Origin of the sequence: Streptomyces sp. NPDC058872 (genome assembly GCF_042743065.1) — a bacterium.
Taxonomy (GTDB): domain Bacteria; phylum Actinomycetota; class Actinomycetes; order Streptomycetales; family Streptomycetaceae; genus Streptomyces.
Genome location: NZ_JBHYMK010000017.1, coordinates 56,036 through 142,840, shown reverse-complemented (window position 1 = coordinate 142,840; position 86,805 = coordinate 56,036). Strand labels below are relative to the sequence as shown.

The 86,805-nt window shown below is 70.4% G+C and carries 76 protein-coding genes, 2 pseudogenes and 1 riboswitch (1 of these 79 running past the window's edge); of the genes and pseudogenes, 31 read left to right on the top strand and 47 right to left on the bottom strand.

The genetic code is table 11. From position 1 onward, the window contains the following. Positions 1–2,759, bottom strand: a 2,759-nt coding sequence (locus ACFW22_RS13880; RefSeq protein ID WP_386402811.1) for an NPCBM/NEW2 domain-containing protein, incomplete at its 3' end; no start/stop codon positions are given. A gap of 1,286 nt (positions 2,760–4,045) precedes the next feature. Between ACFW22_RS13880 and ACFW22_RS13875 the strand changes: the two genes are divergently transcribed. Beyond that, complete coding sequence (locus ACFW22_RS13875; RefSeq protein ID WP_386402808.1) at positions 4,046–4,309, top strand: hypothetical protein; 264 nt, start codon at positions 4,046–4,048, stop codon at positions 4,307–4,309. A gap of 75 nt (positions 4,310–4,384) precedes the next feature. Here ACFW22_RS13875 and ACFW22_RS13870 read toward each other — a convergent pair. Together ACFW22_RS13870 and ACFW22_RS13865 are read right to left on the bottom strand one after the other, a co-directional pair. Further along, positions 4,385–5,123, bottom strand: a pseudogene (locus ACFW22_RS13870) (IS5 family transposase); the annotation flags it as partial. Further along, complete coding sequence (locus ACFW22_RS13865; RefSeq protein ID WP_386402805.1) at positions 5,124–7,607, bottom strand: RICIN domain-containing protein; 2,484 nt, start codon at positions 7,605–7,607, stop codon at positions 5,124–5,126. A 1,167-nt stretch (positions 7,608–8,774) separates the two neighbouring features. Between ACFW22_RS13865 and ACFW22_RS13860 the strand changes: the two genes are divergently transcribed. Then, positions 8,775–9,650, top strand: coding sequence for a MurR/RpiR family transcriptional regulator (locus tag ACFW22_RS13860; RefSeq protein ID WP_386402802.1), 876 nt, complete (start codon positions 8,775–8,777; stop codon positions 9,648–9,650). 198 nt (positions 9,651–9,848) lie between these two features. Here ACFW22_RS13860 and ACFW22_RS13855 read toward each other — a convergent pair whose 3' ends face one another. The 6 genes from ACFW22_RS13855 to ACFW22_RS13830 form a co-directional block, all read right to left on the bottom strand. Continuing rightward, on the bottom strand, positions 9,849–10,802 hold the full coding sequence (locus ACFW22_RS13855) for an ABC transporter substrate-binding protein (protein ID WP_386402800.1): 954 nt from the start codon (positions 10,800–10,802) through the stop codon (positions 9,849–9,851). Positions 10,803–11,119: 317 nt separating this feature from the next. Next, positions 11,120–12,409 (bottom strand): cyanophycinase, encoded by a 1,290-nt coding sequence (locus ACFW22_RS13850; RefSeq protein WP_386402797.1) that lies wholly within the window; start codon positions 12,407–12,409, stop codon positions 11,120–11,122. A gap of 139 nt (positions 12,410–12,548) precedes the next feature. Further along, complete coding sequence (locus tag ACFW22_RS13845; RefSeq protein WP_386402794.1) at positions 12,549–13,766, bottom strand: M20 family metallopeptidase; 1,218 nt, start codon at positions 13,764–13,766, stop codon at positions 12,549–12,551. Continuing rightward, the gene (locus tag ACFW22_RS13840; RefSeq protein WP_386402791.1) at positions 13,763–14,527 is read right to left on the bottom strand and encodes an amino acid ABC transporter ATP-binding protein; all 765 of its coding nucleotides are present in this window, start codon (positions 14,525–14,527) and stop codon (positions 13,763–13,765) included. The genes ACFW22_RS13845 and ACFW22_RS13840 overlap by 4 nt, the downstream gene beginning before the upstream one ends. Beyond that, positions 14,524–15,486, bottom strand: a complete 963-nt coding sequence (locus ACFW22_RS13835) for an amino acid ABC transporter permease (RefSeq protein ID WP_386402788.1) — start codon at positions 15,484–15,486, stop codon at positions 14,524–14,526. Before ACFW22_RS13835 ends, ACFW22_RS13840 begins: the two co-directional genes overlap by 4 nt. Positions 15,487–15,488: 2 nt before the next feature. Continuing rightward, positions 15,489–16,430 (bottom strand): ABC transporter substrate-binding protein, encoded by a 942-nt coding sequence (locus tag ACFW22_RS13830; RefSeq protein WP_386402785.1) that lies wholly within the window; start codon positions 16,428–16,430, stop codon positions 15,489–15,491. Between the two features lie 310 nt (positions 16,431–16,740). Here ACFW22_RS13830 and ACFW22_RS13825 point away from each other — a divergent pair, with 310 nt between their 5' ends. Further along, complete coding sequence (locus ACFW22_RS13825; protein ID WP_386402782.1) at positions 16,741–18,168, top strand: pre-peptidase C-terminal domain-containing protein; 1,428 nt, start codon at positions 16,741–16,743, stop codon at positions 18,166–18,168. Positions 18,169–18,269: 101 nt separating this feature from the next. Here the strand turns inward: ACFW22_RS13825 and ACFW22_RS13820 are convergent, their stop codons facing one another. Further along, positions 18,270–19,658: an aspartate ammonia-lyase gene (locus tag ACFW22_RS13820; protein WP_386402779.1), complete on the bottom strand. Its 1,389-nt coding sequence runs from the start codon at positions 19,656–19,658 to the stop codon at positions 18,270–18,272. A 751-nt stretch (positions 19,659–20,409) separates the two neighbouring features. After that, a complete protein-coding gene (locus ACFW22_RS13815) occupies positions 20,410–21,006 on the bottom strand; it encodes a TetR/AcrR family transcriptional regulator (protein ID WP_386402776.1) in 597 nt (198 codons plus the stop codon). A gap of 94 nt (positions 21,007–21,100) precedes the next feature. On the opposite strand from ACFW22_RS13815, the gene ACFW22_RS13810 reads away from it, so the two are divergent. The 8 genes from ACFW22_RS13810 (at position 21,101) to ACFW22_RS13775 (ending at position 30,415) form a co-directional block, all read left to right on the top strand. After that, complete coding sequence (locus ACFW22_RS13810; protein ID WP_386402773.1) at positions 21,101–21,628, top strand: DUF3995 domain-containing protein; 528 nt, start codon at positions 21,101–21,103, stop codon at positions 21,626–21,628. A gap of 95 nt (positions 21,629–21,723) precedes the next feature. Next, the gene (locus ACFW22_RS13805) at positions 21,724–22,146 is read left to right on the top strand and encodes a phosphotransferase (protein ID WP_386402770.1); all 423 of its coding nucleotides are present in this window, start codon (positions 21,724–21,726) and stop codon (positions 22,144–22,146) included. Positions 22,147–22,247: 101 nt separating this feature from the next. Then, positions 22,248–23,462, top strand: coding sequence for a protein-L-isoaspartate O-methyltransferase (locus ACFW22_RS13800; RefSeq protein WP_386402768.1), 1,215 nt, complete (start codon positions 22,248–22,250; stop codon positions 23,460–23,462). A gap of 124 nt (positions 23,463–23,586) precedes the next feature. After that, a riboswitch (cobalamin riboswitch) is annotated at positions 23,587–23,808 on the top strand. A 164-nt stretch (positions 23,809–23,972) separates the two neighbouring features. Then, positions 23,973–26,297, top strand: a complete 2,325-nt coding sequence (gene metE / locus ACFW22_RS13795; protein ID WP_386402765.1) for a 5-methyltetrahydropteroyltriglutamate--homocysteine S-methyltransferase — start codon at positions 23,973–23,975, stop codon at positions 26,295–26,297. Positions 26,298–26,475: 178 nt separating this feature from the next. Further along, positions 26,476–27,153 (top strand): DUF5701 family protein, encoded by a 678-nt coding sequence (locus ACFW22_RS13790; RefSeq protein ID WP_386402761.1) that lies wholly within the window; start codon positions 26,476–26,478, stop codon positions 27,151–27,153. A gap of 919 nt (positions 27,154–28,072) precedes the next feature. Next, positions 28,073–29,167 (top strand): chemotaxis protein, encoded by a 1,095-nt coding sequence (locus ACFW22_RS13785; RefSeq protein ID WP_386402758.1) that lies wholly within the window; start codon positions 28,073–28,075, stop codon positions 29,165–29,167. A gap of 81 nt (positions 29,168–29,248) precedes the next feature. Then, on the top strand, positions 29,249–29,890 hold the full coding sequence (locus ACFW22_RS13780; protein WP_386402755.1) for a hypothetical protein: 642 nt from the start codon (positions 29,249–29,251) through the stop codon (positions 29,888–29,890). A gap of 24 nt (positions 29,891–29,914) precedes the next feature. Further along, positions 29,915–30,415 carry a DUF1269 domain-containing protein gene (locus tag ACFW22_RS13775; protein WP_386402752.1) on the top strand — a complete coding sequence of 167 codons (501 nt, stop codon included), beginning with the start codon at positions 29,915–29,917 and terminating at the stop codon, positions 30,413–30,415. Positions 30,416–30,583: 168 nt separating this feature from the next. On the opposite strand, the gene ACFW22_RS13770 is transcribed toward ACFW22_RS13775, so the two are convergent. Next, on the bottom strand, positions 30,584–30,928 hold the full coding sequence (locus ACFW22_RS13770; RefSeq protein WP_386402749.1) for a hypothetical protein: 345 nt from the start codon (positions 30,926–30,928) through the stop codon (positions 30,584–30,586). A 316-nt stretch (positions 30,929–31,244) separates the two neighbouring features. On the opposite strand from ACFW22_RS13770, the gene htpX reads away from it, so the two are divergent. Further along, entirely contained in the window at positions 31,245–32,162 is a 918-nt protein-coding gene (gene htpX, locus ACFW22_RS13765; RefSeq protein WP_386402746.1) for a zinc metalloprotease HtpX, read from the top strand. A 5-nt stretch (positions 32,163–32,167) separates the two neighbouring features. Continuing rightward, positions 32,168–32,893, top strand: coding sequence for a hypothetical protein (locus ACFW22_RS13760; protein WP_386402834.1), 726 nt, complete (start codon positions 32,168–32,170; stop codon positions 32,891–32,893). A gap of 119 nt (positions 32,894–33,012) precedes the next feature. Here ACFW22_RS13760 and ACFW22_RS13755 read toward each other — a convergent pair whose 3' ends face one another. Then, complete coding sequence (locus tag ACFW22_RS13755) at positions 33,013–33,858, bottom strand: SDR family oxidoreductase (protein WP_386402743.1); 846 nt, start codon at positions 33,856–33,858, stop codon at positions 33,013–33,015. A 128-nt stretch (positions 33,859–33,986) separates the two neighbouring features. Here ACFW22_RS13755 and ACFW22_RS13750 point away from each other — a divergent pair, with 128 nt between their 5' ends. Continuing rightward, positions 33,987–34,562, top strand: a complete 576-nt coding sequence (locus ACFW22_RS13750; RefSeq protein WP_386402740.1) for a TetR/AcrR family transcriptional regulator — start codon at positions 33,987–33,989, stop codon at positions 34,560–34,562. 161 nt (positions 34,563–34,723) lie between these two features. Next, entirely contained in the window at positions 34,724–35,347 is a 624-nt protein-coding gene (locus ACFW22_RS13745; protein WP_386402737.1) for a GyrI-like domain-containing protein, read from the top strand. A gap of 19 nt (positions 35,348–35,366) precedes the next feature. Here ACFW22_RS13745 and ACFW22_RS13740 read toward each other — a convergent pair whose 3' ends face one another. Both ACFW22_RS13740 and ACFW22_RS13735 read right to left on the bottom strand, forming a co-directional pair. After that, positions 35,367–36,251, bottom strand: coding sequence for an IS982 family transposase (locus tag ACFW22_RS13740; protein ID WP_386402734.1), 885 nt, complete (start codon positions 36,249–36,251; stop codon positions 35,367–35,369). A gap of 229 nt (positions 36,252–36,480) precedes the next feature. Beyond that, positions 36,481–36,888: an FKBP-type peptidyl-prolyl cis-trans isomerase gene (locus ACFW22_RS13735; RefSeq protein WP_386402731.1), complete on the bottom strand. Its 408-nt coding sequence runs from the start codon at positions 36,886–36,888 to the stop codon at positions 36,481–36,483. A 436-nt stretch (positions 36,889–37,324) separates the two neighbouring features. Between ACFW22_RS13735 and fahA the strand changes: the two genes are divergently transcribed. Further along, positions 37,325–38,545, top strand: coding sequence for a fumarylacetoacetase (gene fahA / locus ACFW22_RS13730; RefSeq protein ID WP_386402728.1), 1,221 nt, complete (start codon positions 37,325–37,327; stop codon positions 38,543–38,545). 48 nt (positions 38,546–38,593) lie between these two features. On the opposite strand, the gene ACFW22_RS13725 is transcribed toward fahA, so the two are convergent. Further along, positions 38,594–39,478, bottom strand: a complete 885-nt coding sequence (locus ACFW22_RS13725; protein ID WP_386402725.1) for an IS982 family transposase — start codon at positions 39,476–39,478, stop codon at positions 38,594–38,596. A gap of 393 nt (positions 39,479–39,871) precedes the next feature. Here ACFW22_RS13725 and ACFW22_RS13720 point away from each other — a divergent pair, with 393 nt between their 5' ends. Continuing rightward, positions 39,872–40,123: a DUF6400 family protein gene (locus ACFW22_RS13720; protein ID WP_386402722.1), complete on the top strand. Its 252-nt coding sequence runs from the start codon at positions 39,872–39,874 to the stop codon at positions 40,121–40,123. After that, positions 40,107–40,340 (top strand): hypothetical protein, encoded by a 234-nt coding sequence (locus ACFW22_RS13715; protein WP_386402719.1) that lies wholly within the window; start codon positions 40,107–40,109, stop codon positions 40,338–40,340. The genes ACFW22_RS13720 and ACFW22_RS13715 overlap by 17 nt, the downstream gene beginning before the upstream one ends. 3 nt (positions 40,341–40,343) lie before the next feature. Here ACFW22_RS13715 and hypE read toward each other — a convergent pair whose 3' ends face one another. The 18 genes from hypE to ACFW22_RS13625 form a co-directional block, all read right to left on the bottom strand. After that, complete coding sequence (gene hypE / locus ACFW22_RS13710) at positions 40,344–41,417, bottom strand: hydrogenase expression/formation protein HypE (RefSeq protein WP_386402831.1); 1,074 nt, start codon at positions 41,415–41,417, stop codon at positions 40,344–40,346. A 4-nt stretch (positions 41,418–41,421) separates the two neighbouring features. Continuing rightward, positions 41,422–42,576 carry a hydrogenase formation protein HypD gene (hypD, locus tag ACFW22_RS13705; protein WP_386402716.1) on the bottom strand — a complete coding sequence of 385 codons (1,155 nt, stop codon included), beginning with the start codon at positions 42,574–42,576 and terminating at the stop codon, positions 41,422–41,424. Next, positions 42,573–42,893 (bottom strand): HypC/HybG/HupF family hydrogenase formation chaperone, encoded by a 321-nt coding sequence (locus ACFW22_RS13700; RefSeq protein WP_386402713.1) that lies wholly within the window; start codon positions 42,891–42,893, stop codon positions 42,573–42,575. Before ACFW22_RS13700 ends, hypD begins: the two co-directional genes overlap by 4 nt. Before the next feature lie 25 nt (positions 42,894–42,918). Then, a complete protein-coding gene (gene hypF, locus ACFW22_RS13695; RefSeq protein WP_386402710.1) occupies positions 42,919–45,336 on the bottom strand; it encodes a carbamoyltransferase HypF in 2,418 nt (805 codons plus the stop codon). After that, complete coding sequence (gene hypB / locus ACFW22_RS13690) at positions 45,333–46,028, bottom strand: hydrogenase nickel incorporation protein HypB (RefSeq protein WP_386402707.1); 696 nt, start codon at positions 46,026–46,028, stop codon at positions 45,333–45,335. Before hypB ends, hypF begins: the two co-directional genes overlap by 4 nt. A 2-nt stretch (positions 46,029–46,030) precedes the next feature. Then, positions 46,031–46,426 carry a hydrogenase maturation nickel metallochaperone HypA gene (locus tag ACFW22_RS13685; protein WP_386402704.1) on the bottom strand — a complete coding sequence of 132 codons (396 nt, stop codon included), beginning with the start codon at positions 46,424–46,426 and terminating at the stop codon, positions 46,031–46,033. A gap of 169 nt (positions 46,427–46,595) precedes the next feature. Beyond that, complete coding sequence (locus ACFW22_RS13680; RefSeq protein ID WP_386402701.1) at positions 46,596–46,724, bottom strand: DUF6893 family small protein; 129 nt, start codon at positions 46,722–46,724, stop codon at positions 46,596–46,598. After that, a complete protein-coding gene (locus tag ACFW22_RS13675; protein WP_386402698.1) occupies positions 46,721–47,236 on the bottom strand; it encodes a hydrogenase maturation protease in 516 nt (171 codons plus the stop codon). The genes ACFW22_RS13680 and ACFW22_RS13675 overlap by 4 nt, the downstream gene beginning before the upstream one ends. Beyond that, the gene (locus ACFW22_RS13670) at positions 47,233–48,630 is read right to left on the bottom strand and encodes a hypothetical protein (protein WP_386402695.1); all 1,398 of its coding nucleotides are present in this window, start codon (positions 48,628–48,630) and stop codon (positions 47,233–47,235) included. The genes ACFW22_RS13675 and ACFW22_RS13670 overlap by 4 nt, the downstream gene beginning before the upstream one ends. Next, positions 48,627–49,265: a DUF6084 family protein gene (locus ACFW22_RS13665; protein ID WP_386402692.1), complete on the bottom strand. Its 639-nt coding sequence runs from the start codon at positions 49,263–49,265 to the stop codon at positions 48,627–48,629. Before ACFW22_RS13665 ends, ACFW22_RS13670 begins: the two co-directional genes overlap by 4 nt. Next, positions 49,262–49,921 carry a DUF5947 family protein gene (locus ACFW22_RS13660; RefSeq protein WP_386402689.1) on the bottom strand — a complete coding sequence of 220 codons (660 nt, stop codon included), beginning with the start codon at positions 49,919–49,921 and terminating at the stop codon, positions 49,262–49,264. The genes ACFW22_RS13665 and ACFW22_RS13660 overlap by 4 nt, the downstream gene beginning before the upstream one ends. Then, on the bottom strand, positions 49,918–50,475 hold the full coding sequence (locus tag ACFW22_RS13655) for a hypothetical protein (protein WP_386402687.1): 558 nt from the start codon (positions 50,473–50,475) through the stop codon (positions 49,918–49,920). The genes ACFW22_RS13660 and ACFW22_RS13655 overlap by 4 nt, the downstream gene beginning before the upstream one ends. Then, positions 50,472–52,256 carry a nickel-dependent hydrogenase large subunit gene (locus tag ACFW22_RS13650; protein WP_386402684.1) on the bottom strand — a complete coding sequence of 595 codons (1,785 nt, stop codon included), beginning with the start codon at positions 52,254–52,256 and terminating at the stop codon, positions 50,472–50,474. Before ACFW22_RS13650 ends, ACFW22_RS13655 begins: the two co-directional genes overlap by 4 nt. A 102-nt stretch (positions 52,257–52,358) precedes the next feature. Next, complete coding sequence (locus tag ACFW22_RS13645; RefSeq protein ID WP_386402682.1) at positions 52,359–53,441, bottom strand: hydrogenase expression protein HypE; 1,083 nt, start codon at positions 53,439–53,441, stop codon at positions 52,359–52,361. Between the two features lie 56 nt (positions 53,442–53,497). Continuing rightward, on the bottom strand, positions 53,498–55,210 hold the full coding sequence (locus ACFW22_RS13640; protein ID WP_386402680.1) for a hydrogenase maturation protein: 1,713 nt from the start codon (positions 55,208–55,210) through the stop codon (positions 53,498–53,500). 496 nt (positions 55,211–55,706) lie between these two features. After that, positions 55,707–55,940, bottom strand: a complete 234-nt coding sequence (locus ACFW22_RS13635; RefSeq protein WP_386402677.1) for a hypothetical protein — start codon at positions 55,938–55,940, stop codon at positions 55,707–55,709. A gap of 445 nt (positions 55,941–56,385) precedes the next feature. After that, complete coding sequence (locus tag ACFW22_RS13630) at positions 56,386–57,405, bottom strand: hypothetical protein (RefSeq protein WP_386402674.1); 1,020 nt, start codon at positions 57,403–57,405, stop codon at positions 56,386–56,388. 412 nt (positions 57,406–57,817) lie between these two features. After that, complete coding sequence (locus tag ACFW22_RS13625; protein WP_386402671.1) at positions 57,818–58,753, bottom strand: LysR family transcriptional regulator; 936 nt, start codon at positions 58,751–58,753, stop codon at positions 57,818–57,820. Between the two features lie 137 nt (positions 58,754–58,890). Here ACFW22_RS13625 and ACFW22_RS13620 point away from each other — a divergent pair, with 137 nt between their 5' ends. Continuing rightward, positions 58,891–60,138 (top strand): MFS transporter, encoded by a 1,248-nt coding sequence (locus tag ACFW22_RS13620; RefSeq protein WP_386402668.1) that lies wholly within the window; start codon positions 58,891–58,893, stop codon positions 60,136–60,138. A gap of 199 nt (positions 60,139–60,337) precedes the next feature. On the opposite strand, the gene ACFW22_RS13615 is transcribed toward ACFW22_RS13620, so the two are convergent. Together ACFW22_RS13615 and ACFW22_RS13610 are read right to left on the bottom strand one after the other, a co-directional pair. Beyond that, positions 60,338–60,706, bottom strand: coding sequence for an ArsR/SmtB family transcription factor (locus ACFW22_RS13615; RefSeq protein ID WP_386402823.1), 369 nt, complete (start codon positions 60,704–60,706; stop codon positions 60,338–60,340). Positions 60,707–60,893: 187 nt separating this feature from the next. Next, positions 60,894–61,268, bottom strand: coding sequence for a hypothetical protein (locus ACFW22_RS13610; protein WP_384887957.1), 375 nt, complete (start codon positions 61,266–61,268; stop codon positions 60,894–60,896). A gap of 400 nt (positions 61,269–61,668) precedes the next feature. On the opposite strand from ACFW22_RS13610, the gene ACFW22_RS13605 reads away from it, so the two are divergent. Further along, positions 61,669–62,097 (top strand): SsgA family sporulation/cell division regulator, encoded by a 429-nt coding sequence (locus ACFW22_RS13605; RefSeq protein ID WP_386402664.1) that lies wholly within the window; start codon positions 61,669–61,671, stop codon positions 62,095–62,097. A gap of 349 nt (positions 62,098–62,446) precedes the next feature. Here ACFW22_RS13605 and ACFW22_RS13600 read toward each other — a convergent pair whose 3' ends face one another. Continuing rightward, on the bottom strand, positions 62,447–62,932 hold the full coding sequence (locus ACFW22_RS13600) for a hypothetical protein (RefSeq protein ID WP_386402661.1): 486 nt from the start codon (positions 62,930–62,932) through the stop codon (positions 62,447–62,449). A 477-nt stretch (positions 62,933–63,409) separates the two neighbouring features. Between ACFW22_RS13600 and ACFW22_RS13595 the strand changes: the two genes are divergently transcribed. From ACFW22_RS13595 to ACFW22_RS13585, 3 genes are all read left to right on the top strand, one after another. Continuing rightward, entirely contained in the window at positions 63,410–64,162 is a 753-nt protein-coding gene (locus tag ACFW22_RS13595; protein ID WP_386402658.1) for a GAF domain-containing protein, read from the top strand. A gap of 13 nt (positions 64,163–64,175) precedes the next feature. Further along, positions 64,176–64,910, top strand: coding sequence for a GAF and ANTAR domain-containing protein (locus ACFW22_RS13590; protein ID WP_386402655.1), 735 nt, complete (start codon positions 64,176–64,178; stop codon positions 64,908–64,910). A gap of 176 nt (positions 64,911–65,086) precedes the next feature. Further along, the gene (locus ACFW22_RS13585; RefSeq protein WP_386402652.1) at positions 65,087–65,464 is read left to right on the top strand and encodes an STAS domain-containing protein; all 378 of its coding nucleotides are present in this window, start codon (positions 65,087–65,089) and stop codon (positions 65,462–65,464) included. Positions 65,465–65,476: 12 nt separating this feature from the next. Here the strand turns inward: ACFW22_RS13585 and ACFW22_RS13580 are convergent, their stop codons facing one another. Continuing rightward, the gene (locus ACFW22_RS13580; protein WP_386402649.1) at positions 65,477–66,181 is read right to left on the bottom strand and encodes a response regulator; all 705 of its coding nucleotides are present in this window, start codon (positions 66,179–66,181) and stop codon (positions 65,477–65,479) included. Positions 66,182–66,446: 265 nt separating this feature from the next. Continuing rightward, complete coding sequence (locus ACFW22_RS13575) at positions 66,447–68,132, bottom strand: GAF domain-containing protein (protein WP_386402820.1); 1,686 nt, start codon at positions 68,130–68,132, stop codon at positions 66,447–66,449. 410 nt (positions 68,133–68,542) lie between these two features. Between ACFW22_RS13575 and ACFW22_RS13570 the strand changes: the two genes are divergently transcribed. The 4 genes from ACFW22_RS13570 to ACFW22_RS13555 all read left to right on the top strand — a co-directional run bounded on the left by ACFW22_RS13570 (position 68,543) and on the right by ACFW22_RS13555 (position 73,258). Then, the gene (locus ACFW22_RS13570; protein WP_386402646.1) at positions 68,543–69,289 is read left to right on the top strand and encodes an ABC transporter ATP-binding protein; all 747 of its coding nucleotides are present in this window, start codon (positions 68,543–68,545) and stop codon (positions 69,287–69,289) included. 2 nt (positions 69,290–69,291) lie between these two features. After that, positions 69,292–72,228, top strand: a complete 2,937-nt coding sequence (locus tag ACFW22_RS13565) for an ABC transporter permease (protein WP_386402643.1) — start codon at positions 69,292–69,294, stop codon at positions 72,226–72,228. Between the two features lie 188 nt (positions 72,229–72,416). Then, complete coding sequence (locus ACFW22_RS13560) at positions 72,417–72,785, top strand: GNAT family N-acetyltransferase (RefSeq protein WP_386402817.1); 369 nt, start codon at positions 72,417–72,419, stop codon at positions 72,783–72,785. 131 nt (positions 72,786–72,916) lie between these two features. Continuing rightward, on the top strand, positions 72,917–73,258 hold the full coding sequence (locus ACFW22_RS13555; RefSeq protein ID WP_386402640.1) for a VOC family protein: 342 nt from the start codon (positions 72,917–72,919) through the stop codon (positions 73,256–73,258). A gap of 387 nt (positions 73,259–73,645) precedes the next feature. Here the strand turns inward: ACFW22_RS13555 and ACFW22_RS13550 are convergent. The 3 genes and pseudogenes from ACFW22_RS13550 to ACFW22_RS13540 form a co-directional block, all read right to left on the bottom strand. Next, positions 73,646–73,819: pseudogene (locus ACFW22_RS13550) on the bottom strand (IS5/IS1182 family transposase); the annotation flags it as partial. Positions 73,820–73,865: 46 nt separating this feature from the next. Next, on the bottom strand, positions 73,866–74,318 hold the full coding sequence (locus tag ACFW22_RS13545; protein ID WP_386402637.1) for a hypothetical protein: 453 nt from the start codon (positions 74,316–74,318) through the stop codon (positions 73,866–73,868). Between the two features lie 119 nt (positions 74,319–74,437). Next, positions 74,438–75,145: an IS5 family transposase gene (locus ACFW22_RS13540; RefSeq protein WP_386402634.1), complete on the bottom strand. Its 708-nt coding sequence runs from the start codon at positions 75,143–75,145 to the stop codon at positions 74,438–74,440. Between the two features lie 87 nt (positions 75,146–75,232). On the opposite strand from ACFW22_RS13540, the gene ACFW22_RS13535 reads away from it, so the two are divergent. Next, positions 75,233–75,613 (top strand): hypothetical protein, encoded by a 381-nt coding sequence (locus ACFW22_RS13535; RefSeq protein ID WP_386402631.1) that lies wholly within the window; start codon positions 75,233–75,235, stop codon positions 75,611–75,613. Positions 75,614–75,779: 166 nt separating this feature from the next. Here ACFW22_RS13535 and ACFW22_RS13530 read toward each other — a convergent pair whose 3' ends face one another. Together ACFW22_RS13530 and ACFW22_RS13525 are read right to left on the bottom strand one after the other, a co-directional pair. Continuing rightward, positions 75,780–76,370 carry a dihydrofolate reductase family protein gene (locus ACFW22_RS13530; RefSeq protein ID WP_386402628.1) on the bottom strand — a complete coding sequence of 197 codons (591 nt, stop codon included), beginning with the start codon at positions 76,368–76,370 and terminating at the stop codon, positions 75,780–75,782. Positions 76,371–76,561: 191 nt separating this feature from the next. Continuing rightward, positions 76,562–77,827, bottom strand: coding sequence for an MFS transporter (locus ACFW22_RS13525; RefSeq protein WP_386402625.1), 1,266 nt, complete (start codon positions 77,825–77,827; stop codon positions 76,562–76,564). 98 nt (positions 77,828–77,925) lie between these two features. Between ACFW22_RS13525 and ACFW22_RS13520 the strand changes: the two genes are divergently transcribed. Beyond that, positions 77,926–79,011 (top strand): DUF5937 family protein, encoded by a 1,086-nt coding sequence (locus tag ACFW22_RS13520; RefSeq protein WP_386402622.1) that lies wholly within the window; start codon positions 77,926–77,928, stop codon positions 79,009–79,011. A 484-nt stretch (positions 79,012–79,495) separates the two neighbouring features. After that, positions 79,496–81,697 carry an FUSC family protein gene (locus ACFW22_RS13515; RefSeq protein WP_386402620.1) on the top strand — a complete coding sequence of 734 codons (2,202 nt, stop codon included), beginning with the start codon at positions 79,496–79,498 and terminating at the stop codon, positions 81,695–81,697. 123 nt (positions 81,698–81,820) lie between these two features. Here ACFW22_RS13515 and ACFW22_RS13510 read toward each other — a convergent pair whose 3' ends face one another. Next, on the bottom strand, positions 81,821–83,812 hold the full coding sequence (locus ACFW22_RS13510; RefSeq protein WP_386402618.1) for a hypothetical protein: 1,992 nt from the start codon (positions 83,810–83,812) through the stop codon (positions 81,821–81,823). Positions 83,813–84,116: 304 nt separating this feature from the next. Here ACFW22_RS13510 and ACFW22_RS13505 point away from each other — a divergent pair, with 304 nt between their 5' ends. Beyond that, positions 84,117–84,554 carry an STAS domain-containing protein gene (locus ACFW22_RS13505; protein WP_386402616.1) on the top strand — a complete coding sequence of 146 codons (438 nt, stop codon included), beginning with the start codon at positions 84,117–84,119 and terminating at the stop codon, positions 84,552–84,554. Between the two features lie 254 nt (positions 84,555–84,808). On the opposite strand, the gene ACFW22_RS13500 is transcribed toward ACFW22_RS13505, so the two are convergent. Both ACFW22_RS13500 and ACFW22_RS13495 read right to left on the bottom strand, forming a co-directional pair. Continuing rightward, on the bottom strand, positions 84,809–85,804 hold the full coding sequence (locus tag ACFW22_RS13500; protein ID WP_386402614.1) for an AraC family transcriptional regulator ligand-binding domain-containing protein: 996 nt from the start codon (positions 85,802–85,804) through the stop codon (positions 84,809–84,811). A 4-nt stretch (positions 85,805–85,808) separates the two neighbouring features. Beyond that, on the bottom strand, positions 85,809–86,805 hold the 3' portion of the coding sequence (locus ACFW22_RS13495) for an NAD-dependent epimerase/dehydratase family protein (RefSeq protein WP_386402612.1). Its footprint extends 89 nt past the window's final position; the window shows 997 of its 1,086 coding nt (coding positions 90–1,086); its start codon lies beyond the right edge, outside the window; it ends in the stop codon at positions 85,809–85,811.

Genomic DNA, 86,805 nt, shown 5'->3' with positions numbered 1-86,805 from the left:
GTGCTGTCGGCATGCGTCCCCACACCCTTGGCGTACGTGACGCCATTCAACCGGAGGGGGTTCAACCCGACACTCCGGTCCTTCTGAACGGTGCCCCACCCGATCGCGGGAGTGCCCGTCCAGTCCAGGCCGCTGAGGGGCGTCGACTCCGAGGCGTTCCCGACGAGCGTGGCCCCGGCCCAGTCGGCGTGGTCGCTGTTGATGCCGTCACCAGCGTCCGTCACCTTCAGCACCAGCGAGTGCACACCGGCGACACTGACGTCGACCGACCGGGTCTCGCTCGACGGCGTCATCGGCGCCGCACTCTCATACAACTTGACCCCATCACCCCACACCTCGAACCTGACCGTCGCATTCGCCCCCACCTCGTCATCGACCCCCACGTCCGAACGGAACCGCGCATAGGCACCGTCCAAGGCATAGGTGATCGTGCTGTCGGCATGCGTCCCCACACCCTTGGCGTACGTGACGCCATTCAACCGGAGGGGGTTCAACCCGACACTCCGGTCCTTCTGAACGGTGCCGAAGTCGCTCCGGGCGGCGACCCAGGTGAGATCGCTCAGATCGACCGTCGGACCACCGCTGACGGTGGCAACGGCGACGGCGTCACTGGCCGGGGAGTGGTTCTGGGCGGCGTCGACCGCCTTCACCGTGAACGTGTACGACGTCGCCGGAGACAGCCCCGTCGCGGTGAAGGCGGTACCCGTCGACGTGCCGACGAGCGTGCTGCCGCGGTAGACGTTGTAGCCCGTCACTCCGACGTCGTCGGTCGACGCCGTCCAGTCGAGGTCCACGCTGTGCGTCGTCACGTTGCTCGCCGTCAGACCGGTCGGCGCGGTCGGGGCCGTGACGTCTCCTCCCGAGGTCCCGGCGGTCGCGGTCACGGACGCGCCACTGGCCAGCGGTACGGTCACGTAGGACACCGTCTGGCCGTACAACCGCTTGGTCCGCGCCGGCTGCTCGGTGCCGTTCACCTTGATCGTGGCGTGGGTTCCGTAGAACTGGGCCTCCCAATCGACGGTGCCGCCGGAGTTGTTGGTCAGCGTGGAGCTCGTCGTGCCGGTGTGCTTGAGTTTCAGGTCGTTGTCGCCGACCTTGAGGTGGTCGATTTCCACCCACGGCGTCTCGGACGTGAGCCGCGAGACGGTGGCCACCCTGTCGTGCGGGGCGTCCGGCTGCACTCCCATCATGCCGTCGATGGTGTTGCCGACGGCCAGGAACGAGATCTCCGGGTAGCTGTTCTTGCCGGTCATGAGCTTCTTGAGCCATGCCCAGCCCTCGGCGGACCGGTTGTACTGGTAGTAGGTCTCCGGCAGGTAGGAGGTCGCCTCGACGTTGAGGTCGTCGTCGTTGGCGGCTATGAAGTCCAGGTAGCCGCTGGTCCTGGGGCCGTGGTCGCCCAGGCCCGTCAGCATCATGAGGAAGCTGGCCTCGTGGCCCCAACTGCTGTAGCCCTTGCCGTCGGCGTCCTTGCCGCGGATGTACCGGTCGTTCGAGGCGTCCCACCACTTCGCCTCGAAGTGGTCGCGCACCCGCTGGGCCCGATCGGCCCACTTCGCACTTCCGGCGCCGTCGCCCCTCGCCTTCAGGATCTCCGCGTATGCCAGCATCGACTGGTACTGGTACCCGAGCGAGTCGGCGGCGGAGACGAGGTTCTCGTTCGCGAACTCGAAGAACGTCGCCGAGTACTCCCCCGGCTGCTTCTTCGCCACCGGCTGCTCATCGGCCGGGTTCGCGTCGCTCCACGTCACCTCGTGGTCGGTCAGGAACGAGCCCATGGTCGAGTCGTAGTACGCGGACAGGGTCGGGTCGTCGATCCAGTCCGCGTTGCCCGTCCACTGGTACTGCTTGTACGCCTTGGCCATCACGTTGAACGGCGACGGCAGTTCCCGGAATCCGGTGCCGTCGACGTAGTACATGGCGCCGTGGGAACTGTGCGCCCACAGCGGCCAACCCTTCTGGCCCGGATCGTCGGCGTCGCCGGCGAAGGTCCTCATCATGTGGAAGGTCTCGGCGTCGAGGCCGAGCACGTGCGCGCCGTCCGACTGGTGGGAGACGTCCCGGTTGTAATAGGACTCACGGTTGGTGTAGGCGCCCCAGTATCCGGGTTCGACCGTGGGGTGCGCGGAGTCCTTCAAGCGCCACCACTCGGGTTCGTGCCCCATCATCGGGTTCCCCGGGTAGAACGTCATCGCCAGGGCACGGTTCTTGCCCCAGTTGAAGCCGTCGTTCAACGTGGCGTTCGGCGAATCGATGGTCAGGGTGCTGGTCGGTGCCCCCACGTGTTCCTGGACCGTGATCCTGTCGATGCGCGGCACTTCGCCGGCGGAGGTGGCCGTCAGCTCGATCGTGTCACCGGACTTGAGCGTGACCTTGCTCGACGTACGGGTGTCGATGTTCATCGGATCCGTGTAGTCCCTGCCCCATCTCCGGAGCGTCGCCCACGAATCCACGGGGACGGAGTTCACGGAGAGCCCGTACGTCACTCCGTTCTCGGTCCCGCCGTTGTAGCGCGTGATCAGGTCATAGGTCCCGTCGGAGCCGGTGAAGGCCGTCCTGGCGATGCTCGTCTGGCCCGACACGCCCTGGGCGTAGGTGACGTCGTCGACCGTCGTACCGTTCCAGGTGTGGTGGACGGTGGATGTCGTGAAGTTGGTCAGCGCCATCCCCTCGACTTCGAGCACGTACGGATCCGCCGCCCCTACCGCCACCGCGGGCGCGGAGGGAAGGGCGACACCGGCGGCAACCGCTGTCAGCACGGCGGACAGTGCACAAGCAATGCGACGCATGTGTGGTCGATTCCTTTCATGTGGGGGTTTCCGCGTCTTGAGCGCGGTCGAGCTCGACCGTTCGTCTGGTGAGGCGCGAAGCACGCCGACCCAAGGCACCCTTGACGGCCCGTCGGCCACCGGGTCGATCCGCGTGCGCATGTCGCCGATCACGACGCCCAGGAGATCGACGGACCCGGGCGGAGCAGAGCGGTGACGACCCTGTCGGCGTGGGCGCGGCAGGAAGTCGCCCGTGATCACGTCGGTGGCGAAGCGCGGCCGGCGGGCACCTCGGAGGGAGAGGGCACCCGAGTTCGCGGCGGTGGGTCGCTCGGGTGCGCTTGCCAGCGCTGCCTCATGCAACGGGTAGTACGGGCGACGTCCTTTCACCGCCACACCATGTTGGAAGACGTTGAACTGTGTCGCCTATTGAGTACTTCACCAAGGGGCATGTCAAGAGCCACGCCCGACTCGACCATGCCAAGCCCAGTCACCCAGGAGCCGAGCCCCAGGCCCGCGCATCCCGCTCCGGTGCGCCAGTCCCACTGGCGCCAGATCCGGCCCATGCCACACATGCGCAGGTCAACGACTCGGCACGGCTGGACGACATGCGTGCGGCAGACAAGCGCAACAAGGTCACCACCCCCGAAGCGGCATGACCGAATCCACTTCAACACACATGCTTGCGATGTAAAAATGAAGACCAAAAAGAAAGCTTTCATCAACTTATTGCATGTCACGGCGACCGTGCGTAGCATCCCGACGCACAGGGGTCATGTGCATGATTGTTCGTCTGCGAAAGGGAGGGGAGGATGCGGAGCGCCCCCGTGGCCTGGGACACGGCGTCGTTACGCCGTGAGGGTCTGGCCTTGCCCGTAGCACCGGCGGGCATGGCGGGGTGTGGGGCAACCCCAGTGGATGCGCTTGGGCAGGCCTCGTCTGCCGGAGAAAGTCCCGATGAGATCGTCGTCGAAGCCGACGGCCATCCCCGGCTCGGGCGAAGCTGGCGCCCAAGCCGCTCACCAGCGGTCCGTCGATGCCTTACTGAGGGTTTCAGAATGAGGTCGCGAGGCGGCGAAGACGTATGGGGCGCTGCCGGATGAGGCGAGGACCTGTCCGGTCTGCCCATGCAGTTCTGTCTCGCAGCCTGCCCCACGACGACCGGCGGCCGTGCAGGCCCACCCGATCGGCCTGCACGGTTGCATAATGCGCTCATGGATCGATTCGTGGGTCAGGGCCGCCTAGAATGGTGGGCCAATCGGTCGACTTGCCTCGAAATGTACGACATCGACATCACTATCACTGTCGACGCGGTCGACAGGTGGTGGGCAACCGGTCGACATGCCAACGCCCTTGATGCGACCCAACGCGAGAGCTGGGACTTCCTCATGGAGATGGATCCCCACTTCTCCATTGCGTTTCCCGGTGAGGACCGCGGCGGGATCACGGTGCGAGTCGTCGAGGCCGAGGATGGAACTCTCACGCTCGTGGAGGCACCGGACTGGGACGGCTCCGTGAGCGTCGCCTTCGACCTCACCTGAGTTCAGCTCGCAAGGGCAGGAACCCGACTTCGCTACCCTGCCACCAACTTCGATGCGTCGCCCCTTACTGATCTTTCAGAATGAAGTTCGGAGGCGGCGAAGACGTATAAGGCTGCAAGCCACTTCGAGCAAGCCCTGATGGAGACCTGCGCGACGTTCGTAGCGGATGCGGAGCCGCTTGAACTGGTGCAGCCAGGCGAAGGCACGCTCGACCACCCAGCGCACCTCGCCCAGTCCGGAGCCGTGCGCGACGCCGCGTCGGGCGCTCATCGGTTCGATGCCGCGCTTCCACAGCAGCCGGCGATGCTTGTCGAAGTCGTAGCCCCGGTCGGCGTACAGGCGTCGGGGCTTGCCGCGGGGACGTCCTCGTAGACCCCGAATCGCTGGGACTGCATCCAGTAGCGGCAACACCTGGATAACGTCATGTCGGTTCCCGCCGATAAGCGTGACGGCGAGCAGGGTGCCGTGACGGTCGACGATCAGATGGTGTTTGGAGCCGGGACAGGCGCGGTCGACGGGCGAGGGGCCGACGTGAGCCCCCTTTGAGGGCCCGGACATGCGACCCGTCTACGGCGCAGTCGTCCAGGCCGAGAAGGTCGGCGCGGCGCAGTTCGGTCAGTAGGGCGGCGTGCAGGTGCGGCCAGACACCGGCCTCGGTCCAGTCCCGCAGCCGGCGCCAGGCCGTCACCCCGGAGCAGCCCACGTGGGTGACGGGGAACGAAGCCGGTGTGCTCGTCCGCAGCCCGCGATGGCCTGCCGGATCCCTGCGTCGCCACGCACGGTCTCCGACAGGCCGGCCACGATCGCGGTGGCGTCAGTCGATGGTCCACCGCTGCAGCATCGACCCGGTGTCGGGCTGCTGGGTGACGCGGCCCCCATCAGTGGAGGACGAGGTCGTCAGCAGAAGCCCGCTCGCCGCGGAAACGACCGTATGGCTGCCGTCGGCCTGACGGACGGCGCTCCAGCGCTGGTTGGCGCCCTTCGTACAGGTCCACTGGATGATCTTCGCGCCCGTGCGGGTGGAGCCGCCCTCGACGTCCGCGCACAACCCGGACTCCACGTTCTTGAGTTCATAGGTTCCGTCAGGCTGCTGGGTGAAGCGCCACTTCTGATTGAGGCCGCCGGTCGGCACCCAGGTGATGAGCTGGGTGCCGGCGGTGGTGCTGTGGTCGGGGTCGTCGAGCGCCTTGCCGGCGGCAACGAGGGTGCGGACTCCGTCGAGGGAGGTCGTGACCGTCCAGCTGAACGTGGCCGTGCCGGTGGCACTGCCGGAGGACGCGGTGACGGTGACGGTGGACGTGCCCGGCGTGGTGGGGGTGCCGGTGATCAGTCCGCCGCTGGTGATGCCCAGACCGGCGGGGAGGCCGGCGGCAGCGAAGGTCAGGGGCTTTCCGGCGGAGTCGGTGGCGGTCAATTGGACTGAGACGGACTTGTTCAGAGTGGACGTCAGGTCGCCGGGGCCGTCGATCGTGACCGTCTCCGGGACTTGGGTGGTCGGGGTCAGTGTGAGGGTCTGCTCCGTGACGGTCCTGGTGCCACCGACGGCATTGCCCGTGGTGTTGTTCCAACTACGGGTGGGCGTGGTCTCCGCGAGGCGGCCGGAGTCGGCGGAGAGGCCGATGACGAGGCCGCTGTAACGGTTGACGATCCTGTACGTGCCAGTGGCGGCACCGTCGACGGGCGAGGTGCCGGGAATGACGAACCACTGCTGTCCGACGGTGGGACCGCCGCTCCCGGCGGCAGTGACGGTGGGTTGGGTACCCCACGCCCGGGTGGCAGTGGAGGCGGTGCTCACGCCGAGGAGCCGGCCCGACTCCGCGTTCGCGATGCGGTACGAGCCGTCGCCGTTCGGGGTGAAGACCCAAGATTCCAGACCGGAGCCGGTGGTGGTGGCGAGCGAGGTGGTGGCCGAGCTGCCCGGGACCTGGGACAGGATGCGGTCGGCGGTGCTTGCGATGCGGTACGCCTTGGTGGTGTCGACCGGTGCCGCGGGCGCGGTGGTACCGATCGTCAGGTTGACGTACTCACTGCTGGTGCCGTTGGAGCATCCGAAGGAGCAGTACGTGCGGAAGTCCTTGCCGACGATCCCGGAGCCGGTTTTGTTCTCGCCGTCCAGGAACCAGCGGTACCAGGACGCGTTCTTGTAGCCGCCGGTGTCACCGAGGCGGAACCACCTCTGGGTGGCCAGGTTGTCGGTGGCGTAGATCTCCTGGGAGGCGTTTCCGCTCTGGTCGACGGCCTGGGGCTGGCCGATGTACAGGCCGAGATGGGCGTTGTACGTGATGTCCATGACGAACAGCGGGGAGGTCGGGGGCATCAGGCCGGCGGCCACCTGCTGGCTCACGGTGCCGCTGTTGGCCGGGTCGTACTCCTCCGACGGCGCGACGTAACCCGTCGGGTTGCCGGAGCCGACCGGAACCATGGTGCTCTCGCGCCCTCCGACGCCCGGCTCGGACCAGCCCCCGTCGTACCACTTCCGCCAGGAGCCCGGCGCCATCTTCGAGGAGATCGGAGCACGGGCCACATGTCCGTAGAACGCGGCCCAGCCACCGCTCTTGTTGACGATCCGGGAGCCGTAGAAGGCGTAGAAGTAGCCGGACGCCGTATCGACGAACAGGCGCTGATCACCATTGCCGTAGTGGTACGTCTGCTGGGGGAAGGCGGTGGCGTCGCCTCGGTCGGTGCTGTAGTGCGAGGTGATGACGTGGTCCCTGATGGTCCACGTCCGCCCCTGGTCCTTGGAGACCGCGTAGTCGATGCCGTCGTAGTGGATGCCGTCGCCGAAGGGCTGCGGGGTGAACTCGTTGTGCACGAGTCCGTACCAGTCGCCGGTGTCCGGATCGACCCAGACACCGGCGAGGTCGCAGTAGTTGCGGTGGGCGTAGGAAGCGCTGGAGGGCGCCCGGGTGGCCTCCACGCCCGTGGGGCTGTTGTTGCAGCGCCAGGTGGTGTCGTTGTTGCGGTCGTTGGAGTTGGCCGGGTTCACCGCGTCGCTGATGGTGCCGGACCTGGTGGCGGTGTCGAAGTCGGTTCCGGTGTAGAAGGTCCACTTACGGGGGTCGCTGGCGCCGTACAGCGCATGGGCCTGCTGGAAGTAGAACGTGCCGTCCTTGTCGATGTACGTGCCCGCGGGCGTGTCGTCGGGGTGCGTCCACGAACCCTTGGCCCCGACGGTGACGGTGTAGGTGGCGGCGGTCGGCGCCGCGGACGCGGTGGTCGGCGCCACCGTGCTCCCGGCGGTGAGGACCAGCGCGGCGGCGACGAGCGCCCCGGTCAGTCTGCTTCGAGGGATGGGCATGGTTCTCCTTGATCGCAGGAGCCGAGAGGGGGCAACAGCTCCTTGGGCGGTCCGGCGTCCTCGGGGACGGCGGTCGTGCTCGGGGGCGTGTCACGGCAGTGCGAGGTGGGGCCGGTGTCGGTGGACGGAACGCATGACGCACTCGACCGGCGGAGGGTGGACCCGGTCGGCCATGAGTGCTCCCTTGTGCGTGAGGGGAGAGAAGACCCCCCAGAAGGCGTGGGAAGGCCGTGCAGCAGCGAGTGTGCTGCTGGATGGCGGGATCCAGGCTGCTGGCGTGCGCGTCCCGACGCCTAGGGATGGATCGCAGCAGCACTTGGACTTTCCTTCGCGCCGCATCGCGCCCGCGCCGAACGGCCGTGCTCACGGACGCGCAGTCGGTGCAGGAAGCAACGAACGCCCCGCGCTCGGCGTCGAGGGGGAGGGCGGAAAGAAGGCGGGAGGAAGGGAAGAGGAGGGAGGGCGCAGACAACAGGGGGCGGTCGACCGCATCGGTCCGGTCCTGCTGGTGTTCGTGACCGTGACCGCGCGTGCGGGACCGCGACGCCACCACCCCGCTGCCGGAGCAGCTGTGCAAGCCGTACTCCTCGGTCCGGCCGGTGCAGGCGAACCGCAGCCACGCGGCCCGGCCCGTGGACGTGACCGCCGGGAAACTCGGGCCCACCGTGTGGTGGTGCTTGGTCATGTTGGTGCGGGGCCCGTCGTGTCGCGGTGACACGTGGGGCAGGCACCGGTCCAGATCGCAACCGGAAGCCCGGTGCCGACCTGGGCGAGCGCGGCGGCCGGGGGGCGACGACAACCAGGGCGTCGCCGATGGCGGCGCGCTCCGGCCGCGCCCGGCCGTGACGTCCGCGAGCTCGCGCGCCGCCTCCTGGATCTGATCGGCCTGCTCCTCGATGCCGGGCCGCACCCGGTCCACCGCGATGACGCGGGTGGAGGGCTGCTCTTCGCCACGGGCCCCGTCCCTCCGCCCGGCGGCGCGGGTGGGGGTCGGCACGAGCACTCCGGAAGGCGCTCGTCGCCACACCCGGAGGCTGTCCAGATCTCGTAATAGGCGATACATTTACACCCTGAAACTCGATGAAGTGAAACGCGGGGTGTCAGATGGCTCGGCCCTGAGGACGGTGGCGCAGCCTTCGGTGACCTCCCGCTGCAGAAGGGAAGTCCATGAGCCCCACGCTGGCCGACGAGATCCGCAGTAGGCTCGGAGAGCTGAGTCCTGCCGAACGCAAGGTCGCGCGGGTCCTGCTGGCCGGCTACCCCGCTGCGGTCTTCGAGACGGTCGCCACGATCGCGGAGCGGGCCGGCGTTTCGGCGCCCACGGTGTTGCGGTGCGCGTCACGGCTGGGCTACAAGGGCTTTCCTGATCTGCAGGCGGCGCTCCGCTCGGAACTCGACGCACGCAATGCCTCGCCGATCACGCTCTACGCGGCAGCGGAGACATCGGAGCGGGAGAAGACGGCCCGGCCGAGCTCTGCGGCCACTCCTCTCGGCGAGCGCTCGGCCCTTGTGCAGCAGGCGGTCTCCCAGACCTTCGACGAGGTGGCCCCACACGAGTTCGAGGAGGCGGTCAGCCTCCTCAGCGACCCCAAGCGCCGGGTGCACCTGGGGGGCGGAAGGTTCACGCATCTTCTGGCCGAGTACCTGGGCCTGCACCTGATGCAGTTCCGCGACCAGGTGAGCCTCCTGCCGCACAAGGACGTGGAGCGGACGTCGTTCCTCACGCAGCTCGCCCGACGCGACGTCACCGTGCTTTTCGACTACCGGCGTTACGAGGCCGACAAGACGCTCATCGCCGAACTGGCCAGGGAGCGCGGCGGCAAGGTCATCGTGTTCACCGATCCGTGGCTCTCGCCCGCCGCCGCCCACGCCGACGTCGTCCTCATCACCCAGGTGTCCTCGGACTCCCCCTACGACAGCCTGACACCGGCCCTGGCCGTCGTCGAGTCGCTCGTCGCCGAGGTCCTCGACCGCATCGGCGGCGACGGCCACGAACGGATGAAGGAGGCGGAAGGGATCGCCCGGCGCACCGGCCTCCTGTGAGCGAACCCTGCACGGTCGGGCCCCGTCCCTCCGTGGTGCGCGCCGAAGCGTCGCCGCACAAGGCCCTTCGCATGCGAGCCCGCGCCTGCGGAGCAGCGGTTCGGAGGACGGGGCCGGCGTCCGTCTTCGTCGACGGGGGTCCGACTTCCGTCCCCTGCGGGCGAGAGGAAGGGCGTGAAGGGGTTCGCGCGAGGCAGGTCAGTCGAGGGCCCCGTTGACGGTGGCGCGTGCGATCCCGATTCCGGGGACCTGGTACTTCGTCAGGACCTTGCGGTACGAGCCGTCGTCCATGAGGGACTGCAGGGCCGCCTGGACGGCTTCCTTGAGGCCCGGGTGGTCCTTGGACAGCCCGATCCCCATCGGGGAGGCGCTGTGCTCTCCCACCGCCTCGCGTCCTGTCACCGTGGAGAACGACTTGCCGCCGTCTGCCTGGGAGGCGACGTACGCGGCGGTGACCTCGTCCAGGTAGTCCGCGATGACCTTGCCGCTCCGGAGGGCCAGCTGGGCCTCGGAGTCCTTCGAGAAGGCGAGGATCTCGATGGGCTTGAGGTTCTTCGCCCTGCAGAGTTCCTGGCGCTGCTGAAGGAGCTTCTGGTGGTTGGTGCCGGTCTGCACTCCGACGGGCTTTCCGCACACGTCCGTCACGACCGCGATGTTCTCCGGGTTGCCCTTCTTGACGAGCCAGCCGGGACCGGCGTTGAGGTAGTCGACGAAGTCCACGGATTGCTGTCTGGCCTTCTTGTCCGTCATGGCCGACATGACGGCATCGAACTTCCCCGCTTGCACAGCGGGCAGGATCCCGTCGAACTTCTGCGCCTTGAACTCGAACCGGACCCCGAGGCGAGCCCCTACGGCCTGACCGAGGTCGTAGTCGATCCCGGTGATCTGCTTGCTCCCCTCCTCGGTGTACATCTCGAAGGGCGGGTAGGGAACGTCGGTGGCGACACTGACGACGCCTTCGGCACGGATGTCCGCGGGGAGCATGTCGTAGAACTCGGGGTTCGGCTCGATCGTGAGGTCGGGCAGGACGGCCACGGGGTCGGCCATCTGGGACCGGGCGGGGGACGAGGTGTCGTGGCCGGTGCCGCATCCGGAGACGAGGAGCGTCAGGAGGGCGACGGAGACGACCGTGGGGCGGGGGCGAACCGACATGAGGTGGCCTTTCTCGGAGGTGGGACCGGGCAGCTGAGCTCGGGAGTCGGTACCGCTGGAGGCCGCGCGCTCGGCGAAGTCACGGCGGTCTCGAATCCGACGGCTGGTCGGGCGGGGAGCAGGACACGGGCCGCTTCGCGTTCGGACGGAGCGAGGCCGTTCGTCTCGCGGCGGATGTCGTCGGTCAGAGAGGCACACGCCGTCGTTGCCTTCCCTGGCCCGTGCCCGGAGGTTGTTTCAGCACGAGTGATTCCGCTCCCGGAAGGGAAAGCGGCGGAGCCGGCCCGTTTCGTGGTGCCGGCCCCGCCCCCGGCCGATCACTGCGGCGCGATGTCGATCTGCAGCCCGATGAGGGTCCGGGCGCTGGTGCCGTCTCCGGTGAAGGCGGCGAACCCCGGCGCCTTGGTGAAGGTCACGGTGAACCGCGGTCCGGTCTCGAAGGTCGTCGCGGTGGCGCTGTGCTGTGCCCGGGTCGACGCGAGGGCGCGGGCAGTGGTGCGGAAGGAGTAGGGGGTGCCGTCCGGGTTGGCGACCGAGTAGAAGACGTCGGTGTTGGCCGGTACGGGGGTCGTGGCGGCGGGCACCAGAGGCTGCTTGCCCGGGTGGACGCGGGGTGTCCACGTGCGGGCGTCGTACTGGTCTCCGTCGGTGAGGTAGCTGTACCGGGCCCGGCGGAGGGACCAGCCGTTCGCGGAGTCGTGTGCGTGGGCGCCCCGCAGGTCGAGGACGGCGACGCCGTTCGGGCCGAGGACCGTCACGTGCTCACGATCGCTGCCGGGCCGGTCGACGACCAGGGCGGTGTTCTCCTCGAGGGCGTAGACGCGGTCGTGGCCGGTGTCGGAGGCGAGGCGCAGCGCCCGGCCTTCGCGTCCGTAGGCACCGGTGTGGGTGTCGACGAGTCCGGAGCGGAGGAAGCCGAACCCTCCCTGGGGGATGTATCCGAGGCGGGTGGGGTCCTCGAAGTAGCCGGGGGCGCTGCCGTCCCGGAGCGAATCGTAGGACTCGCCGCCGGTGACCATGTCGGGGCCGGAGGCGATCTGAGCGCCCGCGGAGGATCCGGACACCACGGTCCCGTGGGCGAGCTTGGCGCGGATGGCGGCGAGGACCTTGGAGTCCTTGTGCTCGTCTCCGCGCAGGAGGGTGGTGATGTAGCGGTACTGGTCGCCTCCGCCGAAGAAGAAGCCGGTCATGGACTCGACCTGCGCGACGACGGCGTCCGAGTCGGCGTTGGCCACGTGGTCGATGTCGAGGGGGATCCACTGGGCGTCCGCGGCGCCGTGGCGCTTGAAGAGGTCGGCGTAGTAGGCGCCGTTGCAGGCGGAGTTGCTGCACAGGGCGGGATCGCCCGCGTGGGGGTCCTGGCTTTCGGGCACGGAGGCGGCCGTGATGATGCCGATGCGGGCCTGCGGCCCGCCCGCCCGCTTGATGATCTCGCCGTAGACCCGGGTGTTGTTCTCCTTGAGTGCTCCGCCGATCAGCACGAGGGATCCGGTCTGGTTCCGGGCCGGTCGGGAGTCGGCACTCGCGGGGGAGACCGCGGCGAGGAGGGCCACCACGAGGCCGCCGGCGAGGACGGTGCGGCGGGCCGGAGCGGAAGGTACGCGCATGATGCCTCCGAAGGCAGGAGAGGGAGTCGATGAGCCCGTGTGTCCGACGTGCGGTGCGGACCCTGGGCGATCCGGCTGGGGCGCCGGGTGCGCGAGCGGAGGGAGGCGGACCTTCCCTCCGCGGGTACGTCGATGCCGTTCAGGTGGCGCTGCTGTCGCCGAGGGCGACGATCAGGTCGGCGAGCATGGCGACGCGCTGGGGGACGCTGGTGGTGTCGAGCCACTCCTGGGGCGTGTGGTCCGCACCTCCCACGGGGCCCAGGCCGTCCAGGACCGGAACTCCGGTTCCGGCGATGAGGTTGGCGTCCCCGACTCCGCCGGTCGCCGCGGCGCCGAGCTCCATCCCGGCCGCGTGTGCGGCGCGGCGCGCGTGGTCGAGCATGCGCCGGGAGGCGGGGGTGTCCTCCATCGGCGGACACAGGTCGAGCTGCTCGACCTCCACGGTGACGCCTGGGACGCCGGGGTGGTCGGCGGCTTCCTGGATGGCCCGTGTCACGCGCTGGATGTCGGCCGTCGTGGCGGCACGGACCTCGATGCGGAGTTCGGCGTCGGGGCAGACGATGTTGGCGCGGGTGCCGGCCCGGACCACCCCGACGTTGACCGTCACGTCGTCCCAGTGACCGTTGAGGGCCTGCAGGGCGACGGTCAGGTGGGCGGCGGCGAGGGCGGCGTTGGCTCCGCGCTCCGGTTCGATGCCGGCGTGCGCGGCCCTGCCGGTGACCGTGAGGCGGAAGTCCGCGACGCCCTTGCGCGCGATGACCAGGTCGCCGTTCTCCCGGGCGCATTCGAGACCGAGACCGTAGTGCACGGCCCTGGCGGTGCTCTCGATCAGGGGGCGGCTGGCCGGGGAGCCGATCTCCTCGTCGGGGGTGGCGAGGAAGACCAACTCGGCGTAGGCGTCCATGCCGCACTCCCCGAGGATCTCCAGGGCGGTGAGGCCCGCGAGCAGGCCGCCCTTGTCGTCGCTGACCCCGGGGCCGTACGCCGTGGAGCCGTCGATGCGGAAGGGGCGGGCGGCGGCGGTGCCGTCCTCGAAGACGGTGTCCATGTGGCCGGCGAGGAGAATCCTGCGGCCCCCTTCCGCCTCGGGAAGGCCCCCTCGTCGGCGCCCGATGAGGGCGTCACCGGTCCGGTGTCCGTCAGCGGTGGCCGGGAAGCGGACGCGTTCGACGTCGAACCCGATCCGCTCCAGTCGACGCTCGACCCAGTCGGCGACCTCGTCGACGCCTTCGGCGCTGTAGGAACCGGAGTCGATGGAGACGAGCTGCTCCAGGTCGCGCAGGTAGTCCGGGCGGCGAGTCCGAGCCAGGTCGAGGAAGTGCCCGAGCCGGTCCTGCCGGCAGGTGGGGGCGCTCACAGGACCTTGGACAGGAAGGCGCGGGTGCGCTCCTGCTCCGGGTCGACGAGCACCCTGCGGGGGTCACCCGCTTCCACGACGACGCCCTCGTCCATGAAGACGGCGGTGTCGCCGACCTCGCGGGCGAAGCCGATCTCGTGGGTGACGACGACCATGGTCATGCCGTCGGCCGCGAGCTGTCGCATCACGTCCAGGACGTCTCCGACGAGCTCGGGGTCGAGGGCGGAGGTCGGCTCGTCGAAGAGCATCAGTTGGGGCCTCATGGCGAGCGCGCGGGCGATCGCCACGCGCTGCTGCTGCCCACCGGAGAGCTGGGCGGGGTAGTGGTGGGCGCGGTCGCCGAGTCCGACCCGGGCCAACAGTTCCTGGGCCTGTTCGCGGGCGTCGCTCTTGGCGACCGACCCGACCTTCACGGGGGCTTCCATGACGTTCTCGACGGCGGTCATGTGCGGGAAGAGGTTGAACCGCTGGAAGACCATGCCGATGTCCCGTCGGCGTTCGGCGACCTCGCGTTCACGCAGTTCGTGGAGCTTGTCGCCCTGCTGGCGGTAGCCGACGAGCTGTCCGTCGACGGCGAGCCGGCCTCCGTCGATCTTCTCCAAGTGGTTGATGCAGCGCAGGAACGTGGACTTGCCCGAGCCGGAGGGGCCGAGGAGGCAGCAGACCTGGCCGCGTTGCACGGTGAGGTCGATGCCCTTGAGGACCTCCAGTTTCCCGAAGTGCTTGCGTACGCCTTCGGCGCGCACCATGGGGGTGCTCATCGGTTCTGCTCCTTGCTGTTCTTGCCGAGCCGTTCCATGGTTCCGCCGAGGAGGCGCCGGAGCGGAGAGACGTGTGGGGCGCGGGTGGTACCGCGCCCGTAGCGTCGTTCCAGCCATGCCTGGGGCACGCTGAGGAGGGTGACGAGGGCCAGGTACCAGATGCTGGCCACGACCAGCATGGGGATGACTTGGTAGTTCTGGGCGTACACGTCCTGGATGTTCGACATCAGGTCGTGGGCGGAGATGACCGAGACCAGTGCGGTCATCTTGAGCATGTTGATGGTCTCGTTGCCCATCGGCGGGATGATCACTCGCATGGCCTGGGGCAGTACGACCCGGCGCATGGTGAGCGCGGGGCGCATGCCGAGCGAGTGGGCGGCCTCGGCCTGACCGGGGTCGACGGACTGGATGCCGGCGCGGACGATCTCGGAGGCGTACGCGGCCTCGTTGAGGCCCAGGGCGAGCAGCGCCGCGATCGCCGGTGTCAGCAGGCTGTTGGTCTCGGCCTGGAAGAACGTGACGTCGGTGAAGGGGATGCCGATCTTCACGTACTTGTAGAGCGCCGCGGCATAGCCCCAGAAGATGATCTGGACGAGCAGGGGGGTGCCGCGGAAAACCCAGACGAAGGCGTTGGCGAGGCCGTACAGCACGGGGCTGGAGGAGAGCCGCATGACGGCGATCAGCGTGCCGAGCGCCAGGCCGAGGAGCATGGCGGCGGCCGTCAGCCAGAGTGTGGTGGCCAGACCGTCGAAGATGAGGTCGGCGAAGAGGTAGTCGCCGACGACGTCCCAATGGAGGTTGTCGTTCTTCGCCAGCGATCCGACCAGTCCGACCAGGGCGAGCAGGGAGGCGACCGCGGCGATCCAGCGCCCGTAGTTGCGGACGGGCACGATCTCCAGGTCGCGCATGCTCGTCGCACCGGTGGTCGTGTCGTCGGCGGGAGACTTGATGTCGATCATGCTCAGTCCACCGATGCGTTCTTGGTGGCTTCCTTCACCGCGATCGACGGGACGCCGTACTTGTTGTAGATCTTGATGAGGGTGCCGTCGTCGATGAGGACCTGCAGGGCCTTCTGCACGGCGTCCGTCAGCTCGGGCAGTTGCTTGCTGATCGCGATGCCGTTGGGCGAGGCGTTGTAGCCGCCGGGCGCGGCGGGGTCCTCAACCAGGTCGAAGGCTTTGCCGGCATCGGCGGTCTTGGCGACCCAGCCGGCGGCCGGCTTGGTCAGCACCTGCGCAACGACCTTGCCCGAACGCAGGGCGAGCTGGGCGTCGGAATCCTTGGGGAAGGTCTGGATGTCGATCTTCGCCTTGCCCGCCTTGGCGCAGGCGTCCTGGTGGGACTTCAGCAGGTCGAGCTGGTTGGTGGCGGCCTGGACGGCGACCTTGTGGCCGCACAGGCCGTCCAGATTCTCGATCTTGGAGGGATTGCCCTCGCCGACGAGGATGCCGGATCCGGACTGGGAATAGTCGACGAAGTCGACGACCTTCTGCCGGTCCTTGTTGTCGGTGATCGCGGACATCGCCACGTCGAACTTGCCGGCCTGGATGGCAGGGACGATCCCGTCGAACTTCTGCGGGGCGAAGGCGAAGGTCACGCCGAGCTTGGCACCGAGCGCCTGGCCGAGGTCGTAGTCCAGCCCGGTCAGCGCGGTCTCCCCCTCCTTCACGTACATCTCGAAGGGCGGGTACGGGACGTCCGTCGCGACGCGGACCTCGCCGGCCTCCTTGATCTCCTCGGGGAGCAGGTCGTGCAACTCCTGGTCCTTGACGACCTCCACGCCGGCGACGACGGCCTTGCCGGACGGGGCGGCGGCGTCATCGCCTCCGCAGGCGGACAGGGAGGCGAGCATGATCGACGCGGCAGCGGCGGCCGCTGCGGGGCGTGCGATACGAGCGTTCATCGCGTGGAACCTCTCGGTGGTTTTCTGCCGACGGAATCTGGCCGTCAGGCACAGCAGAGAAGTTACATAAGGACGCACTCTTTGACTAGAAGTAAGTCTCATTACGTTCACGTAACACGGCCCGCGCGACCCCAAAGAAGGCCGATTTGAGCAGCTTGACCCAGTAATCCAAGGGCTCGGGAGATCGATGATCGTCAAAATGACCCTACATCTTCCCGTGAAGTCTCGTTACTTGTATGTTCCGCTACCAATCACCATCCCGTCAGCGGGTCGCTGCGGAATCGATCCATCCCTCTCCCTTGGAGCACAGATGCCACTCCGTTCACTCCGGCTCACTTCGACGACCGTCGTACTCACCGCGATGGCATCGGTGCTGATGGCGCATCAGCCCGCCCATGCGGCGGCCGACAGGGTCAGGCTGGGCAACGCGGCCGACGTCAGCAGAAGCGCATGGAACGGGCCGGCCTTCACCATGAACGGCGCCGGCAGCATCGTCACCGCATCGATGGCCCGGGCCATCGACGACATCCGCGGCGGGGCCGGAGCCCTCGACGTCGTCGTCCTGGCGGGCTCGGCGCCGACCTCGGGGAGCAAGACCCCTGAATGCGACACGATCACCGGACTCGCAGGAGTCAACTCCTGTACGACATGGACGCTCACGGCGGCGAGCGACGGCGACAACCCCCAGGTCAACACCGATGTCCGCAACGCCGAGTTCGTCTACTTCGCCGGCGGCGACCAGTGCCGCTACGCCGCCTGGAAGGGAACCGCCCTGGAGGCGTCCGTCGAGTCAGTCGTCGCCAAGGGCGGAGGGTCCGGCGGCGGCAGCGCGGGGCACCACATCAACAGCCCGGTCGTCTACGACGCGTGCAAGGGCAGCGTCACCAGCGCCGAGGCGCTCGCCAACCCCTACGACCGGTACATCAGCTTCACCACCGGCATGTTCGAGTGGGCGAACTACGGAGCCGTCGTCAACGACTCGCACTTCGTCACCCGTGACCGCATGGGCCGGACCATGGCGTTCCTCGCCCGATCGGTAAAGGACGGCCTTGCACCCGGAGGTGCCGCCTGGGGCGTGGGGGTCGAGGAGGGGGGCGGTTCCCTCTTCCTCGACCGCAACGGAACGGCCACCCAGTACGGCAAGGACGCGTATGTCGTCCTCGCCGATCACCAGCCGGAGCAGGCCGTCGCCAGGAAACCGCTCACCTACTCGGGCTTCAAGATCTGGCGCCTGACGCCCGGCTCGACCTTCGACTTCAAGAACCGTCCGACGTGCGGCTACTACCTGCGGAGCGTCACGAACGGCGTCGCCGACGCGAACCTCTACAGCGGCACGCCGATGACCGACTGCGGCAGCCAGGGCGGCGGGGCCACGCTGGCCGAGAGCGAACCGAACGACACCCGGGACACCGCTGACGACGCGACCGGGCTCGCCTCCCCCGCATCCCTGACCGGCGACATGAAGTCGACCAGCGACCGTGATTACTTCAAGGTGTCGGTGAACGCCGGACAGACCGTCTCGGTGAACTGCGCCGTGCCCTCGGCCTACGACGCCGACGTGTACTGGCTCGACGCGAAAGGAAGCACGCTGGAGCGGTCCGTCAACGACGGTGCCGGCGCGGACGAGTCCCTGTCCTTCACTCGCACCGGCTCCGGTACGGGCACCTACTACCTCGACATGGAAGCCTACAGCGGCTCCGGTTCCGCGACGTACGCCTGCACCGTGACGAAGAGCTGAGACGACCGCGTCCCGCGCGGCCCGACCGGATGCGGTCGGGCCGCGCAGGACCGTCTGCGGAACCGGCCGCCCACCGGCAGGATGGCCCCGCACCACGTGCCTCACCTGGGCCGGGCGAGGCGCAGGGGGTCGAGCAGAAGGTCGACCCCCTCCTTCGGGAGCGCCCCTTCGCGCACCGCCAGCTCCCGGACGGGAACGCCCGTCGCCCGGCACTCACGGGCCAGGGCAGTGGCCTGCTGGTACCCGATCACCGGGTTGAGCGCGGTCGCGAGACCGGCGCTCTGCTCCACCAGGACGCGCAGGCGTTCCTCGTCGGCCTCGATGCCGACGACGCAGCGTGCGGCCAGCAGGCGGCAGGCCGCGTCGAGGCGATTGACCGAGTTGAGCAGGTGATGGGCCATCAAGGGCTCGAAGGCGTTCAGCTGGAGCTGACCGGCCTGGGCTGCCGCAGAAACGGCGGCATCCGCTCCGACGACGTCGAAGCAGACCTGGTTGACGGCTTCGGGCATCACCGGATTGACCTTTCCCGGCATGATGCTCGATCCCGCCTGCAGCTCGGGCAGCCGTATCTCGCCGAGCCCCGCCCCGGGGCCGGAGGCGAGCAGTCTGAGGTCGCTGCACATCTTGGACAGGCGCAGGGCGAACTGCCTCAGGGCCCCCGAGAGCCGGAGGAAACCGCCCACACCCTGGGTGCTTTCGACCAGGTCACGGGCGGCTCGAACCGGGAATGCCGAGATGGCGCGGAGGTGGTGGACGGCGAGACGGGCGAAGCCGTCGTCCGCGTTGAGACCGGTGCCGATCGCCGTTCCCCCCAGATTCACCTCCAGCAGGGAGTCGGCGGCCAGGCGGATGAAGTCGGCGTCGTCCCGCACGGTGAGGGCGAATGCGTCGAACTCCTGGCCCAGCGTCATGGGCACCGCGTCCTGCAGCTGAGTGCGGCCGAGCTTGACCGTCTTCGTGAACGCCCCTCCTCGCTCGACGAAGGCGTTGCGCAATACGGCCATCCCGTCCAGCAGGTGCCCCGCGGCAGAGTGGAGGGCGAGCTTGACGGCGGTGGGGTACACGTCGTTGGTGCTTTGGGAGCGGTTCACGTCGTCGTGGGGATGCAGGTGCTCGTAGCTGCCGCGCGCGTGCCCCAGAAGCTCCAGGGCGCGATTGGCGATGACCTCGTTGGCGTTCATGTTCGCCGACGTGCCCGCTCCGCCCTGGAGGACGTCGACCACGAACTGGTCCAGCAGCCGACCCCCGCGGATCTCCCGGCAAGCGGCCACAATGGCGCGCGCCCTCTCCTCGGGAAGGGTGCCGAGGTCGAGGTGAGCGAGTGCGGCCGCCTCCTTCACCGCAGCAAGCGCCACGACGAGCTCGGGATGCACCGCGAGAGGCAGGCCCGTGAGGGGAAAGTTCTCCAGCGCGCGAAGCGTGTGGATGCCCCAGTAGACGTCCTCCTTCACCTCTCGCACACCGATCACGTCCTTCTCCTCGCGGCGCATCTTCGCTCCTTCGCCCTCGGCACCCCGGCCCTCTGCCGTACGCCCCACAGTTTCATTCATTACAGAACTGCTGCGCAAGCGGCAATTCGAATCTCTCGTTACTTTTTCGGATGGGCGCCCCGGGCACGGGCGGACAGCGGTGCCCCGGACTTCCGGCACGGACGGCGGAGCCGACACGGGGGGTGCAGGGGCAACACGGGCAAGCACGTCAGCGAAACCGCCGCCGGAATCCGAGTAGCAGGAGGGGAGTCGACACGCGATCGAACAGGTGCGGGTGACGGGGAGGACGCCGTGCCGGCGCAGCACGGATGATCCGGAGGGTGCCGCGGGGCGGTGTCCCTGCGCCTCGACTGCACCACACACCTTCCCGCCCCCACCACGCGGACAGCTCCAGGACCCGGCGCATCGTGGCGATGGAGTCCGGGGCGTCCGAGGACTTCCACGCCGTGGTGGTCTGCCGGGAGCCGTTGCCCTCGCGCAGCATTCGCCGCCTCATCTCGCGGCCGACCGCCGGAACGACCTTCTGCCGGACCAGACGCTCGGCGGGTTCGGTCAGGCTCCGGGTGGAGGAGGCGACGACCTTCCAGTCGATGGGGGGACGAACGCTCCCGGACGACGCCGTACGGCCACTTCCACGATCACGGCCCCGGAGGCAGCCTGCCGTGCAACCGACGCACGATCAATCATCTGCCCAACGGTCCGACAAGGGCGGAGCAAGCGATCACCGGGTTGCCCACGAGACCGATGGCCTTCATTCTGGTGTGGTGTCGGCACCGATCGGCGCGAGGACCATGTCGACCAGGTGATCGAGGGCCGCAGCCGCGCCGGGGTCCTGGAACTGCGCTTCGGGAGCGGACTCGGGCGCCGTCCTGCGGAGCTCGAGCCAGCCCAGGTAGGCGGCGTATGCGGCGAGGGCCCGATGGCGCGCGTCCCGCGGCCCGAAGCCGAGGCCGACACACACCTCTTCGAGGAACACGAGCCGGGCCCGGGTGACGCGCGCGACGACCTCGGCAACGGCGGGATGCCCCGTCTGCGCGGCGAGGGCCGGCTCCAGCCCGGCGATCTTCTCGTCCCCCAGCGCCTCGGCGAACAGGGTCCGGGCCCGCGCCACGGGGTCGACTGTCCCCCGAACGGTCGCGATGACCTCCGTCGTACCGTGCCGTTCCCAGGTTTCGAGGGCGGCCACGAGAAGGGCTTCCCGATTCGCGAAGTGCCAGTAGAAACTGCCGCGGGTGACACCGAGTTCCCTGGCGAGCACGTCCACCGCCACCGCGGCGACACCGTCACGGGCAAGTGCCCGGAGCGCCGCCATCGTCCAGTCGTCCTTGCTGACCTTGCCCTTCGCCATGCCCCGTACAGTACTGTACGGATATCCGTACAGTACTGTACGGAACTGTCCCGAGCACCGGTGGCAGACCTGTGGAGTGGGGAAGGGCGGCAGCATGAAGGCCATGGAATGGCTGCTCGGTTCGGCGGGCGGGAGTACGGGAAGCGGCACAGGGGCCGGCGTGGGCGAGGACGCCCGCGCCGCAGCCGGCTTCGCGGCGGCCGGCCTGGCGGCGGCGAGCGCTTTGCACGTGGTGTGGACCGTCTCGACCTGGCCGCTGGCCACCCGTGCCGAGTTCGCGGCCGTCGTGGTCGGCGTCGAGGAGAGCCGGCTGCCCTCGGCCCAGGGGACGCTGGTGGTCGCCGGACTGCTCGGCGCGGGCGCGTGGCTCGTGGTCACGGCCGCCCGGCCGACGCACCGCCTCGCTCCCTCACGACTGGTACGGACGGGCCTGTGGACGCTCTCCGGCGTGCTCACCGCCCGCGGAGCGGGCGGCCTGCTGGTCTCCGGCTTCGACCTGAGGGACGTCCCCGCCGAGTTCCGGCACTGGGACCTCGCGCTCTACTCGCCGCTGTGCCTCACACTGGGCGGACTGACGGGCTATCTGGCGGTCCGCACCCGACCCGGACGACGCTCCAGGTGAGTGAGTCCGGTGTCCGCGCTGGTCGCGACCGCGGCGAAGGACACCCGTCGACCGGCGCCTGACGACCAACCCGGACGCTCTTCCGACAGCGCTGGATGCCGTTTCCCCAGCCCGGTGAGGGTACGACCGCTGTGCCGCCGGTCGAGGAGGGCACGGCCTTCGCGTGGGTCACCGCAGCAACATCGGTGGACGTTGCCGAACCCTCGTCGTCGTGCCAGAGCTCGGGGCGATGGGCACAGCCCTTCCACCAGCGCGGTGCTGCACTGACGTCGCCTGGTTGCAGGCAGTTCCGCATGTGGGGGCCGCTGGCGATCGCGCAGCGGTGGGCGGTCGACACGGCCCGCGAGAAGCTGGCGCGGGTGCCGGAAGTCGAACGGCTCTTGGGCGGGGTCCCCCGCACGATGGTGTCGCAACTGGTCCACGGCGACCTGTCCGGCCCCAACATGTTGCTGCGGGGCGAAGGGGTGGCCGCGCTCGTCGACTTCCACCCGCCGGTCCGTCGGGGAGCCCTCTGGTAGGTGGGCCGCCTCGCACCTCCGGACGGCCACAGCCCTGACCGCCGTGCCTGCTCCTGCTCCTGCTCCTGCTCCTGCTCCTGCTCCCACGAAGGACTGCCCGCATGCCCCGTGATCTCCAGGCCACCGATCCGAGCAGCCTGCGCACCGCCATGGTCGACCGTCTCGCCTCCACAGGTGTCCTGACCGACTCGCTGCTGCGCGATGCCCTGCTCCACGTGCACCGCGAAGTCCTGTTGCCGCACGCCTATGTGCGGGTCAGCGGCCCGGGTGCCGATCCGATCGATTGGCGCCTCCTCGACGGCTCCCACCCCGAGGACCGTCAGGAGTGGCTCGAACTGATTCACAGCGACGAGTCGATCCTGCTCCAGCGCGACGGCGAACCCCTCGACGCGCTCGGCCGCGGGCCGGTGACCGGCGGCCACATGACGTCCATGTCGACCTACGCCCCCGCCACCGTCGAAACCCTCCAGACCCTCCAGCTCGCTCCTGGCCGGCGCTACCTGGAGCTCGGGCCCGGTCCCGGCGTCTCCCTCGCGCTCGCCGCCACCGTCACCGGCCCGGGACTCGCCACCGGAGTGGAACGGGACGCGCACATGGCGGCCTTCGCCCAGCGAAACCTCGACCGGCTCGGCGTCGGTGCGACGGTGTTCGAAGGCGACGCGCTCGACGGGCAGGAAGGCCGGGCGCCGTACGACCTGATCCACTCCGGCATCGGCGTCCCGTGCGTCCCGCCCGCGTGGGTGGAGCAACTCGCGGCCGGTGGGCGTCTGCTGACCACGCTGGTGACCCGGACGCCGAGCTGGCCCGGGCAGCTCCTCGTCACCCGCTCCGGTCGGGGCCGAATCGAAACGGTCCTTCAGGGGCGGGCGCGGGGTTACCGGCCGATGCTGGGCTACCGGTCGTTGGGTTCCCTGGACCACCGCGCGCGGATCAAGGCCAACCCCGGCACGGCGCGACCCACCCGGTTCGTCCCGCCGCCGGACGAGGCCCACGGCTACTGGCTCGCCGTCGCGCACTGCGCGCCGGGCCTGGTGCGGGACTTCCAGGCCGACACGATGACGATCGTCGCCCCCGAGGACGGCTCCTGGGCCGTGGCCGGTCCTGATGACGGCATCGTCCGCGTCCACGGGCCGCGCGACGTCTGGGCCGAACTCGAAGACGTACATGCCCGTTGGGAGCGGGCGGGACTTCCTGAGACGTACCGGGTCGCCCTCTCCGAGGACACCGGGATCCAGCACGTCGTCTCAGGCCCCGGGCCGAAGGCACTGAGCTGGACACTTCCGCCCCTGGCCCTCGTGCCGCCGCAGACGTCATGACCGCGCCACCGGGGCGCCACCGCGCGGCCGTACGCGTACCGCAGGACGTCATCGACTGCGGAGCCGCCTCGTTTTTTACGTCTGCATGTTGGATAAACCTCGCCGCTGAGCGATCGGACGTCCTAGGCTGGTCCTCGCAGCTGGTTCGCCCCGTCCGCCAGGCGGGAGCGTCGCAAGAGGGAACCCGGTGGGAATCCGGGACTGCCCCGCAGCGGTGAGCGGGAACGACCGCCGTCATACGCACTGGGTCCGGACAACGGTCCTGGGAAGCGACGGCCAGTAGGTGTCCTCCGCCAGGAGGACGTGCCCGCGAGTCCGAAGACCTGCCCGTTGCCCACGCACGGTCGTATGCCGTGCGCGGACATCCCGGTGACCTCGTGGGCGGGTCGGCGTACACAGCGAGCGGCACATCCGGCGTTTCCGGTCCGGTGCTCCGCACCTCCTGTGGCTCCTTCGCGTCCGCCTCCCGTCTCCGGGATGTTGTGGACACATCTCGCGAAGGAGAGTTCCGTGACAGCCCAGTCCGTAGCCACGGCAGCACGAGCCACCGTGTACGGCTACCCCCGCCAGGGTCAGAACCGCGAGCTGAAGAAGGCCGTCGAGGGCTATTGGAAGGGCGGTGTCACCGCCGATGCCCTCCGGGAGACGGCGGCCGGCCTCCGCCGTTCCCGCTGGCAGGAGTTGGTCGACGCCGGCATCCACGAGGTGCCGACGGGAGACTTCTCCTCCTACGACCACGTTCTGGACACCAGCATCATGGTCGGTGCCGTGCCCGCACGCCACCGCGCCGCCGTCGAGGCGGATGCGCTCGACGGGTACTTCGCGATGGCCCGCGGCACCCAGGACGTGGCCCCGCTGGAGATGACCAAGTGGTTCGACACCAACTACCACTACTTGGTGCCCGAACTCGGCCCGGACACCGTCTTCGCCGCCGACTCGACCAAGCAGGTCGCCGAGCTGAGGGAAGCCCTCGCCCTCGGCCACACTCCCCGGCCGGTCCTGGTCGGCCCCCTCACCTATCTGCTGCTCGCCAAGCCGGCCCCGGGCGTCGTGACCGACTTCGAGCCCCTGACCCTTCTCGACCGGCTGCTGCCGGTCTACGCCGAAGTCCTCGCCGATCTGCGCGCGGCCGGCGCCGAATGGGTCCAGCTGGACGAACCCGCCCTGGTACAGGACCGCACACCGGCCGAGCTGAATGCCGCCGCCCGCGCCTACCGTGAACTGGGCGGTGCCACCGACCGGCCCAAGCTGCTCGTCGCCTCGTACTTCGACCGGCTGGGCGATGCCCTCAAGCTGCTCGCCGCCGCCCCGGTGGAGGGCCTCGCCCTGGACTTCACCGAATCCGCCGCCGTGAACCTGGAGGACCTTGCCGCGATCGGCGGGCTGCCCGGCAAACGCCTGGTCGCAGGCGTCGTGAACGGCCGCAACGTCTGGATCAACGACCACCAGAAGTCCCTGGCCACCCTGGGCACCCTCCTCGGGTTGGCCGACCGGGTCGACGTCGCCGCGTCCTGCTCCCTGGTGCACGTCCCCCTGGACGCAACCGCGGAGCGCGACATCGCACCCCAGATCCGACGCTGGCTGGCCTTCGCCCGTCAGAAGAGCACCGAAGTCGCCACCCTCGCCCGCGGCCTCGCCCAAGGCACCGGTGCGATCGCCGCCGAACTGGCCGCCAACCGCGCCGACCTCGCCTCACGAGCCGGCTCCGTCCTCACCCGCGACCCCGCGGTCCGTGCCCGTACCAAGGCCATCACCGACGCGGACGGTCGGCGCTCCCAGCCGTACGCCGAGCGCTCCGCGGCCCAACGCGCCCATCTGGAGCTGCCGTTGCTGCCGACCACGACCATCGGCTCGTTCCCGCAGACCGGCGGGCTCCGTGCGAGCCGTGCCGACCTCCGGGCCGGCCGGATCGACACCGCCGGATACGAAGGCCGCATCGAGGACGAGATCCGCGAGGTCATCTCCTTCCAGGAGAAGACCGGCGTCGACGTCCTGGTGCACGGCGAGCCCGAACGCAACGACATGGTGCAGTACTTCGCCGAGCAGCTGACCGGCTACATCGCCACCCAGCACGGCTGGGTCCAGTCCTACGGCACCCGGTACGTCCGCCCTCCCGTCCTCGCCGGTGACGTCTCCCGTCCCGAACCGATGACGGTGCGCTGGACCACATACGCCCAGTCTCAGACCTCCAGGCCGGTCAAGGGCATGCTGACCGGTCCGGTCACGATGCTCGCGTGGTCCTTCGTGCGGGACGACCAGCCGCTGGGCGACACCGCCCGGCAAGTGGCGCTGGCCCTGCGCGACGAGGTGAACGACCTGGAGGCGGCCGGGACCTCGGTCGTCCAGGTCGACGAGCCGGCGCTCCGCGAGACCCTGCCGCTCCGGGCCGCCGACCACCCCGCCTACCTGGCCTGGGCGACCGAGTCCTTCCGACTGACCACCAGCGGCGTACGACCGGACACCCAGATCCACACGCACATGTGCTACGCGGAGTTCGGCGACATCGTCCGGGCCATCGACGAGCTCGACGCCGACGTCATCAGCCTGGAGGCGGCCCGTTCCCACATGCAGGTGGCCGACGAACTGGCCGAGCACGGCTACCCGCGCGAGGCCGGTCCGGGGGTCTGGGACATCCACTCCCCGCGCGTCCCGGGCGTCGACGAGATCGCCGTGCTCCTGCGCAAGGGCCTGGCCGCCATCCCGGCCGAGCGCCTGTGGGTCAACCCGGACTGCGGGCTCAAGACCCGCGGCTGGCCGGAGACCCGCACCTCCCTGGAAAACCTCGTCGCCGCAGCCCGCACGGTCAGGGCGGAGTTGACGGTCCACAACGATTGACGCCCGAGGTCCGGGCCGAACGCACCGTCGTCCGGCCCGGACGCCCTCGGAGTACGAAGCCTTCGGGGCGCACGCCGCTTCAGACGACCGTGCGCGTCCGACACCGATCACGGGAACGATCCGGCGACGCCCCGCGTTGCCCCGGGGCTTGCCGCGAACAGCGACCCGAAGGACTCACGTGCCCGAAGCAACGTCCGACACCAGCCCCGGGACCACCGCCCTCGCACCGCTCCCGCCGCTCACCGCCCAGGCCGAACGCCTGATCGAGCTGGGCGTGCACGAACTCGCCGGGATCTCCGCCGCCGCGTTGCGTGCCTTCGCCGAGGGCGCCCACGGGGACACGGGCGACGCCCTGCTCGCCGTCGACCCGAATCGTGTCCCCGCCTCTGCCCTGGCGCCCCTGCCCGACCGTGACGGCAAGCCCGGCTTCGTCGTCGTCGACATGCTCGACGTCGACGAGTTCGCGCCCACCGACAGCGCCAAGGTGCCCGACGGGCCGCTCTACCTCGTCACCGGCATCGACCGCGGCGACCACATGGCCAACTGGAGTCCCGAAGAGGCGCTGCCCGCGCTCACCGAGGCGGGCCGCACCCCCCTGCTCCTGACCGAAGGAATCCACTGGGTGCTCCAGCAGCCCGCGGCGCTGGAGCGCAACCACTGCTTCATGACCATCGGGGCCCGACTGCGCAAACCGAACGGCACCTTCGACGCCCGCACCCCCGCCATCTGGATCAGCAACGGCACGGGGCGGGACGGCCGCGAACGCCGCAACGCCCCCAAGATCGGCTGGTGCTGGTGGGGCAACCGGCACACCTGGCTGGGCTTCGGCTCGGCAACCGGCCGGACGACGACCTAGCAGCGGGTAGGCGCGTTCTCCACGGGCGCGTCCGGCCCCACCGGACGCGCCCGCTCCCATGCTTCGGACGGAGGCACGGTGGTCGCCTGCCGAGCAGGGCGTGCTGACCGTCGCTTCGTCGCTGCCGTCCCGTGCCGCCCCTGGTGTCCTCGACGTCGTACGGACTGCGGTCCATGGCATCGGCGCCCGGTGGCGCGGGCCGCTTCGACGGGAGCCACGCCCTCCCCGACGTTCGTGCGGGTGCGGTCCTCGGGGTGAGCGGGTCCGTGACGTGCTGCCGCCCGGACCGACCGGGCCGCGGGGCACGGACCGGTGCAGGCACGGGCCCGTGGCCCGGAGAGGACGGGCCGGGCACGGGCGGGGCTTCTCGGATCGAGTCGCGCCTTCCCGAATATCGGGTCAAGCTCGTCTATGTGTCCCCTTTCATAGGCAATCACCCCGTACCGCGATCGTCAGGAAGGGCGCCGCACCGAGGAGGCGGAAGTGGGCGGGTCCGTCACCATCGGACACGACGGTGCCCGGCTGACGGACGGAACCCTCCAGGGCGGTGCGGGAACTCCGAGGCAGCCACACCGTGCACCTCGACGGCCGGGTGGTCGTGAGGGGCGACGCCGGACGGGCCCACGGTCGACCCCGACGACCGCACCGCGGACCCCAGCGCGCTGAAGCCCGGATCCACCACGGTCACGGCCGCGGCGACTGAGGTCACCGACGACAAGTCGACGGCAGCGGCGCGACCGCACGGCGACACCGGTCTCAAGGCCTCCCCTCCGCAGCGAGGAGCAGAACGAAGCAACCGAACGGCTCGCCGGGCCGCACCCGTGCGGCCCGACCGCACCGCACCACGCACCGCCCCCACGGGCGTCCCGCCCCCGTCCCCCACCGGCCATGGCCGCCCTCACCACCAGGAAGGCACCCGATGGATCCCCTGCTCACCCCGGACCAGCTCGCCGAACTGCGCCGTCCCCGGCCCTATCCCGCCCTCTCGTTGCTGATGCCGACCCACCGCCGCGAGCCGGAGAACGCGCAGGACCCCGTGCGTCTGCGCAACCTCGTGGCCCGGGCGGAGAGGGCATTGGAGAACGACCCCGACGTGTCGCGCGAACAGCGCGCCGAGATCGTCGACCGGCTGGGACGAGCCGTCGGCGAGGTCGATCTGGCCCATGCGCAAGACGGCCTGGTGATCTTCGCGGCCCGGGGCGAGCACCACGTGTGGTCGCTCGCCCGCTCCGTGCCCGAGCGGGTCGTGCTCGCCGACACCTTCCTCACCCGCAACCTCGTGGCGGCGCACGCGGCCGAGCACCCGTACTGGGCGCTCGCGGTGGCTGCCGACCGGGTCTCGCTGTGGGACGGCACCCCTGAGCGGACCACCGAGCACTCCGGGGACGGGTTCCCGCTCACACGGAGCCTTGAAGATCCGGACGCGGAACGCGAGCAACGCATCGGAGACCTGCCCAGCACCTTCCAGGACGAGGCCACCCGCCGGTTCTTGCGCGAGGCGCACGACAAGCTGCGGACCGTCCTCGCCCGCGCGCCCCGCCCGCTGTACGTGATCGGCTCGACCGCCGCACTCGCGCTCCTGGAGGAGCTCGGCCCACTGGGCCCGGGCACGGTGACCATCCCGCACGGTGGACTCGCCGACGGGCCGGCCGGCGCGATCTCCGAGGCCGTGGAGCCGGTTCGCACCGCGCGCGAGGCGGCCTCGACGGCCACGATCACCGCCGAGCTGGAGGCGGCACGGGGCCGGAGGGAGTTCGCGGGCGGACTCGACGAGGTGTGGCAGGCCGTGCAGGAGGGACGCGTACGCTTGCTGGCCGTCGAGGAGCACTACCGGACGGTGGTGCGGGAGGAGGGAGGCCATCTGGAGCCCTCCGCGACCGACCAGCCCGGAGCGCGGGACGACATGGTCGACGAGATCGTCGAGCAGGCCTTGGAGAAGGGGGCCGAGATCCTCTTCGTACCCGACGACGCACTGGCCGCACAAGGACACATCGCCGGAGTGCTGCGGTACTGACCGCCGTCCGAAGGGGCCGGTCCCGAGACGACCGGCCCCCACGGGACCGTCCGTGACGCCCCCTACCGAAAAGGCGCGACCGTGAATCCCTCACCCGAGCGGCTCGGCCGCCCGGTCCGCTCCCGGGCCGTGCGCGCAGCGGCTTCCCTCGTCCTCATCGGCTTCGGCACGGTGGTCGTCGTCGCCTGCGGATCCGACGGCGACGACACGAGCGGACCGAGTTTCAGCGAGCGCCCGACCGTCCCCGTCACCGACTCCTTCAGCGGAATACCTCCCTCCGCACTCGCCTCTTCCGCCTCCGCGGCCATCGAGTCGGCCCGGGCGTCCGCCTCGTCGGCCGCGGCCTCCGCGTCCGCCAGGGAAGCGTCGCGCAAGGCGTCGATCGGTGCCGAGGTCGAACGCTCGCGCCGTGCGGCCGAGGAGGCGCTGCAGGACGTGCAGGGCCGGGGGAACGCCCTGGACGAGGTGGCCCTGACCGGCAAGCCCCGAACGGATGCCGGCGGAATCGCGACCGCAATCGTCACCATCACCAACAAGACGCAGAACACCGCCTCGTACGCCGTCCAGGTCGACTTCGTCGATGCGGCGGGCAAGGTCGTCGAAACACAGTTCGTCGGTGAGGAGGGCCTCGCTCCCGGCCAGCGCAGACAGCCCTTGGTCATCAGCCGACAGCCGCCGGAGCCCGTCCTCACGGCGCGACTGGCCAAGGCGCAGCGGTACTGACAGTCCTTCCGCAAGGAGATCCGCATGTCCGAACTCATCGTCCTCGGCTACGAGGACCGCTCCGCCGCCGACAAGGCGTTCGCCGAGGTGCAGCGGCTCAGCAAGGACCACGTGGTCGAGCTGTCCGGACTCGCCGTCGTGTCGGTCGACGAGGACGGCAAGACCCATGTGGACACACCGGCCAAGACCGAGGGCATCGCCCTGTCCGCGACCGCCGGTGCCCTGTGGGGCATGGTCCTCGGCATCCTCGTCCTCACCCCGGGGATCGGCGTCGTGGGTGCGGCCGTCGGAGGTCTGATCGGCAAGCTCCAGCAAGTGGGCGTCAACAGCAAGTTCCGCGAGAAGGTCCAGGAGCTGCTCCGGCCCGGCTCGTCCGCGGTCGTGATCATGGCCACCAAGGTCACGGAGGACCGGTTCGCCGCCGCGATGGGGCCCTTCGGCGGAGAACTGCTCAAGACCTCCCTCTCCGAGCAGGGGGAGCGGGAGATCGCGGAACAGCTGGCCGGTCCCGGAGCCGCCGCCTGACCCGACGGCCGGCTCGTTGACGAGGGGGCCGGTGCCGGCTCCCCTTGGAACCCGACCGGGACCCGGTCGCTCGGTGCGCGTCGGAACACGACCGGTGCGGACCGGCGGAAGGCGCCCACGATGAGGAGGCACCGCGCCGGACCCCGCCCCGCCGCCGTCTTCATCCGGTCAGCCGGGAGGCTCCCGCCGGGCTGCCCGGACCCAACCCTCGTCGAGGTGCACCGTCCAGGCTCCTCCCACTGGCCGGTGCAGTTCGACCAGGGTCGCAACGTCTGCGATGGCCGCCGGGGCGTCGGACAGCAGCAACGGCGAGCCCGGGAGGCCGTTGCGGATGGAGGTCGGCAGCTCGCCGTTGCAGCTGAAGGCGTGGAGCGGCGGAGGCTCCGCCCCGAACCATGCGGGGCGGTTCTCCTCCGCCCACGCAGCTGCGGCGTCGACACGATCCACAGGCGCCAGCAGGTGCTCGGGAGCGGAGCCGTCACTGAACTGCACGAGGAAGCCCTCAGCGTCCACGGCCCACCCACCCCATGCGCATCCAGGTCGGGGATGCCGCAGGATCGCCGTCATTCCCCCACCGCATCCGGGACGCGCGCCGGGTGAAGATCCACGGGGAACGGACCGGAGGGCAGCGCGGTCGCGGGGATCCCGTGGTGCTCCGTACGGGCGAGCCGTGGCGGTCGTGCGGTCCCGGGCGAGGACGCCGCCGAAGGGTCGGGGAAACCGAACCTCCGTTCCGGTGCGCGGGGGAGCACACTGGCAGGAGGGGGCGGAAGGTCTGTCCCGCCCGGGGTTCGACCGGTCCCGCCCGCTCGCGGAAGAGGGTGCCCGAATGCCCAGAGCTCGGTCCTCGGCCCGCTCGCGCTACGCCCCCGACCGGGGGCTCGCGACGCGCATGGCGACGACGATGTTCCTGATCGGCCTGCTGTACGTGGTCTTCGTCGGCGTCCTACTGGTGCTGCTGCGCGGGGCCTGGCCGATCGTCCTGCTCCTCACCGGCGTGCTCTTCGTCGGGCAGTTCTGGTTCAGCGACCGGATCGCCGCGCTGGGCATGGGGGCGCGCGAGGTGACCCGCGAGCAGGCGCCCGAGCTGCACGGCACCGTGGACCGGATCTGTGCCCTGGCCGACATGCCGAAGCCGAAGGTGGCGATCGCCGAGAGCGACGTGCCGAACGCGTTCGCCACCGGCCGCGGCGAGAAGACCGCGCTGGTCTGCGTCACGACCGGCCTGCTGCGACGCCTGGAGCCGGAGGAACTGGAGGGGGTGTTGGCGCACGAGATGTCGCACGTGGCGCACCGGGACGTCGCGGTGATGACCATCGCGTCCTTCCTCGGCGTCCTCGCGGGCATGATGACGCGGGTCGCGCTCTACAGCGGTCTCGGTCGCAGCCGGGACAGCACCCTGGGCCTCGCCGTGATCCTCGTCCCCGTGATCAGCGCGGCCGTCTACGTCGTCAGTTTCCTGTTGACCCGAGTGCTGTCCCGCTACCGCGAGCTGGCTGCCGACCGTGCCGCCGCGCTCCTCACGGGCCGCCCGTCGGCACTCGCTTCGGCGCTCACCAAGGTCAGCGGGGAGATGGCCCGGATCCCGACGAAGGACCTGCGCAAGGCGGAGCCGTACAACGCCTTCTGGTTCACGCCCGCCTTCTCCTCCAAGGAGAGCCTGAGCCGGCTGCTCTCCACCCACCCGCCCCTGGAGCAGCGCCTCGAACAGCTCACGCGGATCTCGGCGCAGCTCGGTGGGGCGTGACGGCGGTGGGACTGCTCGACAGCATCCTCGGGCGCAGTCGGCAGGTACGGCCCGATCTGGATCGCCTCTTCGGTCTGCCGGCCGCGGCGCTCACCCTGCGGGCGGGCACGGGCTTCGTTCCGACGGGCGCCGGGTCGGTGTGCTTCGCCGCGGTGGAGGGCGGGGCCTTCGTGCGCCTGAAGGGAGAGGTGCGGGATCTCCTCGACGTCGAGGTGCTGGCCGGATCCGATGGGGACGCGGGTCACGACGAGGACGGGAGCGGCGAGCCGGGAGCGCACCCCGTGACGTACTCCTCGGACGCGTACGGCTACACCTGGCTGACCGTACGACGTCCTGCCGAGGACCTGATCACGCTGGTCAACGATCTGCACGCGGTCAACACGCTCCTTGAGGAAGCCGGTTTCGGCCCCAATCTGCTCTGCTCCCTGACCGCATTCCGCGCCCCGGCGTCCGGGGCGCGGGGCCCGGAGGTGGAGGGGGACCGCACGGACGGCCCGGGAGCCGATGGGCACCGGGCGCGCGACCTCGCGCTCGTGTACCTCTACAAGCGCGGCACCTTCTACCCCTTCGCCCCGCGCACCGATCGCGCCGAGAGCCGAGACAACGTCCTCGAACTCCAGGTCAGGGGCCTGCTCACCGATGACCTCGCGATGGAGCCGGACATGGAGCGGTGGTTCCCGGTCTGGGGTGCGCCGGGGCTCGGCGGGGTGGAGGACGCGCCGCGACCTTGAGCGCCGTTCGACCGGGCCCCACCGGTCGAACGGCGATGGCGTGGGGGCGCATCGCCACCGATGGCGGGGCGGTGGTAGGGGGGGAGGCAACCGGTCTTCCCCGGCCACCGCGGGGCCGTTCAGCGGAGCCAGGAGCGGGTGAGCGCCCGGACCTCGGAACCGTCGAGGTCGGTCAGCGTGGTGCCGACGAACTCCCGGGCCCATGCGGAGGTCTGTACGCGGAACGGGGGCCGGTCCCCGGTCAGCGCCTCGACGATCGGGGCTGCGGCCTCGAACGGGGTCTGGGCGTTGCCGAAGGACTTCTGGGTGCGGGCGACGTACGCCTGGAGCGCCGGGGCGTACGGTCCGGCCGCGGCGAGCAGGGCCGGGACGTCCAGGCCGACGTTGGCGACGAACTCGCTGGCCACCGCGCCCGGCTCGACCACGACGACGTCGACGCCGACGGTGTCGGCAACGGGATCGAGTGACTGCATGAAGCCCTCGACCGCGAACTTCGCCGCACAGTAGGCCTCGTTGAAGGGCTGACCGACCGCGCCGCCCACGCTGGTGACGGTGATCACCCGCCCCCGGGACGCCCGCAGGTGCGGCAGCGCGGCGCGGGTGGTGGCGACCACTCCGAAGAAGTTGACCTCCATGGTGGCGCGCACGTCGTCGAGGCCCATTTGCTCGATGGTGCCGACCTGTGCGGCACCGGCGTTGTTGACCAGTGCATCGAGGCGTCCGTGCTCGGCGATCACCTCGTCCAGGCAGGTGGCGATGGACTCGCCGTCGACGACGTCCAGGCGCTTGACCTGGATCCGGTCGGTGACGGCGTGCTCGGCTGCCGCTTCGAGCAGGGCCGCGGCCTTTCCGGTGTCGCGCATGGTGGCGACGACGGTCCAGCCGGCCCGGGCGGCGACCACGGCAGTGGCCAGTCCGATTCCGGAAGAGGTGCCGGTGATCAGAACGGTCTTCTTGCTGGTCATCAAGGGGTCTCCTTGCCTGTCGAACGGAGCGCCGGCCCATAACCGGGGAACTCCCCGTTTAATCGGGAGGCTAACCGGGGAGCTCCCCGTTTGTCTAGATAGACTGGACCCCGACGAAGGGAGCAGCCTTGACCACCCAGCCGAGCGTCTTGCGCGCCGATGCCCGCCGCAACCGGGAGCGCATCCTCGAAGCAGCCGTACGCGCCTTCACCGAGAGGGGCGCGGACGTTCCGATCGACACCATCGCCAAGGCCGCCGGCGTCGGCTCGGCCACGCTCTACCGCCACTTCCCCACGCGCGGGGCGCTGGTCGAGGCCGCCTACCGCAACGAGCTGGCCCGGGTCTGCGACAGCGCCGCCGAACTGCTGGCCGACCTCCCCCCTGATCGGGCCCTGCGCCTGTGGATGGACCGGTTCATCGACTACCTGGCCGCCAAGCAGGGCATGGCGGACGCCCTGAGGGCCGCCGTCGCGTCCGGCGCGGACCCCTTCGCCGAGACCCTCGACCGGCTCGGCGCGGCGATCGACTCGCTTCTCCGGGCAGGAGCCGAGGCCGGCCTCCTGCGCTCGGACGTCGACCCCTTCGACGTGGGCCTCGGCCTCGCCGGTGTCGCCCTGATCACCAGCTCTCCGGCCCAGCGGGACCGGTCCGGCCACCTCCTCGACCTGCTCCTCGACGGACTGCGCCACGGGGCGTCCGGATAGCGCCCGAACTGGTGGTTTCGATCGCGTTCCGCATCCGATCGGAACCGGTCTCCCCCACCGCCCGTCACCGTCATCGACACCCCGTCTTCCCCCCGCCGAACCGCCCCGGTGGCCGTGGAAGAGCGGCACCGGAGGCGTGTCCCCCAGGAAGTGAGGCATCCATGGCGCCGTACGACGTCAAGCGGGAACGGAAGGAGTTCTACGCGCCCAAGAACACGGCGTGGGCCGTCGTGGACGTTCCCGAGCAACGGTTCATCGCCGTCGACGGCACGGGCAACCCCAACACGGCGCCCGCCTACGCCCACGCGGTCGAGGCCCTCTACGCGGTGGCCTACACCCTCAAGTTCACCGGCAAGCACACGGAGGGCGGCGATTTCGTCGTGGCCCCGCTCGAAGGGCTGTGGTGGGCGGACCGGCCCGAAGCCTTCACCAGCGGGGCCAAGGACACCTGGAGCTGGACCATGCTCATCAGCATGCCTCCCTGGATCACCGAGGAGGCGATCGAGGAGGCCAAGCAGACCGTGCTGGCCAAGAAGAAGGTCCCCGCGGTCTCCCGGCTCCGGTGCCTCACCCTCCACGAAGGCCCCAGCGCCCAGGTGCTGCACGTCGGCCCGTACGACGACGAGGCGCCCGTGCTGCACGAGCTCCACCACTCCTACCTCGACGCCCACGGGCTGCGCCCGTCGGGGGTGCATCACGAGATCTACCTCAACGATCCCCGCAGGACCGTCCCCGAGAAGTTGAGGACCGTCCTGCGCCAACCGGTCCAGGCCCTCGACCGCTAGATGAGTGAGTCCGATGTCTTCAGTGGTCGTAGGCGATCAGTGAGCGTTTGATTGGGGCACCGATGGTCCAGTTGTGCCAGATGCCGGCGGCGAGGGCGAGGAGTCGTTGGCCGGTGCGGGCGAAGACTCCGGCCGGGGTTCTGCCGCCGTGCTGTTCCAGGCTGAGCTGGCCTTTGAGGGTGTCGATGACGGCCTCGATCCATTGCCGGACCTGGGCGACCTTGCCGTGCCGGACCGGTTCGTCCTTACGATCCGGCCGCACGAGATGGGCTCCGAGCCGCTCGTTGACGAAGGTCTCGAACTCCTTCCCGGCAAAGCCCTTGTCGGCGAGGATCACCTGGCCCTGGCGGACGAGGTGGTGGTCGCGTTCCAGCAGCGCGGCCATCACCTCGCGTTCGCCGATCTTGGGGTTGGCCAGGCACCAGGTGACGGGCATGCCCTCGGCGGTGGTGACCAGGTAGAGCCGGAATCCCCAGAAGAAGCGGGAGTGGGAGCGGCAGTAGCCGTAGCCGCAGTGCCCGGCGAGGTCGGAGCGTTTGACGGTCTCGCGGGAGGCCGCGCAGGGCAGGGGGGTGGAGTCGATCAGCCGCAGGTCGTCGTGCCAGGTCGGGACCTGCCGGACCAGTGCCTCGATCACGTGGCTGATCAGCGGACCGGCGGCGTTGAGGCGCTTGTTGTAGGCGGACTGCTGGGGCAGGTAGCGGAAGAGGTGTCCCAGCCGGGCGTGGGCGAAGCGGATCCAGTGCCGGGCCGAGGGGAAGCCGAGCAGGACCTGGGCGACGGCCAGGCACAGCAGTTCGGCGTCCGTCAGTTTCGGGGGTCGCCCGATCCGGCGACGAGGGGCCACATGGTCGTCGATGAACACGTACAGTGCCGCCAGAAGGGCGTCCAGGTTTGTCTTCACACACTGACCAACGGGCGCCCTTCGCCATGGTCGCGACCAGCACGAACATCGGACTCACTCATCTAGGTCACACGGCCGCTCCGCTGCCGTGCCTGCCGCCGTCGCGCCCCGGAACGCTGCACTGCTCCTTGCCGGCTCGTCGCCGTCCCGCGGCGAAGCGCTCGGGCCCGCGGGGCCCCGGACCGTCATCGGTCGTCTCCTCCCGGGGAGGAGGAGACGACGGTCGACATCACGACGTGCTGCTCCACCCCGCCGTGCCCGCGTACGCATCCAGCAGGTCCACCACGAAGACCAGGGTCGAGCCCGCCGGGATCAACGGCGAGGGGGACTGCTTGCCGTAGCCCAGCCTCGGCGGAACGACGATCTCGCGCCGACCGCCGACCCTCATTCCCCTCACCCCCCGGTCCCATCCCTTGATGACCCTCCCACTGCCCAGGGCGAACTTGAACGGCTCACCACGGTCCCAGGAAGCGTCGAACTCCTTCCCGGATCCGAAGGCCACCCCGACGTAATGGACCCTGAGCACCATGCCCGGCTTCGCCTCGACCCCGTCGCCGACGACCAGGTCCCGAACGGTCAGCTCGGTGGGAGCCTCGCCCTCCGGAACCTCGACCCGGGGCTTCGTCGGTTCGCTCATTGCAGCCTCATCACTCTCCGCCGGAAGCCGTCGCACGGACCGGCCGGGCACCTGGGCCCTCCACGTGTCCCGTGAACACGCTACCGAGGACGGGGATTCCCCGAGTGCATCCCGTCCAGCGGTACGGACCGCCGCGGGGTCCGTACCGCCACTCGCCCCCGCAGCGGCCCCCGCCCGTAGGGTTCCCGTCCCTCTCCCACCGCGGCCCCCAACTCCCCTGGCAGTCACGATCGCTGCGGCACGGAGGGCGAGACGAACGGCATCGAAGGGCACGGATCCCCTGCCGGTGGCCTGCGGCCGGAGCCTCCGGAGTCCCGCGTTAGGGTGATCCGCAACTCGTTCACCACCTTCGGCATCTGCAGCACCGCCGAGCCACTGGAGGACCTGCCCACCCCGGCCCGCTGCCGTCGTCCGACCCGTCCGCACAGGAGGACCGTTGCCCACCCCCCGCAGCTGGCTCACCAGCGCCCATGGCTCACCGTTCGGTGTGCACAACCTGCCCTACGGCGTCTTCACCGCAGCCGACCGGCCCGGCCGTCGCCGGATCGGCGTACGGATCGGCGACTTCGTCCTCGACGCCGGGGCCGCCGCTCGCGCCGTCGGGGAAACCTCCGCCCTGCTCGACGCCGAAACCCTCAACCCCTTGATGGGCGCAGGCCGTCCGATATGGACCGGGGTACGGGCAGCGCTCACCCGCTGGCTCACCGAGGAGACCCACCGGGACGCGCTCACACCGCTGCTGCTCCCGCTCGCCGACGTCGAACTGCACCTGCCGTTCGAGGTCGCCGACTACGTCGACTTCTACGCCTCCGAACACCACGCCGCGAACCTCGGACGGATCCTGCGCCCCGGCAGCGAACCCCTCACCCCCAACTGGAAGCACGTGCCGATCGGCTACCACGGCCGCTCCGGCACCATCGTCGTCTCCGGCACCCCCGTCGTGCGCCCGCACGGCCAGCGCAAGACCCCTGCCGACGCCTCCCCCTCCTTCGGCCCCACCCGCCGCCTGGACATCGAGGCCGAGGTCGGTTTCGTCGTCGGCACCCCGTCCCGGCTCGGCACCCCCGTCCCCCAGGACCGCTTCCACGAGCACGTCTTCGGCGTCTGCCTGGTCAACGACTGGTCCGCCCGGGACATCCAGCCCTGGGAGTACATCCCCCTCGGGCCGTTCCTCAGCAAGTCCTTCACCACTTCGCTCTCCCCGTGGATCGTTCCGCTGGAGGCCCTGGAAGGCGCACGCATCACCCCGCCGGCCCGTGACGTCGCCCCCCTCCCGTACCTCGACGACCGCCGGCGCGAGCCCTGGGGCCTCGACCTCGCCATGGAGGTCCGGCTCAACGGCCACGTGATCTCTCGACCGCCGTTCGGTGCCATGTACTGGACCGCCGCCCAGCAGCTCGCCCACATGACCGTCAACGGCGCCTCCCTGCGCACCGGCGACTTCTTCGCCTCCGGCACCGTCAGCGGCCCCGAGCCGGACACCCGCGGCGCGCTCATCGAACTCACCTGGAACGGCGAGGAGCCCCTCAAGCTCCCCGACGGCAGCATCCGCACCTTCTTGGAGGACGGCGACGAGGTCACCATCACCGCCACCGCTCCCGGCCCGGACGGCACCACCGTGGGCTTCGGCGAGGTCACCGGCCGGATCACCCCGTAAGGCCGCTTTCCACACGGCCCGTTAGCTAGATGAGTGAGTCCGATGTCTTCAGTGGTCGTAGGCGATCAGTGAGCGTTTGATTGGGGCGCCGATGGTCCAGTTGTGCCAGATGCCGGCGGCGAGGGCGAGGAGTCGTTGGCCGGTGCGGGCGAAGACTCCGGCCGGGGTTCTGCCGCCGTGCTGTTCCAGGCTGAGCTGGCCTTTGAGGGTGTCGATGACGGCCTCGATCCATTGCCGGACCTGGGCGACCTTGCCGTGCCGGACCGGTTCGTCCTTGCGGTCCGGCCGCACGAGATGGGCTCCGAGCCGCTCGTTGACGAAGGTCTCGAACTCCTTCCCGGCAAAGCCCTTGTCGGCGAGGATCACCTGGCCCTGGCGGACGAGGTGGTGGTCGCGTTCCAGTAGCGCGGCCATCACCTCGCGTTCGCCGATCTTGGGGTTGGCCAGGCACCAGGTGACGGGCATGCCCTCGGCGGTGGTGACCAGGTAGAGGCGGAAGCCCCAGAAGAAGCGGGAGTGGGAGCGGCAGTAGCCGTAGCCGCAGTGCCCGGCGAGGTCGGAGCGTTTGACGGTCTCGCGGGAGGCCGCGCAGGGCAGGGGGGTGGAGTCGATCAGCCGCAGGTCGTCGTGCCAGGTCGGGACCTGCCGGGCCAGTGCCTCGATCACGTGGCTGATCAGCGGACCGGCGGCGTTGAGGCGCTTGTTGTAGGCGGACTGCTGGGGCAGGTAGCGGAAGAGGTGTCCCAGCCGGGCGTGGGCGAAGCGGATCCAGTGCCGGGCCGAGGGGAAGCCGAGCAGGACCTGGGCGACGGCCAGACACAGCAGTTCGGCGTCCGTCAGTTTCGGGGGTCGCCCGATCCGGCGACGAGGGGCCACATGGTCGTCGATGAACACGTACAGTGCCGCCAGAAGGGCGTCCAGGTTTGTCTTCACACACTGACCAACGGGCGCCCTTCGCCATGGTCGCGACCAGCACGAACATCGGACTCACTCATCTAGAGGAAGCGGATACGGCAGAACGGGCGGTCCTGCCGGCCCCGACCCCGGCGGGGCTTCGGGGTCGGGGCTCCCCCGTCGACCGGTTCGGCGCCGGACTTCCGAACGGTGAGATGCACCACAGCAGCGCGGAGCCCGGCGACCCGTCACGAGCCGTCCTCCGCGGCCCGTTCCCTTTTCCGGCCCCGCGTCACGGAGGTGTCGGCCCGCTCCCGTCCCCGCGCGGGCGTCCCCGTCCACGTGCCGGAAAGTGAATTCCGCCCTTTCATCCGCGGTGCGCGCTCTGGTACACGTGACCGATCCCCACCGTTTTACGTCGAAAGCGCTCCCATGAACCAGGACACCGATCACGACCTCGTCCCCTTCGCCATCGACCTCACCCGGGAAGAGGTCCGCCGACGGGCCGAGGTCGTGGCGGCACTGGGGCCCGACTGGGACCCGGTGGCCGTCCTGCGGGAGGAGCAGGCCGCACACGACCTGCTCTACTCGGGCCTGGACGAGGAACAACTGCGGATCCATTCCGCACTGGTGGCGGCGGGCGTGCTGCCGGGACGGGAGCCGGGCCGTGCGGCTTCCCGTTGACCCCCACGCCGACCGGGCCCGCCGCGCCTGGGTCGCCTGCCCGGGCTGCGACGACGCACGCGGCTGTGAGCCCTGCACGGAGCGCCGCAACTGTCCGGAGCACTGGCGCTACCTGATAGCCAACAAGGGGCCCAAGGTCCACCTGCAGTGCCCGAACTGCACCCACACATGGACCCTCGACACCGCCCGTGACCGCCGTCGCGGCCCGCGTGGCTGAGACTCAGCAGATGCGCGGCAGCTGCTCCCCGAGCGGCATGTCCACCACGCGCGTGCCTCCCAGGCCGGTGCGCGCGACCACCATGCCGGGATGCTCCTCGACGACCTCGCCGATCACGGTCGCCCCCGCGCCCAGCGGGTGCGCACGCATCGCGGCGAGCACGGCGTCGGCCCGTGGACGCGGGACGAAGGCCACCAGCTTCCCCTCGTTCGCCACGTACATCGGGTCGAGGCCGAGGATCGCGCAGGCATTGGCCACGGGGGCGGGCACGGGCACCGCACGCTCCTGGACGACGATGCCGGTGCCCGATGCCGCCGCGATCTCGTTGAGCGAGGCCGCGAGCCCCCCGCGTGTGGGGTCGCGCAGCACGTGCAGGTCGGGGGTGACCGCGAGCATCGCCTCGACCAGGCCGCCGAGCGGGGCGCAGTCGCTCTCGATCTCGACCCCGAACTCCAGGCCCTCGCGCACGCTCATGATCGCCACGCCGTGGACCCCGACGGAACCACTGACGATCACGACGTCTCCCGGTACGACGCGCTGGGGCCGCAGGTCGACGCCGGGCGGGATCAGACCGATGCCGGAGGTGTTGATGTACACGCCGTCGCCGTGGCCGGCCTCCACCACCTTGGTGTCGCCTGTGACCACCTGGACTCCCGCCGCACGGGCCGCCTCGCCGAGCGCACGGGCCACGCGGGTCACCACATCGGTCTCCACTCCCTCCTCCAGGATGAAGCCGCAGGAGAGGTAGGCGGCGCGGGCTCCGCTCATGGCCAGGTCGTTCACCGTGCCGTTGACGGCCAGGTCGCCGATGCTGCCTCCGGGGAAGAACAGGGGGCGCACGACGAAGGAGTCGGTGGAGAAGGCCACTCGGGCGCCGCCGAGTTCGACGGTCGCGGCGTCGGTGGTGGTCGAGAGCGCAGGACCGCCGAAGGCCGGCGCGAAGACGTGCTCGACCAGTTCGGCGGAGAGGGCGCCGCCCCCGCCGTGCCCCATCACCACGCGCGGCTGGTCGCGCAGCGGGGCGGGGCAGGTCCAGGCGAGCATGTCGGGCGCCGGTGCCCCGGGGGTGTCACGCATGAGTTCAGACAAGGGAACCGTCCTCCAGAGCCGGGGAGTTGGTCGTCGGGGACTGCGACGGCCGGGTGCCGAGGTCGAGCCGTCGGTAGAGGTAGTACGCGGCGCACGCACCCTCGCTGGAGACCATCGTGGCGCCCAGGGGGGAGCGGGGCGTGCACGTCGTGCCGAAGGCCTCGCACTCGTGCGGCTTCAGCAGCCCTTGGAGGACCTCGCCGCTGCGGCACTCCGACGGTTCGCGGGTGTCGATGCCCTCGACGCGGAACCGGCGCTCGGCATCGTAGTCGCGGTACCGCTCCGAGAGCCGCCAACCGCTGTCCGGGATGACGCCGATCCCGCGCCATGCACGGTCGGTGACCTCGAAGACGTCGTCCAGCATCGCCAGGGCTGCGGGATTGCCCTCGGGCAGGACCGCACGCGGATAGGCGTTGTCGACGGTGTGCTCCCCGCGTTCCAGTTGGAGCACGGTCCGGCGTACGCCTTCGAGGATGTCCAGGGGCTCGAACCCGGTGACGACGATCGGAACCCGGTGCCGTGCGGCCAGTTCGGGGTACTCCGCCGTCCCCATCACGCTGCACACGTGCCCCGCGGCCAGGAAGCCCTGGACGCGGCAGTCGGGGGAACGCATGATCGCCTCGATCGCCGGGGGGACCCGGACGTGGGAGACCAGCAGGCTGAAGTTGCGGATGCCGAGCCTGCGCGCTTGGTGGACCGTCATCGCGTTGGGCGGCGCAGTGGTCTCGAAACCGATGCCGAAGAAGACCACTTGGCGGTCCGGGTTCTGCTCGGCGATCCGCAGCGCGTCGAGCGGCGAGTAGACGACCCTGACGTCACCGCCCTGCCCGCGGACCTGGAACAGGTCACGGCCCGTCCCGGGAACCCTGAGCATGTCTCCGAACGAACAGAAGATCACGCCGGGACGGGAGGCGATCTCCAGTGCCTTGTCGATCACCTCGAGCGGCGTCACGCACACGGGACAGCCCGGTCCGTGAATCAACTCGACCTCGGGTGGCAGCAGTTGGTCGATGCCGTGTCGGATGATGGTGTGGGTCTGGCCTCCGCAGACCTCCATCAGCGCCCAGGGGCGGGTCACCGTCGCCCGGATCTCGTCGAGCAGCCGCCGGGCCAGCTCGGGGTCCTGGAACTCGTCGATGTACTTCACGGCCGCACCTCTCCGGCCACGCCCTCGTGCGCCGGCCGCTCGTTTCCCGTCGCTTCGGCTGCCGCTTCCCACGGATCGCCGAACTCCTCCTGGATCATGCCGAGGGTCTCGAACAACTCCAGCGTCTTCCTGGCCGACTCCTCGTCCAGGCGCTGCAGGGCGAACCCCACGTGGACGATGGCGTACTCGCCGGGTTTCAGGTCCGGCAGGTACTCCAGGCACACCTCCTTGACCACCCCGCCGAAGTCGACCGTGGCCATCCGGGTGCCGTCCCGGTCCTCGACGTCCAGCACTCTTCCGGGTACCGCCAGGCACATGGGTGTCTCCTCACTGTCGCTCTCGTCATGGCGAGCCGGGGGCCGCGCCGTCGGTGACCCGGGCGGCCACGACGAGCTGGCCGAGCGCCAGGCCTCCGTCGTTCGGCGGGACCAGGCGATGGCGCAGCACGGCGAATCCGTCCTTCCGCAACCCTTCGGCACAGGCCGTGGAGAGCACCGCATTGACGAACACTCCCCCGGTCAGCGCGACGGTCTCCACACCGGTCTCCTCCCGGGCGGCGGCACAGAGCGCGCGGACCAGTCGGGCCACGGCGTGGTGGAACCGTGCCGCGACGACGGCCGCCGGGGTCCCGTCGAGCACGTCGGCGGTGACCGCCGCCAGCAGGGGCGCGGGGTCCGCGGTGAGCGGGAGACCGGCCCGTCGCGGGCCGAACCGGAAGGCATAGCGTCCGTCCTCGGCAACGGCGGGGGCGCGCAGGGCCTCGGCTTCCAGCTCGATCGCGGCCTGCGCCTCGTATCCCGCGCGGTGGCAGACCCCGGCGAGGGAAGAGACGGCGTCGAAGAGGCGCCCCGTGCTGGACGTGGGCACGCAGTTCAACCCGCGCGCCAACTGCCTTTTCAATACCGAAAGTTCTTCTGAGCCACAAGCCGTCACACACGGCAGTGCGGGGTCGGCGTCGAGGCCCGCGGCCCACAGATGGGCCAGGGCCATGCGGTAGGGCCGCCGGACGGCCGCGTCGCCGCCCGGCAGGGGCACATAGGCGAGGTGCGCGAACCGCCGGAATCCCGCGTAGTCCGCGATCAGGACCTCGCCGCCCCACACCGCGCCGTCGGGACCGTAGCCGGTGCCGTCGAAGGCAACGCCGATCACCGGCCCCGTGCCGTCGAGGCCGTTCTCGGCCATCGCCGCCGCGACGTGCGCGTGATGGTGCTGCACGGGAACGACGGGCCGACCGGCGGAACGGTCCCTGGCCCAGCGGGCGGACCGGTAGGCGGGGTGGCGGTCCGCGGCGAGCAGACCGGGCCGTACGCCCGTGACGGACTCGAGCTGCTGCACGGCGGAACCGAGGGCGAGCTGGGTGGCGAGGTCGTCCATGTCGCCGATGTGGGCGGAGAGCCATGCCTGGCGTCCCGCACCGAGGCAGAAGGCGTTCTTCTGGTCCCCTCCGACGGCCAGCGCCGGAACGACCTCGACGGGCAGCGCCACCGGCAGCGGCGCATAGCCCCGGGAGCGGCGCAGCGTCAGCTGCTCCCCGTCGCAGACGCGGACGACGGAGTCGTCACAGGGCACGTGGATCGGCCGGTCGTGCAGGAGCCAGGCGTCCGCCAGCTCGCCGAGCCGGGTCAGTGCCTCCGCGTCGTCCGTGACGATGGGTTGGCCGGAGAGGTTGCCGCTGGTCATCACCAACAGTCGGGGCCCTTCCCGGTCCGTTGCGCCGAGGCCGAGGAGGAGGTGGTGCACGGGGGTGTAGGGGAGCATGAAACCCAGGTCGGGGCTGCCGGGGGCGACCTCCCGCGCCGGGGCGGCCCCCTGGCGCGGCCGGGCGTTCTCGCGGCGGCGCAGCAGGACGACGGGCCGGACGCCGCCGGTGAGGAGTTCGCGTTCGAGCGTGCCGAGGTGCACGAGGGGTTCGATGTCCGCGGGGTCCGCGGCCATCATCGCGAACGGCTTGTCACCGCGTGCTTTGCGGCGGCGCAGTTCGGCCACCGCATCGGGGTTGGTCGCGTCGCAGGCGAGGTGGTAGCCCCCCAGGCCCTTGACCGCGAGGATCGCGCCGGCCGTGAGCATCCGGCGTGCGACGGCGATCGGATCGCCGTCGGGGCGGCGGTCGGCCTTCGGGGCACCACCGGCAGGGGCCGGGCCCTCCGGTGCGGTGACCAGGCGCAGCCGGGGGCCGCACCGGGAGCAGGCGACGGGCTGTGCGTGGAAGCGCCGGTCGGTGGGGTCCGCGTACTCGCGTGCGCAGTCCGGACACATCGGGAAGCCGGCCATGGTGGTGTGGATCCGGTCGTACGGGAGGCTCGTGACGATCGTGAACCGCGGGCCGCAGTGGGTGCAGGTGATGAAGGGGTGCAGGTGCCGCCGGTCGAACGGGTCCGCGAGCTCTGCGAGGCAGTCGTCGCAGGTGGCGGTGTCCGGCGGGACGAGGGTGCGGACGGCGCCGCCCCGGTGGGAGGGCACGATCGTGAATCCGCTGCCGCCGCTGGCCGTCACCTCGGCCGTCTCGACGGACTCCACGCGGGCCAGGGGCGGGGCATCGGGGGCGAGGCGGGCGCAGAAGGCGGCGACGTCCTCGGGGGCGCCCTCGACCTCCGCGACGACGCCGTCCGCCGTGTTGGTGACGTGGCCGGACAGGTGCAGCCCGGTGGCGAGGGCGTGGACGAAGGGACGGAAGCCCACGCCCTGGACGACGCCGCGGACGACCACGCGGCTGCGCCGCGGGGTCGTGGCGGGTGCGGTTCCGGGGCGCGCCGTGGTCACGCGCCGGCCCGGGCCATGACCGGGGTGTGGACGCGGTTCCCCCCGGCCGCCGCGAGGGCCCGGTCGAGGAGCGCTCCGGCCCCCTGGCCGTCGCGGACCGAGCTGAGGACGACTTCGACGCCGGGGTTGACCTGTTCCACGTGGCCGCGGAAGGCCGTTTCGTCGAACTCCGCCGCTTCGGCCATGTCGGTCTTGGTGACGATCACCAGCTGGGCGAGGCCGAATGCGGTGGGGTACTTGAGCGGCTTGTCCTCCCCCTCGGTGACCGAGGCGAGCACCACGCGGAGCGATTCGCCCAGGTCGTAGCCGGCGGGGCAGACGAGGTTGCCGACGTTCTCGACGAACAGCAGGCGGGTGGACTCGGGCAACCAGTCGTGCAGGTGCCGGGCGACCATGTCGGCTTCCAGGTGGCAGAGGCCGTCGGTGAGCACCTGCTTGACGGGGGCGCCCGAGCGGGCCAGGCGGCGGGCGTCGTTCTCGGTGGCCAGGTCGGCGGTGAGCGCGGCGGCGCTGACGCCCCGGTCTCCGGCGAGCCGCAGTTCCCGCTCCAGCAGGGCGGTCTTGCCGCTTCCGGGGCTGGAGAGCAGGTTGACCACGGTGGTGCCGCGGGCGGTGAGTTCGGTGCGCAGGATCTGTGCCGCGGCCTCGTTCTTGGCGAGGACGGCACGTTGGAGATCGACTGCTCGGCACATGCTCAGCTCTCCTCGGTGGTGGCTCGGCGACGTTCTTCGCGCGCCGCCCCGGGGGAGGCCCAGCGGACCTCCCGGATCTGGAGTTCGCGGCCGGAGACCAGTTCGTCGGCTGCGGCGCCGCAGCCGGGGCAGAGCAGCAGCGGCGGCATGCCGACCGCCCAGACCTCGGCGCACGGTTGGCAGCGCGCGATGCCCGGGACGGTACGGGTGATCAGCTCGGCGCCCTCGACGACGGTTCCGGCGCAGGCGAGTTCGAAGCAGAAGGAGAGGGCGTCGGCGACGACGCCCGCCAGCTCGCCCACGTCGAGCTCGATGCTGCTGACGCCCGCGGCCCCGCGTGACCTGGCCGCGGTCTCGACCTGGTCGACGACGGCGACCGCGAGGGACATCTCGTGCATCGGTCTCCGTCCTGGGCGCGGGAGTGGGGCTCGGGCGCCATTAGAGGACGGGCAGTGGCGGGATCCCGCCCGGCGCGCCGGCGCCGCACGGCGGTGTCGTCCGTTCGGTGCAGCCGCTGGCGCGCCGGGCCGGGGAGCGTCGTCCCGTGGGCCGCTGCGCCGGGGGACGTCACATCCTGCTGATGCGCAGATAGCGCCGGAGATCGGGAAGGACCCCCACGACGACGGCCACGACGGCCAGGGCGATGGCGGCGCCGACGACGTTCCTGTACATGGTGCTCTCCGTTTCGGTGTTCATGCGACGGCTTCCTGGCGGACCAGTTCGGTCACCGTGCGCACGGCTTCGGGCACGGCAGCGGCGACCTGCGGGCTGAGTCCGATGCCTTCGTCGAGGCAGGCCGGTTCGCAGCCGACGACGAGGATCCGTCGTGGGGGCGCTGCGCCGGTTCCCGCGCACAGGGTGTCGAGCAGGGCGAGGACGGCGTCGGGCGTCATCCGGTGACCGTCCAGCGGTGCGGGCTCCGTGCCGCGGTCACCGGGCGCCGAGGCGTCGATCAGGTAGAGCGTGCCCGGTTCCCCGCCGCGCGCGGTGACGTCGACGAGGACGAGGGTGTCCCAGCCGTCGAGGAGTTCATAGGCGAGGTGGACGCCCCGGACTCCGACGTCGGCCAGTTCGACGGAGGCGGGGAGTTCCTCCCGGGTGAGCCTTCGCAGGGTCTCCACGCCGAAGCCGTCGTCGCCGAGGAAGACGTTGCCCACCCCGGCCACGAGGGTGCGGGGCGCCGGGGCGCCGGACGCGGGGGTGCTCATGCCTCCTCCCGGGCTTCGACCTCGTCGGGCTGGAAGTAGAGGAACCGGCCCTGTTCCCGGCGGACGTCGGCACCCGGATCGTCCTCCACGGTCACCGCGATGTGGATCCCGCCGTCGACGTCGTGGAGCACCGCCTCGACCAAGGCGCCGCGCCCGTCGAGGAACAGGTCCTGGGCGTCGGTGCGGCGCAGCCGTGGGCGCAGGACGACCCTGCTGCCGGCACGGACCGCACGTCCGTCGACGAGGACGTGATCGCTGCCCGGATCGACGCCGGTGTCGCCGCCCGGGTCCCACCAGGGCGTCTCCGGTTCGAGGACGTTGCCGGCCGGCTTCGGCGGCCCGGTGACGGTCCGCAGGCTGCGCACCGCGCCGTGCAGGCGTTCGAGGACCTCGGGCGGCATGGTGTCCGCGAGCTCGATCACCGCCGCTGCGCGGGCGTCGGTTCCCCTGGCCTCGCGCTTCTCCTCGTCGGTGAGGGCCGCCGTGCGCAGGGCCAGGATCTCGTCGATCTCGGTCGCGTCGTAGAGGGCGCCGGGGCTCTCGGGTGCGATGGCCGGGTGGTCTTCAAGGATGATCGGCGAGGAGAGCATCAGGTCGTCGTGGTCGGGTTCGCCGGCCAGGACCGGCCAGGTGCGCAGGTTGCGGCAGGCGGCGACGGCGCCCCCGGCCCATTCCGGCGGGTCGGTCATCGACAGGAACGACCCCTCGTCGAGGCGGAGCAGGACGTGCGTGGCGACGAGGGAGTGCGGGAGCACCGCGTGGCGGTCCGCGTCCTGTCCCGCGGTCCAGGTGCTGGTGTTCTCCACGGTGACCGAGAGGCGCTCGACGCGGTACGGTCCGTCGAGTTCGGTTGCCGAGATCCGTAGGGTGCCGCTGACCTCCTCGCGACGGCGCACGAGTCGGCCGAGGAGGCGTCCGTCGGGGTCGGTGACTTCCTCCACCTCCTCGGCTGCGGGGCGGGTGAAGGGCAGGACGGTGCCGTCGCCCCGTAGGTCGCCGACGGCGGCGACGAGGGTGACGCGTTCCTCGACGCCCTCGTCCCAGTCCACCAGGAGCCGGTCGGCCAGGTGGAGCTCGCCGGTCGGCGTGAAGGTCCCGTCCGGGCGGAGTTCCTCGACGGTGCGTCGCTGGGCGCGCAGGAAGCGGAGCTCCACGGCGAGTTCGGCGCCGGTCCTCGGCTCCATCAGGCACTCGGTGAGCTGGAGGTCGTGTTCTTCGGTGGCGGCGCTCCAGGACGGGGGCACCAGGACCCCGAACTGCCAGCGGAGCCGGTTCTTCGCGGCGGACGCGCGGTACGGGTAGAGGACGTACCCCTCGAAGAGGACGGTGTCGGCGACGTGCCGGGCGACGGCGAACCGGGCCTCGGTGCCGGCGGTGAAGGCGGCTGTGGTCATCGTGTCCCCTCCCCCGCCGCTTCGAGCAGGGACTCGACGGTGGCCTCCCAGGACGGGAGGGCCCGACGTGATCGGTAGGCGAGCAGGGCGTCCAACGCACTGCCGGAGAGCCGAACCCATCCACAGCCGGGGAAGTGCTGGTCGATCATCTCCCTCCACACCTTCACGGGCATGCGGTGGGAGACCTCCTTGTCCCAGGGAACGGGCTCGACATGGAAGCCGCCCGCGCCGGTGAAGGCGGTGCCGGAGAACAGCAGCAGGAGCGGGACGTCCCCGTCGGAGAGCGCCCGGAAGTAGCGGGAGGCGGCGATGTCGGTGTCATAGGTGCACGGCACGACGAGGTCGGTCTCGATCTCGTCGGTGAAGCCGGGCACCATGACGGAGGCCTGGGCGAATTGGACCGGGTTGAGGCTGCTGCCCCACCGGGAGCGTTCTCCGAAGAGGTCGCCCAGGGCCTCGGCCTCCTGGTCGTCGTAGCCGCGCCGGGCGGGTTCGATGCGGATCTGGCAGCGCAGGGCCATGGCGTGGACCCGGGTGCCGCCGCCGGCGGTGATCCGGAGCCGGAACACCAGCGTGGGCCCGGCCGCATGGGCGTCGGCACGGACCTCGGTGCAGTGGAAGGAGAATTCGGTCACGGTCTGCTCCCCTGTGACTCCCGGGCCAGGCCGCGGACATGGGCGAAGAGGGCGTCGAGGTCGGCTCGTGCCTCGGCCCCTCCGTCGAAGCCCTGCCAGTGCAGTCGCATGCGGCCCACGAGTTCGTAGCAGAGGTCGATCGGGACGAGGAAGCACTCGGTGCGGCCTTGGTGACGGCGCAACAGCAGGGCTTCCACGTCGGGTTCGAGGCGGGCGGCGAGCCGAGTGGCGTCGAGGACGGACCGCCAGGCCTCTTCGTCCGGTTCGCTCTCGGTGGCTCCGGCGGGGCTCGGGTAGAGCACCACCGGTCGGTCGAGGGTCGAGTTGTGGAAGAAGAACGCCACCGAGACCGGGATGCGCAGGGACTCCCACGCCCGGTCGTCGATCCGGTGGTCGGGGTCGCTCAGGAAGCGTCCGGGGACCGCACGGAATCTTCCGGGGGAGGCGGCGGAGCGGTCCATGAGCTGTGCGCAGGGGCCGCAGGCACAGACCAGGGCCCGTCGGTCCGTGTCGACGAGGTGTGGATGGCGCTGCTCGGCCGCCAGCGCGGCGCCGCAGAGTTCGCAGCGCTCCTCGCGGGGCGGGCGGGGGGTGGTGAACCGGCGCAGTCCGGTGGGTCCCGGGGGCCGCACGGTGCCGCTCGGCGGCCCGATCACAGGGCGGCCGATGAGCGACCGCCCGTGGGCGCGGACGACGGACGGGTTCCGATCTGGAGCAGCACCGGTTCGCGCGGGGCCCCGCTTTCGAGCTCCACCTCGGTGACCTCGGGTGCGAAGCAGGCCAGGGCGTCGACGGCCGCCTGCCGGAGGGACTCCCGTGTGCCGGAGCAGCCGCAGCCGGTCGAGGCGGTGACGCGCAGCCGCAGCGTGCCCGTCGACGGGTCGAATCCGACGTTCTCCACGGGCTGCGGCAGGGCGGAGAGGGCGCGGTCGATGCGGGTGGGCGCGTCCTCCGGATGCAGTCCGTGCAGGTTGAGGAGGCTCGCCACGAGGTCGTCCGCGAGCAGCGGACCGAGCGGATCGGCGGGCGGACGGGTGGCGGGACGGCCGAGGAGGTCGAGGACCCGGGCGATGCCGCTGCCGTAGAACTCCATGAGGACGCGCACCACTTCCTCCGCCGCAGCACAGGCTTGGGCGTCGCCGTTCTCCGCCAGCCGGTCCAGGACCTCTTCGACGCGCCGGCCCGCCTGCTCGGCGGTGGTCGCGCTCACCCGGCCAGGCCGCTCAGGCCGGTGGGCACGTGCATCTGCTTCACGGTCTTGCCGTTGCCCGTGTACATGTGGACGCCGCACGGCAGGCAGGGGTCGAAGCTGCGCACGGCGCGCATGATGTCGATGCCCTTGAAGTTCTCGGGCGGGTTCTCCTCGAAGATCGGGGTGTTCTGCACGGCGTCCTCGTACGGGCCGGGGGTCCCGAACGTGTCCCGCGTGGAGGCGTTCCACGGCGTCGGCGGGTAGGGGTGGTAGTTGGCGATCTTGCCGTCCCTGATCACCATGTGGTGCGAGAGGACGCCCCGTACGGCCTCGGTGAACCCGACCCCGATGGACTCGTCCGGCACGTCGAACTTCTCCCAGGTCTGCGTGCGTCCGGCGCGCACCTCCTCCAGTCCCTTCTCGGCGCAGTGCAGGGCCACGGCGGCGGCGTACGCCTGGAAGTAGGTGCGGGCGCGGTTGCGCTCCAGGGCGTTGCTCCACTGCGGGATCTTCCACTCGAAGGTGGTCTCCGGTTTGGTCATCGTGCGGGGGAGGTTGATGACGACGCTGTGTCCGGTGGCCTTGATGTAGCCGATGTCGACGAGGCCGGAGAGTGCGGTGGACCACAGGCGTGCGAGGGGGCCGCCGCCGGTGTCGAGTGCCAGGTGGTCCTTGCCGTCGAACCAGCGCGGGGACATGACCCAGCTGTACTTGTCGTCGAAGTTCCGCTTCTGCGGGGACGGAATGGTGTGCTGGTTCCAGGGGTGGCGCGGGTCGACCGGGTTGCCGAGCGGATCGTGGGTGACGAACTGCTCCTGCCCCTGCCAGTCCTCGTAGTACGAGCTGCCGAGCAGGATGCGGATGCCGAGGTTGATCTCGGTGAGGTCATTGGTGACCAGTTTGCCGTCGACGACCACGCCGGGGGTGACGAACATCCGCCGACCCCAGTCGGTCATGTTGGCGTAGGTGAAGTCGCAGTGTTCGGGGTCGTTGAGCGCGCCCCAGCAGCCGAGCAGGACGCGGCGGCGGCCGACCTCCTCGTAGCCGGGCAGGGCTTCGTAGAAGAAGTCGAAGAGGTCGTCGTGGAGCGGGACGACCCGCTTCATGAACTCCACGTAGCGCATGAGGCGGCTCATGTAGTCGGTGAACAGCTGCACGGACGCGACCGTGCCGACACCACCGGGGTAGAGCGTGGAGGGGTGGACGTGTCGTCCCTCCATCAGGCAGAACATCTCCCGGGTGTAGCGGCTGACCTGGAGCGCCTCGCGGTAGAACTCGCCCTCGAGGGGGTTGAGGGAGCGCATGATGTCGGCGATCGTGCGGTATCCGTGCTCAGCGGCGTGCGGCGCCTCGGTGCGTTCGGCCAGCTCCAGGACCCCGGGGTTGGTCTCGCGGACCATCTTCTCGCAGTAGTCGACCCCGACCAGGTTCTCCTGGAAGATGTTGTGGTCGAACATGTACTCCGCTGACTCGCCGAGGTTGATGACCCATTCGCCGAGGTGCGGGGGCTTCACGCCGTACGCCATGTTCTGCGCGTACACGGAGCAGGTGGCGTGGTTGTCACCGCAGATGCCGCAGATGCGGCTGGTGATGAAGTGCGCGTCGCGGGGGTCCTTGCCCCGCATGAAGACGCTGTAGCCGCGGAAGACGGAGGACGTGCTGTAGCACTCCGCGACGCGCTTCTGCTTGAAGTCGATCTTCGTGTGGATGCCGAGGCTGCCCACGATCCGGGTGATGGGGTCCCAGGCCATCTCCACCAGTCCGGAGCCGTCACCCGTCGTCTTCGCCGGAGATGCCATGGTCGTTGCAGTGCCCTTCGTCAGCTCTTCGACTTCGCGAACAGTGGAGTGGATGGGAGGGTGGTGCGGGGGGTGGTGCGGGGGGGTGCGATGGCGTCACCGTCACCAGGGCGGCCGGTAGCCGGTGGTGATGCGCTCGCCGGTGTGCCGCCACTTCGGCTCCTTGTCCACGGTCTTGGCCGTGATGGTCCGCAGGCGGCGGATGACGGAGCCGTACACGCCGCTGGCGGTGCTGGAGACCTTGCCGCCGGGGGGTTCGTCCATGAACGGCATGAACTTGTCCGGGAATCCGGGCATGGTGCACGCGATGCAGATGCCGCCGACGTTCGGACAGCCGCCGACGCCGTTGATCCAGCCGCGCTTGGGAACGTTGCACTTGACGACCGGTCCCCAGCACCCCAGCTTGACCAGGCACGTGGGCGAGTCGTACGTCGAGGCGAACTGGCCCTGCTCGTAGTAACCGGCCCGGTCGCAGCCCTCGTGCACCGTCGCCCCGAACAGCCAGGTCGGACGGAGCTTGTCGTCCAGTGGAATCATGGGGGCGGAGCCGGCCGCCTGGTAGAGCAGGTAGGTCAGCGTCTCCGCGAAGTTGTCCGGCTGGATCGGGCAGCCGGGCACGCACACGATGGGGATGCCTGCGTGCGACTTCCAGTCCCAGCCCAGGTAGTCGGGAAGCCCCATCGCACCGGTCGGGTTGCCCGCCATGGCGTGGATGCCGCCGTACGTGGCGCAGGTGCCGATCGCGACCACCGCGAGCGCCTTGGGCGCCAACCGGTCGATCCATTCGCTCGTGGTGATGGGCTGGCCGGTCTCCGGGTCGTCGCCGAAGCCGCTCCAGTAGCCCTCCTGCTTGATGGCCTCGTTGGGGATCGACCCCTCCACGACCAGTACGAACGGGTCGATCTCCCCCCGCTCGCCCTTGAAGAACCACTCGATGAACGTGTCGGCTCCGCCCACCGGGCCGCACTCGAAGTCGATCAGTGGCCAGTGGACCGCGATCCTGGGCAGCCCCGGCAGCCCCGCGAGGGCGATCTCCTCGATGCTGGGCTGCATGGCGGCGGTCAGGGCCACCGAGTCGCCGTCGCAGCTCAGACCCGCGTTGATCCAGAGGATGTGGATCGGCTTCTCTTCGCTGCCGGGTGCGGCAGCCCGGTCCTCGGCCGGGGCCGGCTTTGCTGCGTTCATGAGTCGCCTCCTGAGGAGGGGTGGGGCGAAGGCCCCGTTCCGGGCCTAGGTCTTGCTTAACAGTCGACCGATCCGTCCGCGCCCGCACCTGGGCCGTCCGGGGACGACGGCCGGAGGGCCTCCTTCCGGACGAAGGAGCGGCGCAGCGCGTGATAGCTCGCGGCGGGGTCGTCGAAGGTCCGCCGCATCCGGGAGAGCTCCTGCTCGCGGTGGGCCGCAAGGGGCGCGACGGATTCCAGGCGCTCGTGCTCCGCCTTCTTGGCCGCGATGCGGGGCTGAAGACGGTCGTGGGAGGCCAGGTGGAGGGCCAATCGGGTGATTTCGTCGGCGAACTCCCCCGGTCCGCAGTCGATGACCCGGTCGACCAGCCCCATGGCGAGCGAGGCCTTCGCGGACACCGGCCGGGCCTCGTCGAGGAGCCGCGCGGCCAGCGTCCCGCCCACCTTTCCGGGCAGGGTGCGGGTCCAGTACTCCGATCCGTACAGGCCCATGCGCCGGTAGTGCGGATTGAGCACCGCACCCGATCGGCACCAGACCTCGTCGGCGGCCAGCGCGAGCATCACCCCGCCCGCGGCGGCATTGCCGCCGAGCGCGCTGATGACGAGGCGGTCGGTCGTGGTGAGGACCGCCTCCACCAGGTCGTTGAGGGCGTTGATGTTGGCCCAGGACTCCGCTGCCGGGTCGGCCGCCGCCTCGATGACGTTCAGGTGGATGCCGTTGGAGAAGAAGTCGCGCTGTCCGCCGAGCACCAGGACGGAGGTGGGGCGGGCGAGGGCGGTCTCGTACGCGCCCCGCAGGCGACGGCACTGGTCGGTGCCCATCGCCCCGCCGGGAAAGGCGAAGGACAGGATTCCGACCGGTCCCCGCTCGTGGTAACGGATGTCGGACCAGGTGCGGTTGCCGGGCTCCGTCCAGCGTCCGGGGTCCGGGGGTGCCGGACGTTCGGGGAGCTCCGGAAGCCGACCCGCGAGGGCCAGTGTGGCGGGGAGCTTGCAGGCGCGGGGCCGGCCGGGGCCCGTGCGGGCACGGAGTTCGGGGATCCACACCGCGCCGTCCACGGTGGCGCGGCAGACCGCGCCCGCACGGGTGGCGAGCAGTCGGCCGGGCTGCCCGCGCAGGCCGTCCTCGGGGTGGCCGCCGTGCAGGAACCACTCGGCGCCGAGCAGCCGGTCACGCACACCGGGCTGCGAGTCGGCGGCCCGCAGGGTGCGCAGGACCGTCTCGGTGGTGTCCTCGGCCCATGAGATCCGGCGCGCTTCCTGGCGGAGGGCGGGGCGGACGCGGATCTCGCCGTTCTGGGGACGCGGCGCCGCGCCGGCGGCGACCCGCTCGACGGCGAGGAGCACGGCGGCGACGGCGGCGTCGGCCAGCTCGTTGCGGTACAGGTCGCTCTTGCCGACCTCCGGGACGCGGAAGGCGACGGACGACCAGACGTCGCCCGCGTCCATCTCCTCGTCGGCCTGGAGGACGGTGACGCCCCACTCGTCGGCCCCGTCATGCATCGCATGGTCCAGGGAGGACGGCCCCCGGTCGCCCACGGGCCCCGGGTGCACGATGAGGCAGCGGTGCGCCGTCCACACGTCCCGGGGCACGACGGCCTTCAGCATGGGGGCGACGACCAGGTCGGGCGCACGGCGCACCACGGCCTCGCGCACGGCGTCCCCGTCGGGGGTGACCTCCACGGAAACGGCGTGCCCCCGGTCGCCCAGCTCGACCAGGACGCGCTGGGTGAGGCTGTTGAAGCTGCTGGCAATGAGCAGGATGCGCACGGATGACCCCTCCGAGTCGTGGTGGACGGTACCGACCCAAAAACCTCAGCCCACCGACCGCCTGCGATCCTCGGTCACGTCGGGCGGGTGGGAAGCGCAGCGGAGCCCGTACCTCACCCGTACGAGGCGCGTGTCCGACCGATTGGCGGGGGAACCACGGCCCCTGGGGTCCGGGAGCCCGCTCTCGACGGACCCCAGGGCTGCACGGGACCCGGAGGTCCGGGCCCGACGCCCATCGGGCGGGGCGCTCGGACGGGCTCGTGCTTCCGGGAAACCGACGGTCCGATCGCCCACGCCCCGTCCGCCGTCCGGCTGGTCCCGTTCCCCGGCGGAGGGGCGTCGCCGGCGTGTGGCGGACGGGGCTTCCCCCTCGTGCCTGCACAACGCCGAACGGCCCGTCCTCGCGTACGAGGACGGGCCGTTCGGCACAGGCCGTGCGCGGGCACGGGATGCGCAGGTCTTATCGAGCGGTGCCCGGTGCCGTTGTGACCGTGGGTCAGTGGGCGCCGAGGTAGGAGAACTCCGCGCCCTTCTCCCAACCCATGTCCGAGCAGGAGCCGGTGAAGATCGTTCCGTACACGGACGGAACGCCGCTCACCGCGCAGTGCGAAGTGAAGCCGGCGCCACCGCCGTCGAAGCTCCCGATCCCGACTCCGTCGTTGGCGAGCGCAGCACTCGCACCGCCCAGAAGGATGCCCACGGCCAGGACAGACGCGGCCAGAGAACGCATGACTACTCCTCGAACTCGTTGTATCGACGTGCCGAAAGTGCCCGTCGGGCAGTCCAACGGCACGGGAAACGAGGGGACACGGCACCTCACTCCAATGTCGGACAACTGATCGCGGGCCGCACAAATGCAGAAACGATGCCTCCTGCTGTTTTCCGCTTCGGCTTGCCCGAGCACCCCTTCACCCTGATGCCGGAGAGGAACCCGAGCGGTTCTCCCCCGACGAACGGACCGGGTCACGACGGAAACCTCGCGGGGGCGCCCGGCGCGACGAAGCGGGAGCCAGCGACTCCGAGGGCTGCTCGACGGACGCGGACACCGGTGAAGGCGCACCTAAGGTCAGACGAGAGCAGGGGTGAACCGGTGGGTCCCGCCCATGAGGCAAGCCGCCGCACCCTCGACCGCCAGCGCTCTTTCTGCCCGAAAGAAGAAAGGCTCACGACGGGTTCTAGAAGAGAAAGAGAAAAGCCAAAAAGGCCCCTCCCGCGAAGAGCGGCACGCAGAAGCAGAGCCCGATGAAAAACACCAAGGGCGCCCATGCGCCGAGCGGCTCCTTCTCGCCCGGCACGAGCCACACCATCCGATACGGCAGCGGAGCCGCTGTCGGGCTTCCCACCGAGCGGGTGTACTGATGACGACCGCCCGATGCACCGATCGCCTCGAAGACGTGCTCGTACCCGGATCGGCCCTTCTGGCGCCGCACGAAATCCGCCCGCACCCGCCGGCCGCTGCGCACCCAACGCCCCAGCACACCGAGGAACTGGACGGCACCGATGGACACGACGAAGCACACGAGGACGAGGGCCCCGCCGATCGCAGAGAAGATGACCGAGGCAAGCAGGCCTTCCCACCACTCCCCGCGGTCAATGAACAGGGACCTCACGAGGGCGTGGACGACGAGCAACACGCCCAAGGACCGGAACGCCAGTTCCGATGCGGTGTAGCGATCGCGCCAACGGGGCCTGCCGGAAACGAGCGGGCCCCCGGAGGGAGGTACGGCCCGGTCCGCGACATCACCCGCATCAGGACGACGGGTACCGGAACCACGTCTGCCGGAGCTGGTCCCCCGGCTGAGCCTCGCCCCGTCCTCCGCGCACACGGCAACCGGCCTGCTCACCCCGCCGACGGGAGCCCAGGGGACTTCGCTGACGGCGTGCCCGTGCTGGGGATCGAAGAAGCACAGTGCCAGCGGGGCACCGGACAGGCGGGCGTCCAGACGGGCCAGGGCCTGACGCCCTTCCGTCAGGGCACGCAGTACATCCTGCTCGTCCTCGCTCCGCACCCCCTGCCGCGCTCGCTTCGCCTGCTCATAGGCGTTCAACGCACGCTCGAAGTCCTGAACGGCGTCGACGGCCGTCCCGGGCCGTGCGGGATCGAAGGGGTGGGCGGCGAGCAGCTCGCCGAAGGAGGTGACCTCCTCGTCCCAACGCGCGCTCGCCTCGCGTCGACGCTTGCCCTGCAGCCCCATCCCGCCCCTCTTCTCTTCCGCGCCCCCGGCATGAGATGTCGGTCCGTGGACCGCTCGTGCGCCTCCGCGTTCACCGGCCCGCATCCACACCGCTCCTCCTCGGAGCCTGCTCGCGAGGGGCGTGCCGCGCCCAGGAACTCGCCACCACCCTAACGGCCCTTGCCCTCGGATACCGGCGCGTACTCGCACGTGGTGGTTCCCATCAGCGGCCGCCCCGCGCACGGGTGATTCAGTCGCGGTCGGTCAATCATCGCCGGTACGTCGCAAGCGGAATCCAACCGTGACGACCAGCCACGGCGCAGGTCCTACCTCGCGTCGGGAGGCGTCGACGGCCCGGACGGCGGTCCGATTGCCAGGGGCTGCTCCTCGTCCGCGCGGGCGGGAAGAACGGGCCGCGCGGGCGAGGGCAGGTTCAGCGCGGAGCGGCCCAGTCAGGCGTCCAGGTGCCGGTGGCTTCCTGCTCGGCCGTCATGGCGGCGAGATGGGTGCGGAGGCTGACCAGCGCCGGGTGGGGGTTGTCGCGGTGCCAGAGGAGCGAGTGCGGGTAGACCGGCGTCGGGTCGGTCACCGGAATGCGGCGCAGGCCGTGGTCGGCGGGCCAGATGAGACGGGTGTGTGCGCCCATGAAGGTGGCCAGGGCCGGAGTGTCGGCGATGGTGTCGAGGAGTGCGTCGGAGCCGAAGTTGGGGCCGGTCGCCTCGATGGTGAGGTCGAACTCGGCGACGAGGTCGTCATAGTAGGCGCCCCACTCGGTGCCGGGGGCGATGCCGGGCATCCAGATCCGATGTCCGACGAGTTGGGCGAGGGTCACCGACCGGGCGTCCGCAAGCGCATGGTCGGGGCCGATGAGCAGGTGGAGCGGTTCGTCGAGCACTCGGACGGACTCGATGCCTTCGGGCAGGACACGCCCGGGTGCGGTGACGGCACGGAAGGAAGCGTCGATCGCGCCGGAGCGAAGGGCGGTGACGGCCGTCTCGATGTCGAGCAGCATCATCACGGTGAGGTCGACATCGGGGTGCGCACGGTGGAAGCCGCGCATCAGGTTCGACTGCGCGCTGCGCGAGGTGATCACGTCGACGCGCAACGGCCGGTGCCCCGGGCGCACGGATGCGCCCGCACGTTCGACGACGAGCAGCAGCTCTCGTGCGTGGGGTAGGAACGCCTGGCCGTCGATGGTGAGCTCGGCCCCGCGCGGGGCACGGGTGAACAAGCGCACGCCGAGGGTGCGTTCCAGCGTGGCGATGCGTTTGGAGACGGCCTGCTGGGTGATCGACAGGTCGGCGGCGGCCTTCTGGAACTGGCCCGCTTCCACGACGGCGACGAAGGTGCGTACTGCTTCGAGGTCCACGTCGACTCACCTTAGTGAACAACTTTTGGTTGTGTACGGACGATGGATTGGTTGTTTGACCTGCTGCTGTCCCGGCCGTTTAGCTCTCGGCGACCAACATCCGTTTGTTCGGTCGGGACCGAGGGAGCGCACTGAAGGTGCTGGGCAGAAAGTCACTGGGCCGACAGTTCGGCTGGCTGTGGGCGGCCAGTGCGGTGAGCGCATACGGATCGGGGCTGGGTTTCGGGGCATTGCCGCTGATCGCCGTGCTGGTGTTGCACGCCGGCCCGGTCGAGGTGTCCGCGCTGTCCGCGGTGGGGCCTGCGGTGGGCGCGCTGCTCGCGGTACCGCTCGGGCCGTGGGTGGAGTTCCGGCGCAAGCGTCCGACCATGATCCTGATGGATCTGGTCCGGTTCACCGCCATGGCGTCGATCCCGATGGCCCATTTCTTCGGTCGGCTCGGTTTCGTTCAACTGCTCGTGGTCTCTGCCGTGGTCGCTGCGTCCAGGATCGTCTTCAACGCGGCCAGCGGCGCTTACCTCAAGGTCCTGGTCCGGCCGGATGACCTGCTCGTCGCCAACGCACGGTTCGAGTCCACGCACTGGAGCTCCCTCGCGGTGGGGCCACCGCTCGGTGGAGCGGCGATCGGCATGTTCGGGCCGGTCGTCACCGTGGTGGCCGATGCGGTCAGCTATCTGCTCTCCGCACTGGGCATCACCGCGATCCGCGGCCGGGAAGAAGTTCCGCGCGGCACCGGTGGCAGCCGGGGTCGAACAGCCGCACCCTTCGACGGCTGGCGCCACATCATGGGCCACCCCGTTCTGCGCCCCCTCTACTTCAACCACCTGCTCGTCGCCGGTTTCGTCATGGCCACCGAGCCGCTGCTGGCCGTGCTCCTGCTCCGGCAGCTCGGGTTTCCCCCCTGGCAGTACGGCCTTGCCTTCGCCGCCCCCTGCCTCGGCGGACTCATCGGTTCGCGCCTGGCCCGCCGCGTCGTGGTCCGCTTCGGCCGGTACTGGGTCTTCCGGACCGTCGGCACCCTGCGCGTCATCTGGCTGATCGGCCTGGCCCTGGTCCGACCCGGCACCGTCGGGCTCGTCACCGTGATGGCCATCGAGGTGGCGATCATCATCAACATGAGCCTGTACGGCCCGGTGCTCGCCGCCTACCGGCTGGAACTCACCCCCCGGCACCTCGTCGCACGCACCCTGTCGGCCTGGTCGATCGGGCAGCAGATGTCCATCGCCGTCCTCACCGCGCTCGTCGGGATGCTCTCCGCCGCCATCGGCCCGCGCGCCGCCCTCGCGGTCGTGGGACTGCTCGCGCTGACCACCCCGCTCCTGCTTCCCCGGCCGAACCAGGGTTCACGGAAGGATCCGGAGCCGTCCCGAAGTCGCCTCGGGTGAGCGGACCGGAACGAGGGGATACGGATCCCCAAAGCTCTGGCCGTGGAACTGGGGTCCAAGCATCCGACGTGGCCGTCCGCGCAAGGCGGCCGGTCCTGTACCGCGCGTCCGTCGCCCAGCACCCGACACCATCAGCGGACCGCTCTCGGAACGGCAGGTGCACGGGGACGGGCGACGGACGGTCAGCAACCGTTCGGCGTCAGGTGCGGACGGGAGCCGGGGGCGCGGCGTCGGGGAGGAACCGGTCCTGACGGAGTTCGGCGAGCAACTCGTTCCGGCCGGCCAGCATCTCGGTGAGGATGCGGCGCGCGGCGCGCAGCAGATCGGCCACGTCTCCGCCCGCCAGCTCGTAGGTGACCGTGGACCCCTCCCGGGTGGAGACGACGATGCCCGAACGGCGCAGCACGGCCAGTTGTTGGGAGAGGTTGGACGCCTCGACGTCGATCTCCGCCAACAGGTCCCGGACCGCCATCGGGCCGTCCTGGAGGAGCTCGAGGACGCGTATGCGGACGGGGTGACCGAGCATCCGGAAAAACTCGGCCTTCACCTGGTACAGCGGCACCTGCATACCCACGACGCTCCTACAACTCCTCGGACCGTTTGCCACGGCCGTGCACACCCACCGGCGGCACGGCCCCTGACCATCGTCGCGTCCCGTGAGGCCACGCGCACCCGAAGTTGACCGGTTTCGGATCTGTCGAGTTGAAGAAATCTTCAACTCATGGGCACGCGTAGGCCCGTTCGGGACGTGAGAGCTACACCTCGAGCTCTGCCTCGACCCGACGGAGTTGGTGGCGGGCCATGGCCAGGTTGGACTTCGCCTTGTCGAGCACCAGGTAGAGGAACAGTCCGCTTCCGCTGCGGCTGCGCAACAGCCTGATCAGGTGGTACTGACTGCCGAGGGTGATCAGCACGTCCTCGAGGTCGTCCTGGAGTCCCAGCATCTCCATGGCCCTGACCTTGGCCCGGATCACGTCCGTGTTGCCGGCTGCAGCAACCGTCAGGTCCAGGTCCTTGCCGCCACCGAGGGTGCCCAGGGCCATGCCGCTGGTGTAGTCCACGAGCGCCACCCCGAGCGCACCGTCGATCGAGGTCATCGCTTCCTTCATCGACACTTCCACATTGGCCATGGTGGCCCTCCCCATTGCAACTGCCGTGTCCGGCACTGGATCTTTCGTACCCGGACGCTACCGATCGTCGGGCGGCGCATGTCCGGATCCGCGGATTCGTCCGAAAACGATCGTTGTGGAGACGAGGCAGAACATCTCGTGACCGACCCGCTGCCCGGCACCCGAGTGCGGCCGGCACGGTGACATGCCGGGGCGTCCTGTCGTTGGACGTGACATGACCGCACGAAGCACTGCATCCGTCGGCCGACCACGCCCCGCTCCCGCTCCACGGGCGGCGTCCCCTGCAGGAGGTACCGACCGCCACGACGGCGGGGGTCGTCCCGCCACCGCCAGGGGCGCCCTTCCGCGGGCCGGCGGTCCGCCGGCGTCCCGAAAACGAAGAACGAGAAGGGAGCGACCCATGCACAAGTTCGTCGACGAGGAGGTTCCGATGGACCTCTTGCCGACGGAAGGCCCTGCGTACCGCATTCCAGTGCGCATGAGATACGACAACTGCGACCCCCTTGCGGTGCGACTCGTCATCCCGTTGCCGGACGGCTCCACGAACACCTGGTGTTTCGCAAGGGAGTTGCTGTTCAACGGGGTCGGACGCCCTTGCGGGGAAGGTGACGTCACCGTCTCGCCCGTGGGGCAGCACGACGGCGGCGCGGTACTGATCCGCCTGCGGGTCAACCAAGAGGAAGCGCTGTTCGTCACTCCGGGCGATCCGCTGAAGGCCTTCCTCGACCGTACCGGCGCACTGGTGCCGTTCGGGCGCGAAGAACACCACCCCTGTTACTGGTGGCACTTGGACACGGAACTGGACAGCATCTCCAGATCCTCCCGCTGACCGTTCCTCCGCAGGGAGCCGACGGAACCCTGCGCCGAGACGTACCCACCCGGCCGCCTCCATCACCTCCTGAACCCTCCTGAGCGCCGTGTCCGCCCCGGCGTCGTTCCCCGCCGTCGACCCCCGCGCCGTCACTCCCCCAGACCCCGGGACTGACCGCGCTCCGCCGAACACCGCCGCACGGGCTCCGACGCCCCGGCAGCCCCGTCTCCTCCATGTCCCTCCAGGTGCGCAGCAGGCTCCCGAGGGCTGCGGCACCACCGCCCACCGGACGAACGGAGGCCCGTGGAAACCTGCGACCGTCGTGCTTCCGCTTCCTCTCCCCGCAATGAACCGTGGATCCGGCCAGTCACCTCTTCGGCGCCACACCCGGCGATCGCGGTCCCCTTTCCCCCGGACCGCCTTCACGCCGCTCCCGCAGGCACGTCGCCTGCCGAGCAACACGCACACACGCCAGCACCGCGTCTTCACCGTGCCGGCGCCAGAGTGCCGGATCCACGGCCTCTCCTGAGCCGCTCAACCAGACTCCCGCAAGGAGCCGGGCCGCCTTCTGCACATCGGTCTCCCCGGTCTCCCGACCGCCGGGAGACGCCTCCACCGCAGTGCGGGCGAAGCCTTCGAGCTCCGGTGAGAGGAGCAGACGAAGATCGAGCAGGAGGGTGTCCATGAGGGCGGCGAAGGCGAGGAGCTTCCCCTCCGGTTGATCCATGTCCTGGAGCAAGCGGTCATGGGTCTGCTCGCCCAACCGATTGATCACGGAGAGGCGTTGGAGAACGACGTATCGCGGATGGGCCTCGTCCGGAGGACGCGGTGCGTTGGCTCGTAACGGCGTCATGCGTGACTTCCTCGTACAGGTCGCTTGGGGTGCTTCCAGCAGTGCCGGGCCGAGCACCCGGCGGTTCCGATTCCCCGGGGGGCGATCCGTCACCGCCGAGCCGATGGCCTGGTGTACGGAGGTCACACCACCCTGCCGCCTTCGGCCGCCAGCAGGGGCGAACGGCCCTCCGTGGGGGCCCTTCGCCCCCTTCCGCCGCTCCGCGCACCGCTGCATCCGCCCTTGCGCGAGGTGGCGTTCGAGCCGTTCGGGCCGAACCGGTCGGGACCACCGGTCCCGATCACGGGACGTCGGGTCCCTCGCTCCCCGTACCCGGGCAAGGAGACGGTGGAGACCGGAGGTTGCACATCAATGAATCCACGCATCAGCCACATGGCATCAGGGACCAATCCCACGTCCGTCCCGGCCGACCAGAACCGGCGACAGGAGCCGGCCGATCATGATGCACACGACCCGCACGTCGAAGGCGGTGCGACCATGAGGGCTCGCGCGGAGGAACTCCACCGCGTCCTCGTGGAGCGCGCCGCCCCGGACAGGCCGAACCTCGCCACCGTGTGCCAACTCGTGGTCGAGAACTGCGCGGTCGAGTCGGCGGCGATCCTCATCGGCCGGGGGCAGCAACGCGGCTCCCTCCACAGCACCCATGGTGTGGCCGGGGCGATGGAGGACCTGCAGATCACACTCGGGGAAGGCCCGAGCGTGGACGCCTGGGACACGAGGGAACCGGTCACCGCAGGTGACCTCGCGGAGGCCCGCTTCCTCGAGCGGTGGCCGGGCTTCACCCCGCAGGCACACGGGGCAGGCGTCCAGGGGGCCTTCGTGTTCCCCCTGCAGGTCGGCGCCATTCGCTTGGGAACGCTCTCCCTCTACCGCATCAAGCCCGGACACCTGATGCCAGAACAGGTCCGCGACGCACTGCTGCTCTGCACCATCGCTCTGGAGCAACTGCTCTCGCTGTCCCAGGAGAATCCACCGTCCGCACCCGGAACCCTGGGCCTGGGCACGGAAAGCCTGCAGGTGTACCAGGCCACCGGCATGGCCGCTTCCCAGATGCGAGTCGGCATCGAGGAGGCCTTCGTCCGGATGCGCGCCCACGCCTTCAGCGCCGGGATGTCGCTGTCGGAGGCCGCCAAGCTGATGATGACGGGCCAACTGGTCTTCTCTCCGGTCCGGGACCGCCCACCGGGGCGGCCTGGCGAGGGGCCCGACGACGAGGCGGACGGGCAGTGAGGGGAGCACCGTGATGGACAGGGAAGAGGCTCTGGCCTCTGCCTTCGTGGAACTGGCGGACACCCTGGTCGAGGACTTCGACATCATCGATTTCCTCAACCGCCTCGCCGAGCACTGCGTGTCGCTCCTCCATGTGGACGGAGCCGGCATCCTGCTGACCAACCCGCAAGGCGAGCTCCACTTGATCGCCGCGTCGAGCGAGAAGACGCGTCTGCTGGAGCTCCTCCAACTGCAGGGATTCCAAGGGCCCTGCGTCGCCTGCTACACGGAAGGACGTCGGGTCGACTACTCGGATCCCGACCCGGACGCGGAAGTGGAGGACCTCCCCTGGCCGCGCTTCGCCAAGGCGGCCCGTCAGGAGGGGTTCCGCGGCGTGTGCGCGCTCCCGATGCGCCACAAGGGCAAGGTGATCGGCGCGCTGAACCTCTTCCTGCACGACTCCGGCCCGCTCGACGACCGACGCGCTGCACTCGGCCAGGCCCTCTCCGACATCGCCACCATAGGCATCCTCCAGGAGCGGGCCACGAGACAGCAGGAGATCCTGGCGGACCAGTTGCAGTACGCGCTCAACAGCCGAGTGGTCATCGAGCAGGCCAAGGGGTTCCTCGCCCATCGGCTCGAGACCAGTCTCGACGAGGCGTTCGCAGCACTTCGGACGCTGGCGCGGGGCAGCAACCGGAAGCTGGTCGACATCGCGCTGGAGGTGATCACCGAACCCGACAAGGTGGTCCCCGATCTCCAGCCTTGAGGTGTTCGGAGCCCAGGGTGGGCCACCATGAGTCATACGATCACATTTAAATCGGAACTCGGCGTGGCGTCGTGACACGGCACTAACATCCTTGTCAGGCCTTCTGCCCCAGGAGGCCTGACAAGGTGCCGCCCCAGACCCCGGCGGACTCAGGAGACCTTCCATCCGGAGTTGTGGTGCACCTGTACACGCTCAGTTTCCCCCATCCCCATCACTACGTGGTGTCCTTCCACGGCGAGGCCGACATCCTGAGCGCCCCGCTGCTACGGCGCGCCTTGGGCAAGGCCTTGGAAGACGCCGCCGGTCGCGATGTCGTCGCCAACCTCTGCGAGATCGACTTCATGGACAGCTCGGGAGCGGCACCGCTCATCGAGGCGGACAGGTCACTGCACTCCAGGGGGCGCCGTCTGTGGATCAGCTGCGCCACCGCACGCAGCGCCCGGCTCTTCCGTGCGCTGAAGCTGGACGGGGTCTTCCCCAGGGTGCCCCGCAGCGTAGCGGCGGGGCTGTGCAACAACGGCGTCGGTCACCACGCGGCGTGGACGACGGAATGAGGGGCCCCGCCATCAGCCGTCCGACGTCAGGGGGGTGTGGCCAGGAGGCCTCAGCGCATGGCTGGCGATCACCGCCGCCTGGACCCTCCGTTCCACACCGAGTTTCAGGAACAAGCGCGAAATGATGTTCTTCACGGTCTTCTCGGCGAGGTGCAGCCTCCCCCCGATCTCCCGGTTGGTCAGCCCTTCGCTCACCAGCAGGAGGATCTCCTTCTCACGGTCGGTGAAGCCCGGGAGATCCGGCTCCGTGCGGCGCTCGGGCACCTCCCCTCGGACGCGTGCCATCAGTCGCGCGGTGGCACCCGGATCCAACATCGATTGACCGGCGGCCACCGTACGCACGGCAGTGACCAGGTCGGTACCGGTGATCTGCTTCAACACGTAGCCGGCCGCGCCCGCCATGACCGCGTCCAGCAGGGCCTCCTCGTCGTCGAACGAAGTGAGCATCAGACAGGCCAGGTCCGGCATGCGCGAGCGCAGCTCGCGGCACACCGTCACTCCGTCGCCGTCCGGGAGCCGGACGTCCAGGATGACGACCCGTGGACGGAGGGCGGGGATCCTGACCATGGCCTGGGCCGCCGTGGCCGCCTCGCCCACGACCACCAGGTCGGGTTCCGCACCGAGCAGGTCCTGCACCCCACGGCGGACGACTTCGTGGTCATCGAGCAAGAAGACGGTGACGGGCTCCGGTGCGGGCGGGAGACCACTGTCGATCATGACTCAACTCCTGTGCGTGCGAACCCCCAAGGGGCCACGTGTCTGACAACGGGTCACTACGACAAGATTCTCGGGTGCGTTCGGCCCCGTTGTACTCGAGATCCGACGCCGGAGGACACCGCGCGAAAATCGGCCTGCAGATCAGGAACCGATGCGACACCACGGGGACCCACGGCGCGAGCGGACACCGCCACACGGGTCCGCCTCGACCGGGAGGGCGGCGTGAGCGGGCAGGACCGTCCGACGAACGGCGGACCCGGGTTCCTCACGTTCCACTCGGAAGCGGCACCGTCCAGACGGCTCTGGCACCACCCGTGTCCGGGCTTTCCAGCACGAACGTGCCGCCGAGTTCGTCCGCCCGCTCGCCGATGTTGCGCAATCCGCTCCGGCGGCCTTGCGCCGGGATGCCGATGCCGTTGTCCGAGACGCTCAGTACGATCTCCCCCGGGTTCGCCCTGAGCACCACGCCCACCCGGCTCGCCTTGGAGTGGCGGGCGGCATTGCTGAGGAGTTCATTGAGCACGGCCATGGTCTGGTCGGCGATGGCCACCGGCACGTCCGTGTCCAACAGCCCTTCCATGCTGAGCCTCGGCGGGTGCCCCAGAGCGGCAGCCGCGTCCCCCACGGCTCGCGCAGCGCGGGCTCGAAGACCGGCGTCCGAGCCGCGGTCCCTCGTCCGCAGCCCGAAGATCGTCGAACGAATGATCTTGATCGTCTCGTCCAGGTCGTCGACCGCTCGCCCGACGCGCTCGGCCGCCCCCTCGTGCTGGACCAGCCGAGCGGCGCTCTGGAGCGTCATACCGGTTGCGAAGAGCCTCTGGATGGCGAGGTCGTGCAGGTCACGGGCGATCCGGTCACGCTCTTCCAACAGCGCCAGTTGCTCGGCGTCCCTGCGTCGTTCGGCCAGCTCCAGGGCGATCGCCGCCTGACCGGCGAATGCCACCAGGGGCTCCAACTCCTCCTCGACGAAGCCCGGTTCCCCCGCGGCACGGGCGAGGAACAGGACGCCCCGCCGCTCGCCCCCCGCGGTGCCCAGCGGAACCGCCACCGCCGGCCCGATGCCGTCCCTGGTCTGGCCGTCCCTAGGGAAGCGTTCGTCAGCAGCTGCGTTCCAGGTCGTCACCGGAGTGCCGGACGCATGCGCCGCCCCGGACAGGGTCCCACTGCCCGGAACCAGCAGCCCCCGTCTCGTCGCGCTCCCTTCCGGACCGACCGCGAGTTCCACGACGAGGTCGTCCGCCCCCGTCACGGGCACGGAGATGTCCGCCAGCACCGCCCCGGTGATCTCCTTGGCACGGCTGGCGATGATCTCCAGCACGGCTCCGCGGGAACTTCCGGACAAGAGGCTCTCGGTGATCTCGGCATTGGCCTTCAGCCACCGCTGCTGTCGCTGCGCCCCTTCGTACAGACGGGCGTTGTCGATCGCCACTCCCGCCGCCACGGAAAGCGTGGAGATGACGGCTTCGTCCTCGACGTCGAAGTCCACTCCACCGCGCTTGTCCGTGAGGTAGAGGTTCCCGAACACCTCGTCGCGCACCCGGATGGGAACGCCGAGGAAGGTGCGCATGGGCGGATGGTGCGCCGGAAATCCGTACGAGGAGGAATGCGTGCCCAGGTCGGTGAGGCGTAGGGGCTCCGGGTGGCGGATGACCTCGCCCAACAGTCCGTGACCGGCCGGGCGCGGGCCGATCTCGGCGATCTGCTCGTCCGCCAGCCCGACGGTGAGGAACTGGGACAGGGTGCGGCCGTCGGGTCCGATGATCCCCAGGGCGCCGTAATCGGCGTCCACCAGAAGGGCAGCCGCCTCGACGATGCGACGGAGCACCTGCGCCAGGTCCAGCTCGCGGCCCACGGACACCACGGCTTCGAGCAGGCTGTGCACGCGGTCCCTGGTGCCCCGCACCGCATCGATGCGGACCTGAAGCTCGTCGAGCAGCTCGTCGAGCCGCATCCGCGGGACCTGTGCCAACGGCTCGCTCACGCTCACCCGTTCCTCCTCGCCCTTCGACCGGCACCAGCCTACCCAAGATCAACAGTCCGAACGGCTCTCCGCGGGATCCTGCGGAAGCGGAGCGAGCAGCCCCCGCTGCCCGGGCCGTGCGGTGAGCCAGCCCCGCGGGTCCCGGTGCCGCCCCGTCCTCCGGGCACGCGTCGGCCCGTGTTCCCCGTAGCCACGGGCGCCTCCGCCCACACCCCGATCGGTCCGGGGCCGTGGTTGCGCGCCGCCTCCAGGCCATCGCAGCGTTCTGACGACAGCGCCTGGAAGACGACGGGGCCCCTGCCGTGAAAGCCGCCATTGGGCCTGTTGGCCCCTCCCCCGGGCCTGGGTGGCCGTAGCCCCCCGTTCGTCCGGAGGGTGGTATGGAAACCGTGAACACCGACCGGGCACTCCTCCTCGCCACTCGGGTGAGCAAGATCTACCGAACCGGATCCGTCGAGGTCACCGCCTTGCGCGACCTGGACCTCCTCGTCCACCGCGGGGAGATGGTGGGAGTCATGGGGCCGTCCGGTTCCGGAAAGACCACCCTGTTGAACTGCCTGTCGGGCTTGGACGACATCGACGGCGGTCGGGTGGAGGTCGACGGTCACGACCTGTTCGCGATGTCGGACGCAGCGCGCACGGAGCACCGGGCCCACACCATGGGCTTCGTCTTCCAGGCGTTCAACCTCATACCGGTGTTCTCCGCAGTGGAGAACGTCGAACTGCCCCTGCTGCTCGTGGGCACCCGGCCCCGCGAAGCCCGCCGCAGGGCACTGGACATGCTCGACCGGGTGGGGCTCGGTCATCGGGTCGAGCACCGGCCGAGCGAAATGTCCGGGGGCGAACAACAGCGGGTGACCATCGCCCGGGCCCTCGCCGGTCGCCCGGCAATCGTGTGGGCGGACGAGCCGACGGGCAACCTCGACAGCACCATGGCCGGCCAGGTCATGGACCTGCTGTGCGAGCTCAATCGAGAAGGGGGCCAGACGATCGTCCTGGTCACCCATGACGCCGGCATCGGTGCCCGCGTCACCCGTCTGATCCGCATGCGGGACGGACGTCTGGTCGACGACGTGGACCAGGCCGTCACCCCCTCGGCCGTGCTCCCCGACCCCCCTCCGGGCTGACCATGTACCCGAACCTCCTCGCTCCGCTGCTCATCGCCCTCGCGCTCGCCCTTGCGGCGCTGCTGATGGTCGCGATCCGGCAACCGATCTCACGGCGGCTGGCCTTCCGGCAGGTGGCGCGCCGGCGCACCGAGGCGGCGCTGGTGATCGGGGGGTCGATGCTCGGCACGGCCATCGTCATCGGGGCCCTGGTCGTCGGGGACACCTTGGACTTCTCCGTACGGCAGGAGGCGTACCGGACCCTGGGACCGGTGGACGAGCGCGTCGTCGCGCCCCCGGGGCCGGCCGGGCGTGCCGTCACCGAACGGCTGGCCACCCTGGCCGGCAACCCCGACGTCGACGGGGTGCTGAACGCCGAGGTCACCCAAGCGTCGGCCGTCAACACCACCGGTGACCGCACGGCCGCCGAGCCGCGCGTCCTGGCCTGGCAGATGGACTTCGGCGAGGCTTCGCGCTTCGGCGCGCCGAGCGGGGACTCCGGTCTCGACGGGCCGAACCCGATGCCCGGCCAGGTCGTGATCAACGAGCCGCTGGCCCGTTCCCTCGGCGTGGAAGCCGGGAAACCGGTCACGTTGTTCTTGTTCGGGACCCCCCGGACGTATCGGGTCGAGCGGGTGGTGCCGGAACAGGGCCTTGCCGGTGTCGGCCTGGGCGGCAGGTTGAACCGGGACGCGTTCCTGGCACCGGGGGACCTCGATTCCGCCGCTCGGGCCGCGGGAACGGAGCCGCGCTCCGTCACCTTCGTGTCCAATGACGGCGGCGTCGAAAGCGGCGATCGACTGACCGACCGGGTGACCGCGGAGATGCGGGAGGCCCTGGGGCCGCTCGCCGGCCAGACCTCGATCGAAACGCCGAAGCACACGGTGCTGCGGGACGCGGAACAGGCCGGTGCCTCGCTCGGCGCCCTGTTCCTCATGATCGGCAGTTTCAGCATCATCGCGGGCGCACTGCTGCTGGTGAACATCTTCGTCATGCTCGGCGAGGAGCGGAAGTCCCAGATGGGCATGGTGCGGGCGGTGGGGATGAAGCGTTCGCGGCTCATCGGCTCCTTCACCCTCGAAGGAGCCGCCTACGCGTTGCTGTCGGTACTGCCGGGCGTGGCCATCGGGGTCGCCGTCGGCTGGGGCGTCGCCGTGGTCGCAGCACAAATATTCCAAGGCTGGTCGGTCGGCGGGAGCAGCATCCGGATCGCGTTCGCCATCACCCCGACCAGCGTGCTCAACGGGCTGGCCCTGGGCCTGCTCATCGCCTTCGTCGCGATCCTGGCGACCAGTGTGCGCATCAGCCGGTTCAACATCATCGCCGCCATACGCGACCTCCCGATGCGGTCCGGGCAGGGGGCGAGCCGTCGTCTGCTGGTGGTCTCCACCGCCCTTGCCGCCCTCTGCGTCCTCCTCGCCGTACCGGCCGTGGCCCGCAGCCAACCCGAGGCGACCTATCTGCTGCCCGCCGTCGCGGTCGCCCTGGCCGCTCCCGCGCTGCTGCGCGTCCTCCCCCGGCACGCGGTCACCACCCTGGTTGCGGGGAGCGTCCTCGCGTGGACGCTGCTGGCACCCGTCATCCGGCCCCGGATATTCGACACGCCTTCGATGTCCGTCTACGTCATCCAGGGCACCTTGGCCGCCTTCTCCGCAGTGGTCCTGGTCAGCGACAACCAGAAGACGCTGCTCCGCCCCCTGCGACGGCTCCTCGAGCGGCCCACGGAAGGCGGCCTGGCGGCGCGGCTCGCGGTCGCCTATCCGCTGGCCAAGCGTTTCCGGACGGGCGCGACCCTGGTGATGTACACGCTGATCGTGTTCGTCCTCGTGCTCCTGACGGAGATCTCGGGCATCCTCCGTGCCGGTGTGGACGGAGTCGTCGCGGATGCCACGGCCGGATACACCCTGCGCCTGGACTACAACCCGGAGGTCGCAGGAGACCGGCTGGTCGCCGAAGTGAGAACAGGCCCCTCCGCCTCGGAGATCACGGCCGTGACGCCGCTGCTCAACGCCACGGGCAAGGCCACCGACCCCGGGCACCGCGGTGACGGTCTCCTCGACATCGCCGCCGTCGGGGTGCCCGACGGCGCAATCAGCGGCATCACCTTCCGTGAGCGACTGCCCGGCCTCGAGGACGACGCCGCGGTGTGGCGGGCCCTCGCCACGGATCCCCGCTACGTCGTCATCGACGGCTTCTTCGGCAGTACCGGCGGCCCGGCGGGCGACTACTACGACCCCGGTGACACCCTCACCTTGACGGACCCCCGGACGGGTCGTGGCGAACAGCGGATCATCGCCGGGGTGCTCAGCAACGGGCTGGTCTTCTACCCGGGCACCGGCGCCAGTTCGACCACGTACCCCGTCGTGGCGAGCGAAAGGGCCACGCGCGAGCTCTTCGGCGCCCAGGCGCGGAACGCATCGGCGCTGGTGAGAACCGGTCCCGGCGCCTCCGCCGACGTCGTGGCGACCCAACTGCAGGGCGAACAGCTCTCTTCCAGCCTGGTCGCCACGCCCATCGAATCGGATATCCGCCGCCAGTTCGACTCCAGCACCGCCTTCTTCCGCCTCATGCAGGGCTTCCTCGCCCTGGGCCTCGGCGTGGGCATCACCGGCCTCGGCGTCGTCATGGTGCGGGCCGTGCGCGAACGCCGCCGCACCATCGGCATCCTGCGGGCGCTCGGTTTCCGGGCCCGTACGGTCCAGCGCTCCTTCCTCCTGGAAAGCTCCTTCGTCGCCCTGGAGGGAATCGTGCTGGGCTCGTTGTTGGGCGTCCTCACCACCTGGCTGATGTACAGCAACAGTGCTGCGTTCCAAGGCCTCGAAGGGGGCTTCCCCATCGAATGGGCCGGCATCTTCGGCCTCGCCGCGGCCACCTTCGTCGCTTCCCTCCTGGCCACGATCGGACCGGCACGGCGTGCGGCCGCCATCCGTCCGGCGCTCGCGGTCCGCGTCACCGAATGAGGCCCCTCCCGCCTGACGTCCTTCTCCGTGGAGGTCGTTTCCGGGCCTCCGGGCCTGGGGTGAGCCGTGACGTCGATCGAGCGGAGCGGACCGCCAAGCACCACCGGGCCTGAGACCCTCGCGGTCCTCTCTGGTGCAGGTCGGTCTCGCCGAGCCGGGCAAGAACGTCATCCACATTCGAGCAAGAGATCGTCTCGGGCTCGTGGATCGGGCTGAACCACCAGGGTCGGGGACTTGGGACCGAGATGCGCGTTGCCATGCTGCACCTCGCCTTCGCAGAGCTGGGTGCCGTATCGGCAACATCGATGTCCTTCACCAACAACGTCTCCTCGGTTTCCGTATCGCTGAAACTCGGCTGCCGTCCCGACGGCATCACGCGTGACGTCCTACACGGCGGGGTCGTCGAGTCCCAGCGGTTCCGCCTCTCCCGTGAGGATTGGCACTCGCGCGAGCATCCACCCGTGACAGTGAGCGGGTTCGTGGGCTGCGAGAAGCTCTTCGGGATCTCCGGCGGGGAAACGGACACGGGGGCTGCTTACGGGCTGACCCGCGATTGATGTTGTACGCAGGTCGCGACAGCAGTTGACATCTCGTCGAGCAGCACCCCGGCCAGCGCAGAGTCGATGTGCACGAGCACGGACAGCACCCAAGTCAGGCCGGACGACGCGATGGTGTGATGATGTCGGTCATGGCTATCGAATCAGTGGTCGTGCGGCAGCGCGTCGAGGACCTGGACGCGGCTGTGCCCTTCTACGAGAGACTGACCGGAAGCACCGCATCCCGTTTCGCCTTCACCGGGGTCACTCTGGCAAGCGTCGGCCCCTTCCTGCTGTTCAGCGGTCCGGACGAGGCCGCGCAGCGAGTTGCCGGCGTGGCAGCCACCCTGACGGTCGCAGACCTGGACGCAGCGGTGAAGGAAGCGGTGGCGGCAGGCGGCGAGGTGCTGGTTGCTACCTCCCCAACACCGAATGGCCACCGCGCCGTGCTGCGGCACCCGTACGGCGGGGTCTTCGAGTACGTCGGTCCCTGAACCTGCGGCTACCGCGATTGATCCCAGGCCGTGACATGACGACGGCCGCGCGGGCTCTTGAGATGTGAAGATCAAGCAAGCCCGCACGGCCATGTCGCATCCTGCCTTCTGCGGCGTCACATGCCCACATCTCGACGAGTTGATCGAAGAACTTGCGTCGCGCTGGGAGGCGCGCTGCGAATCTGGACGGCACGAGCGGCGGCAGAGCGCTCGCCGACGGCAGGCCGGGGCCGGGCCGACGTACGAACTGGTCTTCATCGAACGGGTATCGCCGGGCTGGTTTCCGACCGCGCTGCGAAGCGGGCCACCCGTCACAAGCCGAGCACCGAACTTGTGCTCGCCCGTACTACAGCCTGCTAACCGGGTGTTTCATCGCTGTTTTGTGGATCATGTTCCGCGCCAGGTCGGGGTGGTTTCGTTGGCGAGTCGGCGGGTCATGAGGTTGATCATTGCGGTGTGGACCATGGCTTCGGAGCGGGCTGGGAGGGCTTCGTAGTCGCGGGCGAGGCGGCGGTGGTTCATGAGCCGGCCGAAGGTTCGCTCGACGAGTGCAGTCCATCGTGCCGCTTGCTCGGGCCGCGCAGCCCGACGACGTGGTCGAACACGGCTAGTCCTGCCTCCCTGAACTTGCGCGAGCGATAGTCCAGGGCGGGTGGCCGTGCCGTGCGGCGTGGGTGCGGAAGTCGAAGAAGCCCAGACCATCGACCTTGCACTCGGTGTCGATCTCTTCGAGCGTCCAGCAGTGGTCGGAGTAGTCGTCGATGGCGACGCCGCCAGCTTCGAGGACGTGTGACAGGAGGTTGCGGATCTCGGCAGTACCGTCGATGTGGCTGGAGACGCTGACCAGCAGGTCCCAGGTCGGGCGATGGTAGAGCGCGGAGTCCAGCAGGCGTACGTCCTCGGGATCCCAGCCGGCGAACAGGTGACCGTCCTGCTCGTCCTCGAGGTCGATGGAGAGCTTCCCGTCCGTCCAGTATCCGTTCTTGCCGGGCATCAGCCGGTCAAGCCGTGCGGCTGTCGCGGTCGACTCTCCAGCGGGGAACACGTAGACGCTGCGCATGGGCGGAGCGTAAATGGCGACGCAGGGCTGCGGCCGGGGAGTTTCATCCCGGCCATAGATTGCCTTCGTCGACGGTGGCAGTGCGAGCGGCGACTTCACCGAATGACAGATGTCGAGGTTCACCGTTGAGGTACGGCACTGCTGGCTGCCATCAGCTCCACTGCCACTACGAACGCGAGCCGGAACGCTCCCTCATCTATCGACGACTCACCAAGTGAAACGACGTCTAAATCACCCACCAGCCGGACCACCAGGCCAGCACGGTCCGACATCAATCGTGGGTCAGGGCGTCGCCGGCGGGGGCCGCGGCGTGAGCGGACGGCCGGGATCCCGAGGATGAGCGGGCGAAGCGCTTGGACGTCGTTGACGTTCGCGGCAGACACCCTGACGACCATGGGTAGTCCCGGCGCATCAGTCAGCACACGCAGTGTGCTGCCCGCTTTGCCTCGGTCGACAGGATTTGGTCCCGTCAGCAGCCCCTTCTTCGCACTTACCGAGGCGGCATCGACGATCACGGAACTCCAGTCGAGTCCGCCACGGGCTCCGATCCCGTCCAGAACCACGCGGTGCAGCCGACACCACACTCCGGATGCGGTCCAGGCAGAGAACCTCCGATGGGCCGTCGCCGGCGGTGCTCCGAAGGTCAGAGGCAGATACCGCCACGCGCACCCGCTGGTCAGCACGTACACGAGGGCCGTGGACACGGCACGTTGGTCGATCGGCGCGGTGCCACCGCCCTGCGGGCGTGGGCGTAAGGGCGACAGCACCGGCTCGGCCGAGTCCCATAGATCATCCGGAACGAGCCGTTGCGCCAGATCCTCACCCATGAACGATCATGATGCCGCTGCCAACGGCCCCGGCGACGCTTGGTGTGGGCGTTGGGCTGGTTGCCCCGGCCACCTCAGAATGGGCGCATGGCTCCTCTTTCCATCGATCCGCGCCCGTTGAACACCGACGAGCGCGGAATGCTTGAACACATCCTGTCGGTGGAGTTCGTCGGCGCGTCACAGCTGCGGAGTCAGCTGGACCGCACCGAGGTGATCGCCGTCTGGGGGCCCGACTCCGTGAGCGTCGACCTGCGGGTACGGGAACCTTGCGAGCATGCAGCACTGCCGAAAGAGCTCGTGCCGGTAAACGCGCACGTCCATGACCCGTCCGGCGCGTACGTCGGCGAGATCCTCGTATGGACGGACCGGGGAGCCACGCTCGCAGCGCTGGAGTTCGCCTGGGTCACCGACGAGATGCCCACGTCTCTCCCCGCCATCGTGGACGGCGGCCTCCACTGGCCGGCCTGACAGGCTGTCCCCCTGAGCGCTCGTGGTCCTGCAGCGGGCAAGACCGCCAGGTGAGACACCGTCCTGGCAAGACGATCCCGTCGTCCCTTGGTTGCGCATCTCGGTCAGACCCCGGCCGAGGCGCTTCCATGCGCTCCGGCACTGCTTGGGTTCGGTGGCGGCGTGTTCACCGAGGGCTCGGCGGACCGGCCGGCTCGCGCACCACGCGGTAGCGGAGGTAGACGACGTGCGGAGCAAAGGTGCGGGTCTCGACGAGTTCGAGGTCCACCCGGCGCCCGTGTCGGGGGAAGAACGGCACGCCGCCGCCGACCAGCACCGGACAGACCCTGACCCGGTACTCGTCGATCAACCCCGACGCGGCTGCCTCGGCGGCGAGAGTCGCACCGCCGATCGCGATGTTGCCGTCTCCCGGTTCGGCTCGCCATCGTTCGACCTCCTCCGCCAGACGACCGGAGGCCAAACGGGCATTGCCCTGCACGGTCGAGAGCGTGGTGGAGAACACCACCTTGGGCAGCTGCTTCCAGATCTCGGCGAACTCCAGCGTGGAGAAGTCGAGCGATGGGTTCTGGTCGGTGCTCTCCCAGTACAGCATCGTCTCGTACAGCCGTCGCCCCAACAGGTGGACGCCGGCCTCGCGCACCTCGTCGGTGGCGAAGCGGAAGAGCTCCTCACTGGGCGCCGTCCAGTCGAAGCCGCCGTCCGGCCCGACGATGTAGCCGTCCAGCGAGATGCTCATCGAATAGGTCACGCTACGCATCGGACCTCCTCCTCGGCGATGGGTTCGACCGTACGACCGCCGGACGGCGCAGGCCCCGCCCCGGCTCGCGAGATCCCCCGACCGGGTCACCCTTCCGTCGGGGAAACCGCACTCGCCCGCCTCGCCCGCTCCGTCGCCCCCTGGACGCCACTGCCCTCCTGCGCGCCGCACCCGTCTGCCCCGGCCACGGGTCAGTGCACCGGTGACCGGCGCGTTCGCGGTGCCTTCGCAGCCGACGGCACCAACCGCCGAGCCGCGTTCCGCGGTCCCTCCTCGGTGGCGACGGCGGAGGCGGAGAGGAGCGTGGCAGCGGCGAGGCTCCCCCACAGGGCGGCCGGGCCGCGGGCCGCGAGAGCGGTGATGACCGCCGGGGAGACGGCAAGGCCGAAACCCGTGGAGAGCTGGAAGCGTGCGAGCGAGCGCCCCAGGACCCGGGTCGGCGCGAGGGCCGTGACCAACGCGGTGGCGCTGCCGGCGTAGACGATCTCGCCGAGGGTGCACACCACGGAAACGGCGACGACGGCCGGGGCGCCCCATCCGTGTCCGAAGGAGGTCGCCGCGAGGAAACCGAGATAGGACACGGCGAGCACCACCCCCGCGAGCGCCAGCGCGGTCCGCCGGGAGAAGCGGGACAGCAGGACGGTGACCGGAACCTGCAGGGTGACGACCAACACCGTGTTCACCACGAAGATGGCCGCCGACCACACCGGGGACGCGTGCAGCTGCGTCACCAGGATCAGGGGGAGCGCGATTTCGGGGATGTTGAGGCAGAAGACGTAGACGACGTTGGCGGCCAGCAGCCCTCCCATCCGTGGTGCGGGCCCCTCGGCCCCCTCCTCGGTCGGGGCAACGGCCGGTCCCGCGTGGATGCGGACCGACCAGGCCAAGGCCGCCGCCGCGAGGTAGGCGACTCCGGTGGCAGCCGCCAGCACCTGCAGTGCGGTGGTCCCGCCCGTCAGGCACACGGTGGCGAGAAGGGCACCCGTGCCCAGACCGGCGTTGCGCAGGGCACGGCCCGCTGCGAGGGCGGCATCGCGTTCGCGGCCCTGGGCGACGGTGGCCACCAGGGCCGCATGGGCTGCCGGCCATGCCTGGTTGCCGATGCCGAGGAAGAGCGCCGCCGCCGCGAACGGCCAGACGTTCCCGGTCGGGGTCACCAGCAAGAGTCCCACGCCGAGCACCCGCACCAGCATCGACGCCGCCACGACCGTGCTGCGTGCCCCCCGGTCCAGCCACCGGCCCACGGCGGGCATGCACACCAGGCCCATGACGATGCCGAGCGTCATGCCGATGCCGGTGGCCGGAGCGGACAGCTTCACCACCATCACTCCGTAGAGCAGCAGGAAGGGGCGGAGCAGACCGGTGCCGAGCGCGTCCACCGCGAGGGCGAGGGCATAGCGGGGGCCTCCGGAGGCGCGGACGAGGGCACGCGGCTGGATCTTGGTGGTGATTGCCATGGCGTCAACGGTGCGTTCGTCCGTCGGGCCGACCTCGTCGGTTGACCAACACCGTCAATCGACGCGGTCCCGGCCGCTCGACCAGCGATGATGAACGGATGACGTTGAAGATCGACATCACCGGCCTGCCGTCCGAGGGGCTGAGGTTCGCCGCCTCCCCCCTGGCCGAGCTGACCGCGATGCTGCACGTACTGGCCGAACCCGGGCACCACCCACAGCTCGCGGACTGGGCCGGGGACGTCTGGGCCGGTCTGCCGCCCGAGCTGGCCGAGCGGTTGTGGGAGGCCGAGTTCCTCTGGCGTTCTTCACGGGCCGACTTCCTGGTCCCCGCGCGTCCCCGGCAGACGCTCGCCGAGGAGTTGGACGACGTGGACCGGATAGGTGACGACGCCTATGTGACCTCCGCGCTCATCACCACGTGCGGCAGCAATCGGGTGCGCTTCGGCTCGCCGTCCCCGCTCGCCGACGCAGCAGCACGCGAGCGCGCCCTGGACCTGGCCCAGGCCCGCGGCGCCCGCCAGGAAGCCTTCGCGGAGCGACTGCTCGCGGATCCCGCCGTCATGCGCGCCCGAGTGCGCCAGACCCTCGAACTGTGCGCCGGGGCCTTCTTCGACGCGGCCTGGACGAAGGCGGCCGTGGCGCTCGCCACCGATCTGCGGCTGAAGAACGACCTGCTCAAGCGCCAGGGAACGGAGGCCGCACTCGCATCGGTCTCCGGCGCCGTCAGCCTGACACCGGACGGCAGCCACATCGTGGTGGACAAACTTCAGGACCACGTGACGTCGGCCCGCGACAGCGGGGTCACCTTCCTTCCCAGCGTCTTCGGCCGCCCGCACCTGGTGGTGGTCCGGGCACCCGGGTGGCAGCCCGTGGTGCAGTACCCCGTGGCCGAGGCGGAGCCCTTGGAGCCGGTGCCGCTGGAGACGGTCACGCTCCGGTTGGAAGCACTCTCGCACCCGGTGCGGCTGCGCCTGCTGCGCACCCTGGCCCGCGGCCCGCACACCACCAGTGAGCTTGCCCACGCCTGGGAACTCTCGCCCCCGGAGGTCTCCCGTCATCTCGCCGTGCTGCGGCGTGCAGGCCTGGTCACGACCCAACGGCAGGGGCGTTACGTCCGCTACACCCTCGATCTCGCCGATCTGGCGTCGCTGGGCGGAGACCTGCTGGCCGCCGTGCTGCGCTGACCGCGGCCCCACGACGGGTTGCAGATCGCGCAGGGGCGCCGAGGATGGAACGGGAAGGGTACGACCGAGGACGCCTCTTCCGTCGTCGCCGGTGAGGCCGCCAGACGTAGCCGGTGAGGCCGCCGGAACGGTGCGCATCCGTGCGCGTGACCTGGAGGGAACATGGGCGGGCTTCCTGCTCCGATCGCTCCGTCCCCCGTCCGGCCCGGGCGCCTTCGGACGGCCCCGGCCACCGGCGGCGAGACCGACGTGCTGCGGGACGAGGGGGAGCAAGGAGCCGACGAACCCCCCGGAGCCGGAGTCGGCGTCGCCTCCGTGCGCGTTCGGGCCGCGTGCCACGGCCTCCCCTTCACGGACGGACCTCCGGGACGTCCGCGCCACCGACGTGGCGCACGGCCCCTCCGTCGGGGCCCCGCGCACCGCGCCGCACGGTGACCGACACACCCGTGTCCGCTCCGACGCTGCTGTCCTCGGATGCGGACGCATGGCGAAGAGGCTGGTCATGGGCTCAGGGACGGGTACCGGTGGCACCGCCCGCAGGCACTCCCGCAGGAAGCGGGACCTGCACCGGCTCGTCCGTGAACTGAGGCACGGCACGTCCGCATCGGCGTACACCGGCCGGCGGGCGGCTCGGGTGACGCTGGCCGCGGTCACCGCCTTCTACCTCGGCCTCTACGGCCTGCACGAACCCACCACCGCCACATACGGCCTGTTCGCCGCGGTGGCGATGGCCGGGCTCTCCCGCATTCCGGGCACCGGACGACAGCGCGCCGTCGTCCTCGTCCGGCTCCTTCCGATCGGCTGGCTCCTCGTCACCGCAGGAACGCTGCTCGCCGTCCGCACCTGGACCGCGGCGGCGGGGATACTCGTGGTCGGCTTCCTGCTGGCGTACTCGGCCGTGGCCGGTCCCCGGCCGGCCGGGGCGTCCGCGGGCCTCCAGTTGCTCTACATCCTGCCGTGCTTCCCGCCGTACGCACCCCAGGCGCTGGGCGAGCGGCTCGGCGGGACGACGCTCGGCTTCCTGCTGCTCGTACTCGCCGAGCGGCTGGTGCTGCCCGACCCGCCCGGCGTCTCCTATCGGGCCCTGTCCGCGGATGCGGCAGCGATCGCAGCGCGCTGTGCGTCCGAGCTCGCACGGCCGCCGTGGACGCTGTCCACCGGGACGGAGGCCGAGGCTCGGTCCGCCGGTGAAGCGCTGCGCCCCTCCCGGGTGCCGGATGCGGAGCGACCGGCCGGCCCGGGAGCACGGGAACGTGCGCTCGCGCACACCGGCATGGCCGCCCGTGTCCTGCTGGCCCGGCTGCAAGAGGTACCGGCGCCGGGACCGCGCGGCCCCCGTCCCCGGGCCGTGGCCCTTCTGCACGAGGTGGCGGCGTCGGCTCTGAGGACGTCCGCCGCCTTGCGCACGGGTCGCCCGGCCGACACGGAACGGCTGAGGGATGCCTTGACGGTCTACCTCCGACAGCGCACGGTGACGATGCCCGGGGAGGCACCCGAGACGATCGACGCCGTCCTGCGCCGTCAGGCCGTGCTCATCGAAGCCGCCCACGCCGGTGTGACCCTCACGTCCGCGGTCAACCTCTCCGTGGGGCGGCAGCCCGGACCGGCCGAGAAGCGGGACGGCGGCTTCTGGTACGCCGGGCAGGGTTCCGCACGTCTGTGGGGACACCGGCTGGGGGCCCATCTGAGCCCCCGCTCGGTGCACTTCCAGAACGCCGTGCGCATCAGTCTGGCACTGGCGGCCGCTCGTGCCGTGGCCGGGCTCGACTCCCTGCCGCACGGCTTCTGGGCCATGCTGGCCGTCCTCACCCTGACCCGCACCACGGCCGCACAGACCGGTGCGACCGTGGCCAGGGCCCTCGTCGGCACGCTGCTGGGCGCACTGGTCGCCGCCGTGATGCTGGTGCTCGTCGGCGAGAACACCACGGCCTACGCCGCGGCGCTACCGGTGATCATGTCGGCTGCGTTCTGGATCGGCCCGACGCGCGGTGTGGGGTGGGCGCAGGGCCTGTTCACCCTGGTCGTCTCCGTCGTCTTCGCCCAGCTCGCGCCCGCCACGTGGCAGTTGGCCGAGTTCCGCTTCCTGGACGTCCTCGTCGGCAGCTCCATCGGCCTGGTCCTCGGACTGCTCGCCTGGCCCCGAGGCGCCCAGGGGGAGCTCCGCCGAGCCATCGCCGTCCTCTTCCGCGCCATCGGCTCGACCGTCACGTCGACCGCGGCGGTCCTCACGCACGGTACGACGGTGGAGGAGGACGACCTGGTTCCGCTGCGCCGTGCCCTGACGCTGGCGGAGTCGTCCTTCGCCCAGTACCAGAGGGAACCCCAGCACCCCGGCGCCGCTGCCGTGGACTGGCATGCGGCCCTCATCGCGGGACACCACGCCCTGCGCGGGGCCCGACGCCTGTGCTCAGGGAGAGTTCCTGCCGAAGTCCGGACCTCTCCGTGGCGTCATGGACTCGACACGGACAGCGCGGTACTGGCCGGGCGCTACGAACGGACCGGCGGCCTCCTCGAGGGCGCCCCCCGGCCGCTGCCCGCGCCCCCCGGGGCAGGCCGCAGGGAGCCCCCGGCCCCTCCGGCACCGCCGCTCTACTACGACGCCGAGGCATGGCTGAACACACTCTCCGTCGACCTGGACCGGGTCGTTGCGCCCACGACCGGACCCGCCGCGGAGGGCGGGCGGTGACCGTCCTGCGCACCGGGCCGGGCGGCCTGCCCGAGCAGGACCTCCGCACCGGTGTCCGTTCGGGCCGACGAACACCGCGGCCCCTGCAAAGAGGTCTCCACCGTGTCGCCCGGCCCTGCCGGCTCAACCGCTCCCCTCCACCTCGCGCACCGTCCAACCGGGCAGTGGCGAACCGTCCGGGAGCCGTCCGGTGAGCCGGACCGGCGTCATCGCATCCGCACGCACCGCGAGGACCCGCCCCCGCACGTCCGCGCTCACCGGCGCGTCCGCGGTGATTTCCGTGACGCGCCGGCTGCCCGCTGCGAGGAGGTACCGGGTCCCGGTGGGCGCGGCCCAGAACGTTCCGGCGAGGACGTCCTGGCCGAAGCGTCCGCAGGCGGCGGTGTTGCGCACCGTCGTGACGGGGACGCTGCGACCGGGCAGCTCCAAGCTCACGTCGGCTCGTCCCCTCCCCTCCCAGGTGTCGGCCCGCGAGCAGACCCAGAGGGCTCGCCCCGCCCGTCCGGGAAGGTCCTGTGCGGCGAACTCCCACCGGTTGACCGAGCGGACACCGCTGTCCCGGAGGAGCCGAAGGGAACACGCCGAACGCGACCAGGCCGCGAGTCCGAGCGGTCCCGCGGCCTCGTGCGGTCGACGCGCCGGGCTTCCGGCAACGGGCAGGGGACTCCAGGTCAGGTGGACGGGGCTGAGGCCGCCCAGATCGGCGAGGAGGAAGGCGTGGTCCTCCACGATCCGCGTCGAGGAGCGCAACTGGAGGGCGGGCACCGCGCGGCAGTCCCCCGGACCGGCCGCGGGTGCGGGGTCCGTCACGGGCTCGGTGGTCCCGTCGGCGGTGACGCGGAGCGAACGCACGGCGGCGCCGGGGTCCCGCAGGTTCCGCACCCCCGCCTCCACGATCCAGGGCGCGAGGAGGTACCGGGTGCTGTCTCCTTCCCGTACGAGGACCACGGCCGCTGCCGTCGTCACGTCGCTGTCGTCGGCCCGTGCCTCCACCAGTGAGGGCCGGCCGCGTCCGGTGCCCGGCTCGGTGTAGCGGACCAGCGTCCGCCCCGTGTACAGCAGGACGACCTCCGCTCCGCCGACGGAACCCGCGTACAGCAACGAGGGCTGCTCGGCCCCCGCGCCCCGGGGGGTTCCTCCCGTCCACGCGGCCCAGGCCCGTCGGAGCAGGTCCTGGTCGTCGGTGCGGTTGCCACGGGCGGGCCAGGCCGTGAAATCGACCCGTGAGGTGTCGGCCCACCGTTCGGCGGGGACGCGCGCCAGAACCACCGGGTCGGGCACGGCGGACACCACCGGGTCGGGGGCGGTCCCGGGAGAGCCGCTCGGGGCGCCGACGGCAACGACCCCGGCGAGCAGGGACAAGGCCCCCGCCAGGGCCGCGAGCCGGAAACGTCTGCGTCGGCCCAACAGGTCGGTGGGCCGCAGGAGGACCGTGGAGGGGTCGAACTCCGGCCCCTGCAGCAGCCCGGCCACATCCGGGTCACGCCCCGCACGCAACTGTTCGGCCCGGTGCAGGGCCTGCTCCGGAGCGTTCACGTCCGCAGCCCGGAGCAGGGCGATCACGGATGCCGGTGCCAGGCCCTCGAACACCGTCAGGGCGAGGGCAGCGCGGGTCTCGGGCGCTGCCGCTGCGAGCATCCGGTCAAGGGCGAGTTCGTCCGTGCCGCCGGCCCGGGGAAAGACCCGCAGGCCGAGCGCCGCGGGGAGGGCCGCCCCCGCCGACACCGTGAACGGTGGTCGCAGGGCCCCACGGACGACACGGATGCGGAGCCAGTCGTGAGCGGTCTGCCCGGACGCCCCGGCCGCTCGGGGCGCGGGGACCCGATGGGCCCCACCGTCGGTCGCCGCAGCGGCCTCGGCACGGGTGCCGCCGCTCCGCGTGAGGCTGCGCTGCACGAGGGCGTGGGCGGCGAGGACCCTGCGGTGGCGGCCGAGGGCGGGGGGCAGGATGAGGTGGGCCAGTCGTACGAGCGCCGGGTAGTGCTCGACGAGCACCGCCTCGGCCGCGGTCCGGGAAGGCGGCCTCGGGGAGGGTATGGAGGCGGTCTGCTCTGGCGTGCTGGTCGTCTCGGAGGAATCCACATCGGGGAAACGACCCCGCACCGACGACGTCACCTCGGAACTGTGACCGGGGAGCCACCCGGCGGCACCGGCCCGGTCGGGGCACGCCCCGTCGGCAGGGTGCGTGGACCGGGCCCCCGCCCCGACGGCGTCCCCGCTGCCGGTCGTGTGGGAGCTCCCCTCGGCAGCGCCGTCGAGCCGCGGACCGCCGGCTCCCGCGGTTCCCGGCGGTCCGACGGCACGGTGCCCGGCCCGCAAACGGATGCACGACCGGCCGCATTGCCCCCCAACGCGTTAAAAGCCGCTCCGGCGGAGTGATGCAGCGTGCCGGGCGCGGAAGCACGGCCGTTGGGGAGGCGTGAGTACCACGAGCAACCCTCCGATACTGTCCGCCACCCCTGCCGCTCCGTCCGGTGCCGGTTCATCCGAACAGGGCGCGGACGTCGCGCCGTGCGGCATAAGCGTCCGCGCCTGCACCACGCACGGCAAGGACACCCTGTGCATCGCGCTCCACGGTGAGGTCGACCACTACAGTGCGGGACCGTTGCGGGCATTGCTGGCCGCGGCCTCCGACTGGGGATGTCGCCGCCTCGTCCTGGACACTTCGCTCGTCACCTTCGCCGACTCCGCCCTGCTGCGCATCCTGCGGAGCTGGACGGCAGAAGGCCGCAGGTTGCGCCTGACCGGCGTGACGCCTGCGATGGAGAGGCTGAGGGCAGCTGCCTGGGGTTCCCCGCCGACCCGCGGCGCCAGACGCGCCCCGATCGGGAAGGGGACCGTCGGGGAGGGGGCATGACCTTCTGCCTGCTGGTCCTGCTGCCTTGTCTCCTGGCGGTTCTCCTGCTCACCGGCGAGCCTCCTGAGCAGCCCCCGATGCGGCGTCGTCACCGGCGCCGCGGACGGCAGGGCGCGGTGACCCGAGTGGGGGTGATCGTCCGACAAGTGCTTTCCTGACCCCGGCGGACCGCCCCGGGCCGCAGAGCGGTCGTCGGGGCGGTCCGCAGCGGTCCTGCCGGGCCGGCCGGCCCCGGACGGTCGCCGCACCGCCGGTCACACGGGGACGCCCGTTCCGGAACGCAAGCCGCGCGGCGTCTCCCCCGTCCATTGGCGCAGTGAACGGTGGAAGGAGGTCAGTTCCTCGTAGCCGATCAGAAAGGCGATTTCGGCGTACGACAGGGCGGAGCGCTGGAGATAGGCACGGGCCATCCGCTCACGTGTCTGCGCCAGGACCTCTTGGAAGGAGGTCCGCTCGCTGCCGAGCCGGCGCTGGAGCGTGCGCGGGCTCGTGCCGAGCTCCGCCGCCACTTCCGCCAGCGAGCGCCGCCCGGCGGGCAGACAGGCGAGCAGCACGGCCTGGGTGCGCTCCGTCCAGGTGGTGGATGCTTCGAGCGCGTACAGCCGTCGGTCCAGCTCAGGTTCGAGGAACTGCCAGACGGCGGCGTGGGAGGTCGTCACGAACGGGCGGTGCACGTCGTACGGGGAGAAGACGACCTCGGCACGGTGGCCCTTGGTGAGGGGCACCCCGTCCAGGAACTCGATGACGGCGCCCTGGTCCTCGGGCGGCTCCGGCACCGTCACCCTCACGGGCCCCACCCGGGCCCCGGTCGCCAGTCGTGCGAAAGCCACCCAGAACAGCAACTCGAACCGTTCCAGCACGGCCGGAGGCGTGAAGGGGCCCCTCGGGCGCAGCGCGATCCGCAGGCCGGCGTCCCCGCGCACGTCCAGGGTCACCGGGTACATCAACCGCTTGTAGGTGTTGATCCGTTCCGCCGCCTGCGCGAGGTCGCGGGCGGCCAGCCCGGCGAGGACGGGGATGTCGAAGTGGTCGGCCGACACCCCGGAGGCGGCCGCGACCGCGAGGTCGGGACCGCGGTGCAGGGCGTCGGCCGCTTCCCACAGTGCGAAGAAGTCTTCGGCCCCGATGCGCTTCCGGGGCCCCTCGAAGAGGTCCGCCGGCAGGTCGGCGCGCCGCAGCACCTGGACCGGGTCCAGGTCGAGTGCGGAGAGGACCCGCTGCCATCCCGGGGCGAGGGAGTACGTCGGCACCGTTCTAGACGGGCGCGAGGACCGAGCCGTGATCGACGAGCTGTTGGAACATGTCCTCCATCGACTCCTCGATCGGTCGGTAGGTCATGCCCAGTTCGCGGCGGCTCTTGCCGTTGTCGGCCCGCCAGGCGACGTTGACGTTGCGGCTGACGAAGGTGCGGGTGAGCCCGGCCGTCGGGGCCGCGAGCCAGACGAGGGGCTTCGGCAGGGCGCGTCGGGGAAGGGGGAAGCGGTCCGCGAAGCGCGGGAGCAGCGCCTGGGCGAGCGCGAGCACGTGGGTGTCGTGGCCGGAGACGATGTGGCGGCCGTGGACGTCGGGGAGGTACCCGGCGGCGATGTGGGCGCGCGCCAGGTCACGTACGTCGACGACGCCGAGACCGGCTCGGGGTGCGCCTCGGCGCAGGGTGCCGTCACCGAACTGCCGGACGATCGCGAAGCTCTCGGAGGTGGGCCGGGCATGGGTCGAAGGTCCGATGACCAGGGACGGATTGACGACGACGAGCTTCCAGCGGTCCTGCGCGTCGGCGATCTCCCAGGCGGCCCGCTCGGCCAGGGTCTTGGAGTAGCTGTAGGGCTGGTAGTCGAGGGAAGCGGTGGTGTTCCAGACCTCCTCGGTCAGCCGGCCGCCGGGAGCGGTGGCGCAATCGACCGCGTCGGTGTAGATCGCGGCGCAGGAGGAAGTGAGCACGACGCGCTCCACCGAGGGCGTGGCACCGGCGCTCCGCAGGACGGTACGGGTGCCCTGCACGGCAGGGTCGACCAGTTCGCGCTGCGGGTCCTCCACCCGGCTGGTGAAGGGGGACGCGGTGTGGAACACGATGCGGCAGCCGGCCATGGCCTCGCCGTACGAGCCGTCGGCCAACAGGTCCGCGGCGAAGAAGCGGATCTCTCCGGGTGCCTTCTCGGCGAAGTCGAGGAGGTGCTGGATCTTCGCGGTGTTGTGGGGGTCGCGCACTGCGGCGTGCACCGTGACGCCCGCGTCGAGGAGTCCCTTGACGAGC

What these genes read in the sequence shown, in the direction of transcription:
- ACFW22_RS13775 (WP_386402752.1), top strand. Translation starts at nt 29,915, where the DNA reads ATGTCCGAACTCATCGTCCTCGGCTACGAGGACCGCTCCGCCGCCGAC.
- ACFW22_RS13595 (WP_386402658.1), top strand. Translation starts at nt 63,410, where the DNA reads ATGAGGGCTCGCGCGGAGGAACTCCACCGCGTCCTCGTGGAGCGCGCC.
- ACFW22_RS13835 (WP_386402788.1), bottom strand. Translation starts at nt 15,486, where the DNA reads ATGATCGACATCAAGTCTCCCGCCGACGACACGACCACCGGTGCGACG.
- ACFW22_RS13570 (WP_386402646.1), top strand. Translation starts at nt 68,543, where the DNA reads ATGGAAACCGTGAACACCGACCGGGCACTCCTCCTCGCCACTCGGGTG.
- ACFW22_RS13685 (WP_386402704.1), bottom strand. Translation starts at nt 46,426, where the DNA reads ATGCACGAGATGTCCCTCGCGGTCGCCGTCGTCGACCAGGTCGAGACC.
- ACFW22_RS13525 (WP_386402625.1), bottom strand. Translation starts at nt 77,827, where the DNA reads ATGGCAATCACCACCAAGATCCAGCCGCGTGCCCTCGTCCGCGCCTCC.
- ACFW22_RS13580 (WP_386402649.1), bottom strand. Translation starts at nt 66,181, where the DNA reads ATGATCGACAGTGGTCTCCCGCCCGCACCGGAGCCCGTCACCGTCTTC.
- ACFW22_RS13860 (WP_386402802.1), top strand. Translation starts at nt 8,775, where the DNA reads ATGAGCCCCACGCTGGCCGACGAGATCCGCAGTAGGCTCGGAGAGCTG.
- ACFW22_RS13565 (WP_386402643.1), top strand. Translation starts at nt 69,292, where the DNA reads ATGTACCCGAACCTCCTCGCTCCGCTGCTCATCGCCCTCGCGCTCGCC.
- ACFW22_RS13810 (WP_386402773.1), top strand. Translation starts at nt 21,101, where the DNA reads ATGAAGGCCATGGAATGGCTGCTCGGTTCGGCGGGCGGGAGTACGGGA.
- ACFW22_RS13635 (WP_386402677.1), bottom strand. Translation starts at nt 55,940, where the DNA reads ATGCGTTCTCTGGCCGCGTCTGTCCTGGCCGTGGGCATCCTTCTGGGC.
- ACFW22_RS13755 (WP_386402743.1), bottom strand. Translation starts at nt 33,858, where the DNA reads ATGACCAGCAAGAAGACCGTTCTGATCACCGGCACCTCTTCCGGAATC.
- ACFW22_RS13545 (WP_386402637.1), bottom strand. Translation starts at nt 74,318, where the DNA reads ATGCGCAGCGTCTACGTGTTCCCCGCTGGAGAGTCGACCGCGACAGCC.
- ACFW22_RS13605 (WP_386402664.1), top strand. Translation starts at nt 61,669, where the DNA reads ATGCACAAGTTCGTCGACGAGGAGGTTCCGATGGACCTCTTGCCGACG.
- ACFW22_RS13875 (WP_386402808.1), top strand. Translation starts at nt 4,046, where the DNA reads ATGTACGACATCGACATCACTATCACTGTCGACGCGGTCGACAGGTGG.
- ACFW22_RS13515 (WP_386402620.1), top strand. Translation starts at nt 79,496, where the DNA reads ATGGCGAAGAGGCTGGTCATGGGCTCAGGGACGGGTACCGGTGGCACC.
- ACFW22_RS13805 (WP_386402770.1), top strand. Translation starts at nt 21,724, where the DNA reads ATGCCGTTTCCCCAGCCCGGTGAGGGTACGACCGCTGTGCCGCCGGTC.
- ACFW22_RS13615 (WP_386402823.1), bottom strand. Translation starts at nt 60,706, where the DNA reads ATGCAGGTGCCGCTGTACCAGGTGAAGGCCGAGTTTTTCCGGATGCTC.
- ACFW22_RS13680 (WP_386402701.1), bottom strand. Translation starts at nt 46,724, where the DNA reads ATGAACACCGAAACGGAGAGCACCATGTACAGGAACGTCGTCGGCGCC.
- ACFW22_RS13720 (WP_386402722.1), top strand. Translation starts at nt 39,872, where the DNA reads ATGAACCAGGACACCGATCACGACCTCGTCCCCTTCGCCATCGACCTC.
- ACFW22_RS13645 (WP_386402682.1), bottom strand. Translation starts at nt 53,441, where the DNA reads ATGAACGCAGCAAAGCCGGCCCCGGCCGAGGACCGGGCTGCCGCACCC.
- ACFW22_RS13600 (WP_386402661.1), bottom strand. Translation starts at nt 62,932, where the DNA reads ATGACGCCGTTACGAGCCAACGCACCGCGTCCTCCGGACGAGGCCCAT.
- ACFW22_RS13590 (WP_386402655.1), top strand. Translation starts at nt 64,176, where the DNA reads ATGGACAGGGAAGAGGCTCTGGCCTCTGCCTTCGTGGAACTGGCGGAC.
- ACFW22_RS13700 (WP_386402713.1), bottom strand. Translation starts at nt 42,893, where the DNA reads ATGTGCCTGGCGGTACCCGGAAGAGTGCTGGACGTCGAGGACCGGGAC.
- ACFW22_RS13815 (WP_386402776.1), bottom strand. Translation starts at nt 21,006, where the DNA reads ATGGCGAAGGGCAAGGTCAGCAAGGACGACTGGACGATGGCGGCGCTC.
- hypB (WP_386402707.1), bottom strand. Translation starts at nt 46,028, where the DNA reads ATGTGCCGAGCAGTCGATCTCCAACGTGCCGTCCTCGCCAAGAACGAG.
- ACFW22_RS13850 (WP_386402797.1), bottom strand. Translation starts at nt 12,409, where the DNA reads ATGCGCGTACCTTCCGCTCCGGCCCGCCGCACCGTCCTCGCCGGCGGC.
- ACFW22_RS13785 (WP_386402758.1), top strand. Translation starts at nt 28,073, where the DNA reads ATGGATCCCCTGCTCACCCCGGACCAGCTCGCCGAACTGCGCCGTCCC.
- ACFW22_RS13800 (WP_386402768.1), top strand. Translation starts at nt 22,248, where the DNA reads ATGCCCCGTGATCTCCAGGCCACCGATCCGAGCAGCCTGCGCACCGCC.
- ACFW22_RS13610 (WP_384887957.1), bottom strand. Translation starts at nt 61,268, where the DNA reads ATGGCCAATGTGGAAGTGTCGATGAAGGAAGCGATGACCTCGATCGAC.
- ACFW22_RS13540 (WP_386402634.1), bottom strand. Translation starts at nt 75,145, where the DNA reads ATGGGTGAGGATCTGGCGCAACGGCTCGTTCCGGATGATCTATGGGAC.
- ACFW22_RS13530 (WP_386402628.1), bottom strand. Translation starts at nt 76,370, where the DNA reads ATGCGTAGCGTGACCTATTCGATGAGCATCTCGCTGGACGGCTACATC.
- ACFW22_RS13535 (WP_386402631.1), top strand. Translation starts at nt 75,233, where the DNA reads ATGGCTCCTCTTTCCATCGATCCGCGCCCGTTGAACACCGACGAGCGC.
- ACFW22_RS13575 (WP_386402820.1), bottom strand. Translation starts at nt 68,132, where the DNA reads ATGCGGCTCGACGAGCTGCTCGACGAGCTTCAGGTCCGCATCGATGCG.
- ACFW22_RS13675 (WP_386402698.1), bottom strand. Translation starts at nt 47,236, where the DNA reads ATGAGCACCCCCGCGTCCGGCGCCCCGGCGCCCCGCACCCTCGTGGCC.
- ACFW22_RS13855 (WP_386402800.1), bottom strand. Translation starts at nt 10,802, where the DNA reads ATGTCGGTTCGCCCCCGCCCCACGGTCGTCTCCGTCGCCCTCCTGACG.
- ACFW22_RS13555 (WP_386402640.1), top strand. Translation starts at nt 72,917, where the DNA reads ATGGCTATCGAATCAGTGGTCGTGCGGCAGCGCGTCGAGGACCTGGAC.
- ACFW22_RS13840 (WP_386402791.1), bottom strand. Translation starts at nt 14,527, where the DNA reads ATGAGCACCCCCATGGTGCGCGCCGAAGGCGTACGCAAGCACTTCGGG.
- htpX (WP_386402746.1), top strand. Translation starts at nt 31,245, where the DNA reads ATGCCCAGAGCTCGGTCCTCGGCCCGCTCGCGCTACGCCCCCGACCGG.
- ACFW22_RS13745 (WP_386402737.1), top strand. Translation starts at nt 34,724, where the DNA reads ATGGCGCCGTACGACGTCAAGCGGGAACGGAAGGAGTTCTACGCGCCC.
- ACFW22_RS13825 (WP_386402782.1), top strand. Translation starts at nt 16,741, where the DNA reads ATGCCACTCCGTTCACTCCGGCTCACTTCGACGACCGTCGTACTCACC.
- ACFW22_RS13650 (WP_386402684.1), bottom strand. Translation starts at nt 52,256, where the DNA reads ATGGCATCTCCGGCGAAGACGACGGGTGACGGCTCCGGACTGGTGGAG.
- ACFW22_RS13865 (WP_386402805.1), bottom strand. Translation starts at nt 7,607, where the DNA reads ATGCCCATCCCTCGAAGCAGACTGACCGGGGCGCTCGTCGCCGCCGCG.
- ACFW22_RS13735 (WP_386402731.1), bottom strand. Translation starts at nt 36,888, where the DNA reads ATGAGCGAACCGACGAAGCCCCGGGTCGAGGTTCCGGAGGGCGAGGCT.
- ACFW22_RS13630 (WP_386402674.1), bottom strand. Translation starts at nt 57,405, where the DNA reads ATGGGGCTGCAGGGCAAGCGTCGACGCGAGGCGAGCGCGCGTTGGGAC.
- ACFW22_RS13820 (WP_386402779.1), bottom strand. Translation starts at nt 19,658, where the DNA reads ATGCGCCGCGAGGAGAAGGACGTGATCGGTGTGCGAGAGGTGAAGGAG.
- ACFW22_RS13830 (WP_386402785.1), bottom strand. Translation starts at nt 16,430, where the DNA reads ATGAACGCTCGTATCGCACGCCCCGCAGCGGCCGCCGCTGCCGCGTCG.
- ACFW22_RS13520 (WP_386402622.1), top strand. Translation starts at nt 77,926, where the DNA reads ATGACGTTGAAGATCGACATCACCGGCCTGCCGTCCGAGGGGCTGAGG.
- ACFW22_RS13670 (WP_386402695.1), bottom strand. Translation starts at nt 48,630, where the DNA reads ATGACCACAGCCGCCTTCACCGCCGGCACCGAGGCCCGGTTCGCCGTC.
- hypE (WP_386402831.1), bottom strand. Translation starts at nt 41,417, where the DNA reads ATGCGTGACACCCCCGGGGCACCGGCGCCCGACATGCTCGCCTGGACC.